At 26.5% G+C, this 115343-nt stretch carries 117 protein-coding genes, 1 pseudogene and 1 riboswitch (2 of these 119 cut by a window edge); of the genes and pseudogenes, 49 read left to right on the top strand and 69 right to left on the bottom strand.

The window, feature by feature from the left end; genetic code table 11:
- The 28 genes from pdxS to OM90_RS03395 form a co-directional block, all read left to right on the top strand.
- Nucleotides 1–632 carry the 3' portion of a pyridoxal 5'-phosphate synthase lyase subunit PdxS gene (gene pdxS / locus OM90_RS03530; RefSeq protein WP_058485509.1) on the top strand. 241 nt of this gene lie to the left of the window's left edge, so 632 of the gene's 873 nt are visible here — the last part of the coding sequence; the start codon falls outside the window, past its left edge; the stop codon is at nt 630–632.
- 14 nt (nt 633–646) lie between these two features.
- Complete coding sequence (gene pdxT / locus OM90_RS03525; RefSeq protein ID WP_058485592.1) at nt 647–1234, top strand: pyridoxal 5'-phosphate synthase glutaminase subunit PdxT; 588 nt, start codon at nt 647–649, stop codon at nt 1232–1234.
- 89 nt (nt 1235–1323) lie between these two features.
- Nucleotides 1324–1878, top strand: coding sequence for an ATP-binding protein (locus tag OM90_RS03520; protein ID WP_058485508.1), 555 nt, complete (start codon nt 1324–1326; stop codon nt 1876–1878).
- A gap of 273 nt (nt 1879–2151) precedes the next feature.
- Nucleotides 2152–3480, top strand: a complete 1329-nt coding sequence (gene rsxC, locus OM90_RS03515; protein WP_058485507.1) for an electron transport complex subunit RsxC — start codon at nt 2152–2154, stop codon at nt 3478–3480.
- Nucleotides 3481–3493: 13 nt separating this feature from the next.
- Nucleotides 3494–4411 (top strand): RnfABCDGE type electron transport complex subunit D, encoded by a 918-nt coding sequence (locus OM90_RS03510; protein ID WP_058485506.1) that lies wholly within the window; start codon nt 3494–3496, stop codon nt 4409–4411.
- Entirely contained in the window at nt 4411–4992 is a 582-nt protein-coding gene (locus OM90_RS03505; protein WP_064505484.1) for an RnfABCDGE type electron transport complex subunit G, read from the top strand. Before OM90_RS03510 ends, OM90_RS03505 begins: the two co-directional genes overlap by 1 nt.
- Nucleotides 4993–5006: 14 nt before the next feature.
- Nucleotides 5007–5621, top strand: coding sequence for an electron transport complex subunit RsxE (gene rsxE, locus OM90_RS03500; protein ID WP_058485504.1), 615 nt, complete (start codon nt 5007–5009; stop codon nt 5619–5621).
- A 1-nt stretch (nt 5622) separates the two neighbouring features.
- Nucleotides 5623–6195: an electron transport complex subunit RsxA gene (rsxA, locus tag OM90_RS03495; RefSeq protein ID WP_058485503.1), complete on the top strand. Its 573-nt coding sequence runs from the start codon at nt 5623–5625 to the stop codon at nt 6193–6195.
- 17 nt (nt 6196–6212) lie between these two features.
- On the top strand, nt 6213–7040 hold the full coding sequence (locus OM90_RS03490; protein ID WP_058485502.1) for an RnfABCDGE type electron transport complex subunit B: 828 nt from the start codon (nt 6213–6215) through the stop codon (nt 7038–7040).
- A gap of 121 nt (nt 7041–7161) precedes the next feature.
- Nucleotides 7162–7422, top strand: coding sequence for a DUF4321 domain-containing protein (locus OM90_RS03485; protein WP_330381819.1), 261 nt, complete (start codon nt 7162–7164; stop codon nt 7420–7422).
- A 22-nt stretch (nt 7423–7444) separates the two neighbouring features.
- Nucleotides 7445–8044, top strand: coding sequence for a nucleoside triphosphate pyrophosphatase (locus OM90_RS03480; RefSeq protein WP_058485500.1), 600 nt, complete (start codon nt 7445–7447; stop codon nt 8042–8044).
- Nucleotides 8045–8054: 10 nt separating this feature from the next.
- Nucleotides 8055–8747 (top strand): RadC family protein, encoded by a 693-nt coding sequence (gene radC, locus OM90_RS03475; RefSeq protein WP_058485499.1) that lies wholly within the window; start codon nt 8055–8057, stop codon nt 8745–8747.
- Between the two features lie 227 nt (nt 8748–8974).
- Nucleotides 8975–9994, top strand: coding sequence for a rod shape-determining protein (locus tag OM90_RS03470; protein WP_058485498.1), 1020 nt, complete (start codon nt 8975–8977; stop codon nt 9992–9994).
- 26 nt (nt 9995–10020) lie between these two features.
- Nucleotides 10021–10866, top strand: a complete 846-nt coding sequence (gene mreC, locus OM90_RS03465) for a rod shape-determining protein MreC (RefSeq protein WP_058485497.1) — start codon at nt 10021–10023, stop codon at nt 10864–10866.
- Between the two features lie 17 nt (nt 10867–10883).
- Nucleotides 10884–11402: a rod shape-determining protein MreD gene (mreD, locus tag OM90_RS03460; RefSeq protein ID WP_058485496.1), complete on the top strand. Its 519-nt coding sequence runs from the start codon at nt 10884–10886 to the stop codon at nt 11400–11402.
- Between the two features lie 41 nt (nt 11403–11443).
- The gene (minC, locus tag OM90_RS03455; protein WP_058485495.1) at nt 11444–12106 is read left to right on the top strand and encodes a septum site-determining protein MinC; all 663 of its coding nucleotides are present in this window, start codon (nt 11444–11446) and stop codon (nt 12104–12106) included.
- A gap of 124 nt (nt 12107–12230) precedes the next feature.
- Nucleotides 12231–13028, top strand: a complete 798-nt coding sequence (minD, locus tag OM90_RS03450; RefSeq protein ID WP_058485494.1) for a septum site-determining protein MinD — start codon at nt 12231–12233, stop codon at nt 13026–13028.
- Nucleotides 13029–13043: 15 nt separating this feature from the next.
- Complete coding sequence (gene minE, locus OM90_RS03445; RefSeq protein ID WP_058485493.1) at nt 13044–13340, top strand: cell division topological specificity factor MinE; 297 nt, start codon at nt 13044–13046, stop codon at nt 13338–13340.
- 32 nt (nt 13341–13372) lie between these two features.
- Complete coding sequence (gene rodA, locus OM90_RS03440; protein WP_058485492.1) at nt 13373–14506, top strand: rod shape-determining protein RodA; 1134 nt, start codon at nt 13373–13375, stop codon at nt 14504–14506.
- A gap of 5 nt (nt 14507–14511) precedes the next feature.
- Nucleotides 14512–14907 (top strand): methylglyoxal synthase, encoded by a 396-nt coding sequence (locus OM90_RS03435; RefSeq protein ID WP_058485491.1) that lies wholly within the window; start codon nt 14512–14514, stop codon nt 14905–14907.
- Nucleotides 14908–15003: 96 nt separating this feature from the next.
- Entirely contained in the window at nt 15004–15426 is a 423-nt protein-coding gene (locus OM90_RS03430) for a hypothetical protein (protein ID WP_058485490.1), read from the top strand.
- A gap of 11 nt (nt 15427–15437) precedes the next feature.
- Nucleotides 15438–15884 (top strand): M23 family metallopeptidase, encoded by a 447-nt coding sequence (locus tag OM90_RS03425; RefSeq protein ID WP_058485489.1) that lies wholly within the window; start codon nt 15438–15440, stop codon nt 15882–15884.
- Between the two features lie 129 nt (nt 15885–16013).
- Nucleotides 16014–17426, top strand: coding sequence for a tRNA (N6-isopentenyl adenosine(37)-C2)-methylthiotransferase MiaB (miaB, locus tag OM90_RS03420; RefSeq protein ID WP_058485488.1), 1413 nt, complete (start codon nt 16014–16016; stop codon nt 17424–17426).
- A gap of 16 nt (nt 17427–17442) precedes the next feature.
- Complete coding sequence (gene mutS, locus OM90_RS03415) at nt 17443–20100, top strand: DNA mismatch repair protein MutS (RefSeq protein WP_058485591.1); 2658 nt, start codon at nt 17443–17445, stop codon at nt 20098–20100.
- Nucleotides 20101–20104: 4 nt separating this feature from the next.
- Nucleotides 20105–22000 (top strand): DNA mismatch repair endonuclease MutL, encoded by a 1896-nt coding sequence (gene mutL / locus OM90_RS03410; protein ID WP_058485487.1) that lies wholly within the window; start codon nt 20105–20107, stop codon nt 21998–22000.
- An 11-nt stretch (nt 22001–22011) separates the two neighbouring features.
- Nucleotides 22012–22959 (top strand): tRNA (adenosine(37)-N6)-dimethylallyltransferase MiaA, encoded by a 948-nt coding sequence (miaA, locus tag OM90_RS03405; protein ID WP_058485486.1) that lies wholly within the window; start codon nt 22012–22014, stop codon nt 22957–22959.
- 47 nt (nt 22960–23006) lie between these two features.
- Nucleotides 23007–23252 carry an RNA chaperone Hfq gene (gene hfq / locus OM90_RS03400; RefSeq protein WP_058485485.1) on the top strand — a complete coding sequence of 82 codons (246 nt, stop codon included), beginning with the start codon at nt 23007–23009 and terminating at the stop codon, nt 23250–23252.
- A 68-nt stretch (nt 23253–23320) separates the two neighbouring features.
- Nucleotides 23321–24604, top strand: coding sequence for a methionine gamma-lyase family protein (locus tag OM90_RS03395; RefSeq protein ID WP_242860855.1), 1284 nt, complete (start codon nt 23321–23323; stop codon nt 24602–24604).
- Nucleotides 24605–24617: 13 nt separating this feature from the next.
- On the opposite strand, the gene OM90_RS03390 is transcribed toward OM90_RS03395, so the two are convergent.
- Together OM90_RS03390 and lexA are read right to left on the bottom strand one after the other, a co-directional pair.
- Nucleotides 24618–26579 carry an NAD(+) synthase gene (locus OM90_RS03390; protein WP_058485484.1) on the bottom strand — a complete coding sequence of 654 codons (1962 nt, stop codon included), beginning with the start codon at nt 26577–26579 and terminating at the stop codon, nt 24618–24620.
- 29 nt (nt 26580–26608) lie between these two features.
- On the bottom strand, nt 26609–27217 hold the full coding sequence (gene lexA / locus OM90_RS03385; RefSeq protein WP_058485483.1) for a transcriptional repressor LexA: 609 nt from the start codon (nt 27215–27217) through the stop codon (nt 26609–26611).
- A gap of 158 nt (nt 27218–27375) precedes the next feature.
- On the opposite strand from lexA, the gene yneA reads away from it, so the two are divergent.
- Nucleotides 27376–27693 (top strand): cell division suppressor protein YneA, encoded by a 318-nt coding sequence (gene yneA, locus OM90_RS03380; RefSeq protein WP_058485482.1) that lies wholly within the window; start codon nt 27376–27378, stop codon nt 27691–27693.
- 7 nt (nt 27694–27700) lie between these two features.
- On the opposite strand, the gene OM90_RS03375 is transcribed toward yneA, so the two are convergent.
- Nucleotides 27701–28771 (bottom strand): tyrosine-type recombinase/integrase, encoded by a 1071-nt coding sequence (locus OM90_RS03375; protein ID WP_058485481.1) that lies wholly within the window; start codon nt 28769–28771, stop codon nt 27701–27703.
- Nucleotides 28772–28943: 172 nt separating this feature from the next.
- Here OM90_RS03375 and OM90_RS03370 point away from each other — a divergent pair, with 172 nt between their 5' ends.
- The 14 genes and pseudogenes from OM90_RS03370 (at nt 28944) to OM90_RS03305 (ending at nt 47001) form a co-directional block, all read left to right on the top strand.
- Nucleotides 28944–29426 carry a 4Fe-4S binding protein gene (locus OM90_RS03370; RefSeq protein WP_058485480.1) on the top strand — a complete coding sequence of 161 codons (483 nt, stop codon included), beginning with the start codon at nt 28944–28946 and terminating at the stop codon, nt 29424–29426.
- Between the two features lie 193 nt (nt 29427–29619).
- Nucleotides 29620–29789: riboswitch (cobalamin riboswitch) on the top strand.
- A gap of 136 nt (nt 29790–29925) precedes the next feature.
- Nucleotides 29926–30858 (top strand): DUF4430 domain-containing protein, encoded by a 933-nt coding sequence (locus OM90_RS03365; RefSeq protein WP_058485479.1) that lies wholly within the window; start codon nt 29926–29928, stop codon nt 30856–30858.
- Nucleotides 30859–30866: 8 nt separating this feature from the next.
- Nucleotides 30867–31751 carry an energy-coupling factor transporter transmembrane component T gene (locus OM90_RS03360; protein WP_084757950.1) on the top strand — a complete coding sequence of 295 codons (885 nt, stop codon included), beginning with the start codon at nt 30867–30869 and terminating at the stop codon, nt 31749–31751.
- The gene (locus OM90_RS03355) at nt 31724–33313 is read left to right on the top strand and encodes an ABC transporter ATP-binding protein (protein WP_058485477.1); all 1590 of its coding nucleotides are present in this window, start codon (nt 31724–31726) and stop codon (nt 33311–33313) included. The genes OM90_RS03360 and OM90_RS03355 overlap by 28 nt, the downstream gene beginning before the upstream one ends.
- The gene (locus OM90_RS03350) at nt 33314–33931 is read left to right on the top strand and encodes an ECF transporter S component (protein WP_058485476.1); all 618 of its coding nucleotides are present in this window, start codon (nt 33314–33316) and stop codon (nt 33929–33931) included.
- A 2-nt stretch (nt 33932–33933) separates the two neighbouring features.
- Entirely contained in the window at nt 33934–34800 is an 867-nt protein-coding gene (locus OM90_RS03345) for a prenyltransferase/squalene oxidase repeat-containing protein (RefSeq protein ID WP_058485475.1), read from the top strand.
- Nucleotides 34801–34810: 10 nt separating this feature from the next.
- Entirely contained in the window at nt 34811–37567 is a 2757-nt protein-coding gene (locus OM90_RS03340; RefSeq protein WP_058485474.1) for an S-layer homology domain-containing protein, read from the top strand.
- A gap of 213 nt (nt 37568–37780) precedes the next feature.
- On the top strand, nt 37781–40228 hold the full coding sequence (locus OM90_RS03335; RefSeq protein ID WP_058485473.1) for a 3'-5' exonuclease: 2448 nt from the start codon (nt 37781–37783) through the stop codon (nt 40226–40228).
- A 10-nt stretch (nt 40229–40238) separates the two neighbouring features.
- Complete coding sequence (locus OM90_RS03330) at nt 40239–40820, top strand: class I SAM-dependent methyltransferase (protein WP_058485472.1); 582 nt, start codon at nt 40239–40241, stop codon at nt 40818–40820.
- Between the two features lie 22 nt (nt 40821–40842).
- Nucleotides 40843–41265 (top strand): annotated as a pseudogene (locus tag OM90_RS03325) (phospholipase D-like domain-containing protein); the annotation flags it as partial.
- A 115-nt stretch (nt 41266–41380) separates the two neighbouring features.
- Nucleotides 41381–41722: a phenylpyruvate tautomerase MIF-related protein gene (locus OM90_RS03320; RefSeq protein WP_058485470.1), complete on the top strand. Its 342-nt coding sequence runs from the start codon at nt 41381–41383 to the stop codon at nt 41720–41722.
- A 128-nt stretch (nt 41723–41850) separates the two neighbouring features.
- The gene (locus tag OM90_RS03315) at nt 41851–43971 is read left to right on the top strand and encodes an ABC transporter ATP-binding protein (protein WP_242860853.1); all 2121 of its coding nucleotides are present in this window, start codon (nt 41851–41853) and stop codon (nt 43969–43971) included.
- A complete protein-coding gene (locus OM90_RS03310) occupies nt 43971–45815 on the top strand; it encodes an ABC transporter ATP-binding protein (protein ID WP_058485468.1) in 1845 nt (614 codons plus the stop codon). The genes OM90_RS03315 and OM90_RS03310 overlap by 1 nt, the downstream gene beginning before the upstream one ends.
- Before the next feature lie 124 nt (nt 45816–45939).
- The gene (locus OM90_RS03305; RefSeq protein ID WP_058485467.1) at nt 45940–47001 is read left to right on the top strand and encodes a tyrosine-type recombinase/integrase; all 1062 of its coding nucleotides are present in this window, start codon (nt 45940–45942) and stop codon (nt 46999–47001) included.
- 65 nt (nt 47002–47066) lie between these two features.
- Here the strand turns inward: OM90_RS03305 and OM90_RS03300 are convergent, their stop codons facing one another.
- Both OM90_RS03300 and uxuA read right to left on the bottom strand, forming a co-directional pair.
- Nucleotides 47067–47924: an SDR family oxidoreductase gene (locus tag OM90_RS03300; RefSeq protein WP_058485466.1), complete on the bottom strand. Its 858-nt coding sequence runs from the start codon at nt 47922–47924 to the stop codon at nt 47067–47069.
- A gap of 1 nt (nt 47925) precedes the next feature.
- Nucleotides 47926–48981: a mannonate dehydratase gene (uxuA, locus tag OM90_RS03295; RefSeq protein ID WP_058485465.1), complete on the bottom strand. Its 1056-nt coding sequence runs from the start codon at nt 48979–48981 to the stop codon at nt 47926–47928.
- A gap of 257 nt (nt 48982–49238) precedes the next feature.
- Here uxuA and OM90_RS03290 point away from each other — a divergent pair, with 257 nt between their 5' ends.
- On the top strand, nt 49239–50060 hold the full coding sequence (locus tag OM90_RS03290) for an AraC family transcriptional regulator (RefSeq protein WP_242860852.1): 822 nt from the start codon (nt 49239–49241) through the stop codon (nt 50058–50060).
- A 379-nt stretch (nt 50061–50439) separates the two neighbouring features.
- Here OM90_RS03290 and OM90_RS03285 read toward each other — a convergent pair whose 3' ends face one another.
- The 4 genes from OM90_RS03285 to OM90_RS03270 all read right to left on the bottom strand — a co-directional run bounded on the left by OM90_RS03285 (nt 50440) and on the right by OM90_RS03270 (nt 54969).
- A complete protein-coding gene (locus tag OM90_RS03285) occupies nt 50440–52413 on the bottom strand; it encodes an FtsX-like permease family protein (RefSeq protein WP_058485464.1) in 1974 nt (657 codons plus the stop codon).
- Nucleotides 52406–53173 carry an ABC transporter ATP-binding protein gene (locus tag OM90_RS03280; protein WP_058485463.1) on the bottom strand — a complete coding sequence of 256 codons (768 nt, stop codon included), beginning with the start codon at nt 53171–53173 and terminating at the stop codon, nt 52406–52408. Before OM90_RS03280 ends, OM90_RS03285 begins: the two co-directional genes overlap by 8 nt.
- 115 nt (nt 53174–53288) lie before the next feature.
- Nucleotides 53289–54293, bottom strand: a complete 1005-nt coding sequence (locus tag OM90_RS03275) for a sensor histidine kinase (protein WP_058485462.1) — start codon at nt 54291–54293, stop codon at nt 53289–53291.
- Nucleotide 54294: 1 nt separating this feature from the next.
- Complete coding sequence (locus OM90_RS03270) at nt 54295–54969, bottom strand: response regulator transcription factor (protein WP_058485461.1); 675 nt, start codon at nt 54967–54969, stop codon at nt 54295–54297.
- A gap of 209 nt (nt 54970–55178) precedes the next feature.
- On the opposite strand from OM90_RS03270, the gene OM90_RS03265 reads away from it, so the two are divergent.
- Nucleotides 55179–55682: an ECF transporter S component gene (locus OM90_RS03265; protein ID WP_144428530.1), complete on the top strand. Its 504-nt coding sequence runs from the start codon at nt 55179–55181 to the stop codon at nt 55680–55682.
- 132 nt (nt 55683–55814) lie between these two features.
- Here the strand turns inward: OM90_RS03265 and OM90_RS03260 are convergent, their stop codons facing one another.
- From OM90_RS03260 to OM90_RS13500, 38 genes are all read right to left on the bottom strand, one after another.
- Nucleotides 55815–57878 (bottom strand): hypothetical protein, encoded by a 2064-nt coding sequence (locus OM90_RS03260; RefSeq protein ID WP_058485459.1) that lies wholly within the window; start codon nt 57876–57878, stop codon nt 55815–55817.
- On the bottom strand, nt 57872–58861 hold the full coding sequence (locus OM90_RS03255) for a hypothetical protein (protein WP_207643859.1): 990 nt from the start codon (nt 58859–58861) through the stop codon (nt 57872–57874). The genes OM90_RS03260 and OM90_RS03255 overlap by 7 nt, the downstream gene beginning before the upstream one ends.
- 145 nt (nt 58862–59006) lie before the next feature.
- A complete protein-coding gene (locus OM90_RS03250) occupies nt 59007–59867 on the bottom strand; it encodes an ATP-binding cassette domain-containing protein (protein WP_058485457.1) in 861 nt (286 codons plus the stop codon).
- Nucleotides 59860–60834, bottom strand: a complete 975-nt coding sequence (locus tag OM90_RS03245) for a hypothetical protein (protein ID WP_058485456.1) — start codon at nt 60832–60834, stop codon at nt 59860–59862. The genes OM90_RS03250 and OM90_RS03245 overlap by 8 nt, the downstream gene beginning before the upstream one ends.
- Before the next feature lie 271 nt (nt 60835–61105).
- Nucleotides 61106–62263: an iron-containing alcohol dehydrogenase gene (locus OM90_RS03240; RefSeq protein WP_058485455.1), complete on the bottom strand. Its 1158-nt coding sequence runs from the start codon at nt 62261–62263 to the stop codon at nt 61106–61108.
- 167 nt (nt 62264–62430) lie between these two features.
- Complete coding sequence (locus OM90_RS03235) at nt 62431–62976, bottom strand: DJ-1 family glyoxalase III (protein ID WP_058485454.1); 546 nt, start codon at nt 62974–62976, stop codon at nt 62431–62433.
- A gap of 141 nt (nt 62977–63117) precedes the next feature.
- Nucleotides 63118–63438 carry a putative heavy metal-binding protein gene (locus OM90_RS03230; protein ID WP_058485453.1) on the bottom strand — a complete coding sequence of 107 codons (321 nt, stop codon included), beginning with the start codon at nt 63436–63438 and terminating at the stop codon, nt 63118–63120.
- Nucleotides 63439–63539: 101 nt separating this feature from the next.
- The gene (locus tag OM90_RS12730; protein WP_160323632.1) at nt 63540–63707 is read right to left on the bottom strand and encodes a hypothetical protein; all 168 of its coding nucleotides are present in this window, start codon (nt 63705–63707) and stop codon (nt 63540–63542) included.
- A 144-nt stretch (nt 63708–63851) separates the two neighbouring features.
- On the bottom strand, nt 63852–64676 hold the full coding sequence (locus OM90_RS03225) for a DUF92 domain-containing protein (protein WP_058485452.1): 825 nt from the start codon (nt 64674–64676) through the stop codon (nt 63852–63854).
- Between the two features lie 12 nt (nt 64677–64688).
- Nucleotides 64689–65192, bottom strand: coding sequence for an ECF transporter S component (locus tag OM90_RS03220; RefSeq protein WP_058485451.1), 504 nt, complete (start codon nt 65190–65192; stop codon nt 64689–64691).
- 303 nt (nt 65193–65495) lie between these two features.
- Nucleotides 65496–66611: an aminopeptidase gene (locus OM90_RS03215; RefSeq protein ID WP_058485450.1), complete on the bottom strand. Its 1116-nt coding sequence runs from the start codon at nt 66609–66611 to the stop codon at nt 65496–65498.
- Between the two features lie 83 nt (nt 66612–66694).
- Nucleotides 66695–67936 carry a uracil-xanthine permease family protein gene (locus OM90_RS03210; RefSeq protein ID WP_058485449.1) on the bottom strand — a complete coding sequence of 414 codons (1242 nt, stop codon included), beginning with the start codon at nt 67934–67936 and terminating at the stop codon, nt 66695–66697.
- Between the two features lie 25 nt (nt 67937–67961).
- Nucleotides 67962–68498, bottom strand: a complete 537-nt coding sequence (gene pyrR, locus OM90_RS03205) for a bifunctional pyr operon transcriptional regulator/uracil phosphoribosyltransferase PyrR (protein ID WP_058485448.1) — start codon at nt 68496–68498, stop codon at nt 67962–67964.
- 186 nt (nt 68499–68684) lie between these two features.
- Complete coding sequence (locus OM90_RS03200) at nt 68685–69608, bottom strand: RluA family pseudouridine synthase (RefSeq protein WP_058485447.1); 924 nt, start codon at nt 69606–69608, stop codon at nt 68685–68687.
- Nucleotides 69609–69622: 14 nt separating this feature from the next.
- Nucleotides 69623–70084: a signal peptidase II gene (gene lspA, locus OM90_RS03195; protein ID WP_242860851.1), complete on the bottom strand. Its 462-nt coding sequence runs from the start codon at nt 70082–70084 to the stop codon at nt 69623–69625.
- Nucleotides 70085–70226: 142 nt separating this feature from the next.
- Entirely contained in the window at nt 70227–71318 is a 1092-nt protein-coding gene (aroB, locus tag OM90_RS03190; RefSeq protein WP_058485445.1) for a 3-dehydroquinate synthase, read from the bottom strand.
- Nucleotides 71315–71848, bottom strand: coding sequence for a DivIVA domain-containing protein (locus OM90_RS03185; RefSeq protein WP_064505483.1), 534 nt, complete (start codon nt 71846–71848; stop codon nt 71315–71317). Before OM90_RS03185 ends, aroB begins: the two co-directional genes overlap by 4 nt.
- A gap of 10 nt (nt 71849–71858) precedes the next feature.
- Nucleotides 71859–72647, bottom strand: coding sequence for a YlmH family RNA-binding protein (locus OM90_RS03180; protein WP_058485444.1), 789 nt, complete (start codon nt 72645–72647; stop codon nt 71859–71861).
- Between the two features lie 26 nt (nt 72648–72673).
- A complete protein-coding gene (locus OM90_RS03175) occupies nt 72674–72955 on the bottom strand; it encodes a YggT family protein (RefSeq protein WP_058485443.1) in 282 nt (93 codons plus the stop codon).
- Between the two features lie 12 nt (nt 72956–72967).
- Nucleotides 72968–73423, bottom strand: a complete 456-nt coding sequence (locus tag OM90_RS03170) for a cell division protein SepF (RefSeq protein WP_058485442.1) — start codon at nt 73421–73423, stop codon at nt 72968–72970.
- A gap of 20 nt (nt 73424–73443) precedes the next feature.
- The gene (locus OM90_RS03165; RefSeq protein ID WP_058485441.1) at nt 73444–74139 is read right to left on the bottom strand and encodes a YggS family pyridoxal phosphate-dependent enzyme; all 696 of its coding nucleotides are present in this window, start codon (nt 74137–74139) and stop codon (nt 73444–73446) included.
- A gap of 19 nt (nt 74140–74158) precedes the next feature.
- Nucleotides 74159–75643: an HlyD family efflux transporter periplasmic adaptor subunit gene (locus OM90_RS03160; protein WP_058485440.1), complete on the bottom strand. Its 1485-nt coding sequence runs from the start codon at nt 75641–75643 to the stop codon at nt 74159–74161.
- 235 nt (nt 75644–75878) lie between these two features.
- Nucleotides 75879–76664 (bottom strand): CheR family methyltransferase, encoded by a 786-nt coding sequence (locus OM90_RS03155; RefSeq protein WP_058485439.1) that lies wholly within the window; start codon nt 76662–76664, stop codon nt 75879–75881.
- A gap of 53 nt (nt 76665–76717) precedes the next feature.
- Entirely contained in the window at nt 76718–78622 is a 1905-nt protein-coding gene (locus tag OM90_RS03150; protein WP_058485438.1) for a bifunctional 4-hydroxy-3-methylbut-2-enyl diphosphate reductase/30S ribosomal protein S1, read from the bottom strand.
- Nucleotides 78623–78640: 18 nt separating this feature from the next.
- The gene (gene cmk, locus OM90_RS03145) at nt 78641–79315 is read right to left on the bottom strand and encodes a (d)CMP kinase (protein ID WP_058485437.1); all 675 of its coding nucleotides are present in this window, start codon (nt 79313–79315) and stop codon (nt 78641–78643) included.
- A 70-nt stretch (nt 79316–79385) separates the two neighbouring features.
- Nucleotides 79386–79748 carry a chorismate mutase gene (gene aroH / locus OM90_RS03140; protein WP_058485436.1) on the bottom strand — a complete coding sequence of 121 codons (363 nt, stop codon included), beginning with the start codon at nt 79746–79748 and terminating at the stop codon, nt 79386–79388.
- Nucleotides 79749–79772: 24 nt separating this feature from the next.
- Nucleotides 79773–80381 carry a histidine phosphatase family protein gene (locus tag OM90_RS03135; protein ID WP_058485435.1) on the bottom strand — a complete coding sequence of 203 codons (609 nt, stop codon included), beginning with the start codon at nt 80379–80381 and terminating at the stop codon, nt 79773–79775.
- Nucleotide 80382: 1 nt separating this feature from the next.
- Nucleotides 80383–81303, bottom strand: coding sequence for a MurR/RpiR family transcriptional regulator (locus OM90_RS03130; protein WP_058485434.1), 921 nt, complete (start codon nt 81301–81303; stop codon nt 80383–80385).
- A gap of 369 nt (nt 81304–81672) precedes the next feature.
- On the bottom strand, nt 81673–83088 hold the full coding sequence (locus OM90_RS03125) for an oxaloacetate decarboxylase subunit alpha (RefSeq protein WP_058485433.1): 1416 nt from the start codon (nt 83086–83088) through the stop codon (nt 81673–81675).
- Nucleotides 83089–83113: 25 nt separating this feature from the next.
- Nucleotides 83114–84283 carry a sodium ion-translocating decarboxylase subunit beta gene (locus OM90_RS03120; protein WP_058485432.1) on the bottom strand — a complete coding sequence of 390 codons (1170 nt, stop codon included), beginning with the start codon at nt 84281–84283 and terminating at the stop codon, nt 83114–83116.
- A gap of 44 nt (nt 84284–84327) precedes the next feature.
- A complete protein-coding gene (locus tag OM90_RS03115; RefSeq protein ID WP_058485431.1) occupies nt 84328–84708 on the bottom strand; it encodes a biotin/lipoyl-containing protein in 381 nt (126 codons plus the stop codon).
- 32 nt (nt 84709–84740) lie between these two features.
- Nucleotides 84741–85103 carry an OadG family protein gene (locus OM90_RS03110; RefSeq protein ID WP_058485430.1) on the bottom strand — a complete coding sequence of 121 codons (363 nt, stop codon included), beginning with the start codon at nt 85101–85103 and terminating at the stop codon, nt 84741–84743.
- A gap of 19 nt (nt 85104–85122) precedes the next feature.
- A complete protein-coding gene (locus OM90_RS03105) occupies nt 85123–86613 on the bottom strand; it encodes an acyl-CoA carboxylase subunit beta (protein WP_408605909.1) in 1491 nt (496 codons plus the stop codon).
- Nucleotides 86614–86784: 171 nt separating this feature from the next.
- Nucleotides 86785–87348, bottom strand: a complete 564-nt coding sequence (locus OM90_RS03100) for a class I SAM-dependent methyltransferase (RefSeq protein ID WP_058485428.1) — start codon at nt 87346–87348, stop codon at nt 86785–86787.
- A 78-nt stretch (nt 87349–87426) separates the two neighbouring features.
- Nucleotides 87427–88140, bottom strand: coding sequence for a pseudouridine synthase (locus OM90_RS03095; protein WP_330381817.1), 714 nt, complete (start codon nt 88138–88140; stop codon nt 87427–87429).
- 68 nt (nt 88141–88208) lie between these two features.
- Nucleotides 88209–89369, bottom strand: coding sequence for a D-alanyl-D-alanine carboxypeptidase family protein (locus OM90_RS03090; RefSeq protein WP_058485427.1), 1161 nt, complete (start codon nt 89367–89369; stop codon nt 88209–88211).
- A 63-nt stretch (nt 89370–89432) separates the two neighbouring features.
- Nucleotides 89433–89882 (bottom strand): GerW family sporulation protein, encoded by a 450-nt coding sequence (ytfJ, locus tag OM90_RS03085; protein WP_144428529.1) that lies wholly within the window; start codon nt 89880–89882, stop codon nt 89433–89435.
- Nucleotides 89854–90177 carry a DUF2953 domain-containing protein gene (locus tag OM90_RS13500; protein ID WP_408605908.1) on the bottom strand — a complete coding sequence of 108 codons (324 nt, stop codon included), beginning with the start codon at nt 90175–90177 and terminating at the stop codon, nt 89854–89856. Before OM90_RS13500 ends, ytfJ begins: the two co-directional genes overlap by 29 nt.
- A 381-nt stretch (nt 90178–90558) precedes the next feature.
- On the opposite strand from OM90_RS13500, the gene OM90_RS03075 reads away from it, so the two are divergent.
- Nucleotides 90559–90975 carry a hypothetical protein gene (locus OM90_RS03075; protein WP_058485425.1) on the top strand — a complete coding sequence of 139 codons (417 nt, stop codon included), beginning with the start codon at nt 90559–90561 and terminating at the stop codon, nt 90973–90975.
- Nucleotides 90976–91037: 62 nt separating this feature from the next.
- On the opposite strand, the gene scpB is transcribed toward OM90_RS03075, so the two are convergent.
- From scpB to proC, 13 genes are all read right to left on the bottom strand, one after another.
- Nucleotides 91038–91622 (bottom strand): SMC-Scp complex subunit ScpB, encoded by a 585-nt coding sequence (gene scpB, locus OM90_RS03070; protein ID WP_058485424.1) that lies wholly within the window; start codon nt 91620–91622, stop codon nt 91038–91040.
- Nucleotides 91609–92382 (bottom strand): segregation and condensation protein A, encoded by a 774-nt coding sequence (locus OM90_RS03065; RefSeq protein ID WP_058485423.1) that lies wholly within the window; start codon nt 92380–92382, stop codon nt 91609–91611. Before OM90_RS03065 ends, scpB begins: the two co-directional genes overlap by 14 nt.
- Before the next feature lie 23 nt (nt 92383–92405).
- Complete coding sequence (locus OM90_RS03060; protein WP_058485422.1) at nt 92406–93029, bottom strand: site-2 protease family protein; 624 nt, start codon at nt 93027–93029, stop codon at nt 92406–92408.
- Between the two features lie 198 nt (nt 93030–93227).
- Entirely contained in the window at nt 93228–94928 is a 1701-nt protein-coding gene (locus OM90_RS03055) for an FAD-dependent oxidoreductase (protein WP_058485421.1), read from the bottom strand.
- Between the two features lie 261 nt (nt 94929–95189).
- Nucleotides 95190–96380, bottom strand: a complete 1191-nt coding sequence (locus OM90_RS03050; protein WP_084757947.1) for a D-alanyl-D-alanine carboxypeptidase family protein — start codon at nt 96378–96380, stop codon at nt 95190–95192.
- Nucleotides 96381–96467: 87 nt separating this feature from the next.
- Nucleotides 96468–97769 carry a pyrimidine-nucleoside phosphorylase gene (locus OM90_RS03045; RefSeq protein WP_058485420.1) on the bottom strand — a complete coding sequence of 434 codons (1302 nt, stop codon included), beginning with the start codon at nt 97767–97769 and terminating at the stop codon, nt 96468–96470.
- Between the two features lie 13 nt (nt 97770–97782).
- Nucleotides 97783–98601 (bottom strand): purine-nucleoside phosphorylase, encoded by an 819-nt coding sequence (locus OM90_RS03040; RefSeq protein WP_058485419.1) that lies wholly within the window; start codon nt 98599–98601, stop codon nt 97783–97785.
- A gap of 14 nt (nt 98602–98615) precedes the next feature.
- Nucleotides 98616–99788, bottom strand: a complete 1173-nt coding sequence (locus OM90_RS03035) for a phosphopentomutase (protein ID WP_334292077.1) — start codon at nt 99786–99788, stop codon at nt 98616–98618.
- An 88-nt stretch (nt 99789–99876) separates the two neighbouring features.
- On the bottom strand, nt 99877–100767 hold the full coding sequence (xerD, locus tag OM90_RS03030) for a site-specific tyrosine recombinase XerD (protein WP_058485417.1): 891 nt from the start codon (nt 100765–100767) through the stop codon (nt 99877–99879).
- A 113-nt stretch (nt 100768–100880) separates the two neighbouring features.
- On the bottom strand, nt 100881–101498 hold the full coding sequence (spoIIM, locus tag OM90_RS03025) for a stage II sporulation protein M (protein ID WP_058485416.1): 618 nt from the start codon (nt 101496–101498) through the stop codon (nt 100881–100883).
- A 92-nt stretch (nt 101499–101590) separates the two neighbouring features.
- Nucleotides 101591–102130 carry an NUDIX domain-containing protein gene (locus OM90_RS03020; protein ID WP_058485415.1) on the bottom strand — a complete coding sequence of 180 codons (540 nt, stop codon included), beginning with the start codon at nt 102128–102130 and terminating at the stop codon, nt 101591–101593.
- Nucleotides 102131–102200: 70 nt separating this feature from the next.
- A complete protein-coding gene (locus OM90_RS03015; RefSeq protein WP_058485414.1) occupies nt 102201–103262 on the bottom strand; it encodes a DUF3866 family protein in 1062 nt (353 codons plus the stop codon).
- Between the two features lie 115 nt (nt 103263–103377).
- On the bottom strand, nt 103378–104175 hold the full coding sequence (proC, locus tag OM90_RS03010; RefSeq protein WP_058485413.1) for a pyrroline-5-carboxylate reductase: 798 nt from the start codon (nt 104173–104175) through the stop codon (nt 103378–103380).
- 175 nt (nt 104176–104350) lie between these two features.
- Here proC and OM90_RS03005 point away from each other — a divergent pair, with 175 nt between their 5' ends.
- Both OM90_RS03005 and OM90_RS03000 read left to right on the top strand, forming a co-directional pair.
- Nucleotides 104351–104794: an NfeD family protein gene (locus OM90_RS03005; RefSeq protein ID WP_058485412.1), complete on the top strand. Its 444-nt coding sequence runs from the start codon at nt 104351–104353 to the stop codon at nt 104792–104794.
- 40 nt (nt 104795–104834) lie between these two features.
- Nucleotides 104835–105815: an SPFH domain-containing protein gene (locus OM90_RS03000; protein ID WP_058485411.1), complete on the top strand. Its 981-nt coding sequence runs from the start codon at nt 104835–104837 to the stop codon at nt 105813–105815.
- Between the two features lie 56 nt (nt 105816–105871).
- On the opposite strand, the gene purB is transcribed toward OM90_RS03000, so the two are convergent.
- Nucleotides 105872–107311: an adenylosuccinate lyase gene (gene purB, locus OM90_RS02995; protein WP_193391923.1), complete on the bottom strand. Its 1440-nt coding sequence runs from the start codon at nt 107309–107311 to the stop codon at nt 105872–105874.
- A 125-nt stretch (nt 107312–107436) separates the two neighbouring features.
- Nucleotides 107437–108630 carry a pyridoxal phosphate-dependent aminotransferase gene (locus OM90_RS02990; RefSeq protein ID WP_058485409.1) on the bottom strand — a complete coding sequence of 398 codons (1194 nt, stop codon included), beginning with the start codon at nt 108628–108630 and terminating at the stop codon, nt 107437–107439.
- A 312-nt stretch (nt 108631–108942) separates the two neighbouring features.
- On the opposite strand from OM90_RS02990, the gene OM90_RS12335 reads away from it, so the two are divergent.
- Nucleotides 108943–109110: a DUF1540 domain-containing protein gene (locus OM90_RS12335; protein WP_242860850.1), complete on the top strand. Its 168-nt coding sequence runs from the start codon at nt 108943–108945 to the stop codon at nt 109108–109110.
- Nucleotides 109111–109154: 44 nt separating this feature from the next.
- Here OM90_RS12335 and OM90_RS02985 read toward each other — a convergent pair whose 3' ends face one another.
- The 7 genes from OM90_RS02985 to ruvX all read right to left on the bottom strand — a co-directional run.
- Nucleotides 109155–109415 carry a stage V sporulation protein S gene (locus OM90_RS02985; RefSeq protein ID WP_058485408.1) on the bottom strand — a complete coding sequence of 87 codons (261 nt, stop codon included), beginning with the start codon at nt 109413–109415 and terminating at the stop codon, nt 109155–109157.
- Nucleotides 109416–109569: 154 nt separating this feature from the next.
- A complete protein-coding gene (gene rny, locus OM90_RS02980) occupies nt 109570–111090 on the bottom strand; it encodes a ribonuclease Y (protein ID WP_278335775.1) in 1521 nt (506 codons plus the stop codon).
- Nucleotides 111091–111386: 296 nt separating this feature from the next.
- Nucleotides 111387–112001 (bottom strand): RecX family transcriptional regulator, encoded by a 615-nt coding sequence (locus tag OM90_RS02975; protein ID WP_058485406.1) that lies wholly within the window; start codon nt 111999–112001, stop codon nt 111387–111389.
- Nucleotides 112002–112077: 76 nt separating this feature from the next.
- On the bottom strand, nt 112078–113154 hold the full coding sequence (recA, locus tag OM90_RS02970) for a recombinase RecA (RefSeq protein ID WP_058485405.1): 1077 nt from the start codon (nt 113152–113154) through the stop codon (nt 112078–112080).
- Nucleotides 113155–113256: 102 nt separating this feature from the next.
- Nucleotides 113257–114498 (bottom strand): competence/damage-inducible protein A, encoded by a 1242-nt coding sequence (locus tag OM90_RS02965; RefSeq protein ID WP_058485404.1) that lies wholly within the window; start codon nt 114496–114498, stop codon nt 113257–113259.
- A gap of 228 nt (nt 114499–114726) precedes the next feature.
- Complete coding sequence (locus tag OM90_RS02960; protein WP_058485403.1) at nt 114727–114993, bottom strand: DUF1292 domain-containing protein; 267 nt, start codon at nt 114991–114993, stop codon at nt 114727–114729.
- 17 nt (nt 114994–115010) lie between these two features.
- Nucleotides 115011–115343, bottom strand: the 3' portion of a protein-coding gene (gene ruvX / locus OM90_RS02955) for a Holliday junction resolvase RuvX (RefSeq protein WP_058485402.1). The gene runs 87 nt beyond the window's last position; the window shows 333 of its 420 coding nt (coding positions 88–420); the start codon falls outside the window, past its right edge; its stop codon occupies nt 115011–115013.

The raw sequence follows: 115343 nt of genomic DNA, 5'->3' as shown, positions 1-115343 counted from the left end.
GAATAGGTCATTTTGTAGAAGCACAAATTTTAGAAGCTTTAGACATAGATTACATAGATGAAAGTGAAGTTTTAACTCCAGCTGATGATCAATATCATATTGATAAAAAATCTTTTAAAATTCCCTTTGTGTGTGGTGCTAGGGATTTAGGAGAAGCTTTAAGAAGAATAAATGAAGGTGCTTCTATGATTAGAACAAAGGGAGAAGCAGGAACGGGAGATATAATCCAAGCAGTACGACATATGAGAACTATGACTTCTCAAATAAGAAAATTAAAAGCTATGACTAAAGAAGAAAGAATATTATTTTCAAAAGAATTAGGAGCTCCACTTAATTTAGTAGAACAGGTAGCAGAATTGGGTAAACTTCCGGTAGTTAATTTTGCTGCAGGAGGGGTGGCGACTCCAGCAGATGCAGCTTTAATGATGCAGTTAGGAAGTGATGGTGTCTTTGTAGGTTCTGGAATATTTAAATCAAAAGATCCTATAAAAAGGGCTAAAGCAATTGTAAAAGCAGTAACTTATTTTAATGATCCTAAAGTTTTAGCAGAAGTTTCAGAAGATTTAGGAGAAGCTATGGTCGGAATAAATTGTGATGAAATTAACATATCTTATGAAAAAAGAGGTTGGTAATAGGAGAAAAAGATATGAAGATAAATATAGGAATCTTAGGATTACAAGGAGCTATTATAGAACATCAAAAAATGTTAGAAAAAATTAAAGATGTAAAAGTATATATAGTAAAGAGAAAAGAGGATTTAGATAAAATTCAAGGATTGATTCTTCCAGGAGGAGAAAGTACAACTATTGGGAAATTAATTAAAGATTTTAATCTAAAAGACCCGTTAATTGATAAAATAAAAAATGGTATGATAGTTTGGGGTACATGTGCAGGAATGATATTATTAGCAAAAAAAATATCTAATGATTCCAAAGTACATTTGGGAGTTATGGATATAATAGTTAAAAGAAATGCCTATGGAAGTCAATTAAATAGTTTTTCTACTAATATTGTAATTCCAGAGGTTTCTAATAAAGCAATTCCAGTAGTATTTATTAGAGCCCCTTATATAGAAAAAATCGGGAAAAATGTTGAAGCTTTATATAAAATAAATGATAAAATTGTTGCTGCAAAACAAGATAATATGATTGTAACATCTTTTCATCCGGAATTAACCAATGATATATCTTTCCATAAATATTTTGTGAAAGAAATAAAAAGAAAAATCCGATAGTTAAAAATTCTATCGGATTTTTCTTTTTTAATATATAATTTTAAGTAAAAGTTAAACATAGGAGAATTAAACAGCGAAAGGAGAATTTTATGAAAGAATTATCTTTACATATTTTAGACATTGTAGAAAATAGTATAAGAGCTAAAGCAACGGAAATTAATATAGAAATAAATGAAGATTTAAAAAATAATATTTTTTCTTTTAAAATAAAAGACAATGGGATAGGTATGGATGCAGATTTTATTAAAAATGTTAGGAGCCCTTTTAAAACTACGAGAACAACAAGAAAAGTAGGATTAGGAATTCCTTTATTAGATTCAGCTGCGAAAAGATGTAATGGAAAATTAGAAGTAAAAAGTCATGTTGGAAAAGGTACAGAAATTATAGTTTTTATGGAATATAATCATATTGATAGAGCTCCTTTAGGAGATATTGCTTCAACAATAAGTAATTTAATTTTATCAAATCCACAAATTGAATTTACATATGTACATAAATATAATAATAAATCTTTTAATATTGATACAAAAGAAATAAAAAAGATATTAGGTGAAATTTCCATTAGCGATCTTTCAGTAATTAAGTGGATTAAAGAATATATAAATAAAAGTTTGATAAAAATTAGACAAACTTTTGATATTTAAAACTATTTTTTATGATATTTTTCAAAAGATATTAAAAAAAAATAAACAAAGTATTTTGTATACAATCTACATAATACATGTAATTTTATTGCTATAAACTAAACCAATTCATTAATAAAAATTGGTAAAAATCTTTGTGCATTTTTTATCATTAGTTGAGGAATTAAAGCATTTATATTATTATATAATTATGATACTTATCATAAAGTAGATTAAGTTTATTATATATAATAAACTTTTTATAGTGATATTTTATTAGATAGGAGGAAACATATGAGTTTATTAACATTTAAAAAGGGTATTCATCCTCCACATGGGAAACATTTTACTGAAAAAAAACCAATTGAAGTTTTTTTCCCTGAAGGAGGAGAATTCGTATTTCCCATGGTGCAACATATTGGAGCTCCATGTGAGCCAATAGTTAAGAAGGGAGATAGAGTCTTGGTAGGACAAAAAATAGGGGAATCCAAGGCTTTTGTTTCGTCTCCAATTCATAGTTCTATATCTGGTACAGTAAAAAATATAGCGCCCATGCTTCATCCTAATGGGAATAAAGTACTTTCAGTTATTATTGAAAATGATGGTATGTATGAAGAAGATCCATCTATTAATGTAAAAAAAGATTATAACAAATTATCAAAACAAGAAATGATTGAAATTATAAAAGAGGCCGGAATAGTTGGAATGGGCGGAGCAGGATTTCCAACACATATAAAACTTTCACCACCACCGGAAAAAAAGATTGATACAATCATTATAAATGGTGCAGAATGTGAACCATATCTAACTTCAGACCATAGAGTTATGTTAGAAGAAACAGAAAGAGTAGTTGAAGGATTACAAATTATTCTGAAAATGTTTCCAGAAGCTAAAGGTTATATTGGTGTTGAAAATAATAAAATGAATGCAGTAAATGCACTTATAAAAGCAACAGAAAAAATTGAAAATATTGAAGTAAAGGTTCTTAAAACGAAGTATCCTCAAGGGGCAGAAAAACAATTAATTTATGCTATTACAGGAAGAGAAGTTCCTTCTGGAGGACTTCCAGCAGATGTAGGTTGTATTGTTCAAAATATAGATACAACAGTTGCAATTCAAAGAGCGATTGTTCGTGGGAGACCTTTAATGAGAAGAATTGTTACCGTAACAGGAGGAGCTATTAAAGAACCTAAAAATCTTAAAGTAAGAATAGGAACTTCTTATAAAGCTTTAATAGAAGCAGCAGGAGGCTTTATATCTGAACCTGTAAAAATTATCTCAGGTGGCCCTATGATGGGAACAGCACTTTCATCATTGGATGTACCAGTAGTAAAAGGAACTTCAGCAATTTTATGTTTATCAAAAGAAGAAGCAGATTTACCCGAAGAGCAAAATTGTATTCGATGTGGAAAATGTGTATCTGTTTGTCCAATGAATTTATTACCACTTCAACTTAATAGTTATTCTATAAATTATGAATTAGATAAATTTGAAAAAGCCCATGGAATGGACTGTATTGAATGTGGAAGTTGTTCATTTATTTGTCCAGCAAAAAGACATTTAGTTCAATCTATTCGTACAGCAAAAAGAACAATATTAAATAATAGAAAAAAGAAAGCATAAAGGGGGATGTATAATGTATACAGTATCTTCATCTCCTCATATACACTCAAAAGAATCAATTCAAAGTATTATGAGGGATGTTTTTATAGCATTACTTCCTGCAGCATTGGCAGGGATATGGTTTTTTAAATTTCAAGCTTTAATTGTTATTATTTTATCTATTACTTCTTGTGTTGGGGCAGAAGCTTTATGGCAAAAATTAACTAAACAAAAAATAACAATTAATGATTTTAGTGCAGCAGTTACAGGATTACTTCTTGCAATGAATTTGCCTCCTTCAGTTCCTTTTTGGATTCCTATTGTAGGAGGAGCTTTTGCTATTATTATTGCAAAACAAGTATTTGGAGGACTAGGACAAAACTTTATTAATCCAGCTTTAGCTGCTAGAGCATTTCTTTTAGCTTCATGGCCAGTGGAAATGACTACTTGGACTATAGATGGAGTTAGTGGAGCCACACCATTAGGTATTTTAAAAGAAGGAGGAAATTTGCCTTCCTTTATTGATTTAATTATAGGTAATATTGGAGGATGTATAGGAGAAACTTCTGCTATTGCTCTTTTAATAGGAGCTGCATATTTACTTTATAAAAGAGTTATTTCTATAAGAATTCCGGCTACTTTTATTGGAACAGTATTTATGCTTACCTTTATTTTGGGAAGAAATGGAATGTTTGATCCTAATGCGTTATACGAAGTTTTTGCAGGAGGACTTATATTAGGAGCATTTTTTATGGCTACAGATTATTCATCTTCTCCTGTTACTCCTGTAGGACAGTATATAATGGGATTAGGATGTGGAATTATTACAACAGTAATTCGTCTTTATGGAGGATATCCAGAAGGAGTATCTTATTCCATACTCATTATGAATTTAGCAGTTCCACTTATTGATAGATATACAAGACCTCGAATTTTTGGGGAGGTGAAATGATGAAAGAAATTATTAAACTTGGACTAATATTATTTATCATTACAGCTTGTGCTTCAGCAGTTCTTGGGTTTACTTATGAAATTACTAAAGGACCTATAGAAGAACAAGTGCAATTAGCTAAAAAAGAAGCTATGAATCAAACTTTACCACAAGCAGATACATTTCAAAGTATAGATGTTGATTTACCAGAAGATTCAACAATTTTAGAAGTAAATGCAGGATATAAAGGGGATAATTTAGAAGGATTTGCAGTTAAAGTATCACCTAAAGGATTTGGTGGTGCTGTTGAAATGATGGTTGGTATTTCTAAAGATGGTGTTATACAAGGAGTTAGAATATTAAGTCATGCTGAAACTCCAGGTTTAGGAGCTAATGCAGAAAACCCTTCTTTTTCATCTCAATATGAAGGCAAATCTGGACAGCTTGTAGTAACTAAGACAGCTCCAACTGAAGATAATGAAATACAAGCTATTACAGGAGCAACTATTACATCCCAAGCTGTGACAGATGGAGTTAATGAAGTGATAGAACTTTTAAATCATCTTTTAGATGCAGATGAAGTAACATTTGATTTTAATTAAGAGGGGTGATAAAGTTGAATAAATTAATAGAAAGATTAAAAAATGGAATTATAGAAGAAAATCCAATTTTTGTTCAAGTAATAGGAATGTGTCCTACTTTAGCTGTTACTACAGGTGCTAAAAATGGACTAGGAATGGGTTTAGCAACTACAGCAGTATTGGTTGGTTCGAATTTATTTATATCTTTGTTAAGAAAAATTATACCATCTAAAATACGTATTCCTGCTTATATTGTTATTATTGCTAGTTTAGTGACTATGGTTGATTTATCTTTACAAGCTTTTATTCCTGATTTACATGCTCAATTAGGATTATTTATCCCTTTGATTGTTGTTAATTGTCTTATTTTAGCGAGAGCAGAAGCTTATGCATCTAAAAATAATATTTTATCATCTATTTTAGATGGATTAGGCATGGGATTAGGATTTGCTATTGCATTGACAGTTTTAGGAATGGTTAGAGAATTACTTGGGGCAGGAACAATATTTGGAGCTCAAATTATGCCTTCATCATATAAACCAGCTTTAGTTATGATTTTAGCTCCAGGAGCATTTTTTACCTTAGGAATACTTATGGCAATTTTAAATCATATAAAGAATAAAACTGTCAAGAATGATATGGAGGGATAAAATGAATTTGTTTATTTTATTTTTAAGTGCTATTTTAGTAAATAATTTTGTATTATCAAGATTTTTAGGTATATGTCCATTTCTTGGGGTGTCTAAAAAAGTAGAAACAGCTCTTGGAATGGGAGTTGCTGTAACATTTGTAATGACATTAGCTTCTATGATTTCTTATATAGCATATAATTGGATATTAGTTCCTAATAATATTACTTATTTGTATACAATAGCTTTTATTTTAGTTATAGCTTCATTAGTGCAATTTGTAGAAATGTTTATTCAAAAAGTAAGTCCTACTCTTTATCAAGCGTTAGGAGTATATCTTCCATTAATTACAACTAATTGTGCAGTATTAGGAGTAGCTGTCTTAAATATGAATGAAGGTTACAATTTAATTGAAAGTATTGTACATGGCGTTGGAGCAGCTCTTGGATTTACTTTGGCTATTGTACTTTTTGCAGGAATAAGAGAAAGAATTGAAAAAAATAGTATTTTAAATGCATTTCAAGGTTTTCCTATTGCATTAATTACAGCCGGATTAATGTCTATATCATTTTTAGGTTTTCAAGGATTACTATAATAAAGAGGTGAATAAAAATGGATATAACCAGTATAATTTATCCTGTCATTAGTATAGGTGGATTAGGTTTACTATTTGGAACTGGTTTAGGTTATGCTTCAAAAAAATTTGCAGTAGAAGTAGATGAAAGAATTCCACAAGTTCGTGATTTACTTCCAGGAGCAAATTGTGGGGGTTGTGGTTTTGCTGGTTGTGATGCTTTTGCAAAAGCAGTAGTAGAAGGAAAAGTAACTCCCGAAGGATGTCCTGTTAATAATTCTGAGTCTATAGAGAAAATAGCTTCTCTTATGGGGCTAAAAGTAGAACAAGGAGAAAAAAAGGTTGCAGTAGTAAAATGTAATGGAACATGTGAAAATAGCAAAAATAAATATGAGTATTATGGAATTACTGATTGTAGAGATGCTGCTTTAATCCCAGGGGGAGGAGCTAAAAGTTGTAGTTATGGTTGTCTTGGACTTGGAACTTGTAAAAAGGTATGTCCTTTTGGAGCAATTGAAATTGAAAATGGAATAGCAGTTATTAATGAAGATAAGTGTACTGCTTGTGGGAATTGTGTAGATGCGTGTCCTAAAGCTGTTATAGAGTTGGTACCTATAAAAAATAGGGTAAGGGTTTTATGTAATTCTCAAGATAAAGGGAAAGATGTAAAGCAAAGTTGTTCTGTAGGCTGTATTGGTTGCAGAATGTGTGTAAAGGCTTGTGAATATGATGCGATTGATTTTAATAATAATCTTGCTCATATTAAATATGATAAATGTACACAATGTATGGCATGTGTAAAAAAATGTCCTACAAAAGCTATACAAGGACAATTATTATCAAAAGATGATAATATAAGTGCTTAATATATGGTTAAAATATTTTATAAAAGAATGTACTTTTAAAATTAGTACATTCTTTTTTTATAACCGTTTTTTCTATAAATATGTTAAAATATAAAAAGCATATTATGAAAGGATGATAAATTTGTATGGAGGAAAAGATAAAAATAGTTGGGCACTTTTTTTACTTTTGTTAGGAGGTATAGTACTTGGAGGTTTCATAGGTCATTATCTTGGGCAAGTACCCTATATGCAGTGGATTAACTATGGTAAAGAATTTGGATTAAAGAATCCTTTAACATTAGATTTAGATATATTATATATCCAATTTAGTATTACAATAGAATTTACAATAGCAAGTATATTAGGAATTATAGCGGCTATACTTATATATAGGAAATTGTAAAATAATTCTAGGAGGTATGTAAATGGATAAAATAATTTTAGCATCCTCTTCTCCTCGAAGAAAAATGCTTTTAGAGCAAATAGGAATTCCTTTTAATATTATAATTAGTAATGTAGAGGAAATTATTAATTCTAATATTTCGCCTAGTGAATTGGTAAAAAGTTTATCAAAACAAAAGGCGGAAAATGTATCAAATAATTTAAAGGGAGATTTTATAGTAATCGGTGCAGATACGGTAGTAGTATATAAAGGGAAAATTCTTGGAAAACCTAAAGATAAAAAAGAAGCTTTTTGTATGTTATCTATGCTTCAAGGGAATATTCATGAAGTATATACAGGGATTACTATAATAAGAACTAAAGATAAATTAATAAAAACTGGAGTAGAAAAAACAGAAGTATATATGAGAGAATTATCATCTGATCTTATAAACTCTTATATAGAAACTAATGAGCCTATGGATAAAGCTGGAGCTTATGGAATACAAGGAAAAGGAGCAGTTTTAATTGATAAAATACATGGTGATTATAATAATGTAGTAGGACTTCCATTAAATTTACTTTCTAAATTATTAGAAGAAATAGGTATTAATATTTTTAAGGATTATATTTTCAAACTTTAGGAGGAAAATAATGGGGTTACATATGTCTATGAAGGATTTACCAGAATTTGAAAGACCTTATGAAAAACTTGAGTATTATGGCTCAGAAGTATTATCTGATGCAGAACTATTAGCTATTATATTTAGAACTGGTTCTAAAAATATACGAGCAGTAGAATTGGCTCAAAAACTTTTAGCTTTAGAAAAACAAGAAGGACTTTATGGTCTTTATCAATATTCCATAGAAGAATTAATGAATATAAATGGGATAGGAAAAGTAAAAGCTCTTCAAATAAAGGCTGTATTAGAATTATCTAAAAGGATTTCTAAACGACAGGGTATGTTAAAATATAAAATTAATTCTCCTAAAAGCATAGCCTCAATTTATATGGAAGAAATGAGATATTTAAAACAAGAATATTTTAAAATAGTAATTCTTAATACTAAAAATCAAATTATAGGAGACAAGAATATTACAAAAGGAAGTATAAATTCATCCATTGTTCATCCAAGAGAAATATTTAAATATGCTATTAAAAAAAGTGCCACTAGTATTATTATGATTCATAATCATCCCAGTGGAGATCCTAATCCTAGTAAAGAAGATATTCAAGTAACTAAAAGAATAGTTGATGGAGGAGAATTACTTGGAATTAACATATTAGATCATATTATTATAGGAGATGGGATATATATAAGTTTAAAAGAAAAAGGGATAATATAGAGTCTTAATAGACTCTTTTTTATTGTTATTTTTGTTGAAAAAAATAGTAAAAAAGAGTATGATGTTACTAGTATATAATAAGTATATTAAATATGATTGAAAATTATATAAAATAAATGTATTATATTTGATGGATTTTAAAAATATGGTCTATAATAAATAATAAAAAAAGAATATAAAAAATAATAAATTGAATTATTTTAAATTAAAAACTAGGAGGAAAAGGAATGTTTTTTTCAAAAGACATGGGAATAGATTTAGGAACAGCAAATACATTAGTATTTATGAAAGGAAAAGGGATTATAGTTAACGAACCATCGGTTGTGGCTATAAATACAATAAGTAAAGAAGTATTAGCTGTAGGGGATGAAGCAAAACAGATGATAGGAAGAACTCCTGGAAATATTATAGCTACTAGACCTTTAAAAGACGGAGTTATTGCAGATTTTGCAACTACTGAAGCAATGCTTAAATATTTTATTAAAAAAGCATATAAAAAAGGAGTATTTGGGTCAAAGCCAAGAGTTATTGTTTGTGTTCCTTCAGGGGTAACTGCAGTGGAAATGAGAGCAGTATATGAAGCTACAAAAAATGCTGGAGCGAGGGAAGCTCATTTAATAGAAGAACCTATGGCGGCTGCAATTGGAGCAGGACTTCCAGTAGAAGAACCAACAGGGAATATGGTAGTTGATATTGGTGGTGGAACTAGTGAAGTAGCCGTGATTTCTTTAGGAGGAATTGTTACCAGTAAATCTTTAAGAGTTGCAGGAGATGAGTTAGATGAATATATTGTAAATTACATTAAAAAAGAATATAATCTTATGATTGGGGAAAGAACAGCAGAAGAAATAAAAATGACTATAGGGTCTGCATTTCCAAAAGAAAGTGAAGAAAGTAAAGAAATTAGAGGAAGAGATTTGGTAACAGGGTTACCTAAAACCATGAATATTACATCTACTGAAATTATGGAAGCTATTAAAGAACCTGTTAATGCTATTATAGATGCAATAAAATATACTTTAGAAAAAACTCCTCCTGAATTAGCGGCAGATATTATGGAATCAGGGATTATGTTAACTGGAGGAGGGGCTTTACTTTCTGGTTTAGATAAATTAATAAATAAAGAAACAGGTATGCCAGTTAATATAGCTGATGAGCCATTAAATTGTGTAGCATTAGGTACAGGTCTTGCGTTAGAACATCTCGATACATTAAAAAATGTATTAATATCTCCAAAAAGATTATAATAAATCTAAAAGGAGGAGAATTTTTTTTGAAGTGGCTATCTAAGATTTCAAACAAACAAATTATAATTTTTGTAACTATAATATTAATTATTACAATTATCCTTACGTTTAATAAAAGAAATAATCTTTCTTTTATTGAAAAAGGATTAGGATATATAATTATTCCTATTCAAAAAGGAGTTAGTGAGATAGGAGAATGGACATCTAATCAAATAGAGTTTATTAAAAATATAAAAAATTTAGAAAAACAAAATCAAGAACTTATAAAAAAAGTTGATGAATTGACTTATGAAAATAAAATATTACAGCAATATAAAGAAGAAAATGAGAGATTAAGAAGCCTTCTGGAATTAGATAAAAAGTATGCTGATTATCCTAAAATAGGAGCTGAAATTATAGGAAAAGATCCAGGTAACTGGTATAATGTATTTTTAATAGATAAAGGAACAAATGACGGTTTAGATGTAGATATGGTTGTAATTTCAGGAAATGGATTAGTAGGCCATATTATAGAAACTGCTCCTAATTATTCAAAAGTATTGTCTATAATTGATGATAGAAATGCAGTTAGTTCAAAAGTTTTAAGAACAGGTGATTTAGGTGTTACAAAAGGAGATATAAAATTAATGGATAGTGGATTATGTAAAATGGAATATATAGATGTAGAAGCAGATATTATTAAAGATGATGAAATAGTTACATCTAATTTAAGTGATATATACCCTCCAGGAATTATGATTGGAACTGTTAAAGAAATAGAAACAGAAAGTCATGGATTAACCAAATATGCAATAATTGAGCCAGTAGTTGATTTTAAACATTTAGAAGAAGTATTAGTAATAAATAAAAAATGGAATAAAAAAGATGAATAATAAAAGGAGTAATATATGTGAGAGCATTTTGTATAGCTTTAATTTTAACAATAACAAATGTTCTTCAATCTACTTATTTTCAACACATTAGAATAAGAGGAACTATTCCTAATATTTTTATAACAATTATCATTTCTTTTGCACTTTTAAGAGGAGAAAAAGAAGGAGGAATTGTAGGATTTTTTGCAGGACTTATACAAGATATTTATTTTGGGATGGCATTAGGATTTAATACATTACTTTGTATGTATATAGGATATTTTTGTGGAAAATTAAATAAAAAATTTTATAGAGAAAATTTTTTACTCCCTATTATATTGACAGTAGTTAGTACAATTTTTTATGATTTAAATATATATATATTTAGTTATCTAGTAAGAGGTAAGGTAGATTTTAAGTTTTTTTTGAATAATATTATTATTCCAGAAGCAGTATATACAGGAGTGATTTCTATATTAGTATATCAAGGGATTTATTATTTAAATAAAAAATTAGAATTAAGAGAACAAAAATATAAAAAATTATTTAAATTATGAAATTATTAATTGTAAGTTTTATATAATAAGGGGGGGGAAATATGAATGATGAAAATTGTGTAATGTTTAAAGGCACGAAAAACGGATTAGTAGTTTTATTAAATTCAGAGATAGATTTTGATACTTTAAAAAAATATTTGAAGAAAAAGACAAAAGATGCTAAAGCTTTTTTTAAAGGAGCTAAAGTCAGTCTTACTTTTAAAGGAAGAACTTTAAATGAAGAAGAACAATACGAATTACTAAAAATTATTTCAGAGCAAACAGAACTTAATATAAGTTATATTTATGATGAAGAAGATAGTATTAATGACACAGAAAATATTTCTGTTAATAGTAAATTTCGAGTAGATAAAACTAAATATTATAAAGGAACAATTCGTTCAGGACAATGTATTAAAACTGAAGAAAGTATAGTAATAATTGGAGATGTAAATCCAGGAGGAGAAATTATAGCGGGTGGTAATATTATTATACTTGGAGCATTAAAAGGTATTGTTCATGCGGGAAGTATCGGGGATGAAAAAGCTTTTGTTGCTGCTTTAAATATGAAACCCATGCAGCTTCGTATTGGAAGTATAATAGCACGAGCTCCTGATAATAAAGATATTATTGATAATTCAAAAGCAGTTCCACAAATAGCTTATTTACATAATGGGAATATATACATTGAACCAATAGATTACAAAACACTAGGAAATTTGTAGTATTTTCATGGATATTGATGAATTTTGTAAAAATAAAAATGATGCATTTTTTTAATATTTCTGTTAGAATATTATATATATAGATTATATAGAGATTATGTTTTGCTAACAAGGGGGAAATTTAATGAGTGAGGTTATTGTAGTAACGTCTGGTAAAGGAGGCGTTGGCAAAACTACTACAACAGCTAATATAGGAACAGGTCTTGCATTGATAGGAAAGAAAGTAGCATTAGTTGACGCAGATATAGGTCTTAGAAATTTAGATGTTGTTATGGGGTTAGAAAATCGGATAGTTTATGATTTAGTTGATGTGGTAGAAGGCCATTGTAGAATTAAACAAGCTTTAATAAAAGATAAAAGATATCCTAATTTATGTTTGCTGCCAGCTGCGCAAACAAGAGATAAAAATGCTGTTAGTCCTGAGCAAATGCAAAAATTATGTGATCAATTACGAGAAGAATTTGATTATGTAATTATTGATTGCCCTGCAGGAATTGAACAGGGATTTAAAAATGCAATTGCTGGTGCAGATAAAGCTATTGTAGTTACAACTCCAGAAGTATCTGCAGTTCGCGATGCAGATAGAATTATAGGTCTATTAGAAGCAAGTGAACTGAGAAATCCCAACTTAATTTTAAATCGTATTCGTATGAATATGGTGAAGAGAGGGGATATGATGGCCATGGAAGATGTTGTAGATATTTTAGCTATTGATTTATTGGGAGTTGTTCCTGATGATGAAAATATTGTTATCTCTACTAATAAGGGAGAACCTGCTGTAGTAGACGCTTCTTCTTTGGCAGGACAAGCTTTTAGGAATATTGTGGATAGAATTACTGGAAAAGAAGTTCCACTTTTAAACTTAGATACAAATGATGGTTTTATGGCTAAAATAAAAAAATTATTTGGAATAGGTAATTAAAGGATGTGAATTACCATGGAATTATTAAATTTTTTTAACAAAAAAACAAAATCAGGAAATGTAGCTAAGGATAGATTAAAACTTTTACTAATTCATGACAGAATTAATTGTTCTTCAGAACTTCTTGAAATGATGAAAACAGATATTATTAAAGTAATTTCAAATTATATGGATATAGATGAAACTGAATTAGATATACAAATTTCTCAAACAAAGTCGGAAGAAAATAATGGGACAGTTCCAGTTTTATATGCTAATATTCCTATAAAAAATATAAGAAAGGCGAATAATAATGAATTAAGCAGGATTTAATCCTGCTTAATTCATTGTAATGGTGAATAGAAATGATTTCCAAACAACAACTTAAATTTTTTGACATATTAATAGTTTTTTTAGTGACGGTTTTGGTAATAATAGGACTTATTGCTATAAGTAGTGCTCAACATGTTAATTCAGGAGCTGACCCTATATATGTTCGTAAACAAATTATATGGTTTATAATTGGTTTTATTTTAATGCTTATAACGGCTTTTATTGATTATAATACGTTAGGAGAATTATATATAATAGCATATGTAGTTAGTTTAGGACTTCTTATAGCAGTAATATTTTTTGGAGATGATGCTAAAGGTGCAGTAAGGTGGTTGAATATCGGACCTATAAGAATACAACCTTCCGAGTTTTCTAAAATAAGTATAATTTTATTTATGTCTAAATTAATTGATAAGAAAAAAGAAAAAATTAATAAATTTAGTACCTTAATATTATTAGTAATTTTTTTAGGTTTACCTGTTTTTATGATATTAAAACAACCAGATTTATCTACTAGTCTTGTTTTTATCGTTATTTTTTTGGTATTATTATATATAGGAGGTATTAGTTATAAATATATATTTGGCTCTTTTATTATAGGGGTCCCTCTTATAATGTTATTATTTATTTATATACAAAATCCGAATCAAAAACTTTTGAAAGATTATCAAAGAGAAAGAATTATGGCTATGATTTATAAAGAGGAAGCGGAATATTCTGATGATTATTTTCAAACTCAACAATCTATACATGCTATAGGTTCTGGACAACTTTATGGAAAAGGTTTATATAAAGGAACATTAAATCAATTAAGTTATTTACCAGAGCCTCATACAGATTTCATATTTTCTGTAATAGGAGAAGAATTTGGTTTTATTGGATGTATTTCTATAATAAGTCTTATATTTTTACTTATTTTAAAAAGTCTTTGGATTGCAAGATACTCAAAGGATTTATTTGGCAAATTATTAATTGTGGGAGTTGTAACAATGATAGCTTTTCAAACATTTGTAAATATAGGTGTTGTTACAGGTTTACTTCCTAATACAGGAATTCCTTTACCTTTTATTAGTTTTGGAGGGAGTTCATTATGGACTAATATGATAGGAATAGGACTAATATTAAATGTAGGCATGAGAAGACAGAAGTTATTTTTTAGGAGGTAAGGTTTATGAATATTGGATTAGTTGCTCATGATGCTAAAAAAAAATTGATGGAAAATTTAGCCATTGCTTATCGTCATATATTAATTAAACATAATCTTTATGCAACGGGAACTACAGGAAGGTTAGTAGAAGAAGCAGCAAATTTAACCGTACACAAATATCTTGCTGGGCATTTAGGTGGAGAACAACAGTTAGGAACTCAAATTGCCCATAATCAAATTGACATGGTAATTTTTCTGAGAGACCCTGTATCTAAAAAGAATCATGAACCAGATATTAATGCTTTAATAAGATTATGTGATATTCACAATATTCCAATTGCAACAAATTTAGCTACAGCAGAGCTTCTTATTAAAGCTTTAGAACGGGGAGATTTAGAATGGAGAGATATTGTTAGATAGATAAAAGACTTTGTTAAAAAAGTCTTTTATTTTTTCATAAAAAAGCCCTATTAATAATATATTTTATTATATTAAAATAAATATAGGAGGGGCTTAATGAGAAAAAAAAACAATATACGAAGAACTACAAGAAGAAAAAATAGAAGTTATCAAAAAAATACAAAAGAATTTATAATAAATATTTTTTTAAAACAATTATCTATTAGTATATTTTTGTTTGTTTTAATTATAATTTTTCAATTTATTCCTTTAAAAAGTACAACTTTAATCATGGAAGATATAAATAAAAAAATTAATTATACTATGACATGGGGTGAAGTAATTAAAACTATAAAAAATACTGTTACTTATATTCCTTTAGTAAAGAATTGGATAAAAGAAAATGATGAAATAGAACAAGACAATTCAGAAAAAGAACTCTTTCAAGATAACTCTTTAGAAAAAGATGTCATAATAGATGACAAGTCTGATAATGCTGAAGATATATTCCTATTGGAATCAGAATTGGGGGAGTCATAGAAGAAAACAGTATGAATTCTAAAATAGAAACAGAAGATTTTAATGATATATGGTTAAATCCTGTAGATGGTATTATCACATCAACCTTTGGGAAGAGAATAAATCCCATATTAAACAAAGAAGAATTTCATAAAGGGATTGATATTGGAGCTGAAGAAGGAAGTTATATTATTGCAGTAAAAAAAGGAAAAGTATTAGAGATAAAATTATCTTCAACTTATGGAAATATATTAAAGTATGAAACAGAAGATGGATATGTAATTATATATGCTCATTGTAAAGATATTTTTGTAAAAAAAGATGAATTTATTGAAAAAGGTCAAATTGTAGCTAGCGTAGGAAATACAGGAGGGCTATCAACTGGACCTCATTTACATTATGAGATATCAAAAAATGGTGTGTTAATTGATCCTATAAATTATGTAAATTTGCCTGTATTAAAAGAAGCTATAGAGTAACAGAATTAATCTATTTATTGTATTTCCTACCTTTTTAGTTGCAATTCTTTCTTTAATTTTGTACAATGGAATTTAAGATGTTTCATTTATTTAACTAGAATGTATATCGCTTAAGGAGGTTAATTATAAATGAGTAAAAGAGAATCTTTGGAGGAAGTTTCAGTTGATGAAACTGTTCGTCAGCAAGAAATTATAAAGCAATTATCACTTATATTTAAAGGAAAAGGACTTAAATATTTTATACAGACGTTTGGTTGCCAAATGAATGCTCATGATTCAGAAAAATTAGAAGGAATGTTAAAACAAATAGGATATGAAAAAGCAGATAAAGAAAAAGAAGCAGATTTTATTATTTATAATACCTGTTGTGTGAGGGAAAATGCTGAACAAAAGGTGTATGGTAAATTAGGGTATTTAAAAACTCTTAAAGAAAAAAATAAAAATTTAATTATTGCTATATGTGGATGTATGATGCAACAGGAATCTGTTCTTAAAACAATTAAAACAAAGTATAATCATGTAGATATTATTTTTGGCACATTTAATTTATATAAAATGCCAGAACTTTTTCAAACATATTTAGAAACAAGAGAAATGATTATTGATATTTGGAAAGAACATAAGGATATAGTAGAAGATTTACCAAGTATAAGAAAATATAAATTTAAAGCCAGTGTTAATATTATGTATGGATGTAATAATTTTTGCACTTATTGTATTGTGCCATATGTAAGGGGTAGAGAAAGAAGTAGAGAAGTTGATGATATTTTAAATGAAATTAAAGATTTGGTAAATGATGGAGTAAAGGAAGTTATGCTTTTAGGTCAAAATGTAAATTCTTATGGAAAAACTTTAAAAGATAAAACAACTTTTTCTGAGTTACTTAGAAAAGTTAATGAAATAGAAGGATTAAAAAGAATAAGATTTATGACATCTCATCCAAAAGATCTTTCAGACGAATTAATAAAAACAATAAAAGAATGTGATAAGGTATGCAAATCTCTTCATTTACCTTTCCAAGCAGGAAGCACCAAAATTTTAGAGAAGATGAATAGAAAATATTCTAAAGAACAATATTTAGAATTAGCAACAAAAATTCAAAAAGAAATTCCTGATATTACATTAACTACAGATATTATAGTAGGATTTCCAGGAGAAACTGAACAAGATTTTGAAGATACTTTAGATATAGTACGAAAAATTAGATTTAATGGAGCATTTACTTTTTTATATTCTAAAAGAACAGGAACTCCAGCAGCTACTATGGAAGAACAAGTTGACGAAAAAATAGCTACTAAAAGATTTAATAAACTTCAAGAAGTATTAATACCTATTATTACTGAAAAAAATAAGGCTATGCTTGGTAAAAAAGTTGAAATATTAGTTGAAGGAAGAAGTAAAAATCATAAAGAATTTCTTACTGGAAGAACTGAAGGAGGGCATTTAGTTCATTTTAAAGGAGATAGTTCCTTAGTTGGAGAATTTGTAAATGTTGAAATAATTGAACCAAAAACTTTTTATCTTATTGGAAAGATTTGTTAAAATAATTTTATGCAATATGGAGGGACAAGTTTTGCCATTAACACCAATGATGCAACAGTATTTAGAAATAAAAGAAAAATGTAAAGATTGTCTTCTTTTTTTCCGTCTTGGAGACTTTTATGAAATGTTTTTTGAAGATGCTTTAACAGCATCAAGAGAGTTAGAGATTACTTTAACAGGAAGAGATTGTGGATTAGAAGAAAGAGCCCCTATGTGTGGGGTTCCTTATCATTCTGCAGAAACTTATATAAATAAATTAATTGATAAAGGGTATAAAGTAGCTATATGTGAGCAAGTAGAAGATCCTAAATCATCAAAAGGAATTGTAAAGAGAGAAATAATTAGAATAGTAACTCCTGGAACAATAATAGATCCTAATGCTCTAGAAGATGATAAAAATAATTTTTTAATAAGTGTATATAGTAATATTAATTCTTATGGAATAGGAATTGTAGATGTAACAACAGGAGAGTTTCATGTAACAGAAATTACAGGAGTTAATTCTAATAGAAAACTTCTAGATGAAATAGCAAAGTATAAACCTTCTGAAATAATATGTAATGAAGAATTTATAAATTCTAAGGAAATAATAAAAGAAATAAAAAATAGATTTCATACTTATATTAATCAATATCATGAGTGGAGTTTTGATTATGAAATTTGTTATAAAAAATTACTAAATCATTTTAAGGTACAAAGTTTAGATGGATTAGGGCTTAAAGAATTTAATTTTGGAATTTGTGCTGCTGGTTCTCTTTTAGAATATTTGAGTGAAACTCAAAAAATTAGTATGGGGAATATAACAGGAATTACTCCTTATTTTATAGATGAATTTATGAGACTTGATATTTCTTCAAGAAGAAATTTAGAATTAACTGAAACTTTAAGAGAAAAAACTAGGAAAGGAAGCTTGCTTTGGGTATTAGATAAAACTAAAACAGCTATGGGAGCAAGACTTCTTAGAAAATGGTTAGAACAACCTTTATTAAAAAAAGAAGAAATAAAAAAACGGTTAGATGGGGTAGAAAATTTTAAAAATAATCCTATGTTAAGAGAAGAATTAAAAGAACTTTTAAATAAAATATATGATTTAGAAAGATTAATGAGTAAAATAATTTATGGCACTGTAAATGGAAGAGATTTAATTGCATTAAAAAATTCTATTTCTGTACTTCCTCATATTAAAAGTTTATTGTCGGAATGTGATGCGAGTTATCAAAAAGAAATTTATAATTCTATGGATACTTTAGAAGATATTTATGAATTAATAGAAAAATCAATTATACCAGAACCTCCTATTTCTATAAAAGAAGGAGATTTAATCCGTGAAGGATATAATGAAGAAGTAGACAAATTAAGGAAGGCTAAAAAAGAAGGAAAACAATGGATTGCAACTTTAGAAAAAGAAGAAAAAGAAAAAACGGGAATTAAAAATCTTAAAATAAAATATAATAAAGTTTTTGGATATTTTATTGAAATAACAAAATCCAATTTAGATTCTGTTCCAGAACATTATGTAAGAAAACAAACATTAGCTAATTCAGAAAGATATATTACTCCAGAACTAAAAGAAATAGAAGATACTATATTAGGAGCAGAAGAAAAAGTAGTGGAATTAGAATATAATCTTTTTACTGAAATTCGTGAACACATTGCAAAAGAAGTGACTAGAATACAGAAAACTGCTAAAGAAATTGCTATAATAGATGTATTACAATCTTTAGGAGAAGTAGCTGAAAAGCAAGGTTATGTAAAACCAGAGATTACAGAAGAAGATATTATTTGGATTGAAGAAGGTAGACATCCGGTAGTAGAAAAAATGATGTCTATGGAACAATTTATTCCTAATGATACTTATTTAGATGAAAAAGAAAACCGTTTTATTATTATTACAGGACCTAATATGGCTGGAAAATCTACTTATATGAGACAAGTTGCTCTTATTGTACTAATGGCTCAAATAGGAAGTTTTATTCCTGCTAAATCTGCTAAAATAGGGCTTGTAGATAGAATTTTTACTAGGGTTGGTGCTTCTGATGATTTAGCTTCAGGACAAAGTACTTTTATGGTTGAAATGTCAGAAGTTGCTAATATACTCAATAATGCTACTAAAAAAAGTCTTATTATATTAGATGAAATAGGAAGAGGAACTAGTACATTTGATGGATTAAGTATTGCTTGGGCAGTTACTGAATATATTAGTAATAATAAAAAATTAGGATCAAAAACTTTATTTGCAACTCATTATCATGAATTAACGGAATTAGAAGGGAAAATTGAAGGAGTAAAAAATTATTGTATTGATGTATTAGAAAAAGGAGACGATATAATTTTCCTGCGTAAAATTAAAAGAGGAGGAGCTAATCATAGTTATGGGATAGAAGTGGCAAAATTAGCTGGGTTGCCACAAGAAGTAATTAATAGAGCAAAGGCCATACTAGCAAAAATAGAAGAAACAGATATTTCAAAGTCTACAAAACAAATTCATGAAAAATATGAAATCAAAAAAGAAGAAAAGGTTAAAGAACCTATTCAATTAGATTTATTTTATTCGGAACAAGTAAAATTTATAAAAGATTTAATAAACTTAGATGTTTTAGATATGACTCCTATGGAAGCTATTCAGAAGCTTTATGAGTTAAATAAAAAAGCCAAAACTCTAATTAAGGAGTGATTTCTTGAATTCAATACATAAATTAGATGAAAGTACTATTAATAAAATTGCTGCTGGAGAGGTAGTAGAAAGACCGGCTTCAGTTGTAAAAGAATTAATTGAAAATTCTATAGATGCTAAAGCTAGTGCAATTACTGTAGAGATTAAGAATGGTGGGATATCCCTTATTAGAATAACTGATAATGGTATAGGAATTCCTAAAAATGATGTAAAAACAGCTTTTTTAAGACATAGTACAAGTAAAATTAATACAGCGGAAGACCTAGAAAGTATATCTTCTTTAGGATTTAGAGGAGAAGCATTAGCTAGTATTGCTGCTGTGTCACAGTTAGAAATAATAACAAAAGTTTTAGGAGATATTACAGGAAAAAGATTAGAAATACACGGAGGACATTTTAAAGAAGAACAAGAAATAGGATGTCCAGAAGGGACTACATTAATAGTACGAAATTTATTTTACAATGTACCAGCAAGGAAAAAATTTCTAAAAAAACCTTCTACAGAAGCTTCATATATTAGTGATATTGTGTACAAAACTGCTCTAGGACATCCGGAAGTATCTTTTAAATATATTAATAATAATTCTATTATATTCCATACTTCAGGGAATAATGATTTAAAAAATTGCATATTTAATGTATATGGAAAAGAAATTGCAAAAAAAATGATTGAAATAAATGAAGAAAATGGAGATTTAAAAATAACAGGATTAATTGGAAAACCAGAAATAAATCGTTCTAATCGTACATACGAAAGTTTTTATATTAATGGAAGATATATTAAAAGTAAATTATTAGAACAAGCTGTGGAAGAAGCTTATAAAACACTCCTTCCAATTAATAAATTTCCCATAGTGGTAATTCATATTTTTATAAATCCCAGTAAAATTGATGTTAATGTTCATCCTACAAAAATGGAAGTTCGTTTTCGTGAAGAAGAAATAATTTATAATTTTGTACTTAATTCTATAAAACAAAATTTAAAAAATAAAGTTTTGATTCCAGAAGTTACATGGGAATCTTCTAAAAAAGAAAATTTATTTAAACCAATTTCTAAATCTAATAATTTACCTGAACCTTTTGAAATAGAAAATAATAACGTTTCTAAAGAAGTGGTTCGTGAAGAAAATATAATACTAGAATCTAAAAATGATAATAATTCTAAAAGAAATAATTTTACAAAAGATTCACAACAAAATAATAAATTAGGAGCTATAAGAAAAGAAAACTCAAAAAAACGAGATATTGAAAAAAAAGATGAAAAAATAATAAAAGATATAGAAAATATAAAAATAGAAGATATTCAAACTGACTCTTCAGTTAAAAATTATAAGATTATAGGACAAGTTTTTAAAACTTATTGGATAGTAGAACAGGAAAATACTATGTATGTTATAGATCAACATGCAGCTCATGAAAGAATACTATATGAAAAATTTATTAATGATTTTAAAACTCAAAATATTCATTCTCAGACCTTGTTAGAACCTTTAGTTATTAATGTTTCACCAAGAGAAAAAGATATAATAGAAGAAAATAAAGAATTATTTTTAAAATTTGGGTTTGAAATAGAAGAATTTGGAGAATTAGCTTATGTAATTCGTTCCTTACCTATACTTTTTGATGGTCCTATAGATAGTGGCTTTTTTTTAGAAATAGTAGATACATTTTTAAATGATATTAAAATTAGAAATGCCTATGATATGAAATTAAATACTATTGCCACCATTTCTTGTAAAAGTGCTGTAAAAGCAAAAGATAATTTAAGTTTTGAAGAAAGTAAAGCTTTAATAGAGCAGTTACTTGCTTTGGAAAATCCATATACATGTCCCCATGGAAGACCTACTATAATATCTATGAATAAATATGAAATAGAAAAAAAATTTAAAAGAATTCAATAGTGGAGGGAATAATGAAAAAACCATTAATTGTTATTGCAGGACCTACTGCTTCAGGAAAAACTAAAGTTTCTATTGAACTAGCTAAAAGAATTAATGGAGAAATTATATCTGGGGATTCTATGCAAGTTTATAAATATATGAATATTGGGACAGCAAAACCCACTAGAGAAGAAATGGAAGGAATTCCTCATTATTTAATAGATGAAATAGACCCCAAAGAAGAATTTAGTGTAGCTATTTTTAAGCAAAAAGCTAAAGATTATATAAAAAAAATATATGATAAAAATAAGATTCCTATATTGATTGGTGGAACTGGTTTTTATATTCAATCAGTTGTTTATGATATCGATTTTACAGAAACAAATATAGATATAGAATATAGAAATTCATTGCAACAGTTAGCAAAAAAAAATGGAAATCAATATCTCCATAATATGCTTTTTAAAGTAGACCCTGTTTCTGCTAAAGCAATTCACCCAAATAATGTAAAAAGAGTAATTAGAGCTTTAGAATATTATAAACAAACCAATAAACCTATTTCTGAACATAATAAAGAACAAAAAAATAAAAATAGTCCTTATAATACATTATTTTTTTGTTTAACTATGAATAGAAAAACCTTATATAAAAGAATTAATAAAAGAGTAGATAGTATGATAGAGGCAGGATTAGTAGAAGAGGTTGAAAATCTTTTAGATAGAGGATATAGTCCTAAGTTGATATCTATGCAGGGACTTGGATATAAGGAAATAGTATGGTATTTAGAAGGGAAAATTTCTCTTGAAGAAGCTATATATATAATTAAACGAGATACTAGGCATTTTGCTAAAAGGCAACTAACATGGTTTAGAAGACAAGAAACTCCATATTGGATTAATGTAGAAGATATGGAATTTGATGTGGAGAAAATTGTAATAAATATGATGAAATGTATTGAAGATTTTGGTATTATAATATAGAATATAATTATATATATATATTTAAATTAAAAGAGGAGTGGATTTAATTGGGTAAAACCATAAACCTTCAAGATGTATTTTTAAATCAAGTTCGCAAAGAAAAAACAATGGTAACAATTTTTTTAACCAATGGTTTTCAATTAAAAGGATTAGTTAAAGGTTTTGATAATTTTACTGTCATACTAGATAGTGAAGGAAAACAACAAATGATTTATAAACATGCAATTTCTACTATTGTTCCTTCTAAATCAATTTACTTTAACTATAATCAAGAAAAAAATGAAGAGGAATAATGGCTAATTATGACCACCTAAAAAAGGTGGTCTTAATTAAGTATTAAGGTTTTAAAGGGAGATTTTTAATGATAAATATGGATGCAATTTTACATAATCAATTTGGACTAAGTTTTAAAGTAATTGAATTTTGTAAAGAAGTTGAAACAGATATAGAACCCCAGTTTAAAAAAATTGATTCAATAGCAGAATATAATCAATTAAAAGTTTTACATGCTATGCAAAAAAATAAATTAAGTGATGTTCATTTTGCAGCTACTACAGGGTATGGATATAATGATTTAGGAAGAGAAACTATAGAAAACATTTATGCAGATGTATTTAAAACTGAAAGTGGTTTAGTTCGACCTCAGCTTATGTCAGGAACTCATGCTTTGACTGTAGCATTATTCGGGAATTTACGTCCAGGAGATGAGTTGCTTTCTCCTGTAGGTAAACCCTATGATACTTTAGAAGGAGTTATTGGTATAAGAAAAACAAAAGGTTCGCTTAAAGAATATGGAGTAACATATAAACAAGTAGAATTAAAAGATGATGGTTTTGACTATGATGAAATTAAAAAGGCCATAACATCAAAAACCAAAATGGTAACTATTCAACGTTCAAAAGGGTATCTTTGGAGACCAACTTTATCTGTAGACCAAATAAAAGAACTCATGTCCTTTATTAAAAGTATAAAAAAAGATATTATTTGCATGGTAGATAATTGTTATGGAGAATTTGTAGATATAATTGAACCAACTGAAGTAGGGGCAGATATAGTTGTAGGGTCTCTTATAAAAAATCCAGGTGGAGGAATAGCTCCAACTGGAGGATACATAGTTGGTAAAGAAGAATATGTAGAAAATGCAGCCGTTCGTTTAACAGCACCAGGTTTAGGAAAGGAAGTAGGAGCTACTTTAGGATTAAATAGGTCAATATTACAAGGGCTTTTCTTTGCACCACAAGTAGTATCTGGAAGTCTAAAGGGAGCTGTATTTGCTTCTAGAATATTTGAAAAAATTGGATTTGAAGTAATGCCTAAGTCTAATGAGAAAAGACATGATATTATTCAAGCTATTCAAATGAAAAATTCTGAAAATGTAATTGCATTTTGTCAGGGAATTCAAAAAGGGTCTCCAGTGGATAGTTTTGTTGTTCCTGAACCTTGGGACATGCCAGGATATGATAGCCCTGTAATTATGGCTGCAGGAGCTTTTGTACAAGGATCATCTATAGAATTAAGCGCTGATGCTCCTATTAAACCACCGTATACCGTATTTTTACAAGGAGGATTATCTTGGCATCATGCCAAAATAGGAATAATGATGGCATTACAAAATATGATTGAAAAAGGAAATATAAAAATATAAAAAAAGAGAATGCTTATACATTCTCTTTTTTTATAATTGATTCTATTTCATCCAACCATATTCTAGAAGAAGCATCACTAGGCATTCTCCAATCTCCTCTAGGAGATAAAGAAATAGAGCCTACTTTCGGTCCATCCGGTAAACAGGAACGTTTAAATTGTTGAGAGAAAAATCTTTTATAGAATACTTTAATCCATTTTAAAATGGTTTGTTTATCATATATCCCTTTAAAAGCAATTTGTGCTAAAAATATAATTTTAGATGGAGTAAATCCAAAACGTATTAGATAATATAAGAAAAAATCATGTAATTCATAAGGGCCTACGATATCTTCAGTTTTTTGATTAATATTACCATCTTTAGTAGGGGGTAATAATTCTGGGCTTACAGGAGTATCCATAATATCTATTAAAATTGATTTTATATTTTTTGGCATTTTAACATCGTTAATCCATGAAATAAGAGTTCTTACTAAAGTTTTAGGAATACTTGTATTTACTCCATACATAGACATATGATCTCCATTATATGTCGCCCATCCTAAAGCCAACTCAGAAAGATCACCAGTTCCTATTACTAAACCATTTTCTTTATTAGCTAGGTCCATTAATATTTGAGTTCTTTCCCTTGCTTGCCCATTTTCATAAGTTGAATTATGAATTTCAGGATTATGATCAATATCTTTAAAATGTTGTAAGCAGGCATCTTTAATTGAAATTTCTTTTATAGTAACTCCTAAATTTTTCATTAGATTAATAGCATTTTTATAAGTTCGATCAGTAGTTCCAAAACCTGGCATAGTAATTCCTAAAATATTTTTTCTATTCATTTTTAATTTATCAAATGCTTCAACGCAAACTAGTAAAGCAAGAGTAGAATCAAGTCCTCCAGATATTCCTAAAACCACAGTTTTAGCTTTTGTATGTTCTAATCGCTTAATAAGCCCATTGACTTGAATAGAAAAAATTTCACTACAACGTTCATTTTTTGTTTGTATATTAGATGGAACAAAAGGATAAGGATTAATATATCTCGTTAAATTAGAAAGTTTATTAAAAGATAATTCAAAATAAATTGTTCTAAAATTTTTAGAATAATTTTCATCACTACCTATTAATGTTTTAAAACTGGAAGATTTTCTTCTATCTGAAATTAGTCTATCTAAATCTAATTCACTATATATTATGGGAATATTATCTTCAAAAGGACGTCTTTCTTTTAAAAGACTTCCATTTTCATAAATCATAGCATGTCCGCCAAAAACTAAATCAGTTGTAGATTCTCCATATCCACAGGATACATATAAATATCCTGTCATACATCTTGCTGATTGTTGTTTAACTAATGATTTTCTATAATTACTTTTACCAACAGCTTCATTACTAGCAGAAGGATTTAATATAAGGGTAGCTCCATGAAGACATTGAAATGAACTAGGAGGAATAGGAGTCCATAAATCTTCACAAATTTCTATTCCAATACAAAGATTTTTATTATTAGTACTTTTAAATAAAAGGTCAGTTCCAAAAGGAACAATTTGATCACATAATTTTATTTCCTTACTAATTGCATTAGTAGAAGATGCAAACCACCTTTTTTCATAAAATTCTCCATGATTAGGGATAGCTGTTTTAGGAATTACCCCTAAAATTTTTCCGTTTAGTATAAAAACTCCACAATTAAAAAGTTGATCATCTACCATTAAAGGTATTCCTACCAATATTAACATATTAAGATTAGCAGAATAATCTATAATACGTTTTAATTCTTTTATGGATTCATTTAAAAGAAGTTCATTATTAAATAAATCACCACAAGTATATCCTGTAATACATAATTCAGGAAAAGCTAAAATTTGTACTAAATTTTCTTTAGCTTGTTTAATAAGCTTGATAATTTCATCTACATTCTTTTTACAATCACAAACTGTAACTTTGGGAACAGCTGCACCTATTCTTATAAATCCATTACTCAATATTATCATCTCCTAAAAGCTTTCCTTAGTTAAAATTTTCTAAATAAACCTATTACTTTACCTAATATATCGACATTAGAAACTATAATTGGATTCATTGTTGAATTTTCCGGCTGTAAACGGATATGATCTTTTTCTCTAAAAAATCTTTTTATAGTAGCAGAATCTTCAATCATAGCAACTACAATATCTCCATTTTCAGCTGTACTTTGTTTTCTAACTAAAACTAAATCATTATCAAAAATTCCTGCTTCTATCATACTATCTCCTTGTACATTTAACATATAAACAGTATCATTTTTAACATAATCAACTGGTAAAGGAAAATAATCTTCTATATTCTCAACAGCTAAAATAGGTTGCCCAGCTGTTACATTCCCTACTATAGGAACATTAACTAATTCACGACGAATATTATAAAATCCATCATCCAGTATTTCAATAGCTCTTGGTTTTGTAGGATCACGACGTATTAAACCTTTTTTTTCCAAACGATTTAAATGACCATGAACTGTTGAAGTAGACTTTAGCCCTACGGCATCACATATTTCTCTAACGGATGGTGGATATCCTTTTTCTTTAATTTCTTTTTTTAAATAATTTAAAATTTCTTGTTGTTTATCACCAATTTTTTTCATATAGTCACCTCACTATATAGTATAGCTTATTATATCATATATATTACAAAATATCAAACTTATGTTCGATATAAACTTATAATATCAAAAAATTTATATTGACTAAGAATATTTGTTCGCATATAATATATACAAACAAATGTTCCGGAGGGATTGATATGAGAATAAAAAAATTATTTAAAAAATACCGTTTATTCTTATTGTTAGTTTTATTTATATGTATATTCCAAGTTTTTTTTATAGTTGTTACTTATAGTTTTACTGAAGAAAAAAAGCAAACATATAATCCCATTAAAAAATATAAGCAAGTTAGAATAAAAAAAGGAGATACTCTTTGGGATATTGCAAAAGAGTACAAGCCTGAAAATCAAAGTATAAACCAATATATAAATTATATAAAAGAATTTAATAATATGAAAAGTTATGATATTTATGCAGGAGATAATATTATAATTCCCATTTATAAAGAAAAATAATAATATATTATATTTTTCTTAATTTAACTGCCTTAGCAGCAGACCTTCTTCTTTGGTCATCTATTTGAGCATAATGTTTTCTGGTAGTATTTACATCTTTATGCCCTAATACATCAGCTACGAGATATATATCACCGGTTTCTTGATATAAATTAGTTCCATAAGTACTTCTAAGTTTATGGGGGGAAATTTTTTTTAGTTTAGTAACTAAGGAAGCATATTTTTTAACTAAATTTTGTACAGAACGAACGGTTATCCTGCGATTTTGTAAAGAGAGAAAAAGTGCTCTTTCATGACCAGGCTTAGGAGTCTTTTTTAGTCTTTCTTCTAAATAATTATTTAATGCTTCTTCAACTTCCTCTCCAAAATAAATTACCATTTCATTTCCCCCTTTTCTAGTAATTTTTAATCCATTTACATTAAAATCTATATCTTCTATATTTAATCCAACACATTCAGATACACGAATTCCTGTTCCTAGTAGCACAGTAATTAGTGCTAAATCTCTTAGTTTTGTATAATTATGATATCTTTTTTGGGTAGTTGTTAATTTTTCCCCATTTTCCACTTCATCTAAAAGTTTAGCCACTTCATCAACTTCTAATCTAACAATGTTTTTTTCATGGATTTTAGGCATTTCAACTAGCATAGAGGGATTAATAGATATTTTTCGTTTTTTATAAAAGTACGAAAAAAAAGTTCTAACAGCGGCTAATTTTCTAGCTTTTCCTCTTTCATCATTTTGATATTCAATTAATTTATTAGGATTTTGAGGATGAGGCTTTGTATAATATGAAAGATATTCTAAAAACATTTCAATATGGTCTGGAGTAATAGCTTCTAAATCTTTTATTTCTAAGTCTTTTATATTTTTATTTTTTAAACTTGGATGGACTTTTAATATATATTCAAAAAAAATTCTTAAATCATATGCATATCCAATTCTTGTTTTAGGAGAAGTAGTGGGCTCAATTCCTCTAAAAAATTCAAAAGCAAAAGGTGGAAGATAGGAAAGAAGAGAACGAAGTCTAATAGAGTTTTTTTGTTTTTCTTGTTCATGATAATTAAATTCAGACATTGAATCATTCCCCCTAAATATTAGTATAAAATTATTATACAAATGAATGTTCTAAATATCAAATTAATTAAATTTATACAAAAAAGTTGTTAATATATTGACTATATCCAAATATTATATTATTATGTTATCGTATTATATCGATTTAATTATAATTTTAAGGAGGAAGATAATGAAAAAAGTAAGGTCTCATATGTCTTGGACATGGATTTTAATGGTAACATTTTTTATATTATCTATATTAGATATTCGTTTTGGAATATTAGGTTTTATATGTATGGGAACTCCTCTTTATCTTGCTCTTAGAGGAAAAGGGAAAATTCATTGTGCTAAATATTGTCCTAGAGGTTCTTTTTTAGGAAATTTTTTAAAATATGTTACCATTGATAATGCTCTTCCTAAAAAAATAAATACTCCTAAATTTAGGAATGGTGTTTTAATATTTATGCTTACGGTGTTTGGAATTTCTTTATTAAATGCAGGAATGAATTTTAATAAAATCGCAATGACTATGTTTAGATTTATGTTAGTTTCATCTATTGTATCTATTTTAATGGGAGTATTTTTTAAGCCAAGAAGTTGGTGCCAAATATGTCCAATGGGGCATGCAACAGCTTTAATTAAAAAAACACAAACAAATAAAAATAAATCTTAAAACTTTGTGGCTCTGGAAACTCTTAATCTCCAGAGCTAATTTTTATTAAATTTTTAATTGAAATTATAAATTAAATAATTTATTTTATTGTATGGAATATTAAATAATGATTTTTCCTACAATTATTTGACGCTATCCTTATTATATATCTATTTGACTTTTATAAAAGTTAATGGTATTATTTAAAATAATATTATATAAAAATGTTGTTAATTCTAGGGAAAAGGGTGAAAATCCCTTGCTGTAGTCGCAGCTGTAACCGTGGATAAGGATTATGGTATCCACTGCACTTTATGTGTGGGAAGGGATAATCCGAAGATGAAGCGGAAGCCAGAATACCTAGGTTAACAATCTTCATATTTCTTTCGACTTAAAAGAATTTGAAGATATACAAAAATTTTAATTTTAAGTTATTAAGTACTTAATAACTTAAAATTATTTTTGTATGTCTAAAAACTCTTTCTCAAGTCGAGGAAGAGTTTTTATTTGGAGGATGATTATGAAAAAAATAACAAAAGTCTTAATATTTAATTTAATATTTTTAATATTAGTTTCTTGTGGACAAATTAAAGATGAAAAAAGTTCTGGAAAAGTAAATTTTATAATTAGCAAAAATTTTGGGAACCAAATAATAGACAATAAATTTCTAGAATATAAAGAAAATTATACTGTGATTGATTATTTAGAAGAAAATTTTGAAATAGAGACAGCTTATGGTGGAGGATTTGTAAATTCTATTAATGGAATAGAATCAGGTTTTACTAATAAAACAAATAAAGAACAATTAGATTGGTTTTATTATGTAAATGGAAATTTAGCAAACATCGGTGCTAATGAATATGTTTTATCTAGTGAAGATGTGGTTATATGGGATTATCATAGCTGGGGAAATGATAATTATGTTTCTAATATAATAGGGGCATATCCTATTAATTTTATTAATAGTGGATTAGATTTAGAAATAATTGAAAATGGAGATTATACATCAGAAATAGACGAATTAAAAAAATATTTAAAAGATGAGGGATTAAAAAATATAACAGTTAATACTTATGATAAAAATGATATTGAAAATATAGAAATAAATTCAATAATAATTGGAAAATATAAAGATATAAAGAATATTCCTATGATAAAAAATGTTTTTGATAATAAAGAAAATTTTGGTATTTTCTATGATATAGAAGAAAATATAAATATATATAGTTTTGATAGAAAAACTGTAGAAACCTATGAAAAAGGAGCAATAATTTCTAGTGTTCAAAAAGAATATAATTCTTTATCTGTTATATGGATGATTACTGGAAATGATGAAAATTTAATAAAAAAAGCTATAAAAATTTTAAATGAAAATCCTGAAGAAATAAAAGGAAAAACATCTTTATTGATTACAGAAGATAAAATTGTGAATTTACCTATTGTAAATAATTAGGTGATACCATGTTGAAATTACATCCAGCTACTTCTATAATATTATGTTTATTATTATTTTTTTTGACTTTGTTATATAATAATCCTTTGTATATAATTTCAATATTATTATTTATAGTAATAGGTACATTGATAATAGGTGAAAGAAGTTCTTTGATAAAAGTTTTAAAATACAGCAAGTTTAATATTATTTTTTTAATATTATTAAATCCTTTAATATCCCAAAATGGTAGAACAATAATTTTTAAAGCTTCGTATGTTCCATTTTTAGGGAGAATAAAAATAACTTTAGAATCCATAGCTTTTGGATTAAATATGGGGTTAAAGTTAACATGTATAACAACTGTTTTTGTATTTTATAGCTTATTAAGTGAAAGAGATGATATTTTTAGTTTTTTTGCTAAATATTTAAATAAACTTACAATTATATCTTCTATGACAATAAATATAATTCATAAATTAAGCATTGATTTAAAAAGAATAAAAGAAGTAATGGTATTAAGGGGAGTAAATTTTAATCAAAAAAATATTTTTAAAAAAGTTAGAGCAGTATACCCTATTATAAAAATTATATTTATATCCTCATTAGAAGGGTCTTTGGATAGAGCAGAAGCTCTTCATTCAAGATTGTATGGTAAAGCAAAAAGAACTAATTATTACATATTAAGATTTAGAAAAATTGATTATATGATTAATATGACAAATTTATTATTAATAATAATTTTTATTATAAGTTTTATGCTAAATTATGGAGATTATGATTTTTATCCTACATTAAGAAACTTTTCTTATCATGAGCTTATCTTTTTATTAGTTTTCAATTTCATTTTATATTTGAATTTGTTATTTATATGGTGGTATAAAAAATGGAAATCTTTAAAATCAGAGATTTAACTTATTATTATCCTCAAGAAAAAAATCCGGCATTAAAAAATATTAATCTTTCTATAAATGAAGGTGAGTTTATATTACTGTTAGGAAATTCAGGTTCAGGTAAAACTACTTTAGGAAGAATTTTTAATAAAATAGTTCCAGAATTTTATGGAGGGAAAATAAAAGGAAATATATATGGCAATATAGAAGTTGGAATGGTTTTTCAAGATCCAGAAAGACAACTTGTTATGGATAAAGTAGAAAGAGAATTAGCTTTTGGACTTGAAAATATAGGACTAGAAACAAAATATATGAAAAAAAGAGTAATGGAAACTTTAAGTTTTTTAAATATAGATGATATAAAACAAAGTAATACCTATGAATTATCAGGAGGACAAAAACAAAAAGTTGCTATTGGTGCTATGCTTGCATTAGGAAATAATTTTTTAGTTTTAGATGAACCAACATCACAGCTCGATCCTTCAAGTTCTGCAGAAATAATGACTATTTTAAAAAGATTAAATGATGAATTAGGTTATACTATATTTTTAATAGAACAAAAAATAGATAGATGTTTTCATCTAGCAGATAGAATTTTATTTATGGAAAATGGAGAAATAGTATATGATGGAGAGCCACGATCTTTTATCTCTTGGGCCTATAGATATAAAGTAAACTTTTTACCTTCAATCTCTCATTTTTTTTCAAAATTAGATATTAAAGACATCCCTCTTAATATAAAAGAAGGGAGAAAATTAATAAAAAATATAATAGATAAAAATCAATTTTTAACATCTAATAAGAAAATTAAAATGAAAAAATCAAAAGAAAATAGTCTATCTCCTATAATAGAACTAAAAAAAATAAATTTTTCTTATGACAATAAAAAAAATGTATTGAATAATATAAATTTAACTATATATCAAAATGAAATTTTAGGATTAATGGGCGCAAATGGTAGTGGAAAAACAACATTAATAAAACTTATTGCAGGATTATTAAAAAACTTTAGAGGGAAACGTTTGGTTAATGGAAGTATAGGATATTTATCTCAAAATCCTAATGATTATTTATTTAATGATACTGTTTATGAAGAATTAAAATTTACTTTAGATAATAAGGGTATAAAAGATGATAGAATAATAGAAGAAATATTAAAACAATTAGATATTTATAAATATAAAAATAAAAATCCTAGAGATTTAAGTAGTGGAGAAAAACAGAGAGTGGCTTTAGCTTCTATACTAGTTATGAGACCAGATATATTAATATTAGATGAACCAACTAGGGGGCTAAATTTAGAATTAATTGATAATTTAGGAAATATTTTATTAGATATTAGAAAAAAAGAAACAACCATTATAGTAGTGACCCATGATGTAGAATTTGTTAGCAAATTTTGTGATCGGGTAGGATTGATTTTTAATGGAGAAATAGCTCAAATAGGTTCGAAGTATGAAGTTCTTACTTCAGGAATATATTATTCTACTCAAATTAACAAACTATTTAGAGGATACAATGATTTTGTATTAACTGAAGATGACGCTATTAATTTTTTACATATAAATAAAGGAGTCAGTTAGGTGAATTATGGTCTAATATTAGGATTAAGTTTATTAATTTTATTTATTATTATTGTTGTATCATATGAAAGAAGAAAAATATCTATTAAGGAAATATCCCTATTAGCCACTTTGTCAGGATTAGCAGGAGTATCTAGAGTTCCTTTTAGTGCTATTCCAAATGTTCAACCTACGACTTTTCTAGTTATTATTTCTGGATATGTATTAGGACCGTTCTATGGATTTATGGTTGGATTTATAGCTACTTTGGTCTCTAATGGATTTTTAGGACATGGACCTTGGACACCATGGCAAATGTTAAGTTGGGGTTTAGCAGGATTAAGCGCTGGAATATTAAATAAATTTTTTAAAAATCCTTCTAGAATCTTTCTAAGTATATTTGCATTTTTATGGGGCTTTTTATTTGATTATATTATGAATTTGTGGCATTTTATAACTTTTGTGTATCCTCATACTTTAAAAAGTTTTATTCTTGTTTATTCGACATCATTTTATTTTGATTTGATGCATGCCCTTGGGAATTTTGGTTTTATGTATTTTTTTGGGAAAGATTTTATTACTATACTTAAAAGATTTAAATATAGATTAAATTTTATTAAAGAAGAAGAGGAGGTATAAATATGAAAAAAATAAAAAGAATTACTAGTTTAATATTAATATTTTCAATATTTATTACAAATATTTCCTTTGCTTTAACTAATAATAAAGATACAGTTGAAGTTTTAAACAATTACGAATTAGATGAATGGGGAATATTAGCATTATATTCTAATGCTAATAATGTTAAGGACAAAACATTAGAAAAAATAACATCTACAATAACTACCGATTATGAAGCTTATATTGTAGGAGCACTTCCATTAGGAATAGATGTATCAAAGGAAATAAAAAAAGTTATAAATTCGCAAAATTATAGAGGAAAGTTTGCTGATAATATAGATGGAACAGGAAATGAGTTAATAAATGCTCATATATGGGGAATTATTTCTTTGTATGTTGCAGGAGAAGATAATTATGACAAAGAAAAAGCGTTAAAATGGTTAAAACAAAATCAAAATGAAGATGGTGGATTTGCTGTTTTTGTAAATTCTGATAACTCAGATATAGATATGACAGCTATGGCAATAGTGGCTTATAAAATTCTTGGATTAGATGAAAATTCCATTGAAGTAAAAAAAGCTTTAAACTTTATTGAGAACAATATAGATAAAAAAAGTACCTGTGAATCTGTAGCTTGGTATATTATGGCAAAAACTATGTTAGGATTAGAAGTTGAAAAGTCTTTATATGACAAGCTATTAGAGTATAAATTGCCTGATGGTGGATTTAAACATTTAAAAACATTAAATAAAAGTAATTATATATCTACATGGCATGGATTAATTGCTATTAATGATTATGAAAGAGGAATATCAATATTTACTAGATTACATAATGCTACTAATTTTATTAAAAAAAATAAAAACTTATTAAATACTATACAATAGGGGGATTTAGATGAAAACTATAAGAAAAAATAAGTTTATATTAGCAACTATTATTTTTATAATGACATTAGTTAATATATTACCAGCACAATTAGGCTTAAATACTGTTTTAGCACAAGAAGAAGATATTTTGTCTAAACTAGCAACTAAAGCAGCAAAAAATAATATAGAGGCATTTATGTCAGGCACTCCTGTAGATACAAAATATGTTAATTTAGGAGTTTATGATATTTATATGTTAAATGAAGCAAAAGTAGATATTGATGTAGATACATATGTGTATGATGGAAAGAGTTTAAAAGATAATTGTATTGATTTAGTAGATGAAATATTAGGAAATCCTAGTTATGATGCTAAGAACATAAGCCATTCTTATTTAGCTATGAAAAGCATAGGAGAAAATTCTAGAGCAAATGAACTATTAGACCTATTAAAAGAAAAACAAAATGATGATGGGTCTTTTGCAAATAATATTTATATTGATATGCCAGCTTTTGAAGCTTTAGGAAGAGCAGGAGTAATTAATCAAATTAATACTCAAAAAGCTGTTGAATATATATTAAATACTCAGAATCAAGAAACAGGCACTTGGGAAAGTTCTTGGGGCCCTGATTTTATGTCTACCGCTCAAGCTATACGTTCTTTAATTTATTTAAAAGATTATGTATCTAATAAAGAAGAAGTACAAACAGCTATTGATAAGGGATTAGAATGGATAAAATCAAATCAGCAAGATGATGGTAGTTTTGTGTATGGATGGGATGATCCATTAACAGATACTGTAGAAGTAATTAATATATTAGATTTATTAGATAAAGATTTAAATTCATGGAAAAGTAATGGAAGAGGGCCTAAGGATTATTTAATAGAAAATGCTTTAAATGAAGATGGAAGTTTTGGATTATATGGCGGAATAAAGAATAATACAAAGGCTTTAGAAGGGTATTTAAGATTAGGAGGTATAGTTGATTTATCTAATGATACTTCCGATAATAACTCTAATAATGATAATATACAAAATAGTACAGGTACAATTACAGTATCTATAAAAATAACAGGATATGATGAGACAATTATCTCTAAAACTAATATAACCGTAAATGAAGGAGATACTATATTAGATGTATTAGAAAAAGTATTAAGTGATAGAAGGATTTCTTATACTATTGTTGGAAATGCATATGTAAAAAGTATAAATGGATTATCAGAGTTTGATAAAGGCCCTATGAGTGGTTGGATGTTTAATGTAAATGGGGAAACAGTAGCTGTATCTGCCGCAAATTATGAGGTTTCTGATGGTGATTATATACACTGGTTTTATACTTCTGACTATACCAGCGATAGCAGAAATACTAGTAGTGCAAGTGGAGGAGGATTGATAAATAATAGTTCTCCAGAGAAGATGGTAGATGATATAAAGGAAATTTTAAAAAGCAAAGATGAAGAAAAAACATTAATTTCTTTGGATGATTTAATAAATGAAATAGTAAATGATAAAGAAAGTTTTAAAAATTATATTTTAGAAGTAAATGACGTAATAAATGATTCATTAAATATAGTAAAAACAGAAGAAGGTTTTGAAGAATTTACAAGAATATCTTCTTCATATATAAATGATGCTTTATTATTAATAAATGACATGGAAGATAAAGATAGAATAGAAGAAATTATAGATGATATGATAGATATTACTCTTGAGGCAAAAGAAAAATATAGTGATATTAATACTACGAATAAATTAGCACAAAGCCAATTTAAAATAAAAACTGATAAAAATCAAAATTCAGTAACATTACCAGCAATATTAATGGAAAAATTATTTGAAAAAGAAGTTGATAAAATAGTAGTGCAAGCAGATAAGGTGATACTTAATATAGATACTAAAGATTTAACAGAAGATGTTAAAGAAAAAAGTATAACTTTAAATATAGAAGAAATAGATGTCTCTAATTTAAAAGAAAATGAAAAAGCTTTAATTCCCGAAGAAGTTTCTTTAATCGATTTAAATATAAAAACTGATGAAAATGATGTTATAAATCTTAAAAATCCAATAACTATAAGTATAAATTATGATGAATATATAGATAAGAAAGACGATTTAACAGTTTTTCAGTTAAAAGATGATGGTACTATTGAAAATATGGGTGGAGTTTATAATGATAATGATGAAAAAATTACATTTATAACCAATAACTTTGGAAAATATTTTATAAAAGAAAACAATAAAACTTTTAATGATCTAAATGAAGTAAAAGAAGCAAAAGATAAAATAGAAGCTTTAGCATCTAAGGGTATAATCAATGGTAGAACTGAAGATACTTTTGACCCTAATGCTAATATAACTAGGGCAGAAGTTGCCACTTTAATAGTGAGAATGTTAAAATATACTTCAAAAGATATGGAAATGCCTTTTGAAGATGTAAAAGAAGATAAATGGTATTATGATACCATAAAATTAGCTTATGAAAATGATATTATAAACGGAAAAGATGAAAAAACTTTCGACCCTAAAGGGAATATAACAAAACAAGAAGTTATAAAAATCGTTGAAAATATTTTATTAAATGAAGGGTATAAACCTATAAAAGAAGAAGAAATAATTAAAGAGGAATATAAGAATATTCCTGACTGGGCAAAATCAAGTGTGGCCATGGCAGAAAGAGAAGGAGTATTAGATACTTCAAATTATGAAACTATTAATCAAAATGCAACAAGAGCAGAAGTTGCTATAATATTATATAACCTATATAATTTAGTAGTTGAATAAAAATAATAGGGCTACTGTGTTAGCAAAAATTTGCTGATACAAGCCCTTTTTATTTTATATTAAAACTAGTACTAATATTTGTGGTTTTTGTATATATTATTGTAAAATCATTTCTAATAATTTATAATAGTATAAAAGATACAAGAAAATACAATATATTACTTAATTCGATGATAAAAAATAACCTTTAATGTCTCGAGGGGAGATGACAAAATGAAACTCAATATGGAACAAAATAGATTAGTATCAAGCAAACCAAATGGTCACATGTTAATTAAAGGAGTCGCTGGAAGTGGAAAAACAACCGTAGCAGTACATAGAATACCACATCTTTTAAATCATTATTGTTACGGAGAAGATGATAAAATTCTTATGGTTACATACAATAGAACTTTAATTAATTATATAAAATATATATATTCTAAAATTGAAGATCAAGATCAAATGAGTTTTGATGACTTATTTATAGATAAAAAAGACAAAGTTAAAATATATACCATAGATCAGATATTATATAGTTATTTTAAAATTTATAAAAAAAGAACTAACTTCCCCTATGAGCTTACTTATGATAATAAAATTATTTACAATACAATGAATAGATGTATAGAAATGTTAAAAAAACAAAATCCAAATATTAAAATATTAGATCAAAAAAATATGAAATTTATATTGGATGAAATTGATTGGATAAAATCTTGTAATTATATGGAATTAGAAGAATATCAGAATGTTGATAGATTAGGAAGGACTAACGGTGCTTCAGAAGGGCCTCAAAGGCTACATAAAAATTCTGATACAAGACGAATAATTTTTCAATTAATGAATCTTTTTGATAAAGTGTTAATGGAACAAGGATTTATTGACGGTAAAACTATGGCACTTTTAGCTTTAAAAGAAGCAAAAAGAAAAGTAAATGAAAAATATACTCATATTATTGTAGATGAAAGCCAAGATTTAACAAGAGTTCAAATTGAACTTTTAAAAGAATTATATAATGAAAAAGAATATTCTAGTTTTTGTTTTATTGCTGACACAGCACAAAGTATTTATCCCCATTCTTGGCTAGTAAAAGGAAGAAGTTTTAGTAGTATTGGATTTAATATGACTGGAAAAAGTAATTCTTTAAGTAAAAATTATCGTACTACTACTCAAATAGCAGAAGCAGCTTATAGTTTATTAGAAAAAGATGAGAATATTTTAGATGATGAAAATTTTGTAAAACCATCATTAATTGATAGAAAAGGAGAATATCCTGTTTATCGACTATTTAAAAATGTTAAAGATGAAGCAGAATATATAGCTTTAGAAATAAAGAAAAAATTTTCTAATGGATATAAAATAAGTGATATTGCAGTCATTGCAAAAACAAGAAATCAACTTATAACTATTAAAGAATATTTAAATGAAAAAAATATAATATCAAAAATGATAGATAGAACTAATCCTAATTTTGAAGATGAAGCAGTTAAATTATTAACTATGCATTCTATAAAGGGGTTAGAATTTAAAGTGGTGTTTATTTGTGGTTTAAATGAGGATATTATACCGTCATATACTCAAGGAGATTTTATAGATGAAAAAGCAATAGAAAGTAATGAAAGAAAATTATTATATGTTGGTATGACAAGATCTAATGAATTATTGTATTTAACAAGTAGTGGTAAACCATCTAAATTTATCAATGAAATAAACCCCAGATATTTAAAAATGCGTATGGAAAGTAAAATGAGAAAATATTATCCTATACAAATACATAATTATTATTTTTCTGATAAAATAAAAGATATTTATTCTAATGAAGAAAAAATAAGACAGTGGGTAATTTCAGAACTAATAAATACTTATAATTATCCAAAAAGTTTAATTGATATAGAACAAAAAGTTTACAATTTTTCTAAAGTAGGATTTGTAGATATAGTTGTTTATATTTATAAAAATAATGAAAAGATTCCTTATATTTATATAGAAACTAAAGCATTAAAAACAGGCATAGAAAATGCATTGTGTCAACTAAAGTCTTATATGAACGTAAGTAAAACCTGTCAATATGGAATAGTAACAGATGGATATGATTTAGTTATAATTAATAAGGATTTTGAAAAAATAGAAGAAATACCTTCTTTTCATCCTTCAATGCTTCCTTCTAGTATAGAAACATATACTTATATAGATATAAAACATAGACAAAGATATATATTTTCAAGAGATCGTGAAAATTCAGAAGATATTATTATAAATAGAGAAGGAGAAAATGAAGAATTAATTTATGAAAATTTAGAAAAATTAAATGTGTATGGAGAAATTGTAGCAGGAGTTCCTAAAATTGTTAATGAAGAATTAGGAGAAGATTTTAGAATTCCATCAGATTGGTTAGAAGGAAATAATGAATGTTTTTTATTAAAAGTAGTAGGGGATAGTATGCAGGGGGCTGACATTGAATATGGCGATTATGTAGTAGTTCATAAACAAAATACAGCTAAAAATATGGATATAGTAGTTGTAACTATAGATGAAAATGCTACTTTAAAAAAATATATGAATATGGGAGACTACGTTCTCTTAATTCCTGAAAATGAAAACTATGAACCTATTCAAATGAAAAAGACTGATGTATTTATAAATGGAGTAGTAATTGGAATACTAAAATCGAAAAAATAAGGTGTATAATATGAGTATTGAATATTACAATAAAAATGCAAAAGAATTTTTTATAAATACGGTTAAAGCAGATATGAGTAGTCTTTACGTTTTTTTCTTACAATATATAAAATCAAAAGGTCATATTTTAGATCTAGGTTGTGGATCAGGAAGAGATAGTTTATTTTTTATAAACAATGGATATAAAGTTACAGCTGTAGATGGCTCAAAGGAAATGGCTAAATTAGGGTCTAAATTTATAAAACAACCTGTATTAAATATAAAATTTCAAGAAATAAATTTTTTTGAAGAATTTGATGGAGTTTGGGCTTGTGCTAGTCTACTTCATATAAATGATTCTGAAATAGATGATGTATTAAATCGTATTTATAACAGTTTAAAACCTAAAGGGATTTTTTATTCTTCTTTTAAATATGGAGATAAAAAAGAATGGCGTGATGGAAGATATTTTAGATATCACAATGAAAAGAGTTTTAATAAACTGATACAAAATCATAAAGGATTTGAGTTGATAAAACTAGATAAGACAAAGGACGTTAGAGAAAATAGACCTAATGAATATTGGCTTAATGCATGGCTTATAAAAAAATAGGCAAAATTAAAGGGTGAAATATATGCAAAAACCTTTAAGAACTTTAAAGTCTCAAGATAAAAACTGTTTTACAGGAGATGATGATTATTTAATATGTGCCATTAAAGAGGCATTTAATAAAAAATTAAAAACAGTCGATATAAATGTTTCATTTTTAATGGAATCAGGAGTTTGGCTGTTGCAACCTGAATTAAAAAAAGCAGCAAATATGAATATACCAATTCGTATCTTAACAGGTAATTATTTAAATATAACTCAACCACAGGCTCTATATCTTATTAAAGATATTACTAATGATAAAGTTGATATTAGATTTTATAACGTTCCTAATAAATCTTTTCACCCAAAAGCATATATATTCGAATATGAAAATGATGGAGAGATATTTATAGGTTCGTCTAATATGTCTAAGTCTGCCTTAACTAATGGAGTAGAATGGAATTATAGAATTCTAAAATCACAATAGAATTTTATAAAAACAGATTTGAAAAATATAGAATTTTATTATAAATTATTTAGTATAAAAATAAATTAATATGTTGATAGAAAGGGGTTATATTATGCCATATATTAGCACAACAACAACAGTAACTATGGATGAGAAAAAAAGAGAAGCTATTAAAACAAAATTAGGAAAAGCTATTGAGCTAATAGGTAAAAGTGAAAATTTTCTTATGCTTTCTTTTAAAGATAATGCATATATGTATTTTAAAGGAAGCAACGAAAAGCCTTTAGCCTTTGTTGAAGTTAAATTATTAGGAAAAGCTTCTAAAGAAGTATATTCAAATCTTACTAAAGAAATCACAAATATTTTAAATGAAGAATTGCAAATACAACCAGATTGTGTATATGTAAAATATGAAGAAGTAGAGCATTGGGGATGGAACGGAACAAATTTTTAAAAAAATAATTATAAAAAATAGTAAAGTGTTTATGCTTATAAGTATAAACACTTTATTTTTTTATTTTTATAAAAAATACAGGAAGGAGTTATATATTGGAAATTTTAATATACTTAAAAAACTCAAAAATGTCCATTCTTATTATATTATTTTTACTAATAATTAGAGCTTTATCCGACTTATCTTTACCTTCTTATACTAGCGATATTGTAGATATTGGAATTCAGCAAAAAGGTATTCCTAATGCAGTACCAAATCAAATTAGAGCAGAAACTTTAGAAAATTTAAAGTTATTTATGAAAGATGAAGAAATACAGATAATAGAAAATTCTTATCGTTTAGATGATACAGGGTATTATAAATTATATTTAGATGATAAAGAATATATTGAGAAATTAAATTATATTTTAGAAATTCCAATATTAATTTTATCTCAATTGGAAAATAATTCAACCACTAAGTTAGAAGATATAAAAATAGCTTTAAATAATGGAATTATATCAAAGGAACAACTTATCGATATGAAAGATTCTGCCATTGAATCAATGGGGAATTTAAATAGTAATTTTATTCAGCAAAAAGCTGTTTTATTTATACAAAAAGAATATGAGGCAATGGGAATTAATATTGGAGATATACAAATAAAATATTTATTAATTACAGGAGCTAAAATGTTGGGAGTAACTTTACTCATGGCATTAGCTTCAATTTTAGTGGGATTAATAGCAAGTAGAGTTGCTGCAAAAATTGGAATGGAATTGCGACAAAATGTATTTAAAAAAGTTATTTCTTTTTCTAAAAATGAATTAGATAAATTTTCTACAGCTTCTCTTATTACGAGAACAACCAATGATGTACAGCAAATACAACAGACAATAGTTATTTTATTGCGTATGGTTTTATATGCTCCCATACTGGGGATTGGAGGAGTAATAAAAGTATATAATACTAAAACAGGTATGGGTTGGATTATTGCTGCAGCAGTAGGGACTATTTTAATATTGATTTCAATTTTAATTAAGATTGCCATGCCAAAATTTAAAAGGATGCAGGAATTTGTTGATAATTTAAATTTGGTTAGTCGTGAAATTTTAACAGGAATTTCTGTTGTTAGAGCATTTAGCCGTGAAAGATATGAAGAAAAACGATTTGATAATGCAAATCGCAAATTAATGAAAACACAATTATTTACAAGTCGTGTTATGAGTTTTATGTTCCCAATTATGCTGTTAATAATGAATACTATTACCATAATAATTGTATGGTTTGGAGCAAAGGGAATCGATTTAGGAAATCTTCAAGTGGGAGATATGATGGCTTTTATTACTTATACTATGCAAATAGTTATGTCTTTTATGATGCTTACTATGATTTCAATTATGCTACCTAGAGCAAATGTTTCTGCAAATCGTATTAAAGAAGTATTAAATACAGAATCTTCTATTTTAAATAAACCTGATGCTATAGAAAAAGAAAAGGAACACTGGAATGGAGTATTAGAATTTCATAATGTTTCTTTTCATTTTCCAGGAGCTGAGGAAAATGTATTAGAAAATATTAATTTTATTGCTAAGCCTGGAAAAGTAACTGCCATCATTGGAGGTACAGGAAGTGGTAAATCTACACTAATAAATTTAATTCCTAGATTTTATGATGTAACTATTGGGAAAATTACTATTGATGGAATAGATATTAGAGATATTAGTCAAAAAACTTTACATGATTTATTAGGATTAGTTCCTCAAAAAAGCATTTTATTTAGTGGAAATATAGAATCTAATTTAAAATTTGGAGGAAATAATATTTCTGATGAAGCAATGATAGAAGCTGCAAAGATTGCTCAGGTATCTCAATTTATTGAAGGAAAGTCCCAAAAATATAAAAGTCAAATTTCTCAAGGAGGGAAAAACGTATCTGGAGGACAAAAACAAAGATTATCTATAGCAAGAGCTATAGCCAAAAATCCAAAAATATTTTTATTTGATGATAGTTTTTCAGCACTTGATTATAAAACTGATGTAATACTGCGTCGAGCTTTAAATAAAAAAGTTAAGGATGCTACAGTAATTATTGTATCTCAGCGTATTTCAACTATTATGAATGCAGACCAGATTATAGTTTTAGATGAAGGGAAAATAGTAGGAATAGGCACTCATAAACAATTATTATTAAATTGTGAAACATATAAAGAAATTGCTAAAAGTCAGTTAAGTCCGAAAGAACTTGGAATGAAAGAAGGTGAACTATAATGAATAAAGATAATGCAAATTCTACGAGTAGCTCTATAAAAGGTCCTGGTAGAGGCATGGTTCCAGGAGAAAAACCTAAAGATTTTAAAGGAAGTATAAAAAAATTAATTTCTTATATGGGAAAATATAAAATAGCAATTATTTTTGTAGTTATATTTTCTACGGGAAGTACAATATTTAATATAATAGGTCCTAAGATTTTGAGTAAAGCAATAACAGAATTATTTAATGGGCTAGTAGCTAAAATTTCAGAAACGGGTGAAATAAATTTTAAAGAAATAGGAAATATTTTAGTTCTTCTTTTGATTGTATATATTATTAGTTCGATTTTTAATTTTATACAAAGGTGGATTATGACTGGAGTATCTCAAAAAATTAGCTATAGAATGCGCCGAGAAATAAGCGAAAAAATAAATCGCATACCTATGAAATATTTTGAAAGTAAGACAGTAGGAGAAGTATTATCTCGAATTACCAATGACGTAGATACTTTAGGACAGAATTTGAACCAAAGTATAACACAGCTTATTACTAGTTTTACTACAATAATTGGTGTTTTAATTATGATGCTTACCATAAGTCCCATTATGACTTTAATAGTTTTTATAATTCTTCCTGTATCATCATTTTTAATAAGTGTAGTTATCAAATTTAGTCAAAAATACTTTAAGACGCAACAAGAATACCTGGGAACAATTAATGGTCAAGTAGAAGAAGTATATAGTGGCCATAATGTAATTAAAGCTTTTAATAGAGAAAATGATGTTTTATCTGAGTTTGAAGAAACTAATAATATATTATTTAGTTCTGCATGGAAAAGCCAGTTTTTTTCAGGACTAATGCAACCTATTATGAATTTTGTTGGAAATCTAGGATATGTGGGAGTTGCGATTTCTGGAAGCATATTAGCTATAAAAAGTGTTATTACAGTAGGGGATATTCAAGCATTTATTCAGTATGTAAGAAATTTTACGCAACCTATTGCTCAAATGGCTCAAGTTTCTAATATGCTTCAAAGTATGGCAGCCGCTGCAGAGAGAGTTTTTGAATTTTTAGCTGAAGAAGAAGAAAATCAAACTGTAGCAAACCCTGTATTAGTAGATAATATTAAAGGAGAAGTGAGTTTTGAAAATGTATGCTTTGGATATAATGCGGATAAAATTATTATTAATAATTTTAGCTGCGAAGTAAAGCCAGGCCAAACAGTGGCAATTGTAGGGCCTACAGGAGCAGGTAAAACAACCATAGTTAAATTGTTAATGAGATTTTATGATATAAATAATGGTAGTATCAAAATAGATGGGCATGATATCCGTAATTTTAATCGTAAGGATTTACGAAAAGCTTTTGGAATGGTTTTACAAGATACTTGGTTATTTAAAGGCAGTATCATGGAAAACATTAGATATGGTAGACTTGATGCAACGGACCAAGAAGTTATTGCGGCTGCTAAAGCTGCTCATGCTCATCATTTTATTAAAACTTTACCAGAAGGATATAATATGGAGCTTAATGAAGATGCCAGTAATATTTCTCAAGGACAAAAACAATTATTAACTATTGCTAGAGCTATTTTAGCTAATAAACCTATTTTAATTTTAGATGAAGCTACTTCCAGTGTAGATACAAGAACCGAACTGCTTATTCAAAAAGCTATGAATAATTTAATGAAAGGGCGTACTAGTTTTGTTATTGCTCATAGATTATCTACTATTAAAGAAGCGGATATGATTTTAGTAATGAAAAATGGAGATATTATAGAAAAAGGAACCCATACAGAATTATTAAAACAAAAAGGATTTTATGCAGATTTATATAATAGTCAGTTTGAAGAAAATATATAAATAAAAATCGTCGGATAAAATTCTGGCGATTTTTATAAATTGAAAATAATTTCGCAAAACTAACCTTTTGCGAAATTATTATGATATAATATACTATATTATTTTCATTTTAGGAGGAATAGACTTGAAATCAGATTTAGAAATTAAACTCAAAAAAAATATACGAGCGAAATTGAAAACTTTTCCTAATTTTGTAGGCGAATTTATTGATAGCATAGAATTAGAAAAATCATTACAAACCATAAATGCATATCTTTTAGATTTAACAATATTTTTTAGATTTCTAAAAGAACTCCCTGAATTTAAAAACATAGAAATAAAAAATATATCTCCTAAAGATTTGAAAAATATTACTGAAAAAGAGATAAGAGATTACCTAAAATATCTTGATTATTATACCGTACAAGTTATATCTAAAAAAGGTAAAATAATCAATAAAACTGTAAGTAATACTAGAATATCTAAAAATAGAAAATTAGCTAGTTTAAGAACATTTTATAAATATCTTTCAAAAGAATATCCTTATATAAAAGATGTTGCTGCTAATGTAAATTTAAAAGTAAATAAAAAGAAAGAAATAAAAAATAAACTTACTGGAGAAGAAATTCAAAAATTTTTAGATACCATAAGAAAAGATATAGGAATTGAAAATCAAAGAAGTATGAAATTCCATGAAAGAGTCAAATTCAGAGATTATATAATAGTCTTAATCCTAGGCTTTACTGGAATTAGAATATCTGAATTGGTTCAACTAGATATAGAAGATGTATCTATGGAAGAACAAAAAATAAAAGTAATCCGAAAGGGAGGAGATGAACATTTAGTAGACCTTCCCGATTTAGTGTGTAAAGATATAAAAAACTATATAGAATATAGAAAGGCTATGGCTGATGTAAAAGAAAGAGCTTTATTTATTTCTTTGCATAAAAAAAGAATTAGTCCTAGAACAGTACAAATAATGCTAAAAAAATATCAATATCGCTCAAACCTTAATATAAATATATCTCCTCATACATTTAGAAGGTCCTTTGGTATGGCATTTTATAATTCTACCGGAGATATAGAAATGACAAGAGAAGCCCTAGGACATGCTTCTGTAGAAACAACTAGAAAATTTTATGCAGAACCAGCTGAAGAACGTTTATCAAAAGCAAGAAGAGGATTTACATATAATTACACTAAGTAGACCATAAAAATCTTATGTCTACCTTTTAATAAAAACAAAAAGCCCTTATGGGCTTTCTATTTTTATTAAACTCCAGAGTAAGCTGAAAATCCACCATCAACAGGAAGAACTACACCATTAACAAAACTAGAAGCTTCTTCACTTATTAAGAACAAAAGAGCTCCTATAAGTTCGCCAGGTTCTCCAAATCTTCCCATTGGAGTACTATTTAATATTTTGTGTGAACGCTCTGTAAGACTTCCATCAGGATTTTTAAGTAGTGCTTCATTTTGACTAGTTAGAAGAAAACCTGGTGCAATAGCATTTACTCTTATTCCAACTTTAGAAAAATGAACCGCAAGCCATTTTGTAAAATTTGATATAGCAGCCTTAGCACCTGAATATGCTGGTATTTTAGTAAGAGGAGTAAATGCATTCATGGAAGAAACATTAATTATGTTACAACCTTTTCTTCCTATCATATCTTTAGCAAACTCTTGACAAGGAAGTAAAGTCCCTAAGAAATTAAGGTCAAAAACAAATTGTATTCCTTTTTCATCAAGGTCAAAAAAGGTAATTAAATCTTTATTATTTTCTTTTAAATCTTCTAAAAATAAATATTCTTTTGTAGTTGTTCCTTTAGGGTTATTACCACCAGCCCCATTTATAAGTATATCACAGGGCCCAAATTTCTCTAAAACTATTTTATGAGCTTCTTTAAGACTTTCTTTATCTAATACATTTGCTTGTACACCTATAGCAGTTTTTCCATTAGCTACAACTTCAGCAGCCTTTTTTTCTGCAAGTTCTAACTTTAAATCAAGAATTGCAACTTTTGCACCACATTCTGCAAGAGCATCTACCCAAGAACTTCCAATAACTCCTGCACCACCAGTTATAACTACAACTTTATCTTTTAAATCTATATGAAAAGGTAGTTTCATTTTATTCATCTCCTTTGCTTATTTTTTCAAGGGTTTCCCATATACCTGTAATATACATAGCACCTAAAGCACGGTCATATAATCCATATCCAGGTCTTCCAGTTTCACCCCAAATCATTCTACCATGATCTGGTCTTAAATATCCATCAAAATTGTTTTTATGAAGAGCTTTAATAATTGCAACAATATCTAAAGAACCACAAGGAGAGTAGTGGGCACTTTCTTCAAAACTGTCATCTGGATATAATTTTACATTTCTAACATGTATAAAATGTATACGCCCTTGACTTGCATATTTATCTACCATTCTTACAACATCATTAGAATTAGTTGAGCCAAGAGAACCGGTACATAATGTAAGTCCATTATATTTACTATCTACTATCTTTAAAAATCTATCAAGATTTTTTTCACTAGTTATTATTCTTGGTAAACCAAATATACTATAAGGAGGATCGTCAGGATGTATTGCCATTTTAACATCATATTCTTCAGCAACAGGTATAATTTCTTTTAGAAAATACTCAAGATTACTCCATAAAGCTTCTTCATCTACTTTAGAATATTTATCAAATATGTCTTTTAATTCTTCTTTTGTATAACTAGTATCCCAACCTGGAAGTGATAATTCTCCAGTAAGAGGATCCATTTTTTCAAGTTGATCTTTATAATAAACTAGAGTAGTTGAACCATCACTTAATTCTTTATCAAGTTGAGTTCTTGTCCAATCAAATACCGGCATAAAATTATAGCATATTACTTTAACTCCAGCTTTAGAAAGATTAATGATGTTTTGTTTATAGTTAGCAATATATTTATCTCTTGTAGGAAGTCCTAGTTTAATATCTTCATGCACAGGAACACTTTCAATAACATCAAATTTAAGTCCTGCATTTTCAACTTCTTCTTTAAGTTTTAAAATTCTATCCATATCCCATACTTCTCCTACAGGAACATCATATATAGCAGTTACAATACTATACATATTAGGAATTTGCTTAATATATTTTAGTTTTACAGGATCATCTTTTCCATACCATCTAAAGGATAATTTCATATTTTATTCCTCCAATTTAATAAGTTTAATAATGTATTTTTTGCAAATAATTTTATTTAAATACAAATAACATATAAATAAATTAATTTAATAATATTTACTTATTTATTATATTAATAAATATTAATAAAAAATATGCTATTATTGCTATTATACTTGCAAAAATTGCTCAAATTATTTAAACTATGTTTAAATAATTTAATAAAGAGGTGTTAGAAATAAAAAAAATAATCCAACAATATTCTAGTAGGCAATATATGCTTACTAACAACTTTGAAATATTTCATTATCAGAATACAAAACTTAAAGAAGTAAAACTTCATCATCATGATTTCTATGAACTATATTTTTTTATATCTGGAGATGTAACTTATTATATTGAAGGGAAAATTTTTTCATTAAAACCAGGTGATATAATTTTAATAAATTCTCAAGAACTTCATCAAGCTAATATTAATAATAAAAATATAACATATGATAGAATAGTTCTTTGGATGAGAAAATCTTTTTTAAAAAGTCTTTCTGATAATAAAGTAGACTTAACTCTTTGTTTTGAAAGCAAAAATAAAAACAATATTTTACGAGTAGATTTTGAAATACAACAAAATATAAAATTACTATTAAATAAAATATTACATATACAAAATACAAAAGGATTTGGATATGAGCTATTATATAGAGCATATATTACAGAATTGATGGTTTACATAAACAATATATCGTTAATCAAAGAAATGACAACTAATGTTGATATTAATAAAAATAATTTAATAGATAATATTATAGAATATATTAATAATCATCTTGAAGAAGATATAAAGATTGATGATTTAGCAAATTATTTTTATATTAGTAAATTTCATCTTTCTAGAGAATTTAAAAAATATACAGAAACAACCATTCATAGATATATAGTACAAAAAAAGTTAATAAGAGCAAAGGAATTAATCCTTAATAGAATACCTATTACTGAAGTTTATAAAAAATGTGGCTTTGGAGATTATTCTAATTTTTTTAGAGCTTTCAAAAATGAATACGGAGTTACTCCAAAACAGTTTTATAAATTAATGACTAAATAAAATATTAATTTTATTAATAAAGAGAAGAGTATTAGTAGACAAATAATCATAAAAAGTTATTATTTTATAAAATAATCTTAAATAATTTATTTAAAGTACTATTCGCGAAACACAACTTTAACGAAAAGTATAGTGAAATTTTAATATTCTTTAAAATTTATTTATATTTTATATAATATATTTATACATCTCTTATACAAATAAAAAATTAGAATTTATGAACTCATAAATTCTAATTTTTTATTTGATATATTATTTTATATTATTCATAAATATTATTTTATATATTTAAGTTAATTTATTTTTTTAATATAAAACTATATCTTTTAAAATAATATATTTATTATGTTAAATATATTATTATTCTATTTATTTCCTTTTATCTAATATCCTTTACTATATTATAATAAGCTCTTGATGTTATAATATAAGTTAATATATATAATACAGCAAATGATATTACTATAATGCTTCCAGACAAGATTATTAATTGTCTATCAAATATATATATTGTTTTCATAAGATTTACTATCATTTTAAATCCAGCTATAGTATGGATTATAGCCATTATTAAAGGAATAAAAAATACTAATAATATTTGTTGCTTTATAGTAGCTCTCATTTCTTTATCACTCATACCTATTTTTTGCATAATACTAAAATTATTTTGGTCTTCAAAGCCTTCTGTTATTTGTTTATAATACATAATTAAAATTAAACACATACTGAATATAATTCCAAAAAATATTCCGATAAATAATAATCCTCCATACACAGCTTGGCTTTCTTCTCTTTCATAAATTCCATTTTTCATATTAATAAATCCGTCTTTTGTTTTACACCAATTATTCAATTCATATATGAATTCTTTTTTATTTTTATCCTCTCCTCTTAACTGAATATGAATAGTATATATAGGAGAATTATTTTCTGTATTTACGAATTCTTTGATGATTTTATCCATAATTTCTTTATTTTTTACAACCAAATAAGAATCTAAACCAGCAATACTCATTGTTTTTGGAGCAAAATTTATTTCTGTTATTATTTTTTTAACTTTATATTCCGTATTATTTAATAACATAGTATCGTATTTCAGAGAATCATTTTGAGTAATAATTATGATTTCATCATTTTCTAATTTTTGTGATTCCTCCTGTATTTTATTAAAATCCTCTAAGGTAATTAATTTTATATTATAATTACTTTGTTGAGTACTTTTTGCTTTTACAAAGCTATTTTTATTTTTAAATCCCTTTAATACTTGATAAGTAAATTCCATTCTATTTTCAATATTAATATTAGTATTATCAATTATTTCGTTTAATTTTTTATTAAAATTTTCATATTCTTTAAAGTGAATGGTATCAAAATTAAATATAACATCATAAGGATATTGATAATATAGTAATTGGTCCATTCCACTCCAAAGAGATAAGGTACATAATAAAGTAATTATAACCATTGTGCTAAAGATACAAATATTAGCTAAACTAGAAGTATTCTTTTTCATTCTATAAATCATTCCTGAAATAGTTACATAATTTGATTTATTGTAATAAAAATTCTTATTTATTTTCATTATTTTAAGTAATGCTATTATTCCAGCTCTAAAAAAACTATGAGTTCCCAAGATTACTAAAAGTATAGCCACAAAAATATTAATAAAAAACATACTATTAAGTTCTATAATATTAGCTATATAATATCCTATTCCTAGAAAAGCTATTCCTATAATTGCTATTATCCATAAATATTTAGGATCCTTATCTCCTTCTTTTTCTCCTTGCATAAGAGATTTTGGATTTGACTTTATAATTTGAAAAATGTTTATTACTAAATTAATACCATGTGCAAGTAGAAAATAATAAAAGGTTTGCTGATATGCTTTAAAATTAAATGTAAAACCTATATCTACAGGCATATTTGATAAATTAAGTAATAATACAAATGCTAATTTAGAAAATACTATTCCAGATAAAATTCCTATAGCTAATGTAATCAAAAATATAATTAAAGTTTCCCCAATCATTATTAATATTATATGTTTTTTTTCTAAACCCAAGATATTATAAAGACCTAATTCCTTTTTTCTTCTTTTAATTAAAAAACTATTGGTATATATGAGAAATAATATTAAAATTATTCTAAGCAACATTAGGCCTATATTCATTAAAATAATCAAATATGAACTATGGGGTAAAGTATTCATAATATCATTTTTTATAATTGATGAAAAAATAAAGAAAACAAATACTGAAATTATTCCAGATAGTATATATGGGAAATAAGTTGTCCCATTTTTTTTAATACCTAATATAGATAGTTTAGGTAGCAAAATAGTTTTATTCATCATAATCCCCTCCTGTTTGTAATATGGTCATGGTATGGGATATTTTTTTGTACATTTCTTTCTTAGAAGAATTTCCACGATATATTTGATTAAATATGCATCCATCTTTAATAAACATTACTCTACTAGCATGGCTAGCTGCCTGTATACTATGGGTAACCATTAAAATAGTTTGCCCTTCTTTATTAATATCTGAAAATAATTCTAGAAGCTTAGAAGCAGATTTAGAATCTAATGCTCCTGTAGGTTCATCAGCTAAAACTAATTTGGGATAGGTAATTAGAGCTCTAGCCACTGCTGCTCTTTGTTTTTGCCCTCCAGAAACTTCATAGGGATATTTTTTTAATATATCTTCTATTCCTAATTTTTTAGCTAAAGGTTTTAATTTTTCGTTCATTTCGTTATAAGATTTTCCTGCTAAAACAAGGGGTAAAAAAATATTATCTTGAATTGAAAAAGTATCTAGTAAATTAAAATCTTGAAAAACAAACCCTAAATTATCCCTTCTAAAAGCAGCCAATTCTCCTTGTTTAATTTTTGAAAGCTCTTTATTTTCTAAAAAAACTTCTCCACTAGTAGGTTTGTCTATAGAAGCTAATATATTTAAAAGAGTGGTTTTTCCAGAACCAGATTCCCCCATTATAGCTACATATTCTCCCTTTTCTACTGAAAAACTCACATTATTTAAAGCAGTAACTTTATTACCTCCTAAACGAGTGGTATATATTTTTTTTATATTTTTTACTTTTAAAAGAGCCATAATATCTATCCTTTCCGTAAAAGTTTTTTAATTAATTTTATAATAATATAAGGAGAAATGCGTTGCCATCGATTAGGCTTACATTTCTCCTTTTTAACTTACATTTTTGTAAGAATTATTTATGAGTCTGATTAGAAAAATCTATAAATATTTTTGTTCCCTTTCCTAATTTTGATTCAACTTTTATACCATGGGATAATGTGTCTAAAATTTGTTTACATAGATAAAGTCCTAAACCTGTAGATTTTTTATCCATTCTTCCGTTATAGCCTGTAAATCCTCTTTCAAAAATGCGAGGTAAATCTTCATCTTTAATTCCAATCCCTGTATCTTCTATAACTAAAGATTTGTTTTCTAAGTAGATAGATATTCCTCCTTTAGGAGTATATTTTATAGCATTAGAAATTAATTGTTCCAAACAAAAAGTTAACCATTTTTCATCAGTAACTATTATAAGACTAAAATCTTCAATATTAAATGAAAGTTTTTTATTAATAAATAATAGTCCGTATTTTTTTACTGCCTGTTTTACAATATCATTAAGTTCATATTCCTTTAATAACATATCAGAAGACATACTTTCTAATCTTAAATAATGCAGTAACATTTCTAAATACTGTTCAACTTTAAATAATTCTCCTTCAAGTTTATAAGAAAATTTTTTATCTTTATTATTATTTAATAATAATTTAATAGCAGCTATAGGAGTTTTTATTTGGTGAACCCATAATGTATAATAGTCCATCATTTCAGTTTCTTTTAACTTAGTATTAAAAATAAGATTTTGATTTTCCATAAATATACTTTTAATAATTTCTTGATATTTTAATTCTTTTAAATTTTTGGTTTCAGGTAAAAATTCTAATAAATTTTCTTTATTTATATACATCTGATGTATTTTTAAAATATGCTTTCTATAATTTATAAAATCTACAACTAAATAATTAAAACTAATAAATAAACATATAATTACTGCATATAAAATTTGTGATAGATTATTAAGTTGATAAAGAGTACATACAATTACAAAAATTATAATATAAATTATAAACAAGAGTATAGTCTTAATTTTTTCTCTAAAATATCCTAACATTAGAGTTGATAAATTAATTTTTCCCATATTACTCTCCTATAATATATCCTAGACCTTTTTTTGTTTTAATAAAATCTTTAATACCAGCATTTTCTAATTTCTTTCGAAGCCTAGTAATATTAACTGTTAAAGTATTATCATCCACAAAACATTCATTATCCCATAGTTTTTTCATAATTTGTTCTCTAGAAACTATTTCCCCAATATTTTCGAATAATATTTGTATAATTTTAAATTCATTTTTTGTAAGTTCTATTTTTTCTTCTTTATAAATCAAAGAAGCATCTGATGTATTAAATAAAACTCCTTTATATTCTTTATAATTATTTTTTTCATTATAAGAGTAAGAACGTCTAAGCATTGCTTGTATTTTAGCAGAAAGTACACTTAATTCAAAGGGCTTTGAAATAAAATCATCTCCCCCCATACTAATAGCCATAAGAATATTCATGTTATCTTTAGCAGATGAAATAAATATAATTGGTATTTTAGATATTTTTCTGATTTCTTTACACCAGTAATATCCATTATAAAAAGGAAGAGAAATATCCATCAGTACTAATTGAGGGTCATATTTAATAAATTCTGTTATTATATCATTAAAGTTTGAAGCGCATTTTACTTCATATCCCCATTTCATTAAATACTTTTCTATTTCTGAAGCAATGATAGTATCATCTTCAACAATAAATATTCTATACATAGGAACTCCTTTATTTTTATATATAATTTTTTTAAAATTATATCATATTTAAAAATATTAGTGGAATTCTATTTATATAGTTTTTTAATCAATTTTAAAATAATTAATTATTAACTGATTTTCAAGGATAAATAAATATTATATTGACATATGTATATACACGTGTTATGATTATGTAAAATTATTTATGGAAATAGGAGGATAAAATAATGAATACTAAAAAATTAGCAGTAACTGCTTTACTTACAGCTCTTGCTATTGTAATTCCTTTTGCAGTATTTTTAAAAATTATAATTCCACCTTTTACTGCTACTTTAGGATCACATGTTCCTATGTTTATATCTATGGTATTAGGGCCTGAAGTTGCTATTATGACTGGCATTGGCTCTGCGTTAGGTTTTGGTTTAACCCTTGGTCCTTTAATAGGAGCTAGAGCCTTTATGCATATATTTGTAGGACTTTTAGGATCTAAACTTATAAAAAAAGGAATGTCATTTGGAAGAGTTGCAACTATAACAGCTCCACTCCATGGTTTATTAGAAGTTTTAGTGGTAACACCTTTTGTAGATTTTAATGCATATCAGCTTTTAGTTGTAACTGGTATAGGAACTATACTTCATCATTGCGTAGACGCTTTTATTTCAGCTCTTGTCATAAAATTTATACCAAAATCAGCTTTAAACGATATTATAAAAATTAAACAAGAAGCATAAAAAATATTTCATATTATAAATTTGGCATTACATTAAAGTTATAATTATTATATAAAAAATTTATTTAATAAAAAAGAACCTTTTATAAATAGGTTCTTTTTTTATACAAACTATTCTTAATTATATTTGTTATTATTTTTTTATGCATTGTATTTTTATATCTCCATTTTCATTAAAAGTTTCAATAACCAAATCATCACTGTTATAAGAAACTTCATAAGAATATACTTTATCTCTTATTTTTTCTATATTATTACCTTGTAAGTCCATTCGATACAATTCATTAGTATTCTGTTTTATAAAATAAATATGTTTACCATCATATCTTAATCCTTTAGCTTTGATATCTTTAATAATTCCCATATCTTCACCCTCGTAACTAATTAACCCTATACCATCATAAGAACAATATAAAAATCCTTTTTCGGTAAGTATAAATTCTTGAATAGGTTTATTATTCCATTTTTTTATTTTTCCTGTTTTTAAATTATAAGACGATATTTTCTTGTCATTACTTAAATAAAAACAATTATTTCCTTTTATACCTCTTATAAGATCATCTAAATTTTTTATAACAATTTTTTCTTTATTTAACCAATTTTTAGTTATTATGCTTTTAGTTCCAACAATATATAATTTATTATCAATAATAAATATTTTAGATATATTACTAAAATTTTCATCTTTATCTAGAAAAATTAAATCCATAAAATACCTATCCTGATTAAGTATACGTTTCCATAGTACATTTTCTGATAAAGTATCCAAAGATACTTTTATAATTTCATTAATACTCCTAGAAGTTAGGTCACTTCCTTCTGAATAAGTTATACTATAATATAATGCATCATTAGTAGCAAACATAGCATTTATACGATATGATATATTTTTTAAAAAAGGATTATTAATTATGGGAATTGTTTCAGATGTATTTTTATTTTTCATGAAAATTTCATTTTGAATTATGTAAAAAATATAATTATCATTTTGGATAGCAAATGATTGATTTAACAAATTATTATATTCTTGTGCTATAATATCATTTTCTTTGCAACCTGTTAAAAATAAAATTAAAAATAAAACAATACATAACAAATTTTTTCTTTTTCTAATTAATCTATAATTTATATATTTTCTATATATCGTATAAATTGATAAAAATATAATTATTATTGTAGTAATTAAACTTGCTATAAGATATCCTACACCAATTTCATTAAAGACATAAGTATATCCTAATCTTTGTTCATTAAGACTACCCATTAAAAATCCAGTACCTCTCATTAATGAAAAAGGTGTTGGCAATATGTATATGTTAGATTTTTCGTCTATCAAAATTTCTATTAAAATTAGAAATGTAATAGGTAAATAATATAATAAAACTTTATTATTAGAATTTTGTGTTAAAATTATAATAAAGCTGCTTAATCCCATATATCCTATAATTCTTAATATTGTTACTATAAGGAATGCACTTAAAATATTAAAATTATAATTCGAAGTCGCAAAAATTTCTAAAGATTGCATAGGATAAAATAAAGCATGAAACCCATTTTGGTAAATAAATAATGATAAATCTATTATTTGAAATAATAAAACAAATATAGATGTAACTATAAATATAATCAATGTTTTAATTTTTGCAGTTTTTATATTTCCATTTATACTTGACCTTATCAAATCTATCATTTTGCTTTCTTTTTCAATAAATAAAAAAGGTGTAACAAATAAAATAATACCAATATATAATAAAAAATTAAATTTTTCTTGTAAAATATATTTGGAACTTCCTTTTAGAAAATATCTATTCTCCTTATTTTCATATACATAGTCATATTTATCCCAAACTTTTTTGAAAGCTAACTCTTTTTGTAGGATAGATTCGTTTTTTAAATATATATTTTCAAATTCTTCTGGAGCTATATTATTATTAAAAAATTTGTAAAAATTTGTTTCTATATTCTTTTTTGCTTTGGAAATTATGAGGTTTTCATTATTTAAAAAATCTTCTTTTTCTTGTGTTAAAGGTCCATCTAGATAGTTTAAGTATTTTTTATATAGCTCATAATCTGTTTTAGTATCAAAATTTATATCTTTATAAATATTATAAAAAGAAAATAATAAATATGCTAATATACAGCATATTATAATTATAAAAGCCTTTAACTTTATAATCAGTTTATTTAATTCTACCATTTTTTTACGCTCCTTTTAAGGACACACATTAATAAAAATATAAAAATTAAAGAAAAAATAAGATAATACCAAGGCTCATAAATATGATAAGATAAAATCCTTTTCACATAAAATCCTTTAAACATATCTTTATTATTAAGTAGATTAAAAGGATTAAACGGAATATTTATAAAATCACTTAATATAATTACAGATATTAAAATAATATAATTTATAACTAAACTTACAAATACTTTTTTTGAATTTAAAGAAACTATCATAAATAATGTTCCAAAGAATATATAAGCAATTAACATAAATAAAAAATTTATTATTAAAAAAGAAAATATACTAGTATTTAGAAAAGTATTTTTATATAATTTTAAAGAATAAATTGGATTAAATATTTCATTCATAGGCCATATACGATTAAAACAAAAAATATCCATAATATAAAAAATTAAACTTAAAACAAAAATAAAAATATATGAGCTAATAATCTTAAACTTAATACATCTTTTTTTTACTTTTTCTCCTATAAAAATTTGATAATATTTATTTTCTTTTTCTTCAGCAAATAAGCTAGATAAAGGTAATATTAAAATGAATAGTAAAACAAGAGAAGAAATTTTATAATTAAATAATAATTCATATCCACGGGTTAAACCAAATTTAGGGATATATCGATTGGAATAATCTTTTATAATTTTTTTGTTCTTATTTATTTCATAAATATGTTTTTCCGTATCAAAAAATTTCAAATTTTCCTTGCTTTGATTTACTATTTTCTCCATATTTAACGGGTAAAGATAAGTGTATTCTAAGTCTTCTATTAATGTTTGTAATGTAATTATATTAGCATGACTATATAAAGTATTTCCATTTTTATCTTTATATGATAAAATTCCACTATTATATTTTTCTAAATTTTCATTTTTCAATTCAAATATTTTATGTACTTTTTCTTCTTCTATTTTACCTTCCACCATTGGATAGAAATACATATATTCATTTACTGTTTCAGTTGATTTTAAAGTAAGATAAGCATATCTATTTGTGAAAAAAAATATATTTAATAACATTAAGATAAGGGTAATTACAATGATATATGGTCTAAAAAAACTTTTTTTAAATTCCAAAAACATTCTATTAATTCACCTCAAAATTGTAAATACAATAATCTTCTAGATTAGGTTTTACTAGATAAGCATCTTCTGAAGGCTTTTCTTTACTAATAATTCTTATAACATAACCAGATCTAGTTTCTAAAATATTACTTACTGAATATAAATCAAGATATTTTTTTATATTTTTTTCTGTTGTTTTAATTTCCCATGTCATATTTTCGACTTCTTTTAAAAGATTTTCAGATGTATCTTTTTTTATAATGCAACCTTTTTCAATCATTATAATTTCTTTTGCAATAAATTCAACATCTGAAATAATATGAGTGGCTAAAATAATAATTTTATCTGTTGCCATAGAAGATATTAAATTTCTAAAATGAATTCTTTCTTTTAAATCTAGTCCTGCTGTTGGTTCATCTAATATAAGTATTTCCGGATCATTAATTAAGGCTTGAGCTATACCTAATCTTTGTTTCATTCCTCCAGAAAATGATCCAATTTTATTATTCTTAAATTCATATAAATTTGTTAATTTTAATAGTTCTTCAGTATATCTTGATGTATGTTTTTTATTTGAACTTTTCAAACTAACCATATAATCTAAAAATTCTTTAGCAGTAAACTTAGGATAAAATGAAGGGAACTGAGGTAAATATCCTATATTTGATAAAAGATCTGTTTTTTTGTTATTTTTTAAATATTCTATATTCCCGAAGTCTTCTTTTTCTAAACCTACAATTATTTTTATTAAAGTACTTTTTCCAGCTCCATTAGCTCCTAACAGTCCATATACTCCATTAGTTAATCGTAGTGATACATCGTTTACTGCAACTAATTTTCCATATCGTTTAGTAATATTTGATAACATTAGTTCTTTATTCATCAGCAACCCTCTTTATTATTTTAGTGTTAGTTTTACAAGTCCAAGTATCAATACTATCTAAATTTTTAGGAGTTGCAAGTAAAAACATAGGAGTATTATCTTTTAAGTTTGAAATAAAATCTTCAGTAAAATCAACATGAATTTTAGAAACCATACCTTTTTGTATTTTTACATCGTAAAAATCATATCCATTTATTTTAACTGGTTTATTATCTACAAATAAAAATACTCGCATTTCTCCCAATACATTTCCTATTAAATTAATATCAAATCCTTGTTTTAAATCTTCATGTGAGATAAATGGAACATTAGGGTCATCAATACTCCATAGAATTTCACATGAAACTTTTACTTCTCTATCCAAATTATATTCTTTTCTAAATTGATCATCAATTTTAATAGAGTCAACGTGTCCTATTTTTATATCTTTCTTTATATCACTTGTATAATAAAATGGTATACCTAAAGATGCATTAAGACTTCCTTCATGAGTAAAAGGAGTTATATTTTGAGGAATATAATCTGGCTCTAATATTACTATAGGATGAATAATATGTTCTTCTCCATCATTAATATTTAAATCCTGTTTATTTATAATAAATTTATATTCTTTAGATTCTTTAGTATCTAATGATACTTTATGCATAATAGCTAAATCATCTTCTAATTTTACTTTTTGTGGTATACCATCAGCAACAATAATAATACCAAATTCTGCAGGTCCTCCTAAATTTTCGAATTTCATATCATACTCAAGGGATTCTTCATTAATCTTTACTGGATTTTCAATATTTTTAGGACCAAAATGAAATTTATAATCTACTTGTTGTCTTATATTATTATTTTCCATATTAAAAATATCTTCATCTATATTTGCTGTATTTGTATTTTGTTTAGAGCAAGCAATTAATAAAAGGCAAAAAAATATTACACTACAAAAAATTTTAAAAAATTTCTTTTTGTACATAAAATTTTTCCTCCTAATGTAAATATCGTGAATTAATAATAAACAATTATAGTATAATATATATTATTTAGTATATCTTAGTATATATAAACATATAAATTATAATTTGTCAATATATTCATACAATATTAATAATAGCAATAATTTAATATAAATATTAAAATTTATATAAAAAAAGAATCTCATTTTGATTTTATTGTTAATTGTATAAAATCAAAAGAGATTCTTTTTATCTTTTTTTATTTAGATATATATAAGATATGATAAATTATTATATATTTTTAGCTGTAGTACCGTAAAATGCTGCTTTGTATATTTCTTTTACATCTTCTGGAGAAGATTTTCTTGGATTAGTTAATGTACATGGGTCTTCAAAAGCATTCTTACTCATTCTATCTAATACTTGATTAAATTTTTCTTCTGTGATTTCAACTTCTGTTACTTCTTTTAATGTAGTAGGAATTCCTACTTTTTTATTTAAAGCTTTTAATTCTTCTACGATATCGTCTATTTCTAATTGTTTTTCTATTTCATCAAATTTATTTGTAGCTTTTCTATTATATTCTATGATATAAGGCATAAGAATTGCATTAGCAAGCCCATGAGTGATTCCAAATTCTCCACCTATTTTATGAGCCAAACTATGAACAAGTCCCAAAGATGAATTAGTAAATGCCATTCCTGCAATAGTGGAAGCATTATGCATACATTCTCTTGATTTTATATTACTTCCATCCTTATATACGATTGGTAAATGTTTAAATACTAATTTAATTGCTTCCATAGCCAATGGGTCTGTATAACTTGTCGCATTAGTTGATACATAAGCTTCTATGGCATGAGCCATTACATCCATTCCTGTATTAGCAGTAATATGTGGTGGAGTTTTTGCAGGAATGTTAGCATCAAGTAAAGCAATATCTGGGGTAATTTCATAAGAAACTAGTGGATATTTTATATGATTTTTAGTATCTGTAATAACGGAAAAAGCTGTAATTTCAGAAGCTGTTCCACTAGTGGAAGGAATAGCTACGAATTTAGCTTTTGTTCTTAGTTTTGGGAAATTCCCATTAACTAAATCTTCAAATTTTGTATCTGGGTATTCATAATAAACCCACATAATTTTAGCAGCATCTAAAGCAGATCCTCCACCTATGGCAATAATCCAATCAGGTCCAAATTCTTCCATTTCCTTTCCGCCACGTATAACTGTTTCAATAGAAGGATTAGGTTCAACTCCATCTACAATAGATACTTCCATTCCCGCTTTTTCTAATTGTTTCTTTGCTTCATCTAAAAAGCCAAATCTTTTCATAGAGCTACCACCAGTAACTAAAGTAGCCTTTTTACCTTCTAAGGTAGATAAATATTCTAAACTTCCTTCTCCAAAAACAATATCCTTAGGAACTCTAAACCATTGTAATGACATAAATTTTCCTCCTCAAGAAATCAAACTTTGTTAAATTTATGTCATTATTTTATACCATATTGCTAAATAATGCAATAGTTTTTTTATAAAAATAAATAATGCCATCTAAAATTTATTAATAATTTCGCAGGATTTTTGAATAAATATAAGAATTATCAGACTTAAAATTAATATTTATAACACATACCATTTGATATTTCTTTAACTTTTTCTTTACCTTTTAATACTTCTATAATTTTAAAAGCAAAAGAAAAAGTAGTTCCTGGGCCTTTAGAAGTAATTATATTTCCATCTAATACAACTTCTTCATTTTGTAAAAGGGCTCCTTTTAAATCTGCTTCGCATCCAGGATAACAAGTAGCCTTTTTCCCTTCTAAAATTCCTAATTTACCTAAAACAGTTGGAGCCGCACAAATAGCTGCTATCCATTTTCCTGCATTATTATATTCTTTGATTAGATTTTTTAATTCTTCATGTTTATGTAAAAGACTTACTCCAGGTCCGCCAGGCAAAATTAACATATCTGCCCCTTGTAAATCTAAATTTTCAAACAAAATATCTGCTTTTACTTCTACTCCATTTTTACCTTTAACTTTTAAATCATTAATAATTGAAACTGTAAATACAGAAATTTCTGCCCTACGAAGAATATCCACTGTAGCTAAGGCTTCAATTTCTTCAAATCCTTCTGCTAAGAATAAATATGCATTCATAATATATTCTCCTTTCTTATTTTTTAGTTTTGTAAACTTAAATGAAAAATGAAAATAGAGAACTTTAAACCTTCTGTGATACAACGTTTTTGCCAAAACAACCATACCACCGAGAAAGGATGAAGTCCTCATACAAGAAATTTATTCAACAAATACTGCTGTACCAGATGCAGTAACCATCATCATATTTCCACCTTGACCTAATACTTCATAATCAATATCAACTCCGACTATAGCATTAGCTCCTAAACTAGATGCTCTTTTCTCCATTTCTCTTAGTGCTGCTTCCCTTGCTTCAATTAATTCACCTTCGTAAGATTTGGAACGTCCTCCAAAGAAATTTGATAATCCAGCTGCAAAATCTTTAATAAAATCTACTCCAGATATAACCTCTCCAAAAACTATACCTTTATATTCAACTATTGTTTTCCCTTCTACACTAGGGGTTGTTGTTATAATCATTATAATTCCTCCATTCTATCTTTTCTCTTTCTATTTTATCTGTATAAGCTAGCTCATTATACAATAGTTCAAAATAAAATTTGTTTACTTTCGCCATTAAGCTATTCATCTTTTTTCTTAGATTTCATACTATCTAATGCTGCACCAATTCCAACTCCCAATGCTATTCCAAGTCCAATATTGTTAAATGCAATCCCAAATGAAACACCAATTGCAGTTCCTATGGCAAGATACGATATATCTCTTTTTTGATTTTCTTTATTACTCAATTAAGACACCTCTTTTTATATTTTATAAATTCATGGCAAGTATATCTAAATGTCATTGTGCTAATTTTTTATTTTAAGTTTAGAGGCTATTTTTTAATAATTTAATTATATTATTATTTATTTTATTTCCAATTAGTAAAACAATTATGTCATAAAATTATATAAAAAATAAATAATTATAGTTGATAATAATATACTAATAAAATTTACAAAATCATTATTAAATATTTTATATCCTCTAATAAGCGTATTAGGTTTCTCTTTATAAAAAGGTTTTTCTGTTTCTATTTTTAATATATCATTATAATAAATTCCCTGAGCTGTAGCGCCTAATAAAGAATCTATAACACTACCTAAGAATCCTCCTAAAGAAATCAAAAAGAAAATTTCATATAAAGATAAGGAATAAATTTCTAATTTCAATATTAAAATTGTTATTACTGAAGATAAAGCTATTATAATCGAACCTAATAATGAAAAAATAATTCCTAAAAAACTAATAGCTCCAGAAGTTCCTTTAGAAACTTTTTTGAAAGTTCTTATAGAAATAGGATTATTCTTACTTAATACTCCCAGTTCACTTGCCCATGTATCTGCATTAGGAGCAGAAAATGATACCCCAATTAAAACTAGATATATAGGATTTGAAGTAAAATAATAAATAAATGAATAAAAAAGACCTACTCCACCATTAGCAAATACTTGAAAAAAATCTCTTCCACTGTTTTTTTCATATTTATTATTTAGTTCTTTTTTAATATTTTCTTTTATAAAAGTAAAAATAGTAGATGTAGTAAAAAATATAACTATAAGAAATGAACCATAAAAATGAGAACTAAAAAAAATACCTGTTCCCAAGATTATAGCTCCTATACATCCATTTAAAGTTAAAGCATGTTTTTTATATCCTATGTAAGAAATTATACTACTAGCTACTAATCCAATGATAAATTTAATAAAATATATCAAATACTCACCCCATTATATTTTTATTTTATCTTTTAGTAAAAGAGCAATTATGTTTCCTCCTATTGCACCAACAACTACTTGTAAAATATTAAACGGAATGCCAGAAAGGGATGCGATAATTGCAGGAAGAATTCCTTCACTAGAAAAAGTCAATATAACTCCACCAATATAGTATACAAATATCATTATAAATCCTGATATAATTATTCCAATTAAATTTTTCATTTGTGATTTAGCTTTAAAACAAATTAGTCCTGCTATATAACCTTCTAGACCTTTAGCTATTAAAGTTATAGGTATCCATACCCCATATCCGCTAAGTAGGTCGGCTAGAGCTGAACCAATTCCTCCGGCAATCAATCCTACCTGAGGGCCAAATAAAAGAGCTGAAGTAAAAATCATAATATCTCCAAAATTAAGATAGCCTTGATTTCCAATAGGGATTGCAATTGCCATAGTCATTGCAGTAACTAAGGCAGCCATTAATGCTGTAATCGTTAATTTTTTAGTTCTCATTTTAACCCCTCCATAATATTATTGACTATTTATAATTTTTTATTGTAATAATTTTTATAAAATAACGCAAGAAAAATTATAGATAGTTTAATTTATTTAATTGAATTTAAAATTATTTTATTATAGTTAAAAAATTTAATTGATATATTTAATTTAAAATAATTGTTATTATTTTAAATATTTATTATTATACATCAAAAACATACAAAAATCTTATATATTTTATACTTTTTAAAAAATGTTAATTTAATAAAAGACCTTAAATATCAGCATTTTCATCTAATATTTGAGGTCTATATATTATTATTTTAGATTTTCTGGATTAAGAACTTCTAGTTCGGAAATTACAAATCGTCCATCTTTTCTTATTAATATATCATCAAAATAAATTTCTCCTCCACCGTACTCTGGAGTTTGAATATACACTAAATCCCAATGAATAGCAGATTTATTTCCGTTGGAACAATTTGTATAAGAGTTTCCAGGAGTAAAATGAATTGAACCTGCTATTTTTTCATCAAATAATGTTTCTTTCATAGGTTTTGTTATATAGGGATTAACGCCGATGGCAAATTCACCTATATATCTTGCTCCTTCATCTGTATCTAGTACTTTGTTTATTCTTTCTGAGTTATTTGCAGTTGCTTTTATTATTTTTCCATCTTTAAATTCAAATCTTATATTTTCAAAGGTAAACCCTTGATATTCTGAAGGAGTATTATAAGTTATAATTCCATTTACTGAATTTTTTATAGGAGCAGTATATACTTCTCCGTCAGGAATATTTCTTTTGCCATCACACTTTATAGCTGGAAGCCCTTTTATTGAAAAAGAAAGATCAGTTTCTTCTCCTACAATCCTTACTTTATCTGTTTTCTCCATTAAATCTACTAATGCATCCATGGCTTTAGACATTTTTCCATAATCTAAATTGCATACATTAAAATAAAAATCTTCAAAAGCTTCTGTACTCATATTTGCTAATTGTGCCATATGAGAAGATGGATAACGAAGTACTACCCATTTTGTTTTAGGAACTCTAATATTGACATGAACTTCTTTCCATAAGTATTTATAATATAAATCCATTTTTTCAGGAGGAATATCTGAAAGCTCTGAAGAATTTTTAAAAGAAGTAAAACCAATAAAAGCGTCCATTTCACTCATTCTCATAGCTTCATATTTAGCCATAGCCTTCATATGTTCCTCAGAAGTTCCTAAGTATAATTGTCTTAAAATAGAATGGTCATTTAATTGAACAAAAGGAAATCCTCCTACGTTATATACTTCCTTTATTAAAGCATTAATAAAAGAAGGTTCTATTCCATTTGCTTGGATTAATACTTTTTCTCCTTTTTGAAGATTTACAGAATAATTTACTATGTTTTTTGCTAAAGTTTTAATTCTAGAATCATACATTTTTCTCTATCCTTTCTTTTCTTTTAATTTTATAAAAAAATAGAGTGATATTATCACTCTATAAATTATATCATATTTATATATTATATATTATTAGGAAGAATTTTATTTAAAATTACACCAATAAGAGCTGCTATAGCTAATCCAGAAATTGTAATATTATTATATATAGGAACTTCTTGAATTCCAATACCACATACTAATATTAAAGCAGATATAATAAGATTTCTACTATGAGCAAAATCTAGTTTAGATTCTATAAGAATTCTTACTCCTACACTAGCAATCATTCCAAATAGTATAATACTTATACCTCCCATAACTGGAGAAGGAATATATCTAATAATAGCACCAATTTTACCAACAAAACTTATAATAATAGCAAATACAGCAGCTATTCTAAGAATAGCTGGATCATATACCTTAGTTACTGCTAATACTCCTGTATTTTCACTATAAGTAGTATTTGCAGGGCCTCCTAGTAATCCTGCTACCATGGTAGCTAATCCATCTCCTAACATAGTTCTATGAATTCCTGGGTTTTTAAAGAAGTCTTTTCCTACAACAGCCCCATTTGTGGTAATATCTCCTATATGTTCGATAAAAACTACTAAGGCTATAGGTGCTATTGCTAATATTCCACTTAAAGAAAAATTTGGAAGAGTTAATATTTGATTTAATGTATCTGTTTCAAAACCAATCCATGCTGCGTTTTTAATTTTCTCCATTTCAACTAAATCTAGGGGAATTGAAACAATATATCCTACTATTACTGATATTAATATAGGAACTAATTTAAAGAATCCTTTTGCAAAGATAGATACTATAATCATAGTAGCTACTACAATTAAAGAAACCATTAGAAACATAGGGTTAAATACAGATTTTTCCATTCCATCAACTATTATAGTTTCATACATGCTATTATGAATAGCTGTAGGGCTTAGTCGTAAACCTATAACCATAATAATAGGTCCGGTTACTATAGGTGGAAAAAAAGAACGTACTTTTTCAACTCCAAAAAGTTTAATGACTCCTGCCATTATTACATATACTAATCCTGCTGCAATAATTCCACCTTTTACCGCACCTATACCATTATCTTCTAAAACTAATTTTATTGCATTTATAAATGCAAAACTAGAACCTAAAAATACTGGAACTATTCCTTTAGTAGAAGCATGAAATATTAATGTACCTAATCCTGCACATAATATAGCAATTGAAGGGTCTAATCCTGTAAGACTTGGTACTAATACTGTGGCTCCAAACATAGCTAATACATGTTGAACTCCTAAAATGATTTTTCTTTTTGTTATATTCATAAAATCCTCCCCTTAATCTTTAAAATTATTTTTCTTCTATTAAAACTTGATTTTTCCCATCTACTTCTTCTAACATAACTTTTACTACTTCTTTTTTGGAAGTAGGGATATTTTTACCAACAAAATCTGGTCTAATTGGAAGTTCTCTGTGTCCTCTATCAACTAATACAGCTAATTGTACATATTTAGGTCTCCCAGCATCAATAATAGCATCCATAGCTGCTCTTGCAGTTCTTCCAGTATATATTACATCATCTACTAAAATTACTATTTTATTATTAACATCATATTTCAAGTTTGTATTATGGACAATAGGTTGTACTGATTTATGTTTTAAATCATCTCTATAAAAAGTAATATCTAAGGTATCTACTGGAACTTCTACATTTTCAACTTCAAATATCTTTTTTGCAATTCTTTCTGCTAAAGGAATTCCTCTAGTTTTAATTCCTACAAGAAGAACATTTTCAACTCCTTTGTTTTTTTCAATAATTTCATGGGAAATTCTCGTTAATACTCTTTGAATTGTTTTTTCATCTAATAATTCTTTTGTTTTACTCATTACTTTCCCTCCGTTATCATAATAATTACATATAAAAAACTCCTTACTTAGTAAGGAGTCATAATTACAGAAATTTTGCGCATAAAAACATAAATGCCCTGTATGACATCCTTACTAACCTCTCGGATTAGTTTAAAGGAATTTAACTTTTTTAACTTTATCATATTTAAACTTATTTGTCCACTATTAATTAGATTTTTTTCTTAATTTCTCGATAATATTTTTAAAATAATCAGGAAGTGGGGCCTCAAATTCCATATATTTATTATTTGAAGGATGTTTAAATCCTAAAACTCTAGCATGAAGAAGTTGTCCATTTAAATTAAAAGGTTGAGATTTAGGCCCATATACTGGATCTCCTAAAAGAGGATGGCCTATATATTTCATATGAACTCTAATTTGATGAGTTCTTCCTGTTTCAAGTTGAGCTTCAATAAAAGTAAATTGTCCAAATCTTTCTAATACTGTATAATGAGTTATAGCTTGTCTAGAATTTTTATTAGTTACAGCCATTTTTTTTCTATCTATAGGATGTCTACCAATTGGAGCATTAATAGTACCAAAATCCTTTATTATATTATTATAAACAATTGCATTATATTTTCTTGTAATAGTATGTTCTTTTAATTGAAGGGTAAGATTTTGATGTGCTAAATCATTTTTAGCAACCATAAGTACTCCTGATGTATCTTTATCTATTCTATGGACAATTCCTGGTCTAAGGATACCATTAATTCCAGATAAATCATCAGAACAATGGTATAAAAGCGCATTAACCAACGTTCCACTGTAATGTCCTGGGGCAGGATGAACCACCATTCCCTGAGGTTTATTTACTACTATAATATCCTTATCTTCATATAATATATCTAATTCAATAGGCTCTGGATTAATTTCTAATATTTCTGGCTCAGGTATTTTCACATCTATTACATCATTTAGTTTTAGTTTGTAATTAGCTTTTACATAGTTTTGATTAACTTTTACATTTTTATTTTTTATAAGTTTTTGAATAAAAGACCTTGAAACATCTTTTAATTCTTCTGATAAAAATAAGTCTATTCTTTTTCCTATATTTTTATCTTCTATAACATATGTATACCAATCCATTAGTTAACTCCTTTTTAAAGATCTTTATGAGGCATAAAAAATATAATACTACTTAATAGTATAGTCCCTATCACTACATAAATATCAGCTATATTAAATACTGGGAAATTTATTAATCTAAAATCAAAAAAATCTATTACATAACCTAATTTAATTCTATCAATTAAGTTTCCTATAGCTCCGCTACTAATTAATATAAGAGAAAATCTGACAAAACCATAAGGTTTTTCTTTTGGAAGATTAATATAATAATATATGATTCCTAATAAAATAGTAAATGTAATAATTATAAAAAACCATCTTTTATTTTGTAATATTCCAAAAGCAGCTCCTCTATTTTCAACAAAAGTTAAATGAAAAATATTTTGAATGATTGGTATTGTACTTATACTTTTTAAATAATTTAATGCTATATATTTAGTTAATTGGTCTATAAATACTAATACAGATACTAGTAAAAAAAATACGATAAACATCATATCTCTCCTTAAAATAAACTAAAATTCTCAAAACAAGAAAAATTATATCATCCATTTCTTTTAGTGTAAAGCAATATAGATAGTTTTTGTAATAATTATAAAAACAATAATGGAAACTAAATCAAAAAAATAACGTGCACTACTGCACGTCAGATTTTACATAAGAAATGGCAGATTTTATTAATTGTTCATTTAAATCTTCAACTCTTAATACATTTCCTATAGGAGATAATAAAATAAATTTAATTTTATTATTTTTTGTTTTTTTATCCAATAACATTTGTTCATAAATTTTATCCACTTCTAAATTTTTAAATCTTGTTGGAAGTTTATATGAAGTTAAAACTTTTTCAATTCTTTCCAAATCTTTTTTAGAAATTAAATTATTTTTATAAGATATATAAGCTGCACCTATCATACCAATAGAAACACATTCCCCATGTAAAAGTTTAAAATCAAGAAGGGTTTCTATTGCATGACCTATAGTATGTCCAAAATTTAAAATTTCTCTTAATCCAGATTCCTTTTCATCTTGAGAAACAACATTAGATTTTATTTCACAAGATCGTTTAATTATTTTTTCTAATATATCTTTATCTAATTTAAAAGTTTCATCAGAAACAGACTCAACAAAAGAAAAATATTCTTTATCTAAAATAAGCCCATGTTTTATAACTTCTGCCATTCCAGAAGATAATTGTTTTGTAGGAAGAGTATTTAAGGTGCTTAAATTTATATATACAAATTTGGGCTGATAAAAAGAACCTATCATATTTTTATGTTGTAGAAAATCTACCCCAACTTTTCCACCAACACTACTATCTACTTGTGAAAGAAGAGTTGTAGGAACTTGAATGAAAGGAATTCCTCTCATATAAGTTGCTGCAACAAATCCCGCCATATCTCCTGTAACTCCTCCACCTAGAGCAAATACAAGAGATTTTCTATCCAATTTGTTTTCTATAAAAAATTTATAAATCTTTTGAACAGTATTTAAATTTTTACTTTCTTCTCCTGCAGGAAAAGTAAATTTAAATACATCTTTATATACTGTTTTTAAAGTATTCATAAAAGATTGTCCATAATAAAAATCCACATTACTATCAGTTATAATACAAACTTTTCTATCGAGCAAATTATAACTAGATAATAATTTCAAAATTCCTTCAAAATTTTGTGAAAAATATATAGAATATAAATTAGATAAAGTATTTACTTTAATTTCATTCATATAGTTTCCTCGTTTCTAGAAATCTCTTTTTTTTCTTGGCTAATTTTATTTTCTTCTATATTATTATTGATATCAGAATCTTCTTCATATAATACAGAATTTTCTAACATTTCCAATTGAGATAATAACATTTGTTTCATTTTTATTTTTGCAGAATTATATTGATTTTTTAATTTTTCAATTTGTTGATTAATTTTAAAAACTTCATTTTGAACTTCTTCTAAAATTTTATTAGCTTTTAATTCAGCTTCTTGTTTTATTTGCTCTCCTTTTTGATAGGCAGCTGTTTTAGTATCTTCTGCTGTTTTTTCCGCTAATATAAGAGTACTTTGTAAAGTTTGTTCTAAAGATTTATAGTATTGAATACTTTCATTTAACATAGAAATCTTATCTTTTAATTCTATATTTTCTTTATATATTTTTTCATATGATTTTATAACTTCATCTAAAAATTTATCTACTTCTTCAATAGAATATCCATAGGGTCTTCTTTTAAATTCCTGCGATTCAATATCCAATGGTGTGAGCATATTTCCCCTCCTATACATAACGATGAATCACAACATTAATACGATTTTTTCTAGTTTTCCCTTTTATCTCCTCTAATTTTATTCTACCAAAGCCTCTAAGAGTTAAAAAATCGTTAACTTTAACATTAGAAGAAGGTGTAGCAACTTTCCCATTGATTAATGCTTTTTCATTTTTTACTAAATTCACAACTTTACTTCTTGATATTTGAAATCCACAACTTAAAATAGCATCTGCCCTTAAAGAAGATACAGTAGCATTAATTTCTTTTATTTTAGGTTGAGGAATAACGATTTCTTCAAACTTTATTTCTTTAATTTCAATTTTTGTATTTTTAATTTTAAATAAATTATTTATAATATAAAAATGTATATCTTTATGAACAAATATAACGGCTTTCTTATCGTCAACTACTAATATATCTCCAATTTTACTTCTATCTATTCCAAGACTTAAAATAGACCCTAAATAATCTCTATGAGATATATTGGTTTTAGAAGCTTTGAGAATAATTTCAATAGGAACAATGGGGAAATCATTATTTTCTAATTCCTTATAATCTGGACACAACCCTATAATTTTTCTCTCACTATCATCATATCCACCAAATGCTTTTACTTTAATATCTGAAATTGAATAAAGCATATTCAAAAATTTATCTAATTTATACATATCAATAAAATCAGTAAACATATTTTCATGTCTTTTTAAACAAATATTTACTCTATCTAATATTTTGCTTGCAAGAAATTTTTCTTCTATATCAGTAAATTTTGATAAGTATGTTATTTTATTAATCATTTTGATCCTTTCAATACCAATAATAATTACATAATATAATAAAGTATTGTGTTTTTTATAAATTCCAAAAGAAATAAGGCTATAATAGGGGAAAAATCAATCATTAATCCTTTTCCCCCTAAAACTGATTTTTGCATTAAAGCTCTGATAGGCCCTAAAATAGGTTCAGTTAATTGATATATTATTAAAACGAATGGATTATCCCTATTAATAGGAAACCAAGACAAAATAACCCTAATAAAAATTAACATATTTAATATATAAAAAAATATTTCAATAGCTACACTTAATATTGATTTAAAATTCATAATTTTCCTCCATTATTTTGCAACACCCATCCAAGGCAAGATAATTCCTTTTGTTTTTAATTCTTCTTTAAAATTATTAGCTATATCTACATTTTCTGGAGCAATAATAAAAATATTATTTGCTACTCTTTGCACATCTCCATTTAAAGCATAACATGCTCCACTAAGAAAATCCATAACCCTTTGAGCAATATCATGATCCATATTTTCTAAATTAATAACTACTGGTTTTTTAGATTTTATATGGTCACAAATTTCTTGAGCTTCATCATATTTTTGAGGATTTGTAATGACTACTTCCATTTGAATATTAGTATGTATATTTACAATTTTAGAATTACTACGAGAACGTACATTCTTAATTGAAGTAACTTCTGGTGTTGAATCCATTTCTTGTGTTTCTTCGTATTCATCTTCTGGATTTACGAATCCCATCACATCCATCATTTTATCTAAAAATTTTGCCATTGTATAGCCCCCTTATATTTTTAATTATAATTTCTTTCACCAAATATACCTGTCCCAATTCTTACCATAGTTGCCCCTTCTTCTATAGCTACTTCGTAGTCATTTGTCATTCCCATAGAAAGTATTTCCATACTTATATTATCAATATTTCTTTTAGATATGTCAACAGATAATTGTTTTAGATTTCTAAAATGAGTCCTATTTTCTTCTGGATTTTCTACATATGGGGCTATAGTCATAAGACCTTTGACCCTTATATTTTCTAAATTTTTAACTTTATCTATTAAAGGTTCTACCTCTTCCATAAAAAGGCCAAATTTGGTTTTTTCTTTTGCTACATTAACTTGTAATAATATATCCATTATTTTTCCCTTTTTAGCTGCTTGTTCATTAATTTTATAAGCTAATCGTTCACTATCAACTGAATGAATTAAATCTACTTTATCTATTATGTATTTCACTTTATTAGTTTGAAGATGTCCTATTAGATGCCAATGAATATTTGTGTCTATATGTTCATATTTGCGCATTATTTCTTGTACTTTATTTTCTCCTATATGACATATACCAGAAGAAAGAGCTTCTTTAATTCTAGGCACATCTACTGTTTTAGTTACTGCTATTAAAGTAATATCTTCATATTTTCGACCACTTTTTTTAGCAGCAATATCAATTTTTCTTTTTATTTCTTCTATATTATTTTTAATTTGAGACATTTGATTTATACCCCTTTATTTAATTATTTTCAATAACATTAAATTCATTTACAAATTGATTTTCCAAAACATTTGTAGCATCTGAAACAATTTGATCATATATTTTTATACCAGATGAATTATTATTTTCAATTATGGCATAATCTTTATTTTGAAATAATATTTCTACATGTTTAAATTTTATAATTCCTCCATTTACAACAAAAACTCCTGTTTTTGATAAAGTTTCTTTTATAGTAAATTCAATTTCTGTATTTTCAGGAAAAACTAAAATATCATATAATTTAAGAGAAGAAAAATCTTGAAGTACATATATATTTTCTTCATCTTCAAAATCAGCAACAACAGAAATTAACTCATCTTTATTTAATCCTTTTTTTATCACTACTGTTTTATTTCCAGAATATTGGATGTAATTTTTAGGAATTTTTAAAAAAGTTTTTTCTACTATAGCATTAATGGGTATTTTAATACCTTCATAATTATCTTTTATTATTTCAAATTCTATATTTCGTTTATCAATAAAAGGTAAAATCTGTTCAGTGCTTTGTAATACAAAAACTATACTATCTTCAATGGACTTAATACTATAAATTTTAGCTTTTACTGTAATATCTTCTTCGTTAAATTTAATTAAAACTTCATCATTAATTTCCCATTCTTTAGCTATATCCTTAGATACTATTCCAGCCACATACCAATCATAATTATCTACTACTTTAAAAAGTGGGTCTTCTTTTTTTATGGTAGAATTTTGAGTTATATATTTCCCTTTATATATTGTTTCAAAATCGCTTTTAGTTAAACTATTTAAATTTTCAGGAGAAAATTTTTCTTCAAAACCGTCTATATAATAAGATATAATTCCACTTGTTTTTGCAGTAATAAAATTAGAATTTTCAGAAATTAAATTTTCATATTCTTCTTTTTGGGAAATTAAATTTTGTAAAGAAGAAGACTGTTCTTTAGATAAAAGAATATATTTTTTTTTAATTTCTGAGTTAATAGAATCTTTCAATGAATAAATTTGTGAATAATCATTATCAAACCCTATATCTATAATTTGATTTATTAAATTATAAATTTCATAATTAATATTATCAATATCTTTTTGAATAATGGAAAATTCTTTTCTTTGATTTTGAACTTTTATTATATTCTCATTAATTTTATCAATATTTTCTTTAATTTCAGATAAAATTTGATTATCTCCTATCATACATATAGGAGTGTTATCTTTAACTTTTTCGCCTTCATATACTAAATATTGAATATTTCCATCTTGATTACTTCTTACCACTGTTTCGTTACGAATAATAATGCCATTTACTTTAATATTATTATTAATAGTCCCCGTTTGAACTATTTCAATGGACAAAGGAGTTTTTTTAGCCAATTTTACTCCAGAAGATATTAAATAAATAATTATAATAATTGAGAAAAAACTTCCTACTAAGATTCTATTATTTTTTGATTTTCTTTTATGCTTTTTTAATTTTGCCATATAATCCTCACACTTATCAAAAACAAGTATTTATCTAATATTTTATATACTATAATTAAATAAAAAAAACAAGTAAAACTTTATAAAATTTAAAATATAATTAAATTATATATATTTCCTTTAATTGTATATCTTATCATTTTATATGTCAAGGTTTAAAAAATTAAGACTGGATATTAAGTAAAAAACTTAAAAAAAAAGATATAATAGGAACAACTATATGTTCCTAATTATATCATAAAATGTCTGCTTCTTTTTTATAAAAAAATGTTTTTATTGGAGAAAATAGATATTTATGTGAAAGAATTATTTGTTCAGTATTTCCTACAAATAATACTCCGCCAGTTTTTAATGAATTATTAAATTTCTTATATATTTTATTTTTAGCTTCATCAGTAAAATAAATAAGAACATTTCTACATACTATTAAATCACATTTATTAGGATATGGATCTTTTAATAAATCATGCTGCTTAAAAGTTACACAATTTTTTATTTCATCAGAAATTTTATAATCTTCTCCTACTTTTTTAAAATATTTTAATAAAAATTCTTTTGAAACTCCCGAAATACTTTTTTTATTGTATAAACCTATTTGAGCTTTTTCAAGTACTTGTTTATCAATATCTGTAGCCAATATTTTTATTTGAGATAAGGGTATAAATTTAGCTAAAGTCATAGCTAATGAATAAGGCTCTTCTCCTGTTGAACAGGCAGCACTCCATATTTTAATTGTTGAAGAATTTTTTAATAAATATGGAATAATTTCTTTTTCTAATATTTCCCATTGAACAGGATTTCTAAAAAATTCTGAAACATTAATAGTAATATAATTAATAAATTCTTTATAAAGTTCCTTATTATTTTTTAAAGCTTTTAAATAAGAAAAATAATCTTTATAATTATTTTTTCTAATTAAAGCATTTATTCTACGTTTCATTTGTCTTTCTTTATAACTGTTTAAATCTATTCCCGTCATAAATAATATTTGTTTCTTAAAATCTTCATAGGTATTAAACATTTAATCCTCCAAGACTTTAATTAAATTATATAATTTTTATATTAAATTTTTGATTAAGAAATATTATCTTCTAACTGTTTTTTACTTAAAGTAATTTTTTTATGTTCTGGATCAATTTTTAATACTTTTGCTTCAATTATTTCTCCAACTTTAAGTTCATCCTCTGGTTTATTTACATATTTATTAGCAATCTGTGAAACATGAATTAATCCATCTACTCCCGGTTCTAATTCCATAAATGCCCCAAAAGGAACCAATCTAACTATTTTCCCTTTTACAACAGAATCTACTGGATATTTTTCTTCTATTTTAAACCAAGGATTGTTTTCTTCTGTTTTCATTGATAAAGCAATTTTTTCTTTTTCTTTATCAAGCTCAATTATTTCTACTTCTACTTCTTGACCTATCTTAAGAACATCATCTACTTTATTTATTCTATTCCATGATATTTGAGAAATATGAAGTAAACCATCTATTCCTCCTAAGTCAACAAAAGCTCCAAAATCCGTTATATTACTTACAATTCCTTTAACTTTTTTCCCTATTTCAAGTTCATTTAGTAATTGTTGCTTTTTCATGTTGCTTTCTTCTATAAGAATTTGTTTTCTATCTCCTATAATTCTTTTTCTTTTCTTATCAAATTCAATTACTTTAAATTCAACAGTCTTTCCTAAAAAACTATTTAAATCTTTTACAAATCTTTCTTCTATTAAAGACATAGGAATAAAAATTTTTATTTCATTGCTTATTGCAATTATTCCCCCTTTTACTATTTCTATTACCTTTCCTTTTAAAATAGTTTTATTTTCATAAGCTTCTTTAACAATTTCTAAACCTTTTTGAGTATCAACTCGTTTTTTTGACAATTCAACTATTCCTTCCATGTCATTTACCCTTAAAATATATGCCTCTATTTCATCCCCTACATTAACTACATCTTGAAGATTTAAAGTAGGATCATTTGAAAATTCAGATTTAGAAATAATTCCATCAGATTTATATCCTAAATTAACAGATACTTCTGTATCTGTTATATTTATCACAGTTCCTTTAACAATTTGTCCACTTCTTAAGGAAATAAAAGACTGATTTAATAATTCTTCAAAATTTTCATTATTAGTATTTTGCAAATCATTCATTTTAGCAATAACCTCCTTTATTATACGAGCAGGAGTTGATGCCCCTGCGGTTATACCAATTTTATCATTAGATTTGAAATTATTCAACTTTAAATCTTTTACGGTTTCTATATGATAAGTATTATTACAATATTGCTTACAAATTTCATATAATTTTTTAGTATTAGAACTATTTTTTCCTCCAATAACAATCATTTTATTAACTGTTTTTGCAATTTTAATTGCTTCTTGTTGTCTATTAAAAGTAGCTTTGCAAATCGTATTAAAAGCTTCTACTTTATAATTTTTATTTTTAAAAGTCTTTAATATATCATTAAATTTATCTTCTCTATAAGTTGTTTGAGATACTAAACATATAGGAATATCATTTTTTATTCCTATTTTTTCTATATCTCTGTCATTTTCTATAATAAATGCTGTATTATTACTCCATCCTTCTATCCCTTTTACTTCTGGATGATTTCTATCTCCTATAATTACTATTTGATATCCTTTCTTAGAATGTTCATATACAATTTTATGAATTCTTTTTACATAAGGACAAGTAGCATCTATATATTTTAATCCTTTTTCTTTTATATTTTCATATATACTTTTGGGAACTCCATGAGACCTAATTACTATTGTTCCTTTATTAATATCTTCTATTGAATTTATTGGTAGCACATTCTTTTTTTTTAATTCTTCCACTACTTGAGAATTGTGTATAATTGGTCCATAGGTATATAAAGGTTTCTTATCTAAATTATCATAAACCATATTAATTGCTTTATTTACACCAAAACAAAATCCTGCTGTGGAAGCTACAATAATCTCCATTATTTTCCTCCTTAAGTTTTAATTATAAAAATCTTTAGGAATTAATTTTACAATTTTTTCAATAACTTCTTCTACTGTCATTCCTGTAGTATCTATTTCAATTGCGTCTTTTGCTTTTTTTAAAGGAGCAAATTCTCTAGAAGAATCATTTTTATCTCTTTGTTTAATTTCATTTTTTATTTCTTCTAAAGAACAATTTACTCCTTTTTGAAATAATTCCTTATATCTTCTATTAGCTCTTTCTTCTACACTTGCTGTAAGAAATATTTTAATGTCTGCATTGGGAAGCACATAAGTTCCTATATCTCTTCCATCCATAACAATAGAAGTCCCTTTTGCTATATTTCTTTGTAATTCTACCATTTTTATTCTAACTTCTTTAATAGTAGCAACTGCAGAAGCTCCTCTAGAAACTTCATTAGTTCTAATTTCATTAGATACATCTTTACCATTTAATAATACTCTTTGATTATTTTCTTTATATACTATCTTTATATCTATATCATCTAATATATTTTTGATACTTTCTTTATCATTATAATTTATTTCATTATTAATACAGTATAATGCAACTGCTCTATACATTGCTCCAGTATCCACATATATAATTTTTAATTTATTTGCTAATAATTTCGCAATAGTACTTTTTCCTGCTCCAGCAGGTCCATCTATAGCTATGGAAAAATGTTTCATATTTACCTCCTCCAATAAACTAAATTTGGGCGAACACAGTTCGCCCATATAAACATAAAGGACTATATTTTTAATCTAATAAGTCCGGTCTTAATACAACTGCTCCTTTTAAATATACATGCTTCATTTCAATTTGAGATTTTTCAGTTTTAATTTGAACCATAACTCTTATACACATTTTTAAACTATTCTGCACTTTCATTTCTTGAAAACACAGTAATGCAGCGTGAGTTATTTTTAAATTTCTTGCCGCTATAGCAGGATATGCTGCATCAATATCATCTGTTGCAGTAAAAATTATAGATATTATATCTTTAATATCTATATTATTTCTATATATAATTTCTTCTAAAAGTTCTTGTGTATTTTTTAAAATATCTTCTTTAGTATTTTTTTCAACAGTAATTGCACCTCTTATAGCACATATACACATACCAGCTCTCCTATTTCATTAATTTTAATATAAATGAGATGTATCATTTAAAAGACTTAATATCCAATCATCATTATCTTTTTTTTCTATAATAGATAAAGAAACATTTCCTAGCCAAAATTTTCTATATAAAGATAAATCTATATTTAATAATGTCATAATCAAAATTTTTAAAGCAGCTCCATGAGAAACTATAATAAAATTCCCACTTGAATGTTCTGAAGTGATAATTTTAATAGCTTCTTTTAATCTCATCTGTACAGCTTTTAAACTTCCTTCTCCTGGGAATGTATATTTATGTGGTTCTAATAAAAATTTTTTATATTCTTCTCCATATATTTTTTTTAATTCAGAAGAAGTGTATCCTTCCCACTCTCCAAAATTAATTTCTCTTAATTGGGGAAGAACCTTAACTTTTAGTTTTTTTATATTTCCAATACAGTTTGCTGTTTCATAAGCTCTTGATAAATCTGAAGAATAAATTGCATCTATTTCATATTTTTCCATTCTATTTGCGATAGCTAGAGCTTGTTTTTTACCTATATCATTTAAAGGAACGTCTGTGGACCCTTGATATTTATGTTTTAAATTCCACTCTGTTTCTCCATGCCTTATTAAATATAATTTAATCATCTTATTCCCCTTTATGTTTTTTATTTTTATTTAAAGAGTATGTTATATTAAAATCTTCATCTTCGTTATCATATACTTGATATTCTGCCCAAATTTTTTCAAGATTGCTTAATGTAGATGATATTTCATCTTTTTTCTTTAGACTAATTGCCATTATTAAAGCATTCAGAAGACTCATAGGAGCTACTAAAGAATCTACAAAAGAAGCCATATCACTCCTTGCAAGCAAACTATAATCTGCATATTGAGTCATAGGAGATAATGGACTATCTGTAATAGTTATAACTGTAGCTTTTTTAGATTTTGCAAATTCCATAGCTTTTAAAGTGCGTTTGGAATATCTTGGAAAACTTATACCAATAACAACATCCTCAGAATTCATTTTATAAATTTGTTCGAACATTTCACTAACACTATTAGTATGAATTAATTTAACATTATCAAATAAAAGATTAAAGTAAAATCCTAAAAAACTAGCTAATGAAGCAGAACTTCTAACTCCTAATATATAAATTTTACGAGCTTTTAATATAGCATCTACTGATTCATCAAAAACTTTTTCATCAACTTCTTCTAACGTATGTTTAATTTTATCTGCATCCGATTGAAGTACATATTTAAGAACATGTTTTTGTTCTAAACGGTCAGATGCAACTTCCATTCGTTGTACAGCAGTTAATCGATTTTTGACTAATTCTTCTAAAGCCCTTTGCAATTTAGGATAACCATCATAACCTAATTCATTAGCAAATCTAACTACTGTTGATTCACTAACTCCTACAATTTTTCCTAATTTTGCTGCAGTTAAAAAAACTGCTTTATCATAGTGAGTTAAAATATAGTTAGCTATAAGTTTTTGTCCTTTACTTAATCTAGGTAAATTACTATGAATTCTTCTAATTAAATCATTTTTTCTATGCATAAAGGGTTCCTCACATTACTTTTAAATTTTATTTATAACAATTAATAATTAAATATTTTATAACACTATTATATATAAAAAACGCATTTTTACAAATACTATTATATATAAAAATTTATAATTAGTCTATTTAATTATATAATAAATATTATTAATTAGTATAAATAATTTATTTAAATATGATATTATTACTCTAAAAAAGAGAGTTTTAAAATTACTTTTTTTAGTAGTTTTTATCACTCTCTTTTTGTTAAAAATTTTTAAATTAAAAAAATTAAAATAAATTAATTATTTTATATTTTAAATTAAATAAAGAAACTGTTACACATTTGAATTATTTAAATTCATTGTGCAACAGCTTCTTTTATTTTAAACAGGATAAACTTTATTTTCTGTATCTGCTAAATTGGGGTCAACTTTTGTTTTTTGAGCTTGACGATATTTAAAGAATTCTTCTGCAACTTGAGGAAATAAAGCATAAGATAATACATCTTCATCTTGTTCTTTATATTGCTTCATTTGTGATTCTATTTTCTCTAGTTCTGGTTCTAATAAATCTGCAGGACGACAAGTAATAGGTTCTTCATCTCCAATAATTATTTTTCTTATTTCTTCAGAGATTGGAACAGGTGTTCTACCATACTCTCCACGAACAAGAGCTTTAGATTCTTTTGTAACCATTTTATATCTTTCACCCATTAGTACATTAAGAACAGCTTGAGTTCCTACTATCTGACTAGATGGAGTTACCAATGGAGGATATCCAAAATCTGCACGAACTCTTGGTATTTCTTTTAATACATCATAAAAACGATCTTCTGCATTTTGATTTTTAAGTTGTGAAACTAAGTTAGATAACATACCTCCAGGTACTTGATATAAAAGAGTTTTAATATCAACTCCTAATACTTTAGGATTTAAAAGCCCTTCTTCCATAGCTTTTTCACGAAGAGGTCTGAAATAGTCCGCAATTTCTGATAATAATCCTTGGTCAAGTCCTGTATCATAAGGAGTTCCTTTAAATGTTTCAACCATTACTTCAGTAGCTGGCTGTGCTGTTCCCATAGAAAATGGTGACATAGCTGTATCAATTATATCAGCTCCAGCTTCTACACCTTTTAAATATGTCATTGCTACAACCCCGCTAGTATAGTGGCCATGAAGTTGAATAGGTATGTTAACAGCTTTTTTAAGTGCAGAAACTAATTCATAAGAATTATAAGGGACTAATAACCCAGCCATATCTTTTATACAAATAGAGTCTGCTCCCATATTTTCAAATTGCTTTGCTAATTTCACATAATATTCAAGAGTATGTACCTTACTTAAGGTGTAAGAAATAGCAACTTGAGCATGTCCTTTTTCTTTTTTAGTTGCTTTAATTGCAGTTTCAAGATTTCTTGGGTCATTTAAAGCATCAAATATACGAATAATATCTATACCATTAGCAATACTTTTTTGAACAAAATATTCTACTACATCATCTGCATAATGACGATATCCTAATATATTTTGACCTCTAAGAAGCATTTGAAGTTTTGTATTCTTAATAGCATTTCTTAATTTTCTTAAACGTTCCCAAGGATCTTCTTTTAAGAAACGTAGGGATGCATCAAAAGTTGCTCCTCCCCATACTTCCATGGAATGAAATCCTACTTTATCCATTTTTTCTGCTATTGGAAGCATTTGTTCTGTTGTCATTCTTGTTGCAATTAAAGATTGATGGGCATCACGAAATGTAGTATCAGTAATTTTTACTGGTTTAGCTTTAACTTTTTCAGCCATCATTCTACCTCCTTTTTAAATTAAATTAACCAAATATAGACAATAATACTCCTGCTGCAATAGCTGACCCAATAACTCCTGCAACATTTGGTCCCATTGCATGCATAAGTAAAAAGTTTGATGGATTTTCTTCTTTTCCTACTTTTTGTACAACACGAGCTGACATAGGTACTGCTGAAACTCCTGCAGCTCCAATTAAAGGATTAACCTTTCCACCTGATACTTTATACATAATTTTACCAAAAAGGACTCCTGTTGCTGTTCCAATGGCAAATGCCACAAGTCCAAGTGCTAAAATACCTAATGTTTTAGGATTTAAAAATGCTTCCGCATTTGCAGTTGCACCAACTGTAATTCCTAAGAAAATAGTTACAATATACATAAGAGCATTGGATGCAGTTTCTGCTAATTTATTTGTAACACCACTTTCTTTTAAAAGATTTCCAAACATAAGCATTCCTATAAGAGGTGCGGCTGCTGGAAGTAATAATACAACTAAAATAGTAACTATAATAGGAAATAATATTTTTTCATTTTTAGAAACAGGTCTTAATTGTTCCATTTTAACTTTTCTTTCTTCTTTTGTAGTTAAAGCTCTCATAATTGGTGGTTGAATAATAGGTACTAAAGACATATATGAATAAGCTGCTACAGCAATAGGTCCTAATAAATGTGGAGCTAATTTAGTAGTTAAATAAATTGCAGTAGGTCCATCAGCTCCTCCAATAATTCCTATACTTGCAGCCTCTGGCCCATTAAAATGGATAGCTGGAACAATATATTTTAATAAAAGCGCTCCTAAAAAAGCAAAAAATATTCCAAACTGAGCTGCGGCTCCTAGCAAAATACTACGTGGATTAGCAATTAATGGTCCAAAATCAGTTAATGCTCCAACTCCCATAAAAATAAGTGGTGGAAAAATTCCTAGTTCATCTCCCTGATAGAGATAATATAAAAGTCCGCCTATTTGGTCACCTATTGGATGATCCATTAAACCACTTAATGGGAGGTTAACTAATAACATTCCAAAAGAAATAGGTAATAATAATAATGGTTCGTATTCTTTTTTTATAGCTAAATACATAAGTATAAGGGCAACTATCATCATAATAACATTACCCATAGTTAATGCCGAAAAACCTGTGCTACTAAGAAAATCTTTTAAGGTTTCTCCTAGCATAGATAAAAAATCCATGTGCTTTGCTCCCTTCTTTTTTAATGCTCCGGATACTATTTCATTTAGTCAATCGATGCGATTAAATCTCCAGTATTTACAGAAGCTCCTTTAGATACGTTAATGGAAGCTACTTTTCCATCTGCTGGGGCAACAACTTCATTTTCCATTTTCATAGCTTCTAAAATAGCAATAACATCTCCTTCTTTTACGTTATCTCCTACATTAACTTTAATATCTAAAATAGTTCCTGGCATAGGTGCAGTCACTTTATTAGCTCCTACTGTTGTTGAAGTAGATACTTTATTAGTTTCTACTTTTGGTGTTGCTGGAGCTGGAGATGGATTTTGTGCCATTGCAGTAGTAGATACTTGCCCACTGCCTTGTAACTCCTCTACCTCTACTTCATATGTATTTCCATTTACAGTAACTTTAAATTTTCTCATTTTTAATCCTCCTTCAATTATTTAAATATTTATTAAATTGTATTTTTAATTTGACTTATACGTCCTTCTCTATTCCATTCTGAAATATTAGAATTAATTCTTCTAAAAGAACGAACTTTTAATTTATCTGTAGTTGTATTTAAACTAGCTGCAACTGCTGCTGTTATTACAGCAATTAATTCTAAATCATCTTCAACTTCGCCATCTTTTTGATTGATTTCTTCATGGATAACTTCTTCTTTTACAATCTCTTGTTTTGGTTCTTCGATTTTTTTAGAAGACCCATTTGAAAGAATGCGAAATAAATCTAAAATATATGATAAAGCAATCAAAGCTATGAAGGTAACTCCCATACCAATGACTGTTACCATAAGACCATTTAAAAATTCTTCCATTTCATCACCCCACGTTTATTTAAACAGTGCCATGCTTTTTAGCAGGTCTTTGTTCTCTTTTACTATAAAGCATTTCTAAAGCTGCTATTATACGTTTTCTTGTAGCTGAAGGTTCTATAATATCATCTACATATCCTCTTGAAGCAGCTGCATAAGCACTACCTTGCATAGAAGAAAATTCTTCTATTTTTTCTGCTCTCAAATTGTTTGGATTTTCAGAATTTTTTAATTCTTCTGCATACATAATATTTACTGCACCTTCTGGATTCATGACAGAAATTTGCGCAGTAGGCCAAGCAAAAACAATGTCAGCACCTATATGTTTACTATTCATAGCAATATATGCACTTCCAAAAGCTTTTCTTATAATTACATTTACTTTTGGGACAGTTGCATTAGCAAAGGCATATACAAGTTTACTTGCATTTTTTAATATTCCTTTTTGTTCTTCTTCTACAGAAGATATAAATCCTCCTACATCTGTAAGTGAAATAATTGGAATATTAAATGCATCACAGAAATTAACAAAATCAGTTCCTTTATTACATGCTGCTATATTTAAAAGTCCTTCATTTTCTTGAGATTGATTTGCTATTATCCCTACAGTACTACCATTAAGACGAATAAAACCTATTACGAGATTTTTAGCATATTTGGATTGAATTTCTAAAAATTCTCTATCATCTGCTATAGAAGCTATAACTGTTTTTACGTCAAAAGATTCATTTAAATCTTCTGGAATAATAGAATCTAATACAGAATCTACACGATTTAAGTCATCAGTTGCTTCATAAATTGGAGCATCTTCTAAATTATTTCCTGGCAAATAACTAATTAAATTTCTTACACCTTCAATACATTCTTCTTCTTTATCATATTGGAAATGAACCATACCGCTTTTTTCACTATGTATATCAGCACTTCCAATACTTTCAAATGTAGCTTTTTTACCTTCTATTCCTTCAATAGTATTGGGACTATTCATAAATAATCTTCCATTTTGGGAAACCATAAATGTAAAATCTGAAATTCCTGCACTAAATCCAGCTCCACCTACACAATCACCAAAAATCACTGAAATTTGAGGAATTATTCCAGATGCTATAGACTGTTTAAGGAACAAAGTTCCATACCCATTTAATCCATCAATACTTTCTTGTAATCTTAAACCAGATGAATCTAAGAATGAAATAATAGGAGCGCCCATTTTCATGGCATAATCATATAAAGATGCAATTTTTTTTGCATGCATTTCTCCAACAGAACCACCAAGAACTGTTGCATCTTGACTATATACATACACTAATCTACCTTCTACAGTTCCATAACCTGTGACTACGCCGTCAGCAGGAGTATTTTTTTTAGACATATTAAAATCTGTAGAACGATGTTTAACAAATGCACCTAATTCAACAAAACTTCCTTCATCAAGAAATTTTTCAATGCGTTCTCTGGCTGTTAATTTGCCTTCTGAATGAAGCTTTTTAATTTCAGCTTCACCGCCGCCCATTTGAATAACAGAACGACGCGCATTGAGTTCATTAATTTTAGACAATGTACTCATTTATAACCCTCCATTTTTAAATTTTAGGCTCTGTTAAAAACGCGACAATCGCCAAATTTATTCTACATTATTATTATAAACCATGCAAGTAATTTAGAAAATAAAAATTATAAATCTTTATATTTTTTCTACTATATATACGATGGGAGGATTAGTTGGACGATTCAAATAACTAAATTTAGCAGTAATAAAATTTTCATTATTTATATTTCTAAGAAATGATTCAATTGCTTCTTTTTCTTCCATTCCTCCTGGATGACCTAAATAACTTATAATAGTAATAAATCCTCCTTTAACAAGCATGGAAGAAATTTTATTTAAAGCAATTATAGTAGTTTCTTTTTTAGTAATAATTTTTTTATTTCCATTAGGTAAATATCCTAAATTAAACATAGCTCCATTAATAGAATGATTAACATATTTACATATATTACTATGAGAATCTTGTATTAATTCTACTCTTTCTATTAGTCCTTCTTTATATAATTTCTTTTTTGCACTTTCTATAGCCTGTGGCTGAATATCAAATCCTATAACTTTCCCTTTATCACCTACAGCTTTAGCTAGAAATATTGTATCAAAACCATTTCCTACAGTAGCATCTACTACAATATCCCCTACATTTATTTTATTTTTTAATATATTATGTACTAAATCTGTTAATTTAGTTCTTAAAAACATTATTTCACCTACTTTATTTATATGAATTATGTTAATTAGTTTTATATTTTTAAAGATTAATTGTAATAATTTAATTTTTTATAATTTTTTTAAATAACTAATTTCTTCTTTTGTTAAATATCTATATTTCCCCAAAGGTAAATCTTTTAAAAAAATTTTTCCTATAGCAATTCTTTTTAATTTTAACACTGGATGACCTATTGCTTCACACATCTTTCGAACCTGTCTATTTCTTCCTTCATAAATAGTAATTTCTATTTCTGAATTTTCGGAAAATTTTCTCACAAGCTTTATTTTAGCAGGCGAAGTTTTATATCCATCAATTACTATACCTTTTCTTAATTTATTTAAAGAATTTTCATCAGGAATCCCTTTAACTTTTGCAATATAAGTTTTACTTATATGATGTTTAGGATGAGTAAGTTTATAAGTTAGTTCTCCATCATTAGTTAGCAAAAGAAGTCCTGATGTATTATAATCTAATCTTCCTACAGGATAAACTCTCTCAGAAATAGATGGGAGTAAATCCATTACTGTAGGTCTATCAAACTGGTCATTTGCTGTGGTAATATAATTTTCTGGTTTATTTAATAAAATATAAACTTTTTTGTTTTTTACACAAACTTTTTTATCATTAAAATATACTAAATCTTTTTCTGTGTTTATTTTTGTTCCTAAATTAGTAATAACCTTTCCATTTACTTTGACTTTTCCCTCTAGAATATATTTTTCAGCTTTTCTTCTTGAAGCAATTCCAGCATTAGCTAGATATTTTTGTAATCTAATTTCCACTATATTTCTCCTTTCTATAAAACAAAAATAAAAGAAAGGTTTTTCCTTTCATCATTATATATTATACTTTATTTTTTTAATATTAACCAATTATTTAGTACTTTATTTAAACAAGTAAAAAAATCATGTCTATTTATACTTTTACCAGCAACTAATGATATTTTCCCACACATTTGATCTACTATAAAGATTTGCACTTCTCCTATTTTTTGTCCTTTAATAACAGGAGCTTCTATAATTTTAGGAACTTTTAATTTAATTTTTATTTGCGATTTTTCTTCTTCATTTATAGGATATATAAAATCTTCATCGGCATAAAGAGGAACATTAGTTTCTTTAGCTTTAATAACAGGAATTGTTTTTAAATACTGATTTTTTTCTATAATAGAAACTTTTTTATAGTTCTTAAATCCATATTCCATAATTTTTTTCGTATCAATCCATTTTTGTTCTTTTCCCCGTGGACCCCAACCACTAGCTAATACAACAGAAATAAGCTGCATATCATTTTGTTTCGCAGCTCCTACAAAGCAATAACCTGCTTTTCCTGTATATCCAGTTTTTACTCCATTAGCACCTGGAAATTCATCTAAAAATCTATTAGTATTATTAAGATAATAAGAGCGATAATTGCCTTCTTTAGGAATAGTCAATGATCTAGTATTAATAATTTCTACAAATTTAGGATTTTGCATTGCATAACGAGTAATCAATGCTAGGTCATACGCTGTAGATTGATGTCCATCAGCATCTAATCCATTAGGAGTTTTAAATACAGTATTTTTTGCTCCTAATTCTTTAGCTTTTTCAGTCATTTCTTCACAAAATGCTTCTACCGAACCACTTATATGCTCTGCAATTGCAATTGCAACATCATTAGAAGATTTCATCATAAGAGCGTATAACAAATCTTCTAAACGTTGTTTTTCTCCTTCTTTTAAATATAATTTTACTTCAGGAGCTTTAGCTGCTCTTTTACTCACTATTACCTCATCAGAAAGATTTCCCTTTTCTAGTGCTATAATACAAGTCATTATTTTAGTTGTACTTGCCATAGCTCTAGGTTCGAAAGCATTTTTTTCCCAAAGTATACGACCTGTATCTGCTTCTATTAAAATTGCTGATTGGGCTTCTACTGTTAGGTCAATATTTTCAATCCCATATAAAGAATTTGTAATACTTATAGATAAAATAAAAATAAAAAATAAATATAAAAATCTCTTTTTCATAACGAACTCCTTTTTAAGTTCTTTGTTTCATAATATAATATTAAAGCTTGTATTATGCAAAAATTAATTTTCTTCAGAAATTTTTTCCACAATTTTTTTACTTTTTATATTTGAATTTATATAATTACCTATTTGATTTATTATATTGGGGATTTCTTCTATTATTTTAAAGGAATTTCCAAAATTATGATGAACATGAAGTAACTTAACTTCATTCTCTTCTATTACCATAAAAGCAACTGGTTGAACACTAATACCAGCCCCACTTCCCCCACCAAAAGGATATCTATTGTCTTCATCATCTTCTTTAACAGTATTATCTTTTTTAAAAATACAATACTCAGCTCCTCCTGCTACAAATCCAAATGAAGCTTTTGTTATAGGCATAATAATTGTCCCTTCTGATGTTTCAATAGCGTCTCCTATAACAGTATTAACTTCAATCATTTGTTTTATATTCTCCATAGATGTTTTCATTAAAGATTCAATGGGATGAAGATTTATATTTGACATTTTTAAGCCTCCTTTTAATAACAAAATATCGAAAAATCATAAAAATAAAATTTGTATTGATTTTACAGTAAAATAAAATATTAACTTTATTTGTTTTAAAATTTGGAGTTATTTTTATATTATAATTTTGAATTGGTATGATTTCATTAAAAAAACATATGATAGTTGGTATTATTATATTAATTAATCCATAAAATATAGCTGTGTTACTTGGATTATTATTTCCTAAATTTAATTTAAAATCTATAAAATCTATTGTTATATTTTTTTTATTTTGTTTTAATTCACTAAACATTATTTTAAATGTATTTTTATAGTTTGATTTATTTGAAAATATCTTATTATAATTTTTTTTTAAATAATTTGTTAAATTAATTTTAAATATTTTTATATATTTCAATAAATATACGCTTAATATAAAATTTTGACCATATTTATATTCAATTATTACTTTCAAAAAATTTCACCTGCTTATTTAATACATTTAATTTTATTTTCCCCTAAAAAATAATAAAGAATTCAATATAAAATATAAAAGTACATTTTTTAAAAATTTTAATTTTAAAATAATATTTGAATTTATAATATATAAATGCTAGAATTAATTTGATATCATTAAAATTTATAAAAATTAAAAATGATGTCCAAGAATTAATTATGTTTGGAGGAACTTCAGATGAATAAAGTACAAAAATTTGAATTATTTATTAGGGAAAATCCTGACTTAAATGTTTTTGAAAAAGTGCAACAAAATGATGCAGTATTATTTAAAAGTAGATATACTTTTGCTGGAAGTGAAAAGATTTTTTTAATTGTATTAGATGATAGCGTATTTAGTCAGGTGTTATGTAGAATTGTTACATTAAATAATCCTGCAAAAAGAGATAAAATATTATATTTAATTAATGAATTGAATTCAAAATATAAAGCATTAAAATATACATTAGATGATTTAGGAAATATAGATTTTTGTATTGATTATATAGCTTCAGATGAAGATTTTAATGCAAAAACTCTTATAGGAATAATTTTAAATATATTTAAAAATATAGAAGAAGATTATGGGAAATTTATGAGAGTTATATGGGCATAATTTCTAATCGAGTTATAACATTACAAAAATATAAATAAAAACACCTCTATTGAGAGGTGTTTTTATTTTTCTTCATCGTCAAATAGTCCTATTTGTTTGACTTCTTCTTGTACTTCTTTTTGAATTTGTTCTAACAGTTGCTCCTGAATCTCTGGCAAGTCTTTAAGACTTTTAAAACCAAAATATCTAAGAAATTCTTCAGTAGTTCCAAATAAAATAGGCTTACCTGGAGCGTCCATTCTTCCAATTTCACAAATTAAATTATATTCTATTAGTTTATTAATTGCATGATCTGATCTTACCCCCCGTATCTCTTCTATTTCAGCTTTTGTAACAGGTTGCTTATAAGCAATAATAGATAAAGTTTCCAAAGCTGCTTGAGTAATATTATATTTTTTTGGGTTTTGATAAAAAGTTTGAATAACCTCAAAAAGTCGTGGACTTGTACACATTTGAAAAGAATTATTTAATTCAATAATTTGAATTCCTCTTTCTTCTTCTTGATATTTAGATATTAATTTTTCTAAAATTTGTTTTGTTACATTGACATCTTCATTAATAATTTGGGCGATCTTTTTTAAAGGAACAGCTTCTCCCGATATAAAAAGTATTGCTTCTATTATTGCCTCATTTTTAGTCAATTTCACTTATATCCACTCCATCATATTTTGTAATAAAAATATCTTCAAATGGGGACTTTTGTTCAATATTCACTTTCCTGCTTCTAATTAATTCTAATAAAGCAAGAAAAGTAACAACTACTTCCATTTTACTACATTCATTTAAAAATAAATCATGAAAATATATAGCAGGAGATAATGTTAATAAATCCATTATATATGTTATTTTATCTTCAATTTTATAAATATCTTTTTGAACTGATTTAAATTCACTTCTTATAGTATCAATTTTCTTATCTTTTTTTCTTAATAAATCTTGAAAAATAGCAAACATATTTTGAAGAGTTATTCCATCTAATATTTCATTTATATCTACTGAATTATTTTTTAACATGTATTTAATATTTTCTGGTATATTAGAAGTTCTAAAAAATACTTTTTGAGCTTCTTTTTGCCTTTCTTTTAGTTTCTCAGAAACATGCTTAATTTTTTTATATTCTAAAAGCTTATTTACTAATTCTTCTCTTGGATCTTCTTCTGGTTCTTCATTTTCTTTAAAATTTGGGAGTAACATTTTTGATTTAATTTCTAATAATGTAGCTGCCATAACCAAAAATTCGCTCATATTTTCCATATTTTTATGTTCAAACGAAGAAATATATTCCATATATTGGTCAGTAATGAGGGCTATGGGGATATCATAAATATTAATTTTATTTTTTTCAATCAAATGAAAAAGTAATTCAAATGGCCCTTCAAATACTTCTAATTTTACTTGAATACTCAAATATATACCTCTTTTCATTATGTTTAAAATCCAAATATTTTCGTTAAAAATTCATAAATAGACCAAACTATTGGGTCTAAAATCTTTGAAATAACATTCATTAATAAAAGAACAATTAAAACAATCTGTAATATATATTGATATTGTATAATTTTAAAATACGTTCTTGGTGGAATTAAATTAAACAATATTTTTGATCCATCTAATGGCGGAATAGGAATTAAATTAAAAACAGCTAATATAATATTTATTAATATTCCATAATTTATAATTTGATAAAGTATGTAATACTTATCTACTGATAAATTATAACTCGAAATAATTTTTAAAATTGCAGTAAACAATACTGCTACAAGTAAATTAGCTATTGGTCCCATTATAGAAATCATAATCATAGCTTTTTTTCTATTTTTAAAGCTTGAGGGATTAGTATGTATAGGCTTAGCCCAACCAAAATTAATAAAGAAAAGTAATAAAAGACCAATAGGATCTATATGTGCAATAGGATTTAATGTTAGTCTACCTTCTCTTTTTGGTGTTTTATCTCCTAAAGAATAAGCAATTAATCCATGGGCAAATTCATGAAATGTAATTCCTATTAATATCCCAGGAATTTTAATTAATATATTTAATAAAGGATTATTCAAATTTTAACCTCCTCTTTAAAATTATTAATGCTACATTAATTACTCTCTTGTATATTCTAAATGGTTAATTTGAAAAATTCAACTATAATATATATACTTTAAAATTTTTTACTATAAAAAACATTACTAATATTATTAAAAATAAAACCTTGTAAAAGGATTTCTTATACAAGGTTCATTATAAAATAGATATATTAATCATTTAAAATTATATTTTGTAACTATTTTCTTTCTACCAGTTATTTTGTCATTATAATATTCATATAGACAAATACCTAAATATGATCCTGAAATATTGTATAAATTATCAAACCCCATATTTTGAAGTGCCATTATAGCATAATAGCTTCTTTGACTAGAACGACAATGTAAATACACTGGTCTATCTTTAGGGATTTCTGAAATTCTTTCTCTTAATTCACTTAATGGAATATTAATAGCATTTATTAAATGCCCTGCTTCATATTCTTTTCTTTCTCTTACATCTATAATAAATGCATTATTTTCTACTAATTCTCTAACTTTATATACTGGTACTTGTTTAAAAACTCCATTTAATAGATTTAATCCTACTAATGCTGCATAATTTACAGGGTCTTTAGCTGTATTAAAAGCAGGAGCATAACATAATTCTAATTCTTTCAAATCTTCTAATGTTCCATTCATCATAATCATAGTAGCTATTACATCTATTCTTTTGGTAGCATTCCCTTTACCTACAGCCTGAGCACCTAATATTTTACCCGTAGGGACTTCATATATTAATTTAAAATGAAGAGGACTATTATCCGGCATAATTCCAACTATATCTCCGGGAATTATATAGACAAAATCATAAGGAATTCCTGCATTTTTAGCATCTTTTTCTGTTAATCCTGTTGAAGCAACATTAAGATCAAATAATTTTACACAGGATGATCCTATTACTCCCGTATTTCTATGAGGAATTCCATACATATGGTCTGCTGCAGCCCTAGCTTGTCTTTGAGCTGGTCCTGCAAGAGGTAATCTAGTTTTAGTTTTAGTTATTTTATGATATACTTCTATAGCATCCCCCACAGCATAAATATCTTTATCACTTGTTAAATAATTATGATCAACTTTAATACCTCCTGTTTCTCCTATTTCTAGCCCTGCTTCCTTAGCTAATTTTGTTTCAGGTTTTACTCCTATCGCTATTATTACAGCTTGTGCAGGAATCTCTTTACCAGAAAATAATTTAATATTATCATCATTAATTTTTATTACACTATCTTCTAAAATAAGATTTATTCCTTTATCTATCATTTCCTTATGAAGTATTTGTACCATATCATAATCTAAAGTATCCATAATTTGATTAGATGCTTCTATCAATGTTATATTAAAATCAAGGTTAGCTAATTTTAAATTTTCTACAATTTCTACTCCAATAAATCCCCCACCAATAACAGCTATATCCTTAATATTATTATTCTTAACATACTTATTTAATTTATCAATATCAACTACATTTCTTATGGTAAATACATGAGGCTTATTACATCCTTCTACTTTAGGAATGACTGGATTTGCCCCAGGAGATAATATTAATTTATCATATGCTTCTTCATATTCTTTTTTAGTTATTAAATCTTTTACTATAATTGTTTTTTTATCTCTATTTATTTTTATAACTTCATTATTAACTCTAGCTTCTATATTAAATCTTTTTTTAAAAATTTCTGGTGTCATTAATACTAAATCTTCACTCTCAGAAATCATTCCACTTAAATGATTTGGTAAACAACAATTTGAAAAAGAAACATGGGGCCCTTTTTCAAACATTATAATTTCTGCAGATTCATCTAATCTTCTTATTCTTGCAGCTGCAGAAGCTCCTCCTGCTACTCCACCAACTACTAAAATTTTTCTTGTCATTTCTTTCCCTCCTAAATTTATTCTTTATGTAAACTTAATATTATAATTTTTATAATATTAGTATATCATAATTATACAATAATGTATATTTACATAAAGTACTTTACTTTAAAATTATAATATTTTTATTATTTTAAGTATTCTTATTTAATTTAAAAACTCTACAAGTTAATAATCTGAAATGTCCCCTATTTGTTCTTCAATAGTAACAGAACCATAATTATTTTTGACAATATTATACGCCTAAGATTTTCTTAGGCGTTAAAACCATTCTTTTAAAATTAATTTGAACATAGTATTAAAACTTGCTTTTTCAATTGAATCTTCTGCAATTATATCAGAACTTCCAATTTCTTTTCCTTGAAAAGTATAAATAATATTACCAATTTTATCTCCCTTTTTTACAGGAGCTTGAATAGCTTCTGGTAATTCTACTTTATATTCAATCTTTTCATCAGCCATATTTTTATTCACCAATAGCTGTACTTGTTTTTTTATGATACCATTTACGTTTGGACTACTTCCTTTATTAACTTTTACACTTCCAACTACTTTACCTACTGGTTCTCCTTTTATAATAGCAAAATTTGCAAAACCATAATCTAACATTTTAGCTACTTCTGAGTTTCTAGCTTGTTTACTTTTAGCTCCCATGACAACTGATATAAGACTAAGTTCATCTCTTTTAGCTGTTGCAGATAAACAATACATGGATTGTTGGGTAAAACCAGTTTTTAATCCATTAGCACCTTTATACCATTTAAATAAGTTATTAGTATTTGTAAGTCCAAATTCTTCTTTCCCTCTTCTTGTCTCATGGATAATCGTATCTTGCCAAATAGTAGCTAATTCATGAATTTCAGGATATTTATTAATTAATTCTCTAGACATTAGAGCAATGTCGTAAGCGGAAGTAAAATGCGAATCATCATGCAAGCCACAGGCATTTACAAAATTAGTATTTTTCATTCCTAATTCTTTAGCTTTTTCATTCATCATTTTTACAAAAGCTTCTTCACTACCAGCTATATGTTCTGCCATAGCTACTGCTGCATCATTAGCTGAAGCAATAGCTATACATTTCGTTAATGTCTTTACTGTTTGCTGTTCATTCTGTTCTAGATATACTTGGGAACCTCCCATACTAGCAGCATGTTCACTTACAGTTACTATATCATCCCAAGATATCTTACCTTTTTCTACTGCTTCATAAATTAAAAGTAAAGTCATAATTTTAGTAGTACTAGCAGGAAAACGTTTTTCATTCATATTTTTTTCAAATAATACTTTTCCTGTTTTCGCTTCCATAAGTACGGCTGAAGGAGACTCTATTTCTAGCTCTATATCACTTTTATCAGTAGTATTTTCTTCTCCTTTTACTACATTAAAAGATATTATATTTATTAATAAAGTTATAATAAGTACTACTCCAATATGTTTGTTTAATGACATTACTATACCTCCTTATGCACATTTATTATAATATTATGTTAGACATTTTTTAATAAAATATGCATAGGGATGAATATGATGAAATTTTTACATAATTACTTCATAAACATAAGGAGGTCTTTCTGGTTTATTATTGCTTATTTTAAAAGCATTTTTAGCTTTTTCCACAGCATTATCAGTATATTTCATATTAGTATGAAGAATACAAATAGTATCCCCTTTTTTTACTTTATCCCCTATTTTCTTAATTATAGTAATTCCTGCTCCAAAATCTATCTTATCCTCTTTAGTTTGTCTTCCTGCTCCTAAAAGCATAGCTGATATTCCTATACTTTCAGCATCTATTTTTTCTATGTATCCAGAATTTTCTGCTTTTATTTCTATATGATATTTAGCTGATGGAAGTTTATCTGGATTGTCTACAATTTCTGGATTACCCCCTTGAATTTTAATAAATTCTTTTAATTTATTTATAGCTTCACCTGTTTTAATCTTTTCTTTTAGAGTTTCATATGCTTTATCAAAATCTTTAAATGCTCCTCCTAATACAGTCATATAAGAAGCAATAGTTAAAGCAACGTTTGTTTCATCTTCTGCTCCTTGACCTTTTAACACTTTTATAGCTTCTTTTACTTCATTAGCATTTCCAACCTCATGACCTAAAGGTTGGTCCATATTAGTTATAACTGCAATTACTTTTTTATTTAGAGATTTTCCTATATTAACCATAGTTTTTGCCAATTCTTTAGCTTCATCTAAACTTTTCATAAAAGCACCTGAACCTACTTTAACGTCTAATACAATAGCATCAGAACCTGAGGCAATCTTTTTACTCATAATAGAACTAGCTATAAGAGGAATACTATCAACAGTAGCAGTAACATCTCTTAAAGCATAAATCTTTTTGTCTGCTGGAGTTAAATTTGATGTTTGTCCAATAATTGCCATTTTATATGTGTTTACATTATTTATAAATTCTCTTTTACTAAGTTCTATTTTAAATCCATCTATCGATTCTAATTTATCTAAAGTTCCTCCTGTATGACCTAATCCTCTTCCGCTCATTTTTGCTACAGGAATTCCTACAGAAGCTACTAAAGGAATTGCTATTAAACTAATTTTATCTCCGACTCCTCCTGTTGAATGTTTATCTACTTTAATTCCTTTTATTTCAGATAAATCTACCTTATCTCCTGAATTTACGAAAGCCATAGTAAGGTTAGAAGTTTCTTCTTTAGTCATTCCTCTAAAATAAATGGCCATTAATAGAGCTGATACTTGATAGTCTGGAATTTCTCCTTTTACATATCCATTAACAATAAAATCTATTTCTTCTCTAGAAAGTTCTTGACCATTTCTTTTTTTTATAATTAAGTCATACATTCTCATAAGATCACCTTCTTTATAAATTTTTAATAAGTACTTTCATAAGTTTAATAAATTTTTCCTTTACTTTTTTTGATGTTTCTATAACTTCTTCATGATTTAAAGGCTGATCTAATATTCCTGCAGCCATATTAGTCATACAAGATATTCCTATTACATCTATTCCACTATGAATTGCAGTAATTACTTCAGGTACTGTAGACATTCCTACAGCATCTCCTCCTAATATTCTAACCATTTTTATTTCTGCCGGGGTTTCATAAGAAGGACCAGTAAAATAAGTATATACTCCTTCTCTTATATCAATTTCTAATTCTTTAGCAGCTTCTTTTACTTTGTTTCTTAATTCTTCTTTATAGGCATTAGACATGTCTGGAAAACGCATTCCATATTCATCTAAATTTTTCCCTATTAATGGATTAATTCCTGCAAAGTTTATATGGTCTTTAATTATCATTAAATCTCCTGGTTTATAATTTTCATTTACTGCTCCTGCTGCATTAGTAACAATAAGAGTTTTAACACCTATCTTTTTCATTACACGAATTGGAAAGGTAACTTCGTTCATATGATATCCTTCATAATAGTGAAATCTTCCCTGCATAGCAATTACAGTTTTGCCTTGAAGTTCACCTATAATCAATTGACCTACATGGCCTTCTACAGTGGATATGGGAAAATAAGGGATGTTTTGATAGGGGAAAATTTCCTTTGATTCAATTTCATTTCCTAAATCTCCTAAGCCAGAACCTAAAATCAATCCTATTTCTGGTTTAAATTTAGATTTGTTTAAAATATATTCTGACGCTTTTTCTATTTGATTTTGAATTTCCATTGTTTATAATCCTCCTATCTTAAAATATCTTTAGCAAAACTTATGCCATGTTTAATTTTTTCTGTACCTAAAATTTCTCCTATAGTTTGCCCTATATCTGCAAAAGATTTTCTTGTTTTTAAGTCTATATTTTGTTTAAGACCTTTTCCATAAGCGATGAAAGGTACATATTCTCTAGAATGATCCGTACTAGGAGTTGTAGGATCACAACCATGGTCAGCATTTATCATTAATACATCTGTATCTTTCATGGTATTTAAAATTTCTAAAAGTCTTTTATCAAAGTCCTCTAACCCTTTAGCATAAGCTCTATAATTATTCCTATGTCCCCATTTCATATCAAAATCTACTAAGTTTGTAAAGATAATACCTTCATTGTTTTGTTTCATATATTCTATAGTTTTATCTACTCCATCCATATTATCTGTTGTATGAATTGCTTCAGTAATTCCTCTTCCTGAGAAAATATCTTCTATTTTACCCACAGCAATAACATCTAAACCTTTAGCCTTTACTTTATCTAAAATTGTATCATGGGGAGGCTTAATAGCATAATCTCTTCTATTAGGCGTCCTTGTAAATTCTCCAGCTTTTTTTCCTATAAAAGGTCTTGCAATTACTCTAGCTACCGCATGATCTCCAGTAAGAATCTTTCTTGCAATAGAACATATTTCATATAACCTCTCTATAGGAATAATCTCTTCATGAGCAGCTATTTGAAATACGCTATCTGCAGAAGTATATACAATAGGATATCCTGTTTTTATATGTTCTTCCCCTAACTCATCTAATATAACTGTTCCAGAAGCTGGTTTATTCCCTAAAATTTTAGTTCCAATAGCTTTTTCAAAAGCATCAATTATTTCTTTTGGAAAGCCATTTGGATAAGTAGGAAAAGGTTTTTTGGAATATATTCCTGCCATTTCCCAATGACCTGTTACAGTATCTTTCCCATTAGACATTTCTGCAAATCTACCATAGCAACCTAAAGGATTATCAATTTTTTCTATTTCTTTCATACCTTCAATATTTCCTAATCCTAATTGTACTAAATTAGGAATATTAAGTCCTCCTACTTTTTTAGAAACATTTGCAATAGTATTACTACCTACATCTCCAAATTTATCTGCATCTGGCATTTCTCCCATTCCTACACTATCTAAAATAATCCATATTATTCTTTTTATCATGTTTATACCACCCTTCTTATATAAATTATTCCTATATCTATTATTTATATTCTATAAAAATATATTAAGAAAAAAAAAGGGCACTTTAAGCCCTAGGATGTGTTTTTAAATACACCTCTTTTAATTTATTTTTATTTAGTTGTGCATAAACTTGTGTTGTAGATATATCTGAATGTCCAAGCATCTCTTGTACTGACTGTAAATCTGCTCCATTAGCCACCATATGAGCTGCAAAGGAATGTCTTAACATATGGGGAGTAATTGGCTTATTTATATTTGCCTTTTTAGAATATACTTTAACAAGTTTCCAAAAACCTTGCCTAGTCATAGGGTTCCCATTACAATTTACAAATAAAATTTTTTCTTTAGGGTCTCGAATCATGGCAAATCTTGCTTTTTCAATATATGTACGAAGAGCTCTAACAGCAGAAGAACCCAAAGGAATAATTCGTTCTTTTGAATGCTTAGAATCTGTACATTTTATATATTCTAATGTTAAATTAACACTATTTTTTTCTAAGCATATAAGTTCTGAAACTCTAATACCTGTAGCATATAAAACTTCAAGCATTGCTTTATCTCTAATCCCTTTAAGTTCTTTTTCATTAGGCTGTTTTAATAAAAGTTCTACTTCTTGAATAGACAAAATTTCTGGCAACTTTTTTTTAACTTTAGGACTTTCTAAATCTATAGTTGGGTCGTCTTGTATTACCTCTATCTTTTTTAAAAATTGAAAAAATGACCTAATAGAAGCTATATTTCTGGAAATAGTAGAAGTCGATTTACCATTTTTTTGCAAATCAAGCAAGTAAGATGTAATAATAGTTTTATTAACATTTTGGAATTTTTGAATTCCTGAATTATTTAAAAAATTGATGAAATTTTTTAAATCCCTTTTGTAAGAAACAATGGTGTTTTTTGACGACCCTTTTAAATCTCTTAAATAATCTGTATATTTAATAACGACTTCTTCCATTTCTTGTTCTCCTTTGTACTTACTAATTTCAAAAATTTATTTTAATTATAAAATATTTTTAAAAAAAAGTCGACATTTTTACAAAAAAACTTATACAAATTTAACCACTTTTTTTAATTACTCATATTAGACATAAATATTTTCATAAATAATGGAGAAATAAATGTTTCTATTATTCCCGTTAATATTACAAATAATAGTCCTATTAATAACACTAATCCATATTCCATCCATTTTTTATTTTTTTCTTTATTATATCTTTGATTATTTTTATAATTTGACATTGCAAAATTTATACTAGCAGCAGAAATAAACATTAATCCTGGAATTAATATAATATTTTGAGGAATACAAGATACTATACTAAATAAAAATCCATTCCATCCGTAATTAACTAATAAAAATGCAGAAGTAAAACCGTAAGAAAAACCTTTTATAAATAAAATAATAATTATAAAAGGAATTCCTATTATTCCTATTCCTAAAATCCATAAAATAATTATAGTTTTACCGTGAGTAAAAATACATTCTTTTAATACTTCAAAATAAGAAATTTTTTCTTGTGGAAATCTAATGAAAAATTCATTCATATATTGTAATAGTTCTTGTTTTTGTATTAAATTTATATAATTAGCAACAATAGAACCGATACAAATTCCAATTAAAAATATTATAATACTTATCCCATATAATTTTTCCCTTTTAGAAATAAATTTTTTTCTATCTTTCAAAGTTCTCTTCCTTTCATTAAATATCTGTATAGTAATAAAAACCTATACAGAATTATATGTATCAAAGAAAGGAAGTAGAACAGCTTGTACTTTTAATATTTATTATTTTCTATTAATTCTTTTGTTGCAAATATACCAGCAATAGTTTTACTATCTTTTATTATTCCATGGAAAATCATATCAATAGCTTCTTTTAAAGAATATTTCTCTATTGTTATAAACTCATCTTCATCTAAATTTTGATTAGTTTTTACTAAATCTTTGGCTAAATAAATATGTATTATTTCTGTACAAAATCCTACTGCTGTATACATAGAACAAATATATGAAAATTTTGAAGCTTTGTATCCTGTTTCTTCTTCTAATTCTCTTTTTGCACATTCTAAAGGGTCTTCCCCTTTTTCTAAAGTTCCTGCAGGTATTTCTATAAGTTCTTCTTTAGCAGGATGTCTATATTGACGCACAAATAAAATATTACCTTGATTATCTACAGGAACAATAGCAGCAGCTCCATTATGGAGCACTACATCTCTTGTAGTAGTTCTACCATCAGGTAATTCGATAGTATCTTTTACTAATGAAATAATTTTCCCTTTATATATTTCTTCTTGTTTGATAGTCTTAAAGTTCATTTTTACATCTCCTTTATTATATAAAACTTATTTTTAAACAAATTATGTAACATTTATTTTAAAATATTTTTCAAGAAAATAACCGAGTTAATAATACTCCACAAGCTCCTGCTGTTTGAAAGAAAACAGGATCTTGTTTCATTGTTCTTCCCATAGTTTTTATATATAAATTATATTTTTCCATAATTTTAATGGTATTTTCATCTAAAAAATAAATTTTATGTTTTTTATCTAAATTATATTCTTTATATTGTTTTATAATAATTCTTTTTTCATAATTTGATAAATTAGGGAATGCCATATAACAAGAAATAAAACAATATTTCATAGCAGTTAAAAAATGATGACTAATACCATAATGCCTTTCCCTTTCTTCTTGAAAACTTACTCTAGGAATACAAATAGGAGTCCCCCCCATGGAATAGACTATATTAGCATTATTAGCTACTTCCATACCTGTAAATCCTAATTTTGTTCCAGTTCCTACATGCCCTGGTCCCATTATCACTATACATAAATCACATTTTAATATTGACTTTGCAGCAGCTAAAGCAGTATACAAATTAACTGCTTCAAAATCTCCACCAAATGCATTCCCAATAGTAATAGTAAAATCAATTAATTTTCTTTTTTTAAGTTCACGTACAATGTTACTTAATCCTATAGGAAGGGCTCCTCCATCTGTCATAATATATGCTATTTTAAAATTTGGATTAATATCTTTTATAATACATGCAATGGGAGGAAGCATACTATGTATACTTCCTATTGCAATAGGCATACCCTCTAAAGTTTCAAAAGAATTTATAACATCAGGATATTGTTCTTCTATTGTTAAAGTTTTTAGTTGTATAGGTGTATATCTTAATTTCATTATATGCCCCAAACTATTTGTATTGATTGTATGAGAATTTTTATTGTATATAACAAAATGATATCCTCCTGTGCCTAGATTTAAATCAACTGCTGTTGTATTTAGACCTACACAATCTCCTACTGATACATCTCCTATAATTTTGGGATATACAATAGCTTTTTCTTCCTTTTTATTTATATCTACAAGAACCTCTACTATATCATCTAATTTATTTATGATTTTAGTAATTGTCCCTTCTTTTAAATGAACCATCATAAAAATCCCTTCTTTAACTTATTTTGCTTTATCCCAATTTTAACCATTTAGAAGGGATTTTATTCTTCAAAAACTATTTTAAAAGTTTATTTAGGATATTGGGCTTGTTTTTTAGTTAATTCATTTTTTTAGTTTTTTCAAAGCAAGCTTTCATAGCTTCTATAATACTACTTCTAAACCCAGTTTTTTCTAAAACTGATACAGCTTCTATAGTGGTTCCTCCTGGAGAACAAACAGCATCTTTTAAATCGCCAGGATGTTTTTTTGTTTCTAATACCATTTTAGCTGAACCTAATACAGTTTGAGAAGCTAATTTATAAGCAAGTTTTCTTGGCAGTCCTTGTAATACTCCTGCATCTGCCATAGCTTCTATCATCATATATACATATGCTGGAGAACTTCCTGATATGGGGACTATTGCATTCATAAATTTCTCATCTATTTCTTCTACTTCTCCAAAAGAAGAAAAAATTTTTAATATATCTTTTTTTTCTTCATCACTATATGAATCTTTAGAAAAACTTATAACACTCATTCCTTCTCCAATTAAAGCCGGAGTATTAGGCATAGCACGAATGATTCTAATTTCAGGTTTTAGTTTAGATTTAATATAATCAATATCTATGCCAGGAGCAATACTAATTATTATATTATTCTTTTTTACTACATCTTTTATTTCTTCTAGGACAACAGAATAATACTGAGGTTTTATTGCTAATACAATATATTTAGAACAACTTGCTAATTCTTTATTGGAATTAATTTCTTTAATTCCTAAATTTTCTTTTATATATTTAATCCTATCTTCTAAAATATCTGTAAAAATAATATTTTCTTTTTTCTCACTATTGATTAATCCTTTCATCATAGCATATCCCATATTTCCTGCACCAATAAATCCTATTTTTTTCATTTAATTTCCTCCTAACTAATTCCTAATTTAATTAAAACTATTATATCATAAAAATAAAATTTCTTATTGTAAATTTTATTTTTAATAAATTGATTGACAAATTAATTTATATTTTATATACTATATTTATAGAGTGTTGCTCTATAGTATACATTATTTAGAAAGGAGTGATACAATGGAATATATGTGGCTTATATGGGTTATAGTGGCAATTGGTTTTGCAATCATTGAAATGAGTAACGCTAGTTTCTTTATGATATGGTTTTCTGTAGGAGCCTTATTAGCATTAATTACAGCTTTATTTACATCAAATATATCAATACAATTTTTAATTTTTTTGATTAGTTCTGTATGTTTGCTTTTTTCTACTCGCAAAATTACAAAAAATTTTATGAATACTAAATCAGCTTACAAAACTAACATAGACACAATAAAAAATTCATCTGGAATAGTTATAGAAGAAATTAATAATATTAAAGGAACTGGGCAAGTTAAAATAAAAGGTGAAAGCTGGTCAGCAATTTCAGCTAGTGATGAAATTATTCCAATTAATACTAAAATTATTGTACTTGATGTAAAAGGAGTAAAATTAATAGTAGAAAAAGATGTTACTCTTTAAGTACCATTAAAAATTTATATACAAAAAGGAGGAATATATTATGAATTCTTTATCTTTACTAATAGCTTTTGGGGTTATATTTTTCTTTGTTATTATTTTAGGTTTTTCTAGTATTCGTATTATTCGTCAAGCTAGTGTGGGAATTGTAGAAAGATTAGGGACTTTTCATAGGAAAGCTGAAACAGGTGTTAATTTTTTAATTCCATTTATTGATTCTATGAGAACTGTTATAGATTTAAGAGAAAGAGTAATTGATTTTCCACCACAACCTGTTATTACTAAAGACAATGTAACTATGCAAATTGATACAGTTGTATATTATAAAATTACAGACCCAATATTTTATACTTATGAAATTGCTAATCCTATTGCTGCTATTGAATATCTTACTGCTACAACTCTTCGTAATATTATTGGAGAATTAGATTTAGATGAGACATTAACTTCTCGTGATATTATAAATACTAAACTACGTACTATTTTAGATGAAGCTACTGATAAATGGGGAATAAAAGTTAATCGCGTAGAATTAAAAAATATAAATCCTCCAAAAGATATTCAAGACGCTATGGAAAAGCAAATGCGTGCTGAACGTCAAAGAAGAGAAGCTATTTTAAGAGCTGAAGGACAAAAACGATCTGCTATTCTCGAAGCTGAAGGAGAAAAACAAGCTGCTATTTTAAAAGCTGAAGCTGAAAAAGAAGCTAATATAAGAAAAGCTGAAGGAGAAAAACAAGCTCAAATTTTGAAAGCTGAAGGGGAAGCAGAAGCATTTTTAGCTGTACAAACTGCTAAAGCAGAAGGACTTAAAAAGCTTTATATGGCTATTAAAGAAAGTGAGCCAGACCAAGCTGTATTGGCTATTAGATCCATGGAAGCTTTAGAAAAAATTGCTGAAGGAAAATCTAGCAAGTTAATTCTTCCTTCTGAAGCAGTGAGTTTACTAGGATCTATAAAAGGTATTAAAGAAGTTCTTGAAAATGAAAATAATAATGATAATCCAGAAACAAAAAATAAATAAAAATAAAAAACACCTTTTTTCAGGTGTTTTTTTATTTTTTATCTCATAAAATATAATTAAACATTAAGTTCTACTTTTAATCCTAATAATTCTTTATTTTCTTCTATAATTGGATTAATAAATTCTTCTAAAAATTCATCAACTTGTTGTGGCGCTCTTCCAACAAAATTCTTAGGATTTAAAATACTTAAAATTTCTTCTTTTGTCATAGGAAAACTTTTGTCATTAATAATTCTATCTATTAAATCATTAGGCTTTCCTTCAGTTTTAACTACTTTAGCAGCTTCCATAGAATGCTTCCTAATTTTTTCATGAAGTTCTTGACGATCTCCTCCTCTTTTTACTCCTTCCATTAGAATAGTTTCAGTCGCCATAAATGGTAGTTCTGCCATTATTCTTTGTTCAATTACTTTAGGATATACAACTAATCCACCTACAATATTTAAATAAATATCTAAAATTCCATCTACCGCCAAAAAACTTTCAGAAATACTGATCCTTTTATTAGCACTATCATCTAAAGTTCTTTCAAACCATTGAGTGGAAGCTGTAATAGCAGGATTAAGAGAAGAACAAATAACATATCGTGATAAAGCAGAGATTCTTTCACTACGCATTGGGTTTCTTTTATATGCCATAGCAGAAGACCCTATTTGATTTTTTTCAAAAGGTTCTTCTATTTCTTTTAAATTTTGTAATAATCTTATATCGTTACTAAATTTATAAGCAGATTGTGCAATATTACTTAGAATCTGAAGAATTTGTGAATCTAATTTTCTAGGATAAGTTTGTCCCGTTACTGGAAAAGTTTCTTTATATCCCATTTTATTAGCAACAAGTTTATCAAGTTTTTTTACTTTTTCATGATCTCCTTCAAATAAATTTAAAAAACTTGCTTGAGTTCCTGTGGTTCCTTTTACTCCACGAAGTTTTTTCTTAGATAAGTGATAATTTACATCTTGTAAATCCATATATAAATCTTGAATCCAAAGACAAGCTCTTTTCCCTACCGTTGTCAATTGAGCTGGCTGAAAGTGAGTAAAACCAAGAGTAGGCATATCTTTATATTTTTTTGCAAAAAGAGATAATTTATATATTATATTTATAATTTTTTTACGAATTAATTCTAATGCTTCATACATTATAATAATGTCTGTATTGTCTCCTACATAACAACTAGTAGCACCTAAATGTATAATAGGTTTTGCCTTTTTTGCTTGTTCTCCATAAGCATAAACATGTGCCATTACATCATGACGAACTTCTTTTTCTTTTTGCTTTGCAACTTTATAATTAATATTTTCTGCGTATTTTTTTAATTCTTCTATTTGTTCTTCCGTAATACCAATGCCTAATTCTTTTTCTGCTTCTGCCAAAGCAATCCATAACTTTCTCCAAGTTTTAAATTTTTTATCTGCTGAAAATAAATACTGCATTTCTTTACTTGAATATCTTTCACCAAATGGACTTTGGTAAGTATTATACAAATTACTCATTCCCTTCTTTTTTCTCAAAGTTATTATAACTGTTTTTTATTTTTATTTCATTATTTTTTTTATTTTTTATATAAAAATATGCAAAAAAATACGGTCAAAGCCGTATTTTTTATAACGTATGATATTTATTTTAATTTATTAATAAAGTTTTCAATTCTATCTAATCCTTTTTGAATACTTTCTTTATCTATAGCATAAGATAACCTAATACAATTAGAATATCCAAAATCTGTACAAGGAACTACTGCTACATTTTCCTCTTCTAATAAGATAGCTCCAAATTCATTAGCATTATTTATTACTTTTCCTTTAAAAGTTTTGCCCAAAATATTTGAAAGATCTATTACTATATAAAATGCTCCTTGAGGCTTAATAAATGAAATATTAGGTATTTGGGTTAATCTATCTATCATGTAATTTCTTCTTTTTTCAAATTCTTTACGCATTGCTTCTACACAATCTTGTGGGCCTGTTAAAGCTGCTATAGTTGCTTTTTGGGCAATAGAATTTGGATTAGATGTAGCATGACTTTGCATATTAGAAATAATCTTTGCTATATCAGAAGGAGCTGCAAGATATCCTATTCGCCAACCTGTCATAGAATAACTTTTTGATACTCCGTTTATAATAATAGTTCTTTTATATATTTCTTCATTAAAAGAAGCAATGCTTACATGTTTTATTCCATCATAGATTAATTTTTCATAAATTTCATCAGAGATAACATATATATCATGTTTTACTACAAAATCTGCTATTTCCTTTAATTCTTTTTCGTTATAAACTACACCTGTAGGATTATTAGGTGTATTTATTATAATAGCCTTTGTTTTATCTGTTATTACTTTTTCTAAATCTTCCACTGTAATTTTAAAATTATTTTCTTTATTAGCATATACAATTACAGGAATTCCATCTGCTAATTTTACCATTTGAGAATAACTTAACCAAAATGGTGCAGGAATAATAACTTCATCTCCAGGATTTAAAATTGCCATAAAAGCATTAGTCAATGAATGTTTTGCTCCATTACTAATAACTATTTGATTTATTTCATATTCCAATCCATTATCTTTTTTTAATTTATCACAAATTGCTTTTTTTAATTCAATAATCCCTGAAGCGGGAGTATATTTTGTAAATCCCTCTTCTATAGCTTTAATCGCAGCTTGTTTAATATGAATAGGAGTATCAAAATCTGGCTCTCCAGCTCCAAATCCTACAACATCTACTCCATCTGCCTTCATTTGTTTTGCTTTAGCAGTAATAGCTAAAGTTGAAGAAGGTGTAATAGCACTTACTTTATTTGAAAGTTTCATCTAATTCACCGTCCATTATTATTTTTTATATTATTGTAATATATTTTTCTGATATTTGCAAGATGTTAAGTTGGATTATTCTTTTTACATTCTTTTGCTCAATATTATAAAGCCTATTATCATATATATTGCAAGTTATTTTTTTGATTATTCAAATTAATTTTTATAGATTAAATATTTAATTATATATTATAGTTAAAAAATAATTTTTAAACATTTTTTTCATATTATATGGTTTAAGAATAAAAATTTCTTATGAGTAAATAATAATATAGACGATTAAAGTCAAATAAATTAAAGGAGATGAATATATTGGAACGTCCAAATTCACAAATAATAAAATGTAATGTAAAAACTTGTAAACACAATGATAAAGTTAAATATTGTACATTAAATAATATTTTAATAGGGGAACATGTTAGCAATGCAAAAAGTACCCACGAAACTGATTGTATGAGTTTTGAACCAGAAATTCAATAAATATATAAATATTCTTAAAAAAGATATAAAAATAATACAAGCTCTTAACGAGCTTGTATTATTAATTTGATTGCTGTTCTTTCTTCGCCATTAATTTCGATATCTGTGAAAGCTGGTATACAGATTAAATCAATTCCTGAGGGAGCTACATATCCTCTTGCAATAATCACTGCCTTTAATGCTTGATTTAAAGCTCCTGCTCCTATTGCTTGTAATTCTGCTCCACCTTTCTCACGAATGGTGTTAGCTAAAGCTCCTGCAACAGCATTAGGATTAGATTTTGAAGCAACTTTTAATACTTCCATTTTTATGACCCCCTTATTAAAATAAAATTGATTTCTATAATATATTCTCCATTTATTTTCTAATTCCTTTTTTTAAAATATAATTTTTTTAATATTTTATTATAATTTATCATTATTATGTAAAATAAAAAGAAAACACTATTTGTGTTTTCTTTTATTTTGCATATTCTATTGCTCTTGTTTCACGAATAAGATGCACTTTTATTTGTCCTGGATACTCTAATTCATTTTCAATTTTTTTAGCTATTTCTCTAGATAATAAAATCATTTGAGCATCATCAGTTTCTTCAGGAATAACCATTATTCTAAGTTCTCTACCTGCTTGGATTGCAAAGGATTTTTCCACACCTTTAAATGAATCAGCAATTTCTTCTAATTTTTGTAATCTTTTAATATATGTCTCTAAAGTTTCTCTTCTTGCTCCTGGTCTTGCTGCTGAAATTGTATCAGCCGCTTGAACAATAACAGCAATTATATTTTCTGGCTCTACATCTCCATGATGAGCTTCTATAGCATTAAGAACAATACTTGATTCTCGATATTTTCTACATAATTCAACACCTATACTAATATGAGAACCTTCCATTTCATGATCTACTGCTTTTCCAATATCGTGTAATAAACCAGCACGTTTAGCTAATCTAATATCTGCTCCTATTTCTCCAGCAATTAAACCACTTAAATTTGAAACTTCTATAGAGTGTTTTAAAACATTTTGTCCATAACTGGTTCTAAATTTAAGTTTTCCTAAAAGCTTAATGAGTTCTGGATGTAATCCATGTACACCCGTTTCAAAAGTTGCAGCTTCTCCTTCTTCACGAATTAAAGTTTCTACTTCTTTTTTGGCTTTTTCAACCATCTCTTCAATTCTTGCTGGATGAATTCTTCCATCAACAATTAATTTTTCTAAGGCAATTCGTGCAATTTCTCTTCTAATAGGATCAAAGCCTGATAAAATAACTGCTTCTGGGGTATCATCAATAATCAAATCTATTCCAGTTAATGTTTCTAATGTTCTAATATTTCGCCCTTCACGGCCAATAATTCTTCCTTTCATTTCATCATTAGGAAGAGGTACAACAGATACTGTTGTGTCTGCCACATGGTCAGCAGCACATTTTTGAATAGCATTGGCTATAATATCTCTTGCTTTTTTATCAGCTTCTTGTTTTGCTTTGTTTTCAATTTCTTTAATTAACATTGCTGATTCATATTTCACTTCATTTTCAATAGTATTTAACAGGTATTCTTTTGCTTCCTCGGAGGTGAGTCCGGAAATTCTTTCAAGTTCTTGTATTTCTTTTTGTTGGAGATCAGCAATTTGCTCTTTTAATTCTTCAATTTGTTCTACTTTTTTGTTAAGAGCTTCTTCTTTTCTTTCAAGAACCTCGACTTTTCGGTCTAAAGATTCTTCCTTTTGTTGTAATCTTCTTTCTAATCTTTGTAATTCTCCTCTTCGCTCTTTAACTTCTTGATCCAAATCATTTTTTGTTTTTAATGCTTCTTCTTTTGCCTCTAACATAATTTCACGTTTTTTTGCCTCAGCAGTACTAATTGCATCATCTATAATTTTACTAGCCCTTTCTTCTGCAGAGCCAATCTTTGCTTCAGCAATACGTTTTCTATAAGAAACCCCCATAGCAAAGGCAATTACTCCAACAATAATAATAAGCACAATAATTAAAATCTCAGTAATCAGTAACACCTCCTTTATTCAGTTTTCATGGTTCAAATTATCACAGGATAACATATTGATTGTATTACTTTTTAAAAATTATGTCAAGTATCATAATCTTATACAATGAATAATTATAAACATATTTCTTTCTAAATTCTTATATTATTTAATATTTTCAATTATTATATAATATTTATGAATATTTATAAAAAAAGCTATAGAGATTAAACTATAAGTTTAAGTTAAATTATAAAAGCCAGAATCATTAAAGACTCTGGCTTTGTATATAAATTTTAATCAAAATAAATTTTAAAAGCTTTTTTTATTACATCATAAGAAAATCCTTTTCTTAATAAAAATTGATATATTTTTTGTTTTTTCTTTTGGTCAATATTTTCTTTTAAAGGACACTTTTTTTCTATAAGTTTTAACGCATTGTTTAATTCGTCTAATTCTATGTTATTTAATACATTTTCAATTATTTTCTGTTTTATTCCTTTTTGTTTTAAATCATATTCTATTTTTTTCTTTCCTAAAATCTTTGTATGTGTATAATATTTTACATAATTTATTGCAAATTTTTCATCATTAACATAATCATATTTTTTTAAAAAGTCTATTACTTTTTCTATTATCGCTTCGTCATATTCTTTACTAGCTAATTTATTTCTTATTTCTTTCTCACTTCTAGGTCTATAACTTAAAAAATTAAGTGCTATATTTTTAGCTTTATTATAATCTTTTTCTTTAATAATTTGAATAAGTTCTTTTTTATTTATATTTTTCCCTTCGTATAATTTAAACATATATAATTCTTCAGCATCAACACCAAATGAAAATTCTCCATCTATAAAAATGGACCATCTATTTTTATTATTTTTTTGTTTCTCTATTTTTGTTATTTTCATTTTTATCCCTCAATAATAAAATACGCTTTGAAACGGATTTAGTTCCGATCAGAGCGCATATTTTTTTACTTTAATATTAATTCTCATCTAATTTTATTTGTGATTCTTTATTTTCTTTTTCCTCTGTAGAAGTTAATAAAGGTAATTCATAATGTTTTCTAATCAAATTTTCAATTTCTTTACATATTACAGGATTTTCTTTTAAAAACATTTTAGCATTTTCTCTGCCCTGCCCTAAACGATTATCTTTATAAGAATACCATGCTCCACTTTTATTTATAATATCTAAATCCACAGCTAAATCTAATATATCTCCTTCCTTAGAAATTCCTTCTCCATACATAATGTCAAATTCTGCTTGTTTGAAAGGAGGAGCTACTTTATTTTTTACCACTTTTACTCTTACACGACTTCCTACAAAATCATTACTTTGTTTTAAAGTATCAATTCTTCTTACATCAAGCCTAATAGATGCATAAAACTTAAGAGCTCGTCCTCCAGTTGTTGTTTCAGGACTTCCAAATACAACTCCTACTTTTTCACGAAGTTGATTAATAAATACTACAATGCACTTGGATTTATTTACAATTCCTGTTAATTTTCTAAGAGCCTGAGACATTAAACGAGCTTGAAGTCCCATATGACTATCTCCCATTTCTCCTTCTATCTCAGCCTTAGGAACTAATGCTGCTACCGAATCCACTATTATTATATCAATAGCTCCTGAACGAACCATTGTTTCGGTAATCTCTAAAGCTTGTTCACCATGGTCTGGTTGAGAAATGTATAAGTCATTAATATTAACACCTAATTTTTGTGCATATGAAGGGTCAAGTGCATGTTCTGCGTCAATAAATGCCGCAATTCCTCCTGATTTTTGTGCTTCTGCTACCATATGAAGAGCTACAGTAGTTTTACCAGAAGATTCTGGCCCATATATTTCAATAATTCTTCCCTTTGGAACTCCTCCTACCCCAAGAGCAATATCTAAACTTAAAGAACCTGTGGGAATAGTGGATATATTATTGTCAGTTTTTTCTCCTAACTTCATAATAGAACCTTTACCAAATTGCTTTTGTATCTGACTAATTGCTGCATTTAATGCCTTTTCTTTTTCTGACGAACTATTATTCCCGATTGATATATTCTTCATCTATCAGGAACACCACCTTTCTTAATTTTATAATACATTATATTTAATTTGATATTTAAAAATAACAAACAAATGTTCTTATTACATTGTATCTTATTTTAATTAATTAGTCAATAGTTCTCTTCTAATCCAATCAAGAACAGAAATAACAGTTCTTTCTCTTATAGTTTGTCTATCTCCTCTAAAATTAAATTTTTTAGAATATACTTTCCCATTAATATATAATCCAGCATATACAAGACCTACAGGCTTTTCTTTTGTTCCTCCACTAGGCCCTGCTATTCCTGTAGTAGATACTCCTATATCTGAATTACTAATTTTAGCAATTCCTATTGCCATTTCTTCAGCTGTTTCTTTACTTACAGCTCCATATTTTTTAAGTATATCTTCTTTTACTCCTAATCTTTTGATTTTTGCTTCATTACTATAAGTTACCATTCCTTCTTTAAATACTGCTGAAATTCCTGGATAATTTATAATTCGCCCAGCTAAAAGTCCTCCTGTACAAGATTCTGCTACAGATATAGTTTTATTACTAGTTATTAAAAGTTTTCCCACTACACTTTCTAGAGATGTATTTTCTCCTTCTCCATAAATATTATTTCCTAATATAGTTCTTATTTTTCTTTCAACAGGTTTAATTAAATTATTAGCTTCTTCTTTATTAGAAGCTTTAGCAGTGATTCTTATAGTTACTTCTCCAGTTTTAGCATATGGAGCTATGGTAGGATTACTTTGTGTTATGATTATATCTTTTAATAATTCTTCTGTTTTACTTTCTCCTATACCACAAATTCTTAAAACTTTTGAAACTAATACTCCTTCTTGTAATTTGGATAAATATGGGATTACGTTATTTTCAAACATAGGTTTCATTTCTCTTGGAGGACCTGGTAATAAAATTATTTTTTTATTATCATCAATTTCTATAGCACATCCCGGGGCAGTTCCGTTATCATTATGGAAAATAATCGCATCTTGTGGAAAATAAGCCTGTTTTTTATTGTTTTCTGTCATTTCTCTACCTAGTTTTTTAAAATAAGATTCTATCCATTTTAAGGATTCTTGGTCTAAAACCATTTCTTTTCCTGCTATCTTAGCAGCTGTTTCTTTAGTCAAATCATCTTTAGTAGGTCCTAATCCTCCAGTTGTAATAACTATATCTGACCTTTTAAGAGCTAATTCAAAAGCTTGATGTAAGCGGCGTTCATTATCCCCTACAACTGATTGATAATATACTTCAATTCCTATGTCTGCTAATCTTCTAGCAATGTACTGTGCATTTGTATTTACAATGTCTCCTAATAATAATTCTGTTCCTACACATAATATTTCTGCATTCATTTATTTTTCCTCCTTGTATTTAAAAATTAAATATGTAGATATATGAAATTTAATAATTTATACAATACAATAATATTTTATACCATTTTCAATAAGTATAAAACATTAAAATCGGCATTTCATGCCGATTTTAATGTTTTATTATTAAATATTTTCAGTTTCGGAATCTACTATTACAATTTTCTCTACTTTTGAAAATGGTTCTGTAATATCTTCTGCTTTAACTTTTTAAAATTCTATAGAATAATCTTTTTCTCCTTCTAAAAAATATGATACTATCTTATCTAAGTTTTCATTTTCATCATTTAATAATTTATATATTGCTTCTTTGTCATTTTCACTTATATCTTTTAGTATAAAAGCTTCTTCTTTTTCATTTTCTTCTATAGGAGTTACCAATATATACTTTTCTCCATCTTTTTCTATAGCATCGATTATCTCAAATTCAATTTCTTTCTCTGTTTCTTCATCTATAAGAAAAATATTATTTTTCATAATATGCCCTCCGTTTATTAGTTAATACTGTCTAAATATCCTTGTAATATATATACAGCAGCCATCTTATCAATAATTTTTTTTCTTTTATTTCTACTCATATCAGCTTCTAATAAAATATTTTCTGCTGCTTTGGTACTTAATCTTTCATCCCATAAAATAACTGGAATAGAAAAATTTTTTTCTAATTTTTCTTTAAATTTTAAAGTTTTTTCAGCTCTGTCTCCTAAAGTATTATTCATATTTTTAGGAAATCCCAAAAGAATTTTTTCTATATTGTATTGATTAATTAATTCTTTTATACGTTCTAAACTATTTTTTAAATTATTCTCCTCTTTTCTACGAATAAT

Origin of the sequence: Defluviitalea phaphyphila (genome assembly GCF_001466305.1) — a bacterium.
Taxonomy (GTDB): domain Bacteria; phylum Bacillota; class Clostridia; order Lachnospirales; family Defluviitaleaceae; genus Defluviitalea_A; species Defluviitalea_A phaphyphila.
Note: the sequence above shows the minus strand (reverse complement) of the source record. Positions and strands in the feature narration are given on the sequence as shown.

What these genes read in the sequence shown, in the direction of transcription:
- OM90_RS03430 (WP_058485490.1), top strand. Translation starts at nt 15,004, where the DNA reads ATGAGAAAAAAAAACAATATACGAAGAACTACAAGAAGAAAAAATAGA.
- OM90_RS03315 (WP_242860853.1), top strand. Translation starts at nt 41,851, where the DNA reads ATGTCCATTCTTATTATATTATTTTTACTAATAATTAGAGCTTTATCC.
- OM90_RS03320 (WP_058485470.1), top strand. Translation starts at nt 41,381, where the DNA reads ATGCCATATATTAGCACAACAACAACAGTAACTATGGATGAGAAAAAA.
- OM90_RS03330 (WP_058485472.1), top strand. Translation starts at nt 40,239, where the DNA reads ATGAGTATTGAATATTACAATAAAAATGCAAAAGAATTTTTTATAAAT.
- OM90_RS03285 (WP_058485464.1), bottom strand. Translation starts at nt 52,413, where the DNA reads ATGAATAAAACTATTTTGCTACCTAAACTATCTATATTAGGTATTAAA.
- OM90_RS03075 (WP_058485425.1), top strand. Translation starts at nt 90,559, where the DNA reads ATGAATAAAGTACAAAAATTTGAATTATTTATTAGGGAAAATCCTGAC.
- OM90_RS03155 (WP_058485439.1), bottom strand. Translation starts at nt 76,664, where the DNA reads ATGTTTAATACCTATGAAGATTTTAAGAAACAAATATTATTTATGACG.
- OM90_RS03480 (WP_058485500.1), top strand. Translation starts at nt 7,445, where the DNA reads ATGGATAAAATAATTTTAGCATCCTCTTCTCCTCGAAGAAAAATGCTT.
- OM90_RS03300 (WP_058485466.1), bottom strand. Translation starts at nt 47,924, where the DNA reads ATGAAACTACCTTTTCATATAGATTTAAAAGATAAAGTTGTAGTTATA.
- OM90_RS03275 (WP_058485462.1), bottom strand. Translation starts at nt 54,293, where the DNA reads ATGGGAAAAATTAATTTATCAACTCTAATGTTAGGATATTTTAGAGAA.
- minD (WP_058485494.1), top strand. Translation starts at nt 12,231, where the DNA reads ATGAGTGAGGTTATTGTAGTAACGTCTGGTAAAGGAGGCGTTGGCAAA.
- lexA (WP_058485483.1), bottom strand. Translation starts at nt 27,217, where the DNA reads ATGAAAAAAATTGGTGATAAACAACAAGAAATTTTAAATTATTTAAAA.
- OM90_RS03240 (WP_058485455.1), bottom strand. Translation starts at nt 62,263, where the DNA reads ATGTCATTACAATGGTTTAGAGTTCCTAAGGATATTGTTTTTGGAGAA.
- OM90_RS03020 (WP_058485415.1), bottom strand. Translation starts at nt 102,130, where the DNA reads ATGAACTTTAAGACTATCAAACAAGAAGAAATATATAAAGGGAAAATT.
- OM90_RS03425 (WP_058485489.1), top strand. Translation starts at nt 15,438, where the DNA reads ATGAATTCTAAAATAGAAACAGAAGATTTTAATGATATATGGTTAAAT.
- cmk (WP_058485437.1), bottom strand. Translation starts at nt 79,315, where the DNA reads ATGAAACATTTTTCCATAGCTATAGATGGACCTGCTGGAGCAGGAAAA.
- lspA (WP_242860851.1), bottom strand. Translation starts at nt 70,084, where the DNA reads ATGTTTATCGTATTTTTTTTACTAGTATCTGTATTAGTATTTATAGAC.
- aroH (WP_058485436.1), bottom strand. Translation starts at nt 79,748, where the DNA reads ATGTGTATATGTGCTATAAGAGGTGCAATTACTGTTGAAAAAAATACT.
- OM90_RS03100 (WP_058485428.1), bottom strand. Translation starts at nt 87,348, where the DNA reads ATGTTTTTAAGAACTAAATTAACAGATTTAGTACATAATATATTAAAA.
- OM90_RS03175 (WP_058485443.1), bottom strand. Translation starts at nt 72,955, where the DNA reads ATGAATTTTAAATCAATATTAAGTGTAGCTATTGAAATATTTTTTTAT.
- OM90_RS03185 (WP_064505483.1), bottom strand. Translation starts at nt 71,848, where the DNA reads ATGCTCACACCATTGGATATTGAATCGCAGGAATTTAAAAGAAGACCC.
- OM90_RS03110 (WP_058485430.1), bottom strand. Translation starts at nt 85,103, where the DNA reads ATGGAAGAATTTTTAAATGGTCTTATGGTAACAGTCATTGGTATGGGA.
- OM90_RS03230 (WP_058485453.1), bottom strand. Translation starts at nt 63,438, where the DNA reads ATGATTATAACAACAACCCCTAGTGTAGAAGGGAAAACAATAGTTGAA.
- OM90_RS03005 (WP_058485412.1), top strand. Translation starts at nt 104,351, where the DNA reads ATGGAATATATGTGGCTTATATGGGTTATAGTGGCAATTGGTTTTGCA.
- uxuA (WP_058485465.1), bottom strand. Translation starts at nt 48,981, where the DNA reads ATGAAATTATCCTTTAGATGGTATGGAAAAGATGATCCTGTAAAACTA.
- OM90_RS02960 (WP_058485403.1), bottom strand. Translation starts at nt 114,993, where the DNA reads ATGAAAAATAATATTTTTCTTATAGATGAAGAAACAGAGAAAGAAATT.
- minC (WP_058485495.1), top strand. Translation starts at nt 11,444, where the DNA reads ATGAATGATGAAAATTGTGTAATGTTTAAAGGCACGAAAAACGGATTA.
- OM90_RS03150 (WP_058485438.1), bottom strand. Translation starts at nt 78,622, where the DNA reads ATGGAGATTATTGTAGCTTCCACAGCAGGATTTTGTTTTGGTGTAAAT.
- yneA (WP_058485482.1), top strand. Translation starts at nt 27,376, where the DNA reads ATGAGAATAAAAAAATTATTTAAAAAATACCGTTTATTCTTATTGTTA.
- OM90_RS02985 (WP_058485408.1), bottom strand. Translation starts at nt 109,415, where the DNA reads ATGGAAGTATTAAAAGTTGCTTCAAAATCTAATCCTAATGCTGTTGCA.
- OM90_RS03120 (WP_058485432.1), bottom strand. Translation starts at nt 84,283, where the DNA reads ATGGATTTTTTATCTATGCTAGGAGAAACCTTAAAAGATTTTCTTAGT.
- xerD (WP_058485417.1), bottom strand. Translation starts at nt 100,767, where the DNA reads ATGGAAGAAGTCGTTATTAAATATACAGATTATTTAAGAGATTTAAAA.
- OM90_RS03055 (WP_058485421.1), bottom strand. Translation starts at nt 94,928, where the DNA reads ATGACAAGAAAAATTTTAGTAGTTGGTGGAGTAGCAGGAGGAGCTTCT.
- OM90_RS03270 (WP_058485461.1), bottom strand. Translation starts at nt 54,969, where the DNA reads ATGTATAGAATATTTATTGTTGAAGATGATACTATCATTGCTTCAGAA.
- OM90_RS03090 (WP_058485427.1), bottom strand. Translation starts at nt 89,369, where the DNA reads ATGAAAAAGAGATTTTTATATTTATTTTTTATTTTTATTTTATCTATA.
- OM90_RS03050 (WP_084757947.1), bottom strand. Translation starts at nt 96,380, where the DNA reads ATGTCATTAAACAAACATATTGGAGTAGTACTTATTATAACTTTATTA.
- OM90_RS03510 (WP_058485506.1), top strand. Translation starts at nt 3,494, where the DNA reads ATGTATACAGTATCTTCATCTCCTCATATACACTCAAAAGAATCAATT.
- OM90_RS03045 (WP_058485420.1), bottom strand. Translation starts at nt 97,769, where the DNA reads ATGAGAATGTATGACTTAATTATAAAAAAAAGAAATGGTCAAGAACTT.
- OM90_RS03365 (WP_058485479.1), top strand. Translation starts at nt 29,926, where the DNA reads ATGAAAAAAATAACAAAAGTCTTAATATTTAATTTAATATTTTTAATA.
- OM90_RS03125 (WP_058485433.1), bottom strand. Translation starts at nt 83,088, where the DNA reads ATGGCTGAAAAAGTTAAAGCTAAACCAGTAAAAATTACTGATACTACA.
- ytfJ (WP_144428529.1), bottom strand. Translation starts at nt 89,882, where the DNA reads ATGTCAAATATAAATCTTCATCCCATTGAATCTTTAATGAAAACATCT.
- minE (WP_058485493.1), top strand. Translation starts at nt 13,044, where the DNA reads ATGGAATTATTAAATTTTTTTAACAAAAAAACAAAATCAGGAAATGTA.
- OM90_RS03255 (WP_207643859.1), bottom strand. Translation starts at nt 58,861, where the DNA reads ATGTATTTCTATCCAATGGTGGAAGGTAAAATAGAAGAAGAAAAAGTA.
- OM90_RS03470 (WP_058485498.1), top strand. Translation starts at nt 8,975, where the DNA reads ATGTTTTTTTCAAAAGACATGGGAATAGATTTAGGAACAGCAAATACA.
- OM90_RS03355 (WP_058485477.1), top strand. Translation starts at nt 31,724, where the DNA reads ATGGAAATCTTTAAAATCAGAGATTTAACTTATTATTATCCTCAAGAA.
- OM90_RS03265 (WP_144428530.1), top strand. Translation starts at nt 55,179, where the DNA reads ATGAATACTAAAAAATTAGCAGTAACTGCTTTACTTACAGCTCTTGCT.
- miaB (WP_058485488.1), top strand. Translation starts at nt 16,014, where the DNA reads ATGAGTAAAAGAGAATCTTTGGAGGAAGTTTCAGTTGATGAAACTGTT.
- OM90_RS03250 (WP_058485457.1), bottom strand. Translation starts at nt 59,867, where the DNA reads ATGAATAAAGAACTAATGTTATCAAATATTACTAAACGATATGGAAAA.
- OM90_RS03370 (WP_058485480.1), top strand. Translation starts at nt 28,944, where the DNA reads ATGAAAAAAGTAAGGTCTCATATGTCTTGGACATGGATTTTAATGGTA.
- rsxC (WP_058485507.1), top strand. Translation starts at nt 2,152, where the DNA reads ATGAGTTTATTAACATTTAAAAAGGGTATTCATCCTCCACATGGGAAA.
- OM90_RS03395 (WP_242860855.1), top strand. Translation starts at nt 23,321, where the DNA reads ATGATAAATATGGATGCAATTTTACATAATCAATTTGGACTAAGTTTT.
- OM90_RS03340 (WP_058485474.1), top strand. Translation starts at nt 34,811, where the DNA reads ATGAAAACTATAAGAAAAAATAAGTTTATATTAGCAACTATTATTTTT.
- OM90_RS03015 (WP_058485414.1), bottom strand. Translation starts at nt 103,262, where the DNA reads ATGATGGTTCATTTAAAAGAAGGGACAATTACTAAAATCATAAATAAA.
- aroB (WP_058485445.1), bottom strand. Translation starts at nt 71,318, where the DNA reads ATGAATGAAATTAAAGTAAATACTTTATCTAATTTATATTCTATATAT.
- OM90_RS03130 (WP_058485434.1), bottom strand. Translation starts at nt 81,303, where the DNA reads ATGCATAGAAAAAATGATTTAATTAGAAGAATTCATAGTAATTTACCT.
- OM90_RS03115 (WP_058485431.1), bottom strand. Translation starts at nt 84,708, where the DNA reads ATGAGAAAATTTAAAGTTACTGTAAATGGAAATACATATGAAGTAGAG.
- rsxA (WP_058485503.1), top strand. Translation starts at nt 5,623, where the DNA reads ATGAATTTGTTTATTTTATTTTTAAGTGCTATTTTAGTAAATAATTTT.
- pyrR (WP_058485448.1), bottom strand. Translation starts at nt 68,498, where the DNA reads ATGAGTAAAACAAAAGAATTATTAGATGAAAAAACAATTCAAAGAGTA.
- OM90_RS03290 (WP_242860852.1), top strand. Translation starts at nt 49,239, where the DNA reads ATGCTTACTAACAACTTTGAAATATTTCATTATCAGAATACAAAACTT.
- OM90_RS03360 (WP_084757950.1), top strand. Translation starts at nt 30,867, where the DNA reads ATGTTGAAATTACATCCAGCTACTTCTATAATATTATGTTTATTATTA.
- OM90_RS03040 (WP_058485419.1), bottom strand. Translation starts at nt 98,601, where the DNA reads ATGGAAATTCAAAATCAAATAGAAAAAGCGTCAGAATATATTTTAAAC.
- OM90_RS13500 (WP_408605908.1), bottom strand. Translation starts at nt 90,177, where the DNA reads ATGTTTAGTGAATTAAAACAAAATAAAAAAAATATAACAATAGATTTT.
- pdxT (WP_058485592.1), top strand. Translation starts at nt 647, where the DNA reads ATGAAGATAAATATAGGAATCTTAGGATTACAAGGAGCTATTATAGAA.
- OM90_RS02990 (WP_058485409.1), bottom strand. Translation starts at nt 108,630, where the DNA reads ATGAAACTTTCAAATAAAGTAAGTGCTATTACACCTTCTTCAACTTTA.
- OM90_RS03215 (WP_058485450.1), bottom strand. Translation starts at nt 66,611, where the DNA reads ATGTATGATTCTAGAATTAAAACTTTAGCAAAAAACATAGTAAATTAT.
- OM90_RS03135 (WP_058485435.1), bottom strand. Translation starts at nt 80,381, where the DNA reads ATGATTAAATTATATTTAATAAGGCATGGAGAAACAGAGTGGAATTTA.
- purB (WP_193391923.1), bottom strand. Translation starts at nt 107,311, where the DNA reads ATGAGTAATTTGTATAATACTTACCAAAGTCCATTTGGTGAAAGATAT.
- OM90_RS03105 (WP_408605909.1), bottom strand. Translation starts at nt 86,613, where the DNA reads ATGGGCGGCGGTGAAGCTGAAATTAAAAAGCTTCATTCAGAAGGCAAA.
- OM90_RS03520 (WP_058485508.1), top strand. Translation starts at nt 1,324, where the DNA reads ATGAAAGAATTATCTTTACATATTTTAGACATTGTAGAAAATAGTATA.
- OM90_RS02975 (WP_058485406.1), bottom strand. Translation starts at nt 112,001, where the DNA reads ATGAAAATAACAAAAATAGAGAAACAAAAAAATAATAAAAATAGATGG.
- OM90_RS03160 (WP_058485440.1), bottom strand. Translation starts at nt 75,643, where the DNA reads ATGGCAAAATTAAAAAAGCATAAAAGAAAATCAAAAAATAATAGAATC.
- OM90_RS03260 (WP_058485459.1), bottom strand. Translation starts at nt 57,878, where the DNA reads ATGGTAGAATTAAATAAACTGATTATAAAGTTAAAGGCTTTTATAATT.
- OM90_RS03375 (WP_058485481.1), bottom strand. Translation starts at nt 28,771, where the DNA reads ATGTCTGAATTTAATTATCATGAACAAGAAAAACAAAAAAACTCTATT.
- OM90_RS03280 (WP_058485463.1), bottom strand. Translation starts at nt 53,173, where the DNA reads ATGGCTCTTTTAAAAGTAAAAAATATAAAAAAAATATATACCACTCGT.
- OM90_RS03435 (WP_058485491.1), top strand. Translation starts at nt 14,512, where the DNA reads ATGAATATTGGATTAGTTGCTCATGATGCTAAAAAAAAATTGATGGAA.
- OM90_RS03490 (WP_058485502.1), top strand. Translation starts at nt 6,213, where the DNA reads ATGGATATAACCAGTATAATTTATCCTGTCATTAGTATAGGTGGATTA.
- OM90_RS03000 (WP_058485411.1), top strand. Translation starts at nt 104,835, where the DNA reads ATGAATTCTTTATCTTTACTAATAGCTTTTGGGGTTATATTTTTCTTT.
- OM90_RS03200 (WP_058485447.1), bottom strand. Translation starts at nt 69,608, where the DNA reads ATGGATTGGTATACATATGTTATAGAAGATAAAAATATAGGAAAAAGA.
- OM90_RS03170 (WP_058485442.1), bottom strand. Translation starts at nt 73,423, where the DNA reads ATGGCAAAATTTTTAGATAAAATGATGGATGTGATGGGATTCGTAAAT.
- OM90_RS03310 (WP_058485468.1), top strand. Translation starts at nt 43,971, where the DNA reads ATGAATAAAGATAATGCAAATTCTACGAGTAGCTCTATAAAAGGTCCT.
- OM90_RS03245 (WP_058485456.1), bottom strand. Translation starts at nt 60,834, where the DNA reads ATGTACAAAAAGAAATTTTTTAAAATTTTTTGTAGTGTAATATTTTTT.
- proC (WP_058485413.1), bottom strand. Translation starts at nt 104,175, where the DNA reads ATGAAAAAAATAGGATTTATTGGTGCAGGAAATATGGGATATGCTATG.
- OM90_RS03180 (WP_058485444.1), bottom strand. Translation starts at nt 72,647, where the DNA reads ATGATTAATAAAATAACATACTTATCAAAATTTACTGATATAGAAGAA.
- OM90_RS03345 (WP_058485475.1), top strand. Translation starts at nt 33,934, where the DNA reads ATGAAAAAAATAAAAAGAATTACTAGTTTAATATTAATATTTTCAATA.
- rodA (WP_058485492.1), top strand. Translation starts at nt 13,373, where the DNA reads ATGATTTCCAAACAACAACTTAAATTTTTTGACATATTAATAGTTTTT.
- miaA (WP_058485486.1), top strand. Translation starts at nt 22,012, where the DNA reads ATGAAAAAACCATTAATTGTTATTGCAGGACCTACTGCTTCAGGAAAA.
- mutS (WP_058485591.1), top strand. Translation starts at nt 17,443, where the DNA reads ATGGAGGGACAAGTTTTGCCATTAACACCAATGATGCAACAGTATTTA.
- OM90_RS03335 (WP_058485473.1), top strand. Translation starts at nt 37,781, where the DNA reads ATGAAACTCAATATGGAACAAAATAGATTAGTATCAAGCAAACCAAAT.
- OM90_RS03210 (WP_058485449.1), bottom strand. Translation starts at nt 67,936, where the DNA reads ATGAATATAACAAAAAGAAAAATCATTTTAGGAGTTCAACATGTATTA.
- recA (WP_058485405.1), bottom strand. Translation starts at nt 113,154, where the DNA reads ATGAAGAATATATCAATCGGGAATAATAGTTCGTCAGAAAAAGAAAAG.
- radC (WP_058485499.1), top strand. Translation starts at nt 8,055, where the DNA reads ATGGGGTTACATATGTCTATGAAGGATTTACCAGAATTTGAAAGACCT.
- OM90_RS03505 (WP_064505484.1), top strand. Translation starts at nt 4,411, where the DNA reads ATGAAAGAAATTATTAAACTTGGACTAATATTATTTATCATTACAGCT.
- OM90_RS03165 (WP_058485441.1), bottom strand. Translation starts at nt 74,139, where the DNA reads ATGTCTCAAATTAAAAATAATATAGAAGAAATAAAAAGAAAAATTGAT.
- OM90_RS03235 (WP_058485454.1), bottom strand. Translation starts at nt 62,976, where the DNA reads ATGAATGCATATTTATTCTTAGCAGAAGGATTTGAAGAAATTGAAGCC.
- OM90_RS02965 (WP_058485404.1), bottom strand. Translation starts at nt 114,498, where the DNA reads ATGAATGCAGAAATATTATGTGTAGGAACAGAATTATTATTAGGAGAC.
- OM90_RS03220 (WP_058485451.1), bottom strand. Translation starts at nt 65,192, where the DNA reads ATGAGAACTAAAAAATTAACGATTACAGCATTAATGGCTGCCTTAGTT.